The 111588-nt window shown below is 69.0% G+C and carries 104 protein-coding genes, 1 tRNA gene and 12 pseudogenes (2 of these 117 only partly in view); 52 read left to right on the top strand and 65 right to left on the bottom strand.

From position 1 onward, the window contains the following. The 3 genes in view from ACODNG_RS01150 to ACODNG_RS01140 are tightly spaced (at most 30 nt apart) and all read left to right on the top strand, a layout consistent with a single transcriptional unit that may run on beyond the window. Positions 1-81 carry the 3' end of a heavy-metal-associated domain-containing protein gene (locus tag ACODNG_RS01150; RefSeq protein ID WP_434522087.1) on the top strand. 132 nt of this gene lie to the left of the window's left edge, so 81 of the gene's 213 nt are visible here — the last part of the coding sequence; its start codon lies off the left edge, out of view; it ends in the stop codon at positions 79-81. A 13-nt stretch (positions 82-94) separates the two neighbouring features. Beyond that, complete coding sequence (locus ACODNG_RS01145; RefSeq protein WP_434522086.1) at positions 95-2020, top strand: heavy metal translocating P-type ATPase; 1926 nt, start codon at positions 95-97, stop codon at positions 2018-2020. A 30-nt stretch (positions 2021-2050) separates the two neighbouring features. Next, entirely contained in the window at positions 2051-2710 is a 660-nt protein-coding gene (locus ACODNG_RS01140; protein ID WP_434522085.1) for a hypothetical protein, read from the top strand. Positions 2711-3071: 361 nt separating this feature from the next. On the opposite strand, the gene ACODNG_RS01135 is transcribed toward ACODNG_RS01140, so the two are convergent. From ACODNG_RS01135 to ACODNG_RS01115, 5 genes are all read right to left on the bottom strand, one after another. Further along, a complete protein-coding gene (locus ACODNG_RS01135; protein WP_434522084.1) occupies positions 3072-3737 on the bottom strand; it encodes a translation initiation factor IF-6 in 666 nt (221 codons plus the stop codon). A 1-nt stretch (position 3738) separates the two neighbouring features. After that, positions 3739-4017: a 50S ribosomal protein L31e gene (locus tag ACODNG_RS01130; protein WP_006629921.1), complete on the bottom strand. Its 279-nt coding sequence runs from the start codon at positions 4015-4017 to the stop codon at positions 3739-3741. Further along, positions 4018-4170, bottom strand: coding sequence for a 50S ribosomal protein L39e (locus tag ACODNG_RS01125; protein ID WP_004050128.1), 153 nt, complete (start codon positions 4168-4170; stop codon positions 4018-4020). A gap of 90 nt (positions 4171-4260) precedes the next feature. Beyond that, entirely contained in the window at positions 4261-5379 is a 1119-nt protein-coding gene (locus ACODNG_RS01120; protein WP_434522083.1) for a M20 family metallopeptidase, read from the bottom strand. Positions 5380-5448: 69 nt separating this feature from the next. Further along, entirely contained in the window at positions 5449-5733 is a 285-nt protein-coding gene (locus ACODNG_RS01115) for a DUF357 domain-containing protein (protein ID WP_434522082.1), read from the bottom strand. Between the two features lie 131 nt (positions 5734-5864). On the opposite strand from ACODNG_RS01115, the gene ACODNG_RS01110 reads away from it, so the two are divergent. The 7 genes and pseudogenes from ACODNG_RS01110 to ACODNG_RS01080 all read left to right on the top strand — a co-directional run bounded on the left by ACODNG_RS01110 (position 5865) and on the right by ACODNG_RS01080 (position 10884). After that, positions 5865-6701 carry a DUF6498-containing protein gene (locus ACODNG_RS01110; RefSeq protein WP_434522081.1) on the top strand — a complete coding sequence of 279 codons (837 nt, stop codon included), beginning with the start codon at positions 5865-5867 and terminating at the stop codon, positions 6699-6701. A 63-nt stretch (positions 6702-6764) separates the two neighbouring features. Further along, the gene (locus ACODNG_RS01105; protein WP_434522080.1) at positions 6765-7547 is read left to right on the top strand and encodes an RNase P subunit p30 family protein; all 783 of its coding nucleotides are present in this window, start codon (positions 6765-6767) and stop codon (positions 7545-7547) included. Next, complete coding sequence (locus tag ACODNG_RS01100; protein ID WP_434522079.1) at positions 7531-8154, top strand: class I SAM-dependent methyltransferase; 624 nt, start codon at positions 7531-7533, stop codon at positions 8152-8154. Before ACODNG_RS01105 ends, ACODNG_RS01100 begins: the two co-directional genes overlap by 17 nt. A 7-nt stretch (positions 8155-8161) precedes the next feature. After that, positions 8162-8641 (top strand): Rpp14/Pop5 family protein, encoded by a 480-nt coding sequence (locus tag ACODNG_RS01095; protein ID WP_434522078.1) that lies wholly within the window; start codon positions 8162-8164, stop codon positions 8639-8641. A gap of 4 nt (positions 8642-8645) precedes the next feature. After that, positions 8646-9414: pseudogene (gene psmA / locus ACODNG_RS01090) on the top strand (archaeal proteasome endopeptidase complex subunit alpha). A gap of 53 nt (positions 9415-9467) precedes the next feature. Next, entirely contained in the window at positions 9468-9944 is a 477-nt protein-coding gene (locus ACODNG_RS01085; protein ID WP_434522077.1) for a GNAT family N-acetyltransferase, read from the top strand. Positions 9945-10017: 73 nt separating this feature from the next. Further along, positions 10018-10884, top strand: coding sequence for an SDR family oxidoreductase (locus tag ACODNG_RS01080; RefSeq protein ID WP_434522076.1), 867 nt, complete (start codon positions 10018-10020; stop codon positions 10882-10884). Between the two features lie 18 nt (positions 10885-10902). Here ACODNG_RS01080 and ACODNG_RS01075 read toward each other — a convergent pair whose 3' ends face one another. After that, positions 10903-11418, bottom strand: a complete 516-nt coding sequence (locus ACODNG_RS01075) for a hypothetical protein (protein ID WP_434522075.1) — start codon at positions 11416-11418, stop codon at positions 10903-10905. Between the two features lie 225 nt (positions 11419-11643). Here ACODNG_RS01075 and ACODNG_RS01070 point away from each other — a divergent pair, with 225 nt between their 5' ends. Further along, positions 11644-13569, top strand: a complete 1926-nt coding sequence (locus ACODNG_RS01070; protein WP_434522074.1) for a beta-CASP ribonuclease aCPSF1 — start codon at positions 11644-11646, stop codon at positions 13567-13569. 81 nt (positions 13570-13650) lie between these two features. On the opposite strand, the pseudogene ACODNG_RS01065 reads toward ACODNG_RS01070, so the two are convergent. The 5 genes and pseudogenes from ACODNG_RS01065 to ACODNG_RS01045 form a co-directional block, all read right to left on the bottom strand. Then, a pseudogene (locus ACODNG_RS01065) lies at positions 13651-15259 on the bottom strand (hydantoinase B/oxoprolinase family protein). Continuing rightward, positions 15256-17286: a hydantoinase/oxoprolinase family protein gene (locus ACODNG_RS01060; protein WP_434522073.1), complete on the bottom strand. Its 2031-nt coding sequence runs from the start codon at positions 17284-17286 to the stop codon at positions 15256-15258. The pseudogene ACODNG_RS01065 and the gene ACODNG_RS01060 overlap by 4 nt, the downstream one beginning before the upstream one ends. A gap of 213 nt (positions 17287-17499) precedes the next feature. Next, entirely contained in the window at positions 17500-17679 is a 180-nt protein-coding gene (locus ACODNG_RS01055) for a hypothetical protein (RefSeq protein WP_434522072.1), read from the bottom strand. A gap of 52 nt (positions 17680-17731) precedes the next feature. Further along, positions 17732-17980, bottom strand: a complete 249-nt coding sequence (locus ACODNG_RS01050; RefSeq protein WP_434522071.1) for a metal-dependent transcriptional regulator — start codon at positions 17978-17980, stop codon at positions 17732-17734. Between the two features lie 100 nt (positions 17981-18080). Further along, entirely contained in the window at positions 18081-18455 is a 375-nt protein-coding gene (locus ACODNG_RS01045; RefSeq protein ID WP_434522070.1) for a cupin domain-containing protein, read from the bottom strand. A gap of 219 nt (positions 18456-18674) precedes the next feature. On the opposite strand from ACODNG_RS01045, the pseudogene ACODNG_RS01040 reads away from it, so the two are divergent. From ACODNG_RS01040 to ACODNG_RS01025, 4 genes and pseudogenes are all read left to right on the top strand, one after another. Beyond that, positions 18675-20064, top strand: a pseudogene (locus ACODNG_RS01040) (hypothetical protein). Positions 20065-20119: 55 nt separating this feature from the next. Next, a complete protein-coding gene (locus tag ACODNG_RS01035; protein WP_434522069.1) occupies positions 20120-20554 on the top strand; it encodes an SRPBCC family protein in 435 nt (144 codons plus the stop codon). 58 nt (positions 20555-20612) lie between these two features. Next, positions 20613-20993, top strand: coding sequence for a methylglyoxal synthase (locus ACODNG_RS01030; RefSeq protein ID WP_434522068.1), 381 nt, complete (start codon positions 20613-20615; stop codon positions 20991-20993). A 47-nt stretch (positions 20994-21040) separates the two neighbouring features. Continuing rightward, positions 21041-21622, top strand: a complete 582-nt coding sequence (locus tag ACODNG_RS01025) for a DUF7332 family protein (RefSeq protein ID WP_434522067.1) — start codon at positions 21041-21043, stop codon at positions 21620-21622. A gap of 4 nt (positions 21623-21626) precedes the next feature. On the opposite strand, the gene ACODNG_RS01020 is transcribed toward ACODNG_RS01025, so the two are convergent. The 3 genes and pseudogenes from ACODNG_RS01020 to ACODNG_RS01010 all read right to left on the bottom strand — a co-directional run bounded on the left by ACODNG_RS01020 (position 21627) and on the right by ACODNG_RS01010 (position 23449). After that, positions 21627-22175 carry a hypothetical protein gene (locus tag ACODNG_RS01020; protein ID WP_434522066.1) on the bottom strand — a complete coding sequence of 183 codons (549 nt, stop codon included), beginning with the start codon at positions 22173-22175 and terminating at the stop codon, positions 21627-21629. A 75-nt stretch (positions 22176-22250) separates the two neighbouring features. Further along, positions 22251-22572 (bottom strand): annotated as a pseudogene (locus tag ACODNG_RS01015) (transcription factor S). An 82-nt stretch (positions 22573-22654) separates the two neighbouring features. Next, positions 22655-23449: an alanyl-tRNA editing protein gene (locus ACODNG_RS01010; RefSeq protein ID WP_434522065.1), complete on the bottom strand. Its 795-nt coding sequence runs from the start codon at positions 23447-23449 to the stop codon at positions 22655-22657. A gap of 152 nt (positions 23450-23601) precedes the next feature. Between ACODNG_RS01010 and ACODNG_RS01005 the strand changes: the two genes are divergently transcribed. Next, entirely contained in the window at positions 23602-25497 is a 1896-nt protein-coding gene (locus tag ACODNG_RS01005) for a DUF7289 family protein (RefSeq protein ID WP_434522064.1), read from the top strand. A gap of 109 nt (positions 25498-25606) precedes the next feature. On the opposite strand, the gene ACODNG_RS01000 is transcribed toward ACODNG_RS01005, so the two are convergent. From ACODNG_RS01000 to ACODNG_RS00970, 7 genes and pseudogenes are all read right to left on the bottom strand, one after another. Continuing rightward, positions 25607-26314, bottom strand: coding sequence for a DUF7289 family protein (locus ACODNG_RS01000; RefSeq protein WP_434522063.1), 708 nt, complete (start codon positions 26312-26314; stop codon positions 25607-25609). Then, positions 26311-26805 (bottom strand): DUF7266 family protein, encoded by a 495-nt coding sequence (locus ACODNG_RS00995; RefSeq protein ID WP_434522062.1) that lies wholly within the window; start codon positions 26803-26805, stop codon positions 26311-26313. The genes ACODNG_RS01000 and ACODNG_RS00995 overlap by 4 nt, the downstream gene beginning before the upstream one ends. Then, complete coding sequence (locus ACODNG_RS00990; RefSeq protein ID WP_434522061.1) at positions 26798-27841, bottom strand: DUF7261 family protein; 1044 nt, start codon at positions 27839-27841, stop codon at positions 26798-26800. Before ACODNG_RS00990 ends, ACODNG_RS00995 begins: the two co-directional genes overlap by 8 nt. Next, positions 27829-28443 carry a DUF7288 family protein gene (locus ACODNG_RS00985; protein ID WP_434522060.1) on the bottom strand — a complete coding sequence of 205 codons (615 nt, stop codon included), beginning with the start codon at positions 28441-28443 and terminating at the stop codon, positions 27829-27831. Before ACODNG_RS00985 ends, ACODNG_RS00990 begins: the two co-directional genes overlap by 13 nt. A gap of 1 nt (position 28444) precedes the next feature. Then, positions 28445-28969 carry a DUF7287 family protein gene (locus tag ACODNG_RS00980; RefSeq protein WP_434522059.1) on the bottom strand — a complete coding sequence of 175 codons (525 nt, stop codon included), beginning with the start codon at positions 28967-28969 and terminating at the stop codon, positions 28445-28447. Continuing rightward, positions 28959-30994: pseudogene (locus ACODNG_RS00975) on the bottom strand (type II secretion system F family protein). Before ACODNG_RS00975 ends, ACODNG_RS00980 begins: the two are co-directional and overlap by 11 nt. A 27-nt stretch (positions 30995-31021) precedes the next feature. Continuing rightward, positions 31022-34969 carry a type II/IV secretion system ATPase subunit gene (locus tag ACODNG_RS00970; protein ID WP_434522058.1) on the bottom strand — a complete coding sequence of 1316 codons (3948 nt, stop codon included), beginning with the start codon at positions 34967-34969 and terminating at the stop codon, positions 31022-31024. Between the two features lie 108 nt (positions 34970-35077). On the opposite strand from ACODNG_RS00970, the gene ACODNG_RS00965 reads away from it, so the two are divergent. Both ACODNG_RS00965 and ACODNG_RS00960 read left to right on the top strand, forming a co-directional pair. Then, positions 35078-35785, top strand: coding sequence for a DUF1405 domain-containing protein (locus tag ACODNG_RS00965; RefSeq protein WP_434522057.1), 708 nt, complete (start codon positions 35078-35080; stop codon positions 35783-35785). Positions 35786-35944: 159 nt separating this feature from the next. Beyond that, positions 35945-36136, top strand: coding sequence for a hypothetical protein (locus tag ACODNG_RS00960; RefSeq protein ID WP_434522056.1), 192 nt, complete (start codon positions 35945-35947; stop codon positions 36134-36136). Positions 36137-36383: 247 nt separating this feature from the next. On the opposite strand, the gene ACODNG_RS00955 is transcribed toward ACODNG_RS00960, so the two are convergent. Together ACODNG_RS00955 and ACODNG_RS00950 are read right to left on the bottom strand one after the other, a co-directional pair. Further along, a tRNA-Arg gene (locus ACODNG_RS00955) sits at positions 36384-36456 on the bottom strand. 54 nt (positions 36457-36510) lie between these two features. Then, positions 36511-36783: a Sec-independent protein translocase subunit TatA/TatB gene (locus ACODNG_RS00950; RefSeq protein WP_434522055.1), complete on the bottom strand. Its 273-nt coding sequence runs from the start codon at positions 36781-36783 to the stop codon at positions 36511-36513. Between the two features lie 102 nt (positions 36784-36885). On the opposite strand from ACODNG_RS00950, the gene ACODNG_RS00945 reads away from it, so the two are divergent. Continuing rightward, positions 36886-37356: a redoxin domain-containing protein gene (locus tag ACODNG_RS00945; RefSeq protein WP_434522054.1), complete on the top strand. Its 471-nt coding sequence runs from the start codon at positions 36886-36888 to the stop codon at positions 37354-37356. Between the two features lie 33 nt (positions 37357-37389). On the opposite strand, the gene ACODNG_RS00940 is transcribed toward ACODNG_RS00945, so the two are convergent. The 4 genes from ACODNG_RS00940 to gyrB form a co-directional block, all read right to left on the bottom strand. Next, on the bottom strand, positions 37390-39468 hold the full coding sequence (locus ACODNG_RS00940) for an AMP-binding protein (protein WP_434522053.1): 2079 nt from the start codon (positions 39466-39468) through the stop codon (positions 37390-37392). A gap of 48 nt (positions 39469-39516) precedes the next feature. Further along, positions 39517-39900, bottom strand: a complete 384-nt coding sequence (locus ACODNG_RS00935) for a hypothetical protein (RefSeq protein ID WP_434522052.1) — start codon at positions 39898-39900, stop codon at positions 39517-39519. 86 nt (positions 39901-39986) lie between these two features. Next, positions 39987-42488 (bottom strand): DNA gyrase subunit A, encoded by a 2502-nt coding sequence (gyrA, locus tag ACODNG_RS00930; protein WP_434522051.1) that lies wholly within the window; start codon positions 42486-42488, stop codon positions 39987-39989. Next, positions 42485-44401 (bottom strand): DNA topoisomerase (ATP-hydrolyzing) subunit B, encoded by a 1917-nt coding sequence (gene gyrB, locus ACODNG_RS00925; protein WP_434522050.1) that lies wholly within the window; start codon positions 44399-44401, stop codon positions 42485-42487. The genes gyrA and gyrB overlap by 4 nt, the downstream gene beginning before the upstream one ends. 208 nt (positions 44402-44609) lie before the next feature. On the opposite strand from gyrB, the gene ACODNG_RS00920 reads away from it, so the two are divergent. After that, a complete protein-coding gene (locus ACODNG_RS00920) occupies positions 44610-45821 on the top strand; it encodes an iron-containing alcohol dehydrogenase family protein (protein WP_434522049.1) in 1212 nt (403 codons plus the stop codon). Positions 45822-45846: 25 nt separating this feature from the next. Here ACODNG_RS00920 and ACODNG_RS00915 read toward each other — a convergent pair whose 3' ends face one another. The 5 genes from ACODNG_RS00915 to ACODNG_RS00895 form a co-directional block, all read right to left on the bottom strand. Further along, entirely contained in the window at positions 45847-46221 is a 375-nt protein-coding gene (locus tag ACODNG_RS00915) for a nuclear transport factor 2 family protein (protein ID WP_434522048.1), read from the bottom strand. Continuing rightward, positions 46205-47398, bottom strand: coding sequence for a potassium channel family protein (locus tag ACODNG_RS00910; RefSeq protein ID WP_434522047.1), 1194 nt, complete (start codon positions 47396-47398; stop codon positions 46205-46207). Before ACODNG_RS00910 ends, ACODNG_RS00915 begins: the two co-directional genes overlap by 17 nt. 134 nt (positions 47399-47532) lie before the next feature. Next, positions 47533-48060, bottom strand: coding sequence for a hypothetical protein (locus tag ACODNG_RS00905; RefSeq protein WP_434522046.1), 528 nt, complete (start codon positions 48058-48060; stop codon positions 47533-47535). A 19-nt stretch (positions 48061-48079) separates the two neighbouring features. After that, complete coding sequence (mch, locus tag ACODNG_RS00900; protein ID WP_434522045.1) at positions 48080-49018, bottom strand: methenyltetrahydromethanopterin cyclohydrolase; 939 nt, start codon at positions 49016-49018, stop codon at positions 48080-48082. 464 nt (positions 49019-49482) lie between these two features. Beyond that, entirely contained in the window at positions 49483-49965 is a 483-nt protein-coding gene (locus ACODNG_RS00895) for a hypothetical protein (RefSeq protein WP_434522044.1), read from the bottom strand. 261 nt (positions 49966-50226) lie between these two features. Between ACODNG_RS00895 and ACODNG_RS00890 the strand changes: the two genes are divergently transcribed. The 5 genes and pseudogenes from ACODNG_RS00890 to ACODNG_RS00870 all read left to right on the top strand — a co-directional run bounded on the left by ACODNG_RS00890 (position 50227) and on the right by ACODNG_RS00870 (position 56028). Continuing rightward, positions 50227-50982 carry a DUF726 domain-containing protein gene (locus ACODNG_RS00890; protein WP_434522043.1) on the top strand — a complete coding sequence of 252 codons (756 nt, stop codon included), beginning with the start codon at positions 50227-50229 and terminating at the stop codon, positions 50980-50982. 113 nt (positions 50983-51095) lie between these two features. Continuing rightward, positions 51096-51938, top strand: coding sequence for a translation initiation factor eIF-2B (locus ACODNG_RS00885; RefSeq protein ID WP_209543200.1), 843 nt, complete (start codon positions 51096-51098; stop codon positions 51936-51938). A gap of 120 nt (positions 51939-52058) precedes the next feature. Then, a complete protein-coding gene (locus ACODNG_RS00880; protein WP_434522042.1) occupies positions 52059-52553 on the top strand; it encodes a hypothetical protein in 495 nt (164 codons plus the stop codon). Positions 52554-52724: 171 nt separating this feature from the next. Next, complete coding sequence (locus tag ACODNG_RS00875; protein WP_434522041.1) at positions 52725-53708, top strand: DUF7260 family protein; 984 nt, start codon at positions 52725-52727, stop codon at positions 53706-53708. A gap of 182 nt (positions 53709-53890) precedes the next feature. Next, positions 53891-56028: pseudogene (locus tag ACODNG_RS00870) on the top strand (AMP-dependent synthetase/ligase). Here the strand turns inward: ACODNG_RS00870 and ACODNG_RS00865 are convergent. Next, positions 56016-56570 (bottom strand): hypothetical protein, encoded by a 555-nt coding sequence (locus tag ACODNG_RS00865; RefSeq protein ID WP_434522040.1) that lies wholly within the window; start codon positions 56568-56570, stop codon positions 56016-56018. The pseudogene ACODNG_RS00870 and the gene ACODNG_RS00865 sit on opposite strands and share 13 nt — an antisense overlap. A gap of 175 nt (positions 56571-56745) precedes the next feature. On the opposite strand from ACODNG_RS00865, the gene ACODNG_RS00860 reads away from it, so the two are divergent. Continuing rightward, positions 56746-57045 carry an ATP-binding protein gene (locus ACODNG_RS00860; protein WP_434522039.1) on the top strand — a complete coding sequence of 100 codons (300 nt, stop codon included), beginning with the start codon at positions 56746-56748 and terminating at the stop codon, positions 57043-57045. Positions 57046-57336: 291 nt separating this feature from the next. On the opposite strand, the gene ACODNG_RS00855 is transcribed toward ACODNG_RS00860, so the two are convergent. The 7 genes and pseudogenes from ACODNG_RS00855 to ACODNG_RS00825 all read right to left on the bottom strand — a co-directional run bounded on the left by ACODNG_RS00855 (position 57337) and on the right by ACODNG_RS00825 (position 66089). Next, complete coding sequence (locus tag ACODNG_RS00855) at positions 57337-58683, bottom strand: tRNA (N(6)-L-threonylcarbamoyladenosine(37)-C(2))-methylthiotransferase (protein WP_434522038.1); 1347 nt, start codon at positions 58681-58683, stop codon at positions 57337-57339. Between the two features lie 88 nt (positions 58684-58771). Further along, entirely contained in the window at positions 58772-59092 is a 321-nt protein-coding gene (locus tag ACODNG_RS00850; protein ID WP_209543188.1) for an ArsR family transcriptional regulator, read from the bottom strand. 80 nt (positions 59093-59172) lie between these two features. Beyond that, a complete protein-coding gene (locus ACODNG_RS00845; protein ID WP_434522037.1) occupies positions 59173-61791 on the bottom strand; it encodes a GAF domain-containing protein in 2619 nt (872 codons plus the stop codon). 131 nt (positions 61792-61922) lie between these two features. Beyond that, positions 61923-62793, bottom strand: a pseudogene (gene sucD / locus ACODNG_RS00840) (succinate--CoA ligase subunit alpha). Continuing rightward, complete coding sequence (gene sucC, locus ACODNG_RS00835; protein WP_434522036.1) at positions 62790-63935, bottom strand: ADP-forming succinate--CoA ligase subunit beta; 1146 nt, start codon at positions 63933-63935, stop codon at positions 62790-62792. Before sucC ends, sucD begins: the two are co-directional and overlap by 4 nt. A gap of 128 nt (positions 63936-64063) precedes the next feature. Next, positions 64064-64570, bottom strand: a pseudogene (locus tag ACODNG_RS00830) (OsmC family protein). A 108-nt stretch (positions 64571-64678) separates the two neighbouring features. Further along, positions 64679-66089 (bottom strand): annotated as a pseudogene (locus tag ACODNG_RS00825) (class II fumarate hydratase). A 193-nt stretch (positions 66090-66282) separates the two neighbouring features. On the opposite strand from ACODNG_RS00825, the gene ACODNG_RS00820 reads away from it, so the two are divergent. Next, positions 66283-66870, top strand: coding sequence for a hypothetical protein (locus ACODNG_RS00820; protein ID WP_434522035.1), 588 nt, complete (start codon positions 66283-66285; stop codon positions 66868-66870). A 13-nt stretch (positions 66871-66883) separates the two neighbouring features. Here ACODNG_RS00820 and ACODNG_RS00815 read toward each other — a convergent pair whose 3' ends face one another. The 4 genes from ACODNG_RS00815 to ACODNG_RS00800 form a co-directional block, all read right to left on the bottom strand. Then, positions 66884-67411, bottom strand: a complete 528-nt coding sequence (locus ACODNG_RS00815) for a hypothetical protein (protein WP_434522034.1) — start codon at positions 67409-67411, stop codon at positions 66884-66886. A 41-nt stretch (positions 67412-67452) separates the two neighbouring features. Continuing rightward, positions 67453-67776, bottom strand: a complete 324-nt coding sequence (locus ACODNG_RS00810) for a BolA family protein (protein WP_434522033.1) — start codon at positions 67774-67776, stop codon at positions 67453-67455. A 199-nt stretch (positions 67777-67975) separates the two neighbouring features. Then, a complete protein-coding gene (locus ACODNG_RS00805; RefSeq protein ID WP_434522032.1) occupies positions 67976-69073 on the bottom strand; it encodes a TrmB family transcriptional regulator in 1098 nt (365 codons plus the stop codon). Positions 69074-69126: 53 nt separating this feature from the next. Next, on the bottom strand, positions 69127-70482 hold the full coding sequence (locus ACODNG_RS00800) for a sulfatase family protein (protein ID WP_434522031.1): 1356 nt from the start codon (positions 70480-70482) through the stop codon (positions 69127-69129). Between the two features lie 195 nt (positions 70483-70677). Between ACODNG_RS00800 and ACODNG_RS00795 the strand changes: the two genes are divergently transcribed. The 3 genes and pseudogenes from ACODNG_RS00795 to ACODNG_RS00785 all read left to right on the top strand — a co-directional run bounded on the left by ACODNG_RS00795 (position 70678) and on the right by ACODNG_RS00785 (position 72627). Further along, the gene (locus ACODNG_RS00795; protein ID WP_434523039.1) at positions 70678-71919 is read left to right on the top strand and encodes an ABC transporter substrate-binding protein; all 1242 of its coding nucleotides are present in this window, start codon (positions 70678-70680) and stop codon (positions 71917-71919) included. 2 nt (positions 71920-71921) lie between these two features. Then, positions 71922-72227 carry a hypothetical protein gene (locus tag ACODNG_RS00790; protein ID WP_434522030.1) on the top strand — a complete coding sequence of 102 codons (306 nt, stop codon included), beginning with the start codon at positions 71922-71924 and terminating at the stop codon, positions 72225-72227. Positions 72228-72308: 81 nt separating this feature from the next. Next, positions 72309-72627 (top strand): annotated as a pseudogene (locus tag ACODNG_RS00785) (RPA12/RPB9/RPC11 RNA polymerase family protein). A 90-nt stretch (positions 72628-72717) separates the two neighbouring features. On the opposite strand, the gene ACODNG_RS00780 reads toward ACODNG_RS00785, so the two are convergent. Genes ACODNG_RS00780 through ACODNG_RS00770 form a run of 3 tightly spaced genes read right to left on the bottom strand, consistent with a single transcriptional unit; the run spans position 72718 to position 75705 of the window. Further along, positions 72718-73707 carry a carbohydrate ABC transporter permease gene (locus tag ACODNG_RS00780; RefSeq protein WP_434522029.1) on the bottom strand — a complete coding sequence of 330 codons (990 nt, stop codon included), beginning with the start codon at positions 73705-73707 and terminating at the stop codon, positions 72718-72720. A gap of 6 nt (positions 73708-73713) precedes the next feature. Then, positions 73714-74652: a carbohydrate ABC transporter permease gene (locus tag ACODNG_RS00775; RefSeq protein WP_434522028.1), complete on the bottom strand. Its 939-nt coding sequence runs from the start codon at positions 74650-74652 to the stop codon at positions 73714-73716. A gap of 3 nt (positions 74653-74655) precedes the next feature. Next, the gene (locus ACODNG_RS00770) at positions 74656-75705 is read right to left on the bottom strand and encodes an ABC transporter ATP-binding protein (protein ID WP_434523038.1); all 1050 of its coding nucleotides are present in this window, start codon (positions 75703-75705) and stop codon (positions 74656-74658) included. Between the two features lie 156 nt (positions 75706-75861). Here ACODNG_RS00770 and ACODNG_RS00765 point away from each other — a divergent pair, with 156 nt between their 5' ends. After that, complete coding sequence (locus ACODNG_RS00765) at positions 75862-77394, top strand: trehalase family glycosidase (RefSeq protein WP_434522027.1); 1533 nt, start codon at positions 75862-75864, stop codon at positions 77392-77394. Positions 77395-77471: 77 nt separating this feature from the next. Beyond that, positions 77472-78170 carry a nucleotide exchange factor GrpE gene (gene grpE / locus ACODNG_RS00760; protein ID WP_434522026.1) on the top strand — a complete coding sequence of 233 codons (699 nt, stop codon included), beginning with the start codon at positions 77472-77474 and terminating at the stop codon, positions 78168-78170. A gap of 52 nt (positions 78171-78222) precedes the next feature. Here grpE and surE read toward each other — a convergent pair whose 3' ends face one another. Further along, on the bottom strand, positions 78223-79017 hold the full coding sequence (surE, locus tag ACODNG_RS00755; RefSeq protein ID WP_434522025.1) for a 5'/3'-nucleotidase SurE: 795 nt from the start codon (positions 79015-79017) through the stop codon (positions 78223-78225). A gap of 126 nt (positions 79018-79143) precedes the next feature. On the opposite strand from surE, the gene ACODNG_RS00750 reads away from it, so the two are divergent. Beyond that, the gene (locus ACODNG_RS00750; protein WP_434522024.1) at positions 79144-79488 is read left to right on the top strand and encodes a DUF5798 family protein; all 345 of its coding nucleotides are present in this window, start codon (positions 79144-79146) and stop codon (positions 79486-79488) included. Here ACODNG_RS00750 and ACODNG_RS00745 read toward each other — a convergent pair. Together ACODNG_RS00745 and purD are read right to left on the bottom strand one after the other, a co-directional pair. Next, entirely contained in the window at positions 79485-80054 is a 570-nt protein-coding gene (locus ACODNG_RS00745) for an acyltransferase (RefSeq protein ID WP_434522023.1), read from the bottom strand. The genes ACODNG_RS00750 and ACODNG_RS00745 overlap by 4 nt on opposite strands. 94 nt (positions 80055-80148) lie before the next feature. Continuing rightward, positions 80149-81432 (bottom strand): phosphoribosylamine--glycine ligase, encoded by a 1284-nt coding sequence (purD, locus tag ACODNG_RS00740; protein WP_434522022.1) that lies wholly within the window; start codon positions 81430-81432, stop codon positions 80149-80151. 153 nt (positions 81433-81585) lie between these two features. Here purD and ACODNG_RS00735 point away from each other — a divergent pair, with 153 nt between their 5' ends. The 4 genes from ACODNG_RS00735 (at position 81586) to ACODNG_RS00720 (ending at position 84985) form a co-directional block, all read left to right on the top strand. Continuing rightward, the gene (locus tag ACODNG_RS00735) at positions 81586-82017 is read left to right on the top strand and encodes a DUF255 domain-containing protein (protein WP_434522021.1); all 432 of its coding nucleotides are present in this window, start codon (positions 81586-81588) and stop codon (positions 82015-82017) included. Between the two features lie 43 nt (positions 82018-82060). After that, complete coding sequence (locus tag ACODNG_RS00730; RefSeq protein ID WP_434522020.1) at positions 82061-82798, top strand: hypothetical protein; 738 nt, start codon at positions 82061-82063, stop codon at positions 82796-82798. A gap of 131 nt (positions 82799-82929) precedes the next feature. Beyond that, positions 82930-83826, top strand: a complete 897-nt coding sequence (locus ACODNG_RS00725) for a hypothetical protein (protein ID WP_434522019.1) — start codon at positions 82930-82932, stop codon at positions 83824-83826. A 58-nt stretch (positions 83827-83884) separates the two neighbouring features. Next, positions 83885-84985 (top strand): geranylgeranyl reductase family protein, encoded by a 1101-nt coding sequence (locus ACODNG_RS00720; protein WP_434522018.1) that lies wholly within the window; start codon positions 83885-83887, stop codon positions 84983-84985. A gap of 63 nt (positions 84986-85048) precedes the next feature. Here the strand turns inward: ACODNG_RS00720 and ACODNG_RS00715 are convergent, their stop codons facing one another. After that, entirely contained in the window at positions 85049-85531 is a 483-nt protein-coding gene (locus tag ACODNG_RS00715; protein WP_434522017.1) for a TRAM domain-containing protein, read from the bottom strand. Positions 85532-85629: 98 nt separating this feature from the next. Here ACODNG_RS00715 and ACODNG_RS00710 point away from each other — a divergent pair. Beyond that, positions 85630-86864, top strand: a pseudogene (locus ACODNG_RS00710) (mandelate racemase/muconate lactonizing enzyme family protein). 336 nt (positions 86865-87200) lie between these two features. Further along, positions 87201-88010, top strand: a complete 810-nt coding sequence (locus ACODNG_RS00705; RefSeq protein ID WP_434523037.1) for a DUF502 domain-containing protein — start codon at positions 87201-87203, stop codon at positions 88008-88010. Positions 88011-88139: 129 nt separating this feature from the next. Here ACODNG_RS00705 and ACODNG_RS00700 read toward each other — a convergent pair whose 3' ends face one another. The 3 genes from ACODNG_RS00700 to ACODNG_RS00690 form a co-directional block, all read right to left on the bottom strand. Beyond that, positions 88140-88925, bottom strand: coding sequence for a PHP domain-containing protein (locus ACODNG_RS00700; protein ID WP_434522016.1), 786 nt, complete (start codon positions 88923-88925; stop codon positions 88140-88142). 96 nt (positions 88926-89021) lie between these two features. After that, on the bottom strand, positions 89022-90239 hold the full coding sequence (locus tag ACODNG_RS00695; protein ID WP_434522015.1) for an MFS transporter: 1218 nt from the start codon (positions 90237-90239) through the stop codon (positions 89022-89024). 233 nt (positions 90240-90472) lie between these two features. Continuing rightward, on the bottom strand, positions 90473-91390 hold the full coding sequence (locus ACODNG_RS00690; protein ID WP_434522014.1) for a PLP-dependent cysteine synthase family protein: 918 nt from the start codon (positions 91388-91390) through the stop codon (positions 90473-90475). Between the two features lie 380 nt (positions 91391-91770). On the opposite strand from ACODNG_RS00690, the gene ACODNG_RS00685 reads away from it, so the two are divergent. Both ACODNG_RS00685 and ACODNG_RS00680 read left to right on the top strand, forming a co-directional pair. Further along, positions 91771-91905, top strand: coding sequence for a hypothetical protein (locus tag ACODNG_RS00685; protein WP_434522013.1), 135 nt, complete (start codon positions 91771-91773; stop codon positions 91903-91905). Between the two features lie 582 nt (positions 91906-92487). Beyond that, positions 92488-92874 carry a TlpA family protein disulfide reductase gene (locus ACODNG_RS00680; protein WP_434522012.1) on the top strand — a complete coding sequence of 129 codons (387 nt, stop codon included), beginning with the start codon at positions 92488-92490 and terminating at the stop codon, positions 92872-92874. 51 nt (positions 92875-92925) lie between these two features. Here the strand turns inward: ACODNG_RS00680 and ACODNG_RS00675 are convergent, their stop codons facing one another. Further along, on the bottom strand, positions 92926-93141 hold the full coding sequence (locus ACODNG_RS00675) for a hypothetical protein (protein WP_434522011.1): 216 nt from the start codon (positions 93139-93141) through the stop codon (positions 92926-92928). A 93-nt stretch (positions 93142-93234) separates the two neighbouring features. Between ACODNG_RS00675 and ACODNG_RS00670 the strand changes: the two genes are divergently transcribed. Beyond that, entirely contained in the window at positions 93235-93978 is a 744-nt protein-coding gene (locus tag ACODNG_RS00670; protein WP_434522010.1) for a ThuA domain-containing protein, read from the top strand. Between the two features lie 615 nt (positions 93979-94593). On the opposite strand, the gene ACODNG_RS00665 is transcribed toward ACODNG_RS00670, so the two are convergent. The 3 genes from ACODNG_RS00665 to pyrB form a co-directional block, all read right to left on the bottom strand. Further along, positions 94594-95454 (bottom strand): hypothetical protein, encoded by an 861-nt coding sequence (locus ACODNG_RS00665; protein ID WP_434522009.1) that lies wholly within the window; start codon positions 95452-95454, stop codon positions 94594-94596. A 327-nt stretch (positions 95455-95781) separates the two neighbouring features. After that, positions 95782-96240: an aspartate carbamoyltransferase regulatory subunit gene (pyrI, locus tag ACODNG_RS00660; RefSeq protein ID WP_434522008.1), complete on the bottom strand. Its 459-nt coding sequence runs from the start codon at positions 96238-96240 to the stop codon at positions 95782-95784. Then, complete coding sequence (gene pyrB, locus ACODNG_RS00655; protein WP_434523036.1) at positions 96237-97184, bottom strand: aspartate carbamoyltransferase; 948 nt, start codon at positions 97182-97184, stop codon at positions 96237-96239. Before pyrB ends, pyrI begins: the two co-directional genes overlap by 4 nt. 56 nt (positions 97185-97240) lie before the next feature. Between pyrB and ACODNG_RS00650 the strand changes: the two genes are divergently transcribed. The 5 genes from ACODNG_RS00650 to ACODNG_RS00630 all read left to right on the top strand — a co-directional run bounded on the left by ACODNG_RS00650 (position 97241) and on the right by ACODNG_RS00630 (position 100514). Further along, on the top strand, positions 97241-97381 hold the full coding sequence (locus tag ACODNG_RS00650) for a hypothetical protein (RefSeq protein ID WP_434522007.1): 141 nt from the start codon (positions 97241-97243) through the stop codon (positions 97379-97381). Then, on the top strand, positions 97378-97695 hold the full coding sequence (locus ACODNG_RS00645) for an ASCH domain-containing protein (protein WP_434522006.1): 318 nt from the start codon (positions 97378-97380) through the stop codon (positions 97693-97695). Before ACODNG_RS00650 ends, ACODNG_RS00645 begins: the two co-directional genes overlap by 4 nt. A gap of 156 nt (positions 97696-97851) precedes the next feature. Then, the gene (locus ACODNG_RS00640) at positions 97852-99288 is read left to right on the top strand and encodes a short-chain fatty acid transporter (RefSeq protein ID WP_434522005.1); all 1437 of its coding nucleotides are present in this window, start codon (positions 97852-97854) and stop codon (positions 99286-99288) included. An 89-nt stretch (positions 99289-99377) separates the two neighbouring features. Then, entirely contained in the window at positions 99378-99863 is a 486-nt protein-coding gene (locus ACODNG_RS00635) for a hypothetical protein (protein WP_434522004.1), read from the top strand. A 135-nt stretch (positions 99864-99998) separates the two neighbouring features. Continuing rightward, entirely contained in the window at positions 99999-100514 is a 516-nt protein-coding gene (locus tag ACODNG_RS00630) for a hypothetical protein (RefSeq protein ID WP_434522003.1), read from the top strand. A gap of 72 nt (positions 100515-100586) precedes the next feature. Here the strand turns inward: ACODNG_RS00630 and ACODNG_RS00625 are convergent, their stop codons facing one another. Continuing rightward, on the bottom strand, positions 100587-100928 hold the full coding sequence (locus ACODNG_RS00625; protein ID WP_434522002.1) for a 2Fe-2S iron-sulfur cluster-binding protein: 342 nt from the start codon (positions 100926-100928) through the stop codon (positions 100587-100589). A 157-nt stretch (positions 100929-101085) separates the two neighbouring features. On the opposite strand from ACODNG_RS00625, the gene ACODNG_RS00620 reads away from it, so the two are divergent. From ACODNG_RS00620 to mvaD, 3 genes are all read left to right on the top strand, one after another. Continuing rightward, complete coding sequence (locus ACODNG_RS00620; RefSeq protein WP_434522001.1) at positions 101086-101346, top strand: hypothetical protein; 261 nt, start codon at positions 101086-101088, stop codon at positions 101344-101346. 76 nt (positions 101347-101422) lie between these two features. After that, entirely contained in the window at positions 101423-101635 is a 213-nt protein-coding gene (locus ACODNG_RS00615; RefSeq protein ID WP_434523035.1) for an antitoxin VapB family protein, read from the top strand. A 65-nt stretch (positions 101636-101700) separates the two neighbouring features. Then, positions 101701-102699, top strand: a complete 999-nt coding sequence (gene mvaD, locus ACODNG_RS00610) for a phosphomevalonate decarboxylase MvaD (RefSeq protein WP_434522000.1) — start codon at positions 101701-101703, stop codon at positions 102697-102699. 392 nt (positions 102700-103091) lie between these two features. On the opposite strand, the gene ACODNG_RS00605 is transcribed toward mvaD, so the two are convergent. The 6 genes and pseudogenes from ACODNG_RS00605 to dacZ form a co-directional block, all read right to left on the bottom strand. Next, positions 103092-104636 (bottom strand): cryptochrome/photolyase family protein, encoded by a 1545-nt coding sequence (locus ACODNG_RS00605; RefSeq protein ID WP_434521999.1) that lies wholly within the window; start codon positions 104634-104636, stop codon positions 103092-103094. Positions 104637-104729: 93 nt separating this feature from the next. After that, on the bottom strand, positions 104730-105176 hold the full coding sequence (locus ACODNG_RS00600) for a phosphate-starvation-inducible PsiE family protein (protein ID WP_209543110.1): 447 nt from the start codon (positions 105174-105176) through the stop codon (positions 104730-104732). A 57-nt stretch (positions 105177-105233) separates the two neighbouring features. Continuing rightward, positions 105234-107684 (bottom strand): DEAD/DEAH box helicase, encoded by a 2451-nt coding sequence (locus tag ACODNG_RS00595; protein WP_434521998.1) that lies wholly within the window; start codon positions 107682-107684, stop codon positions 105234-105236. A 126-nt stretch (positions 107685-107810) separates the two neighbouring features. Then, a pseudogene (locus ACODNG_RS00590) lies at positions 107811-108475 on the bottom strand (GNAT family N-acetyltransferase). Positions 108476-108581: 106 nt separating this feature from the next. Further along, positions 108582-109370, bottom strand: coding sequence for a mechanosensitive ion channel family protein (locus ACODNG_RS00585; protein ID WP_434521997.1), 789 nt, complete (start codon positions 109368-109370; stop codon positions 108582-108584). Between the two features lie 3 nt (positions 109371-109373). Next, a complete protein-coding gene (gene dacZ / locus ACODNG_RS00580; protein WP_434521996.1) occupies positions 109374-110183 on the bottom strand; it encodes a diadenylate cyclase DacZ in 810 nt (269 codons plus the stop codon). A 213-nt stretch (positions 110184-110396) separates the two neighbouring features. Between dacZ and ACODNG_RS00575 the strand changes: the two genes are divergently transcribed. Together ACODNG_RS00575 and ACODNG_RS00570 are read left to right on the top strand one after the other, a co-directional pair. Beyond that, positions 110397-111509: an aldo/keto reductase gene (locus ACODNG_RS00575; RefSeq protein WP_434521995.1), complete on the top strand. Its 1113-nt coding sequence runs from the start codon at positions 110397-110399 to the stop codon at positions 111507-111509. Between the two features lie 54 nt (positions 111510-111563). Further along, positions 111564-111588: the 5' portion of a hypothetical protein gene (locus ACODNG_RS00570; RefSeq protein ID WP_434521994.1), read on the top strand. It continues 638 nt past the right edge of the window; the window shows 25 of its 663 coding nt (coding positions 1-25); the start codon lies at positions 111564-111566; the stop codon falls past the right edge of the window.

The raw sequence follows: 111588 nt of genomic DNA, 5'->3' as shown, positions 1-111588 counted from the left end.
CACTACGACGCCACCGTCACCGACCCGGACGCGTTCGAACAGATCATCGAAAACCAGGGATACACGCCCCAGCCCGCCTAACGAGGTGTCCGGTATGGATTCCCGATCAGTCAAACGGTACTACCGCAAACACCGGAAGGCCGTCATCGTCGCGGTGAGCGGCCTCCTCTACGCCGGCGGCTGGAGCCTCGGCTACGTCCCCGCCCTCGACACCGTGAGCACCGCGACCCTGATTCTCGCGGCGATCGTCGGCGGTTACGACATCGCCAAGGCCGCTTACCACGAGGTGAAGAGCCGAACGCTCGGCGTCAAGACGCTCGTGACGCTCGCGGCGATCGGTGCCATCGCCATCGGCTCCTACTGGGAGGCCGCCGCGGTGGTCTTCCTGTTCGCGCTGGGGTCGTACCTCGAAGGACGGACGATGCGGAAGACGCGCAACGCGCTCGAAGAACTCCTCGAGATGACGCCTGACACGGCCACCGTGCGCCGTGACGGCGAGCAGAGGGAGGTGCCCGCCCGCGAGGTCGAAGCAGGCGAGGTCGTCATCGTCAAACCCGGCGAGAAGATCCCCGTGGACGGCGACGTGATCGACGGGGAGACCGCCGTCAATCAGGCGCCGGTCACCGGCGAGAGCGCGCCCGTTCACAAGGCCGACGGCGACGAGGTGTACGCCGGCACGATCAATCAGGAAGGGGCGCTGGAAGTCAGGACCACCGGTGCCGGCACGGACACGACGCTCCAACGGATCATTCGACGCGTCGAGGAGGCTCAGGAGGCACAGTCGCCCACCGAGAGCCTTATCGACCGGTTCGCGCGGTACTACACGCCGGCCATCATCGTGCTCGCCGTCGGAGCGTACGCGGTCACACAGAACGCGATCCTGGCTCTGACGCTGTTGGTCATCGGGTGTCCGGGCGCGCTGGTCATCGGTCCCCCGGTCAGCATCGTCTCGGCCGTCGGCAACGCCGCCCGGTCGGGCGTTCTCATGAAGGGCGGTGAGCACCTCGAACGGGCCGGCCAGATCGACTTGGTCGCCTTCGACAAGACCGGGACGCTCACGAAAGGCGAGACGGCAGTCGCTGCCGTCGAGGGGTTCGACACCGACCCCGAGGAGGTGCTGGAGCTCGCGGCCATCGCCGAGAAGCGGAGCGAGCACCACCTGGGCGACGCCATCCGTAGCGCGGCCCGGGACCGCCTGACGCCCGCGACCGATGGCGGAACGACGGTTTCCCGGACTGACGCCGAATCGGCGGTCCCGGACGCGCGCTCGCTCCCCGAGCCGGACGAGTTCGACGTGGTCGCCGGGAAGGGCGTCGTCGCCGGCCACGACGGCCGCGACATCGTCGTCGGGAACCGCGCGTTGCTCGACGAGCGCGGGATCGACGTTTCCGATGAAATCGCCGAGTACGTCCGCGAGCGCGAGGAGAGCGGAGAGACCGTCGTCCACGTCGTTCGAGACGGCGTCGTCGTCGGCGCGATCGCCCTGCGGGACGGACTGCGGGAGGCCGCGCCCGGCGTCGTCCGAGAGCTTCAGGAGGCGGGCATCGAGACGGTGATGCTCACCGGCGACAACGAGGGGACGGCCAGGGCGATCGCCGAGGAAGTCGGCATCGACGACTACCGCGCGGCGCTCCTGCCCGAGGACAAACAGGACATCATCACGGAGTACCGCGAGGCGGACCACGTCGTGGCGATGGTCGGGGACGGCATCAACGACGCGCCGGCGCTGGCGACCGCCGACGTCGGTATCGCGATGGGCGCGGCCGGGACGGACACGGCCATCGAGACCGCCGACGTCGCGCTGATGGCCGACGACCTCGATCGGATCCCCTACGCGGTGAAACTGAGCAAGGCCGCGCGGCGGAACATCTACGAGAACGTCGGGCTGGCCCTCGTTGTGGTAACGCTGCTGCTGGCCGGCGTGTTGACGAGCTACGTCACCCTCGCGCTCGGGATGCTCGTCCACGAGGCCAGCGTCCTCGCCGTGATCGGTAACGGCATGCGCCTACTGCGGTACTGAGCAGACCGAATACAAACGGACGGACTCACGATGTCAAGAAACACTAATCCGACCGATACGAACCGAACCGAGGAGAGCTGGGCCGTCGAATACGACGTGGAACCGATCCGCGTCCGCGACCCCGTCGCAGAAACGCTCGCCGTCCTCGACCCCGGTGACCCCTTCGTCGTCACCTACGAGGACGTGGTGAAGGCGGCGGGTCACTCGTGTCCGACCGCCTCGGGCGCCTACCGCGTCGCCCAGTTGGGTCTCGCCGCGCTGTATCCCGACGAACTCCCTATCCGCAGCGAGATCGAAGTACTCGCTGGCGGACCGCGAGACGACGCCGCCTACGGGGTGATGGGGCGTCTCATCTCGTTCGTGACCGGCGCCGCACAGGAAGACGGCTTTCGTGGGCTCGCCGGGGGCTACGGTGATCGCCGGAACACGCTGACGTTCGACGCGTTCGACCCCGATAGTGCCGACCCCACGTTCAGGTTCCGCCGGAGTGACACCGGCGACGCCGTCGAGGTGACCTACCACGTCGGCGACGTTCCGGACGGCGGGCCAGCAGTCAACAACCTCCGACGGATCGTCGAAGGGACGGCGAGCGAGGCAGACCGAGAACTGTTCGCAGAAGTCTGGCACGGCCGCGTCCAGGCCGTCCTGTCCGATGACTCCCTCTTCGAGGTGAAGGCCGTCAAACGGTAGATTCGGAGCGCCGCATCTCGGAGGACGGAGCTGATGCGTGCCTTCCGTTCGGCAGTATCAGTTCTGTACCGATGCCGCTCAGGCTCTTGTCCGGGTCGGTCTTCGCAGAGACGCTTGTGAGGTTACACTCGTGGGCGTTCGACCGCTTCACGGAAGCTGCTCGTAGGTTTGAAGTCATTCGATATCGGGTGGCTGTCTGAGCCACGCTGGCCCGCTGTCGCACGGAGTGCGACGCTTGGGGCGGTCAGCCTCACCGACATCGTTGCGGTTTCTCCGAGGCACGACTGTTACGGCTGCCGCTCGCCACTGGGAGGTAAGCTGTGTCGGCACCGGATGTATTGCTCCGAGAGAGGTCGGAAGCTCAGTCGATGAAGCCGAGCGTCTCCTCGATCCGGCCCAGCTCGGGACCGGTCGTGTCCTCGCCGACGACGTACCCCTCGTCGGTGGCGACGAGACCGGAGCCGACGAGCGGCGCACCGTAGTTGACGGTGCCGAGGTCGGCGCGGACATCGAGCGCCTCCTCGACGGCCTGAAGCTCCGACTCGGTCGATTGGGGGTGACAGAGCACGCCCGTGTTGTTGGCGACCGCCGCGGTGCCGACGGTCCGAACGCCGCCGAGGTCGCCGCGAGTCACGGGGACGTCGAGGGCGTCTTTGATCGTCTGGACCGCCTCGCGCGAGAGGTCCGGATGGACGTACGCGCCGTAGTCGTTCGCGAGGACGACGTTGCCGGCGGCGTTGATCTCGCCCGGGAGTTCGCGCACCGGGACGCCGGCGACGTCCGCGATCCGCTCTTTCTCGCGTTCGCTCGCGCGCGCAGAGACGAGGACGCCGCTCTCGTTGCCCGTCGCGAGGGCCCCGACCGTGTTGGACCGCCCGACGGTCGTGGGCAGCGGCTCGGTGCCGAGTTCCGCGCCGAGGTCCTCGGCGAGCGCCTCGTCGACGTCCGGCCGGATCAGGAGGATATCGTCGACGGCGCGGGCGAACACGCCCACGTACGACGAGCCGGTGAAGGTCGCCCGTAACACGTTACTCGGCGTGCTCGGCCTCGACGACCGGCTCGCCGTCCTCGACGAACCGAGCCGCGCGGACCCGCACCGTGCTGGGCGGGTTCTGCCGCCCGTTCGTCCAGACGGCCTCGTTGACGGAGCCGTCGATGATCACGTCGTCCTCGTCGACGGAGAAGTGCTTGGCGAGGTGCTGGCGCGTGATCTTCATGGCGTAGTCGGCGCGCTGCTGGACGGGCTTGTCTTTGGCGTCGCGGAGCGGGACGGTGACGACGCGCTCCTCGAAGTCGTTCGTCGACATTTACTCGTCCAGGTCGTTCCGGCGCCAGTTGCGCCGCTTGGGGTTTCGCGTCACGTTCATGTCCGTCTTCATCATGACCCACGCGGGGACGCGGGTGTTCTGGCGCTCCGCCTTCGCCAGACGCTTCTTTTGAGCCTTCGACTTGTCTCCCATAGTGGCGCACACTTTCCGCGGGGCGCATAAAACCCCTTCCATACGGGGTCGCTCCCGAACCGAGAACGAGCCGGTTTGAGCGCCGCCGCCCTACAGTTCCCGCTCGGCGACCCCGGCGTAGATCCGATAGCAGCGGTCGAGGACGTCCAGGCTCGCGCTCTCGGTGTCGGTGTGCGCCTCCCCCGGCTCGGAGGCGCCACAGACCAGACACTCCGTGCCGGCCCCCGACAGCCACCCCGCGTCGGTCGCGTGCGGCTTGGTGACGTGTTCGGGCGCGTCGAGGCCGCGCTCGTCGTGGACCGTGCGGGCGACGTCGAGCGCGGCGTCGGCGAACGCGGCGTCGCCGCAGGCCATCGGCGGGAGGTCCTGATCGACGACGAGCTCGACGCCCGGCACCGCGTCGGCGACGCCCTCCAAGTCGGCGTAGCCGCCCGGGACCGTCCGCTCGTCGACCGTCGCCTCGCAGCGCTCCGGGATCACGTTCCACGTGTCGCCGCCGTCGACGATCGTGACCGCGAGCGACCCAGACACGTCGTTGCCGAGGACCGTCGCCCGCGGTGTGTCGAGGTCGCGGACCCCGTCGATAGCGTCGCAGGCGCGGTAGATCGCGTTCTCGCCCGCCTCCGGCTCCGAGGCGTGGGCGGCCTCGCCGCGCGCAACGAGCCGCGATCCGCGGCGCCCGCGGTGCGCGACGACCACGTCCGTGACGCCCGACTTCGAGTAGTTCGTCGACCCCTCGGCGACGACCGCCCGGTCCGGCGCGAACCCGGCGTCGATCGCGTGGCGCGCCCCTTCGCCGCCCACCTCCTCGCCGACGAACGAGGCGAAGATCAGTTCTCGGTCCGGCGGCGGCGCCGCGTCCCGAAACGCGAGCATCGCGGCCGCGACCGACCCCTTCATGTCGGCGGTGCCGCGGCCGTAGATCCGGCCGTCGCGGCGCTCCACGACGTACTCGCCGTCGAGTCCCTCGCCCGCCGTCTGTTGCGGTGCGGGCGGGACCACGTCGTGGTGGCCGATCAGGGCGAGCGACTCGGCGTCCGGGTCGTCGGTCGCGCCCGCGAACGCGAACACGTTGCCGGCGTCGTCGCGCTCGACGGTCGCGTCCGTCTCCGCGCGCAGCCACTCCTCTATCGCGTCGCCGGCGGCCGTCTCGTCCTCGTGGGAGGGGATCGAGACGAGCCGCTCGGTCAGCTCCGCGAGTTCGTCCATGCCTCCCGTGGCGGCCGTCGTCGCATAAGCGCATCCCTCGCCGCGAAGCGGACGGGCCGCAGTCCCGTCTCAGGTCGTGAACAGCTCGGTGTCGTCGGGCACCGCGAACAGCCCGAGCCTGACCCCGGCGTCGAGCCAGCCGTAGCCGTACGAGTAGGCGGCGAGCGCGTTCACGGGGTCGCCGTCGGCGCGGAAGTGCCGCCCGTCGTCGAGGTACGACTCGGCCATCTCGGTCACGTCGGCGGCCGCCTCGCCGAGCGGCGTGTCGGCCGGCGGTCGCGGCTCCGCGGCCGCCAGCGCGTCCGCGAGCATCCGCTCGTACCGGTCCGTCTTCTCCTCCAGATCGGCGGGCATACGCGAGTGTTCCGGCGGGCGGACAAAAGCGGTCGGGTCGGACGAGATGTCGCGTACAGGGCGGGGCGGCTCCGTGTCGCCCCCGACGGAATCGGGAACTTTTATTCTCGCCGACATCTGGAATCCGGTGGATGATGCCCCGCGCTCGCCCTCCCGCCGGGAGTCGGTCGGCCCTCGCGCTCGTGGCCGCGACCAACCTCCTCCCGCTCGTCGGCGTCGTCGCGTTCGGCTGGCGCGTCGGCGAACTGCTCGCGGTGTACTGGATCGAGGTCGTCGTGCTGGTCCTCGCGCACAGCGTCGCCGCCCTGTTCGCGGAGCGGCCGATCGACCTGGAGGACCGCTCGTTCTACATCGTCGGCTACTCCGAGAACACCGAACTCGACGAGGAGCGGTGGGGGACGGAGCCGGATCCGATTCATCTCGTCTCGTGGCTCCCGCCGATCTACCGCCGGAACGTCGGGGTCGTCGTCCGTTCGCTCGGCATTTTTCTCTTCCTCGCGTTCCCGCTCGCGTGGGTCGGCGGCGATGTCCTCTCGTACGCCACCCCGACCGTCGGACTCGCGGCCGTCGGGGTCTGCTTCGCGCAGGTCGCGGAGGTGCGCCGGGAGTTCTTCGCGGAGCGGGCCTACGAGAATCAGTCGCCGTACATGGTCGTCGAGGCGGCCCAGCGCGTCGTCTCCTTCTACCTCACTATCGGGATGCTGGCCGTCCCCGCGGTCGCGGTGGCGCTGATCTCGGTCGAAGCTGTCTTCGGATCCGGGACGCTCGACGCGGTCGCGGGGGCGCTCGGGCCGGGAGCGGTCCTCCTCCCGTTTCTCATACCCGTCACGCTCGCGAAGACGGTCGTCGAGTGGAGCCGACGGCGGGCCTTCCGCGAGGACGACCCGGAGGGGATCGCGACGTGGTTCACCGGCGAGGATCCGCGCCGAGAGTGGAAGAAGGACGAGGAGTCCTCCGGGGACGGGTAACGCCGAGGAACGAGCGGCCCGGAAAGCGCAACGCCGATACGCCCGGCCGCGAAACGACGGGCCATGTACGAGGCCGTTCACGCCCACCCCGACGGGGAGGCGACCGTCGCGCGCCACGCCGCCACCGCGGCTCGCCACGGTTACGACGGGATCGTCGTGCGAACGCGCGACGCGCTGGAGCCGACCGGCGGGGACCTATCGGTCGGAGCGGACGGTGACGGCGGAGCGGGATCGGTCGCGGCGGGTGGCGAGGAGAGCCCCGTGCGCGATCCAGACGCCCTCCGCGAGGAGTTCGGGATCGACGCCGTCGACGCCGTCGAGATAGACGCCGACGACCCCACGAGCGCCTCCGGCGCGGTCGGGAACTACCGCTCAGACCGGACCGTGGTCTGCGTCGTCGGCGGGGACGACGCGCTGAACCGGTTCGCGGTCGAGCAGTCCCGCGTCGACGTGCTGGTCCGCCCGATGGTGGACGGCGGCGACTTCAACCACGTCCTCGCGAAGGCGGCGCGCGACAACGGCGTCCGCGTCGAGTTCGACTTCGGCCCGGCGCTGCGCGCGACCGGCGGGAAACGCGTCCGAGCGCTCTCGGACCTCCGGAAGCTCCGCGAGATAGTCGACCACTACGACGCGCCGTACGTCGTGAGCGCGAACGCCCGCTCGCACCTCCAGCTGCGCGCGCCCCGCGAGCTGGTCGCGGTGGGCGAGGCGATCGGGTTCGACGCCGAGGCCGTCCGCGAGGGGCTTCGGGCGTGGGGCGACCTCGTCGAGCGGAACCGGGAGCGTCGCTCCGAGGGCTTCATAGAGCCGGGGGTCCGACGTGGCAGGTATGAAGAAGACGGTTGAGGAACACGCCGAGCGGTTCTCCGAGAAGGCGACCGAGTACGACGACTCGAAGAGCGACGAGTACCACGCCTGCGCGGGCCTCGTGATCGACCACGCGGCGCCGGAAGCGGACGATATCGTCCTCGATCTGGGGGCCGGGACCGGCGCCATCGCGCTCGCGGTCGCCGAGGACGCCGAGCGCGTGCTCGCTCGCGATATCAGCGAGGGGATGATGGAGGAGGGCCGCCGGAAGGCCGCCGACCGTGGCCTCGACAACGTCGAGTTCGCATACGGGGAGTTCCGCGACCCCGGATTAGAGCCGGACCAGCGGGTCGACGTCGTCACCTCGAACTTCGCGCTCCACCACCTCGCGGACGACGAGAAGCGCGAGGCGATCCGCGACATGTCCGAGACGGGCGCGCGGCGGGTCGTCCTCGGCGACGTGGCCTTCTTCGAGGAGCCGGACCCCGACGCGCCGTTCTACAGCCCCGAGGTCGACGACCCCGCGACGGTCGGCACGCTCGTCGAGGCGTTCACCGAGGAGGGGTTCGCGGTGACCGCCGTCGAGCGCGTCCACGACCAGGTGGCGGTGATCGTCGCGGAGCGGGTCCGCGAGCTGCCGGCGTGATCTCCCCGTGAAACACCTCCCGAAACACCTCCGGCCGCGGTGGCGGTACATCGCGGTCGGGGTCGAGTCGTGGTCGGACGCCGAGGTCGGGCGGCGGGCGTTCCAGCGCGCGCTGTGGTACAGCGCCGGCAACCTCCTCGGCGACGCCGGCAGCGCCGACGCCGACCTCACGCTGCTGTCGTTCTCGCACGCGGACGGGACCGGCGAGGCCGTCGTCCGCGTCAGACACGGCCACGTCGACGACGCGCGCGCCGCGATTGCCTGCGTGAGCGAGGTCGACGGCGAGCCGGTCGGAATCCTCGTCAGGGGGATTTCGGGGACGGTGCGTGCCTGTGAGGAAAGGTATATGGGTCGCGCGACCCCCAGTTCGACACAGCGAGACGTCGCGTTCGAGGGCGCCGAGCGGCCCGCGGTCGTGCGCGGAGACGCGTGCGACGTGCGGGCCGAGTCGGGTCGCGTCGGCGCGACGACGTTCGACACCGAGTGATATCATGCAGGGCCAATCCCAACAACAGGCGTACGACCGCGGCATCACAATCTTCTCTCCGGACGGCCGACTCTACCAGGTCGAGTACGCCCGGGAGGCGGTGAAACGAGGGACGGCGAGTGTCGGGATCCGCGCCGAGGACGGGGTCGTCCTCGCGGCCGACAAGCGCGCCCGATCCCCCTCATGGAGCCGGAGAGCATCGAGAAGCTCCACAAGGCCGACGACCACGTCGGCGTCGCGAGCGCGGGCCACGTCGCCGACGCGCGTCAGCTCATCGACTTCGCGCGCCGACAGGCGCAGGTGAACCAGCTCCGCTACGGCGAGCCGGTCGGCATCGAGACGCTGACGAAGAACATCACCGACCACATCCAGCAGTACACGCAGGTCGGCGGCGCGCGCCCGTTCGGCGTCGCGCTGATCGTCGGCGGTATCGAGAACGGCGAGCCGCGCCTGTTCGAGACGGACCCCTCCGGCACGCCCTACGAGTGGCAGGCGCTCTCTATCGGCTCGGACCGCAGCGACCTCCGCGACTACCTCGAAGCGGAGTACGAGGAAGGTATTTCGACGGACGAGGCGGTCGGGCTGGCGCTCGACACCCTCGCGCAGTCGAACGACGGCGAGCTGTCCCCGACGGCGTCGGCGTCGCGACGATCACCGTCGACGACCCCGAGTACGTCGAGCGCCCGACCGACGAGATCGAGGAGATCCTCGACGAGCGCGACCTGCTCGCCACCGACGAGGACGAGACCGACGGCGATAGCGACGAGGAGTAAGTCGACTCGCCCGCGATCGAAGCGACTACTTTTGCGGCCGCGAACGACCGCGCATGAGCGACGACGCGGCCGAGTCCGACGCCCCCGAGCGGCGACTCGGCGAGACCGCGCTCCCGGCGGGCTACGAGCTCCGAGAGACGACGCCGTCCGTCGCGGCGTTCCGCCGGCTCCGGCGGGACGCCGGCATGACCGATCGGTCGCGGGAGGCCGTCGAGCGCGGGCTACCGAACACGACGTACGGCGTTCACGTCGTCGAGACGGAGACCGGGCCGGCGGTCGGGATGGCGCGGATCGTCGGCGACGGCGGCTCCATCTTCCACCTCTCGGACACGGCCGTCGCGCCGCCACATCAGGGTCGGGGGATCGGGACGGCGATGGTGGACGCGCTCGTCGCGTGGCTGCGCGAGAACGCGCCCGAGGGCGCGTACGTGGACCTCCTCGCCGATGTCGACGGCTTCTACGAGCGGTGGGGGTTCGAGCGGACCGCGCCCGCGTCGAAGGCGTTGGGGATCCGGACTGAGGAGCTGTAGGGGTGGTCCGTACCGCGGAGCCGCAGCCTCGGCCGGGACGCAGCGGGTCGGGCGCGACCGGGTCGGGAGAGTTATGCCGTCGGAGACTGACCGGAAACGCGTCGACAAGACGGCACTCATCACCGGCTGTTCCTCGGGCATCGGCCGCGCCGCGGCGCACGCCTTCCTCGACGAGGGATGGACCGTGTACGCCACCGCGCGGAACCCCGCGGACGTCGAAACGCTCGGCGAGACGGGCTGTGAGCTCGCCACGCTCGACGTCACCGACCAGGACGACGTCGACCGCGTCGTCGACCGAATCCTCGACGAGGAGGGCGCGATCGACACGCTGATCGACAACGCCGGCTACGGCCAGTTCGGCCCGGTCGAGGACGTCACGACGGACCGCGTCCACGACCAGTTCGACGTGAACGTGTACGGCCCGCACCGGCTGATCCGGGCGGTCCTCCCAGCGATGCGCCGCGAGCGCGACGGGACCATCGTCAACGTCTCGTCGGTCGCGGGGCGCGTGTCGATGCCCGGCGGCGGCGTGTACAGCGGTTCGAAGTTCGCCCTGGAGGCGATGTCGGACGCGCTCCGGAACGAGGTCGCGGACCTCGGGATCGACATCGTCGTCGTCGAACCCGGTCCCGTGAAGACGAACTTCTCGAAGCGCGCGGAAGCGGAGGCCGACCCCGAGGAGCGCGAGGGGATCGAGCGGACCGAGGCGTACGAGGAGTTCTACGCGATGTTCGAGGACGCGCAGCTGATCGGCGGCGACGGTCCCGGCGCGGTCGAGCCGGAACTGGTCGCGAACGCGATCTACGACGCCGCGAGCGCGACCCAGCCCCCCGCGCGGGTCCAGCCCGGCACGGTCGCCCGCGTCGGCGTCCTCGCGCGGTTCCTCCCCGACGCGCTGCTCGACAAGGCGTACGGGCTCGTCAAGAATTTCACGTCGTAGGGCGGCGCGGACGACCGATCACGCGTCGGGGTCGACCGCGAACGGACTCTCTCCCTCTCGCCAGTCCCATCCGGGCAGCCGCGTCTGGAACCCCGCTGCGAGCGCGGCGTCGAGGTCGTCCGCGCCGGCGGTGCCGGCGCCGCGTTCGTCCGCCTCGGCCGCGGCGTCCCGGTCGACGTAGAGGTCGGCGACGTGGAATGTCGCCTGCGCGAGCAGCGAGAGGGGCCGACCACCGGCGATCGTCGCCGCCAGCTCGCGGCCGAGGGCCTCGTCGACGACGAACCCGGGGTAGTCGCCCGCCACGTCGAGGTCGCGCAGGAGCGCGACGCAGGCAGCGACGTTGACGGCGACCTCGCCGTCGGCGAAGACGGCGTCGACCTCGCGGCGGTACGCGTCGGGCGCGACCGCGTCCACCTCCGTCTCGAAGATCCGGCCGAGTCGGTCGCGGGTGTCGTTGAGTATCGGGACTACCACGTCGGCGCGGTCGCGGACCCAGTCGCGTTCGTCGCGGACCGTCTGCGGCGTGACGCGCATGGGCGGAGTTCGGCCGCCTGCGGCTTGCCATTTGCGAAGGCTTTTATAACGGCGGGGCAGTAGCGTGAACCAAGCGGGTTTTCGCTGGCTGTTCCCGCGTACGGAACCACTACGGACAGTACTTCCACTATGCCTACCCCGTCACGGTCGACCGATCGGCGGCGAGTCGCCGCGCGACGCGCGCCGCGATTCGACGACGGCGGCCTCGACGACCCGCAGTGAGATATGAGTCAAGTCGATAAGCAACTCGATACGTTGAAATCAGAGATCGAGCAGGAAATACCGAACGACATCACGGTCACCGATGTCAAATACGAGGGACCGGAGCTGGTCGTGTACACGCGCGACCCGAAGGAGTTCGCCGGCGACGGCGACCTGATCCGACGGCTCGCCTCGAAGCTCCGCAAGCGGATCACGGTCCGACCGGATCCGAGCGCCCTCTCGCCGCCGGCGCGGGCCGAGGACGAGGTCCGCGACGTGATCCCGGAGGAGGCCGGCGTGACCGACCTCGACTTCCACGAGGACACCGGCGAGGTCGTCATCGAGGCCGAAAAGCCCGGGATGGTGATCGGCCGCCGCGGCTCGACGCTCCGCGAGATCACTCAGGAGGTCGGCTGGACCCCGGAGGTCGTCAGGACGCCGCCGATCGAGTCCTCGACCGTCTCGAACGTCCGGGGCTTCCTGAAAAACGAGCGCGAGGAGCGGCGCGACATCCTCGAACGCGTCGGCCGCCAAATCCACCGCGAGGAGATGTCCGACGACGAGTGGGTCCGGATCACGACGCTCGGCTGCTGCCGCGAGGTCGGCCGCGCGGCGTTCATCCTCTCGACGCCCGAGACCCGGATCCTCATCGACTGCGGCGACAAGCCCGGCGCGGAGGGCGAGGTGCCGTACCTCCAGGTGCCCGAGGCGCTCGGCGCGGGCGCGGCGACCCTCGACGCGGTCGTGTTGACCCACGCCCACCTCGACCACTCGGCGCTGGTCCCGCTCCTCTACAAGTACGGCTACGACGGTCCCATCTACACGACGGAGCCGACCCGCGACCTGATGGGACTCCTCACGCTCGACTACCTCGACGTCGCGGCGAAGGACGGGCGGACGCCGCCGTACGAGTCCGCGCAGGTCCGCGACGCGATCAAACACACCATCCCGTTGGAGTACGGCGACGTGACCGACGTGGCCCCGGACGTGAAGCTCACGTTCCACAACGCGGGCCACATCCTCGGCAGCGCGGTCACCCACTTCCACATCGGCGACGGTCTCTACAACGTCGCGTTCTCGGGCGACATCCACTACGAGGACACCCGCCTGTTCAACGGCGCGGTCAACGACTTCCCGCGCGTCGAGACGCTCGTGCTGGAGTCCACCTACGGCGGCCGCAACGACTACCAGACCGACCAAGAGGACTCCGAGGAGGCGCTCAAAGAGGTCATCAACGAGACGTACGAGCAGGGCGGGAAGGTCGTCATCCCCGCGTTCGCCGTGGGGCGCTCCCAGGAGATCATGCTCGTCTTAGAGGAGGCGATGCGCGAGGGAGAGATCCCGGAGATGCCCGTCCACCTCGACGGGATGATCTGGGAGGCGACCGCGATCCACACCACCTACCCCGAGTACCTCCGCGACGACCTCCGCGACCGCATCTTCCACGAGGACGAGAACCCGTTCCTCGCCGACCAGTTCAACCACATCGACGGCGGCGAGGAGGAGCGACAGGACGTGGCCGACGGCGACGAGTGTATCATCGTCTCCACCTCGGGGATGATCGAGGGCAGCCCGATCATGTCGTGGCTCCGCCACATCGGTCCCGAGCCGGACTCGAACCTCGTGTTCGTTGGCTACCAGGCGCAGGGAACCCTCGGCCGCCGGATCCAGAACGGCTGGGACGAGATCCCGGTCGACGGCTGGGGCGGCGGGAGCCGCGGCGACACGCTCACCCTCCAGATGGGGACGGAAGTCGTCGACGGCTTCTCCGGCCACGCCGACCGACAGGGGCTGGAGAACTTCGTGAAGACGATGAACCCGCGCCCGGAGAAGGTGCTCTGCGTCCACGGCGACGAGAGCTCGGTTCAGGACCTCTCCTCGGCGCTGTACCACGACTACGACATGCGGACGTTCGCGCCGAAGAACCTGGAGACGTTCCGGTTCAAGTGAGCGGGCCGGTGACGCGACCGGGCCCTCCGTCCCGTTGATCGCTGACTCCTCTTCTCGGCCGGTCGTCGTCCCCTCGTCCCGTCAGTCCTCTACCTTCCCGTCTCGCCGGTCCCGCTCCCGCGCGTCCGGGTCGCGCTCAGCGGGGTCGCCGTGCCCGCCGCCGCCCGGCGTGCGGATCGAGACCGTCGTCCCGGCCGCGACGTCGACGGAGGTCTTGGCCGGGACCGCCTCGCCGTCGATCAGGTTCTCACCGAGCGCGCCGTCCTCGCCGCCGTCGAGGCCGCGCGGCGCGGTTCTCCGGCGCTCGGTCAGCAGCGAGACAGTCGCGGCGGTCTCGACGGTGACGGTCCGTTCGAGACCGAGACCGCCGCGGTGGCGGCCGTCGCCGCCGCTTCCGGGGCGCAGCGCGTAGCGGTCGACGCGGAGCGGGTACGCCGTTTCCAGCGCCTCGACCGGGGTGTTGAGCGTGTTCGTCATTCCGACCTGTACGCCGTCCATCCCGTCTTTGCTCGGGCGGCCGCCGAACCCGCCGGCGATCGTCTCGTAGTAGGTGAACTCGCCCGCGCGGTCGCCGACGATCAAGTTGTTCATCGTCCCCTGGCCGCCGGCGGGGATCGCGTCGGGGACCGCCTCGGCGAGCGCCTCCAGCGTCACGTCCGTGACGCGCTGGCTCGTCTCGACGTTCCCACCGACGACCGCGGCCGGCGGGCGCGGGTCGAGCAGCGACCCCTCGGGCGCGGAGATAGACACCGGCTCGTAACAGCCGTGGTTCGGCGGGATCTCCGGGTCCGTGACCGCGCGGACGACGAAGTAGACCGCGCTCTTCGCCACCGAGAACGGGGCGTTCAGGTTGCCGTCCACTTGGTCGGCGGTGCCGGCGAAGTCGACATCGATCGCCGCGCCGTCGACGGTGACCGTCACCGCGACCGGGATGTCCGCGTCCGTTACGCCGTCGCCTTCGAGGGCGTCGGCCGCGCGGTAGGTGCCGTCGGGGAGCTCCCGGATTTCGCTTTCGACGCGCTCGCGGGAGTAGTCGACGACGGCGTCGAACGCGTCGAGGAGCGTGTCGCCGTGTTCGTCGAGCAGTTCGCCGACGCGCTCCTCGGCGCGCGCGTTCGCGGCGCGCTGTGCCCGGAGGTCCGCCTCGCGCTCGTCCGGCGTCCGGACGTTGGCGAGGATGAGGTCGCGGACCGCCTCGTTCGGCTCGCCGCCGTCGACGAGCCGGACCGCCGGGAGCCGGAGTCCCTCCTCGTATATCTCCCGGGCGCCCGGCGGCATGCTCCCCGGCGCGCTGCCGCCCACGTCGGCGTGGTGCGCGCGCGACACCGCGAAGCCGACGATCTCGTCGTCGGGCGCGATCGGCGAGACCAGCGTCACGTCGGGGAGGTGCGTCCCCGGCGAACGGGTCGTTGACGACGAACACGTCGCCCGGCTTCGGGTCTTCGTCGAGAACGACCGCGACCGCGTCGGGCATCGCGCCGAGGTGGACCGGGATGTGTTCGGCCTGCGCGACCATCCGACCGTCCGCGTCGAAGATCGCCGTCGAGCAGTCCTGCCGCTCCTTGATGTTCGGCGAGTATGCGCCGCGGATCAGCACGTGACCCATCTCGCTCGCGACGCTCTCGAGCTGGTTGCGGAGTATCTCCAGCGAGACGGGATCGATGTCCGGGTCGGTCTCCGCGTCGCTCACGCGTCGCTCACCTCCGCGATCAGCGCGCCGTCGTCGCGGAGCCGGACGCGCCACGCCGGCGGGACGACAACCGTGCTCTCCGCGCCCTCGACCACGACGGGACCCTCGACAGCCTCGTCAGCTGGGAACCGCTCCCGGTCGTAGACGGGGGTCTCGTGAGTTCCGTCGGGGAACACCGCCTCGCGGGTCGCCCGGGGGTCGGCGTCGCTCCCGCCGACGGATTCGATCGCCGGCGCGCTGCGTGGGACGGTCGCCGTCGCGCGACAGTTCACCAGTTCGACCGGCTCGTCCGCCCGGTAGCCGTACGCCGACTCGTGGGCTGCCGCGAACCGCTCGCCGGCCGCAGCGGGGTCGAACGGGCGCTCGACGTCGACGGCGAGTTCGAAGCTCTGTCCGGCGTACCGCAGGTCCGCGGCGTACTCCACCCGCGCCGCGTCCGGGTCGCTGACCTCGCCCAGCAGGTCGTCGGCCAACTCCTCGTAGAGCGCGTCGACCGCGTCGGCGTCGACCTCGGCGAGTGGACCCTGACGCGTCCGCACCGCGTCCCGGGTCTCGTCGGCCGCGAGCAGCCCGTACGCCGACAGGACGCCCGACGCGTGCGGGACGACGACGCGCCCGATATCGAGTCCGTCAGCGATCTGGACCGCGTGCATCGGTCCCGCGCCGCCGAACGCGACGAGACCGAACTCGCGCGGGTCGTGGCCGCGCTCGACGGTGACGGAGCGGATCGCGCGGGTCATGTCGACGTTCGCGACGCGGTGGACGCCGAGCGCGGCCGCGACCGGACCGGCCATCCCGGCCTCGTCGGCGAGGTCCGCGAGCGCGTCGCGGGCCGCCGCGGCGTCGAGCGACAGGTCGCCGCCGAGGCTGGTGTCCGCCCCGACGTACCCCAACACGAGGTTCGCGTCCGTGACGGTCGGCTCCGTGCCGCCCTTCCCGTAACAGGCGGGACCCGGCTCGGCGCCGGCCGAGCGCGGCCCGATCCGGAGCGCGCCGCCGGCGTCGACCCACGCGATCGACCCGCCGCCGGCGCCCACGGTCTCGACGTCGACCATCGGCGTTCCGATCGGCCGGTCGGCGACGGCCGACTCCGTCGTTCGCGCGACCTCGCCGTCGCGGACGAGGCTCACGTCGCTGGAGGTGCCACCCATGTCGAAGGTGATCAGGCCGTCGCGGTCGGCGTCGGTCGCGTCGGTCGCCGCCGTCGCGCTCGCCCCTACGACCCCCGCCGCGGGTCCCGAGAGAACCGTCGTCACCGCGTTTCGCCTGACCGTGTCGGCGTCGGTGACGCCGCCGTTGGCCTGCATAATCTGTGGCTGCGGGAGACCCGAATCCCGCGCCCGCTCCGTGAGGCGACCGACGTAGCCGTCGATCGCCGGGCGCACGTACGCGTCGACGACCGTTGTCGAGGTGCGCTCGTACTCGCGGAACTCCGGGAGCACCTCGCCGGAGGCCGACACCGGAACGTCGAGGGCCTCTCGCAGCGCTTCGGCGACGTGCTGCTCGTTCTCGGGGTGCGCGTAGGCGTGGAGGAGACAGACCGCGACGGACTCGACGTCCGTGTCGCGGAGTTCCGCGACGAGCGAATCGATCTCCCCGTCGTCGACGGCGCGCTCGACTCCGTCGGGGGTCGCGCGCTCGGCCACCTCGAACCGACGGCGTCTGGGGACGAGCGGCGCCGGCTTCTCGGCGTCGAGGTCGTACAGCGACGGCCGGGTCTGTCGGCCGATCTCCAGTACGTCCCGGAACCCCTCGGTCGTCACGAGGGCGGTCCGCGCGCCGTCGCCCTCCAGCAGCGCGTTGACGGAGACGGTCATCGCGTGTGAGAACTCGGTCACGCTCTCGGGGTCGACACCGGCCGCCTCGCAGGCCTTCTCGATGCCGGCCGCGACGCCCTCGCTCTGGTCGTCGGTACTCGGCACCTTCGCGGTGACGAGGTCGCCGTCGAGCGAGAGCGCCACGTCGGTGAACGTCCCGCCCACGTCGACGCCAATCGCTCGCGCGTCCGGCGTTCGGTCCTCCGTCACTCGCTCGCCCGGCGTTCGGTCCTCCGGCGTCCCCCGCCCATCTACGACACCTCCGCGGCGTCGCGGGCGGTGCGGACGCCGAGGGACGCGGTGTCTCGGTCGCGTGGCATGGAGCGTTTTCGTCACCGGACGGACTTAAGGCCGTGCCGTCGGGGAGCGAGACGGTCGATTCCTCGTCGCGAGTGACTCCGGCGAGTACGAGCGGCTCCCCGATCAGTCTCCGCTCGCCCACGGACAGCCCGCCGCCGCGTCGCCGCTCGGCCGACAGGGGTCGCCCGGGGACGCGTCCGTGATCGCGGAGAGGCGTTCGACCCCCTCTCGGGGAAGCGCGAAGCCGATATTGAACCCGGTTCCCTCGGGGAGTCCGAAGTTGAGCTCCGCGCTGAAGAACATCCGAACGACGCAGCGCCGCCACGCCAGTTCCGCGGCGATCCGCTCGCCGCGCTCAGTCGAGCCGTGCTCCGGCCCGCTTCTCGTGATCGACGAGACCGGCGTTGTCGAGGCGCCCGAACATCTCGGTCACGCTGGCCGGGGTGACCCCGAGGCGGTCGCTGACGGCGCCCGTTCGAACCCGATCGTCGGGGGCGGCCGCGAGGCGGTCGATCGCGGCGAGGTATCTGGCGCGGTCGCGGTCGACGCGGGCGTGCGGACGGCGGCACCGGCAGCGCGGGGCCGGTGAGGTCGTTGCGGCCATTCGTGGGGGAAACGCGGGCGCCGACCAGGGTATCGGTGAGGGCGAACATCTTCGCCCGCACGGTCGCGCCGAATCTCCGTCGGCGAGGTCGTGCCGAATCTCACCCGTCGGGGTCGAACGTCCCCGTCTTCAGTCCCCGTCGGACCGGCTCGTGTTCCGCGTCGGTCGGGGGCGGCGCGGTGACGAGGACCGCCTCCAGCCGGGTCCCGTCGGCACGCACGCCCCGGTCTTGGCCCGCTGGGATCGTGACCACCGAGCCGGGCGAGACCGCGTGGTCCTCGTCGCCGTCGCGGACGACTCCCTCGCCGGACTGGACGACAATCGTCACGTCGCTGTCGGGCGCGTGGACGGGGATGAACTGGTCCGGTTCGAAGTAGCCGCAGACCGTCTTCGACCGGTCCGTGCGGGAGACCTCGCGGGCGGTGAAGCGCCCGTCGTCGTACTCGCGTTCGGCGTCGACGCTGGTTGCCGTCATGGCCGATGGTTCACGCCGCATCGACACGCCCGTTGTGCCGAACATCTTCCCGTCGGGAGGGGACGGACGGTGGGGACCGTGGGCGCGGGACCGCGACGGCGACTCCCGCGTGCCGACAATCCCGCGAACATCTTCGGGAACAGGCGGAGGGCGGGCGCGTTCCGTGTTCCGGACATGGGAGCAGTTCCGGGCGGTATCGACGCGTCGCGGGGACCGGCGATGACGGTCCCGCTTCGGCATTTCCTCGTCGGACTGACCCTCCTCGGCGCCGCCTTACTCGTCGGGATCGGGCTGGTCGTCGATGGAGTGCCGGGACTCGGCGGTCTCGTCCACGTCCACCTGTTCCTGGTCGGGTGGGTGTGCGTGACGATCATGGGCGCGATGACGCAGTTCGTCCCGGTGTGGTCGGGGACGACGCTTCACTCCCGGCGGCTCGCGAGCGTCCAGCTCGCGCTGGTCGGCGGCGGGCTGGCCGGGTTCGCGGCCGCGCTCGCGCTGGGCCGGCTCTCGTGGCTGGCGGGGTTCGGCGCCCTGATGCTCGCCGGCTTCTGGACGTTCGTCTACAACGTCGGGCGAACGCTCGCGACGGGCGAGGAGTTCGACGTGACCGAGCGGCACTTCGCCGTCGCGCTCGCCTTCTTCGTCGTCTTGACCGGACTCGGCGTCCTGCTCGCCGCGGACCTCGGCTCCGGGTTCCTCGCGGGTCTCGGTGTCTCGCACACGGGCGTTCGCGGCGCCCACGTCACCCTCGCCGTCTTCGGCGCGGTGCTGACCACCGTCTACGGCGCGCTGTACCAGCTCGGAACGATGTTCACGCAGACGGAGCTTCGCGGGGTCGACCACCGCCTCCGCGCGGTCGAGGAGGTCGGCCACCCCGTCGGCGTGGTCGCGCTCGCGGCGGGGAGGCTGGTCGAGTCCGCGGCGCTCGCGCGCGGCGGTGCGGCGCTGGTCCTGCTCGCCGCGCTGGCGTTCGCGGCGGTTCTCGCCCGCCGGCTCTCCGAGATGCGCGTCGAGCGCACGCCGATCCGACACGCGGTACGCGGTCGTCGCGCTCGCGCTCCCGGCGTGGGTCGCGACCGCCGTGCCCGCGTGGCTCCGGTCGCCGACTGCCCCCGACCACGTCCTCGGCGGCCCCGGCAGCGCACCGCTGCTGCTCCTCGGCGTGATCGGGTTCGTCATCCTCGGAACGCTGTACCACATCGTTCCCTTCATCGTCTGGGTCCACCGGTACAGCGACCGGGTCGGCTTCGAGGCGGTCCCGATGGTCGACGACCTCTACGACGACCGGCTCGCGGCCGCCGACGGGGCGCTCCTGTTCCTCGGAACGGCGCTGCTCGTCGGCGCCGACCTCGCCGCCGGTGCGTCGGGAGCGACGCTCGCGGGCGGAGCGCCCGAGACGGCGCTCGCCGGGGCCTCGCTGGTGACGCTCGGCGTCGCCGTCTTCGCGGCGAACGCGCTCCTGGTGCTCCGCCGGCACGCCCCGGGGTCGCTGGCGTGCGTCGCCCTCGGGCGGTTCGCCCCGGGCGCGGCGCTCGGCGGCTCGGACGCGGGCGACACGGGCGACGCGAGCAGCGACGGCGCGAGCGACGAGCCCGCACCGACCGAGTGAACGACGGAACGACTTCAAACCGGAAACGAAGACAATCGACACGAGACACACCGCCATGAACGAAGTCACCCTCTCACGACGGATCGACGCGCCACCGGAGACCGTCCGCGACGCGATGGACGACCTCGAAGCGTTCGTCCGGTCGGCCGGATTCGACGAGGTGGCGGTCGACGGCGAGACGGTGCGCGTGGCGAACGACGTGGGTCTCGCCTCAATCGAACTGACGCTGGAGATCGTCGACGACCCCGACGCCGACCTCGGGTACGAGCAGCGCGAGGGAATCTTCGAGGCGATGCGGACGGAGTACGTCGTGACGCCGACCGCGGAGGGGAGCGAGGTGACCGCGACGACGGAGTTCGCGCTCGACGTGGCGCTCGTCGGCGACCTCCTCGACGCCACCGTCATCGAGCGACAGCGCCGGACGGAGCTGTCCGCGCAGTTCGACTGGCTCGAAGACCGATGTGCGGGACCGTCGACCGACGACGGGTGATCGGGGCGAGGACCGCGGCGAGGGCAGTACTTAAGCGACGCCGCGGCGACTGCCACGTATGCGCATCGCGCTCATCGCACACGACGAGCTGAAAGACGAGATGGTCGCGTTCGTCGAGACGCACGCAGCCGTCCTCGACGACTGCGAACTGGTGACAACCGGAACGACGGGAAAACGCATCACGGAGGAGACGGGGCTGGCGGTGGACCGACAGTCGTCCGGGCCGCTCGGCGGCGACCTCCAGATCGGCGCGATGATCGCGAGCGACCGGATCGACGGGGTCGTCTTCCTCCGGGACCCGCTGACGGCGCAGGCGCACGAGCCGGACATCTCGGCGCTGTTGCGCGTCTGCGACGTGAAGGACGTCCCGCTGGCGACGAACGTCGCGTCCGCGGAGCTGCTCGTCGAGGGACTCCTCGGCGGCGATTCTCTCGACTGATACCGCCGACCGCGGTGATTTAAGCGAGCCGCTCGAAGGGACGGCCGATGACCCGTCCGCAACGGACTCGCGTCGGCGTCCTCGCGCTCGTGCTGTTGCTCGTCGCCGCGAGCGTCGGCGCCGGAGCGGTCGCGGGACAGGCTGCGGCGTCGGGAGCCCCTTCCCACGCGTCGGCCGTCGATCCCGGAGACGGTCCCGCGGCCGTCGATCTCCCAGCCGTCGGTGCCGCGACGACCGGACCGGGCGTCGGCGCGAACGGGAGCCGAGTCGCGCCCATCACGAAGTGTTTCACCGGCGAGGGGTACCCAATCTCGATCGGCGACGGCGGAAGCGGCGCGGCAATGGAGACGGTGGTCCACCTCTCCGTGTTGACCGACCCCGGCGCGGGCAACGAGTTCGGTCTCGAAACCGCCGGGCGGCTCGACGGCGAGCCGATCGTCACGCTCGCGGCGGGCGTCAGGCTGACCGCCCGGGAGGCACTCGCGGACGGCGTCGACCCGTTCGCGGCCTTCGACGTGTTGTACACCTACGAGCTACGGCTCCCGATGTTCGACGGTGCGGTCGGGGACGCCGACTACGAGGACGACGGGTCGCCGATCGACTCGACCGCCGGCGCGGTCGCCTGCTGACCGGTTATCCCGGACGCCCGGAGCCGACGGCGTCGGCGGCCGCGTCGGGCGGACGGACCCCGCGGACCAGCGCCAACATCCCTCGTCTGGTCGCCTCGAACCCCTCCGCGGTCGGGTAGGCGCCGCCCGCGAGCAGGTACTCGCCGGACTCCCACACCGCGAGCAGCGCCTCTACCGGGACGCGCTCGCCCTCGACGGTACAGCGTCCGTGAAACACCGACAGCGTCGCGCGCGACGCGCCGGGGTCGTCGACGTCGAGGGACCGGTCGTCGCGGCGTTCGAGACCACCGATGTCCCGGTCGGCGAGCCGGTCGCGGAACCCCTCTCGGGCCCGCGACTCGACGAGTCGAGTCAGGGCGGGGTTCGGTCCGGCGTCCGGCGAGATGCGGAGCCGGCTCGCGAAGAAGAACGGCCGCGGCGGCGGGGTCTCCCGCTCGTAGCGCGTCGTTCCCGCCGTGACCGAGACCGGTCCCGCGGCGAAGGGTTGCTCCGTCGTCTCCGCGACGAGCGTCCAGCCGTCGAGGCGGTCGCGGGGGACGACGGGCGGCTCCATGGACCCGCGTCTCACCGAACGGAAATAAAACGGGCGGGCGCCGGGAGAATCGTGTGCGGACGGGAGACGAACCGGTCAGTGGTCGTCTTCGCGCCACTTGTGTTCGCACTCGGTACAGACGAAGAATCGGGTCTCGGACTCGTCGGCCGCGCCGGATCTGTTCCATGTACCAGTACGCCTTGTCGTTGTCGCACTCGGGACACTGCGCGGTCGTCGTCGGAAGCCCCTTGTCCTCGGCGTCGCTCACGTCGACGATTTCGGACTCGACCTGCGACTGGGTCGTCCACTCGTCGTCGCCGTCGTCACGGCCGATCTCGTAGCCGCAGGAGTCGCACACCCAGTGGTCTTCCCCCTCGCCGGATTTCATCATGGATCCGCACTCGTCGCAGAACTTCATGCCCGAACCTACCGCGGATCGTATATAAGCGGCGGGATCGCGGGCGAGAGACGGGGGCGCTCTCGGGGCGCTGACGCCCCCGTCAGTCCGCGTCGACGTGCTCGACGAGCGCGAACCGGACGCGCTCCTCGTCGGGACCCTTCGTCTCCCGGCCCGTGACGACGACCTCGCCGATGTCCGCGGTGTTCGCGACGTGGGTCCCGGCGCAGGCGGTGCGATCGTACGGCTCGTCGCCCTCGGCCGCGCCCGCGATCTCGACGATCCGGAGCTCCTCGATCGAGTCGGGGAGCAGGTCGATCCGCGTCCGGTCGGTGTCGAGCGTCGCCTCCGCGGTCTCGCGGTCCATCGTGTAGCTCGACACCGGCCGCGCGTCGGCGACCAGCTCATTGAGCCGCGCCTCGATCCGGTCGAGGTCGTCGTCCGTGAACCGGTCGTAGGCGGCGTCGAGGCGCGCGCGGTCGCGGTACAGCTGGTTACCGGTCGTCCGTGCGTCGTACTCCGCGAGCAGCAGCGCCGACAGCAGGTGCTGTGCGGTGTGGTACCGCGAGTGCGCCGCGCGCCGGTCGGCGTCGACCTCGCAGACCACGTCGGTTCCCGGCTCCGGGAGCGCGGATTCGCCGTCCGAGCCGCCGGTCGCGTCGATCCGTTCGACCTCGTGGTGAACCGTGTCCGCCATCTCGACGTCGACGACGCGCCACTGCGCGTCGCCGTCCCCGTCGGCCGGGCGGATCGTTCCGGTGTCGTGCGGCTGGCCGCCTCCGGTCGGGTAGAAGTGGGTCCGGTCGAGGACGAGCCGGTCCGGGTCCGAGAGGACGCGCTCGACGGTCGCCTCGAACGTCGTCACCGCGTCGTCAGCGAGGTAGAGTCGCTCGGTCACGGGTGCCGGAAGGGGCGCCGCCGAGATATATCCCCTGTTCTCCGGCGCCTCGTCGAACCGAGCCGTCGGAGGGAGTTCGTCCCCGCACCACGGCTATCGCGACTGATAGGCGGGTGTCCACGTTTATCAGCGGCCGGAGCGTTCGACCGGGCATGAGCGGGAGAGACCGCGGAGCCGCGGCCGAGCGCGCGCAGAGCGAGGTGCTCGGTACCGTGCTGCTGTTGGGGCTGACGGTCGCGGTCGTCGGCACCACGGTCGCGCTCGGCGGCGCCGCGCTCGACGACTCTCAGCGGACCGCGGACCTCCAGCGCGCCGAGGGGGCGATGACGCAGATGGACTCCAAGGCGAGCCTCGTCGCGCACGGGGGGTCGCCGTCGCAGCGCGTCTCGTTCGGCAGCGGCGGTGGCGACCTCTCCGTCGATCACGACGCGGGACGGATGGTGATCGCCGAGAACGAGACGGGCGACGAGATCGTCAACGCGAGCCTCGGCGCGCTGGTGTACGAGCGAGACGGAACGCGCATCGCCTACCAAGGCGGGGGGGTGTGGCGAAGCGACGGGAACAGGAGTCGAATGGTCTCCGCGCCGGAGTTCCACTACCGCGGCGAGACGCTCACCGTACCGCTGGTGACGATCGCCGAGAACGCGACGGCCGACGGCGGCGACGTGACTCTCACGAGCGAGGGGTCACCGGTGGGACACGTCGCCGGGAACCCGGTCGTCGACGACATCCGGGTGACGGTGACCGGCGACTACCACGAGGGGTGGGCGTCGTTCTTCGAGACTCGGACGGACACCCAGATCGTCGACCGTAACAACGGCTCAGTGACCGTCCTATTGCGGAGCGACCTCGTGGGAACCGGGGTCTCGTACTCGATGGGAACGCTCGGCAGTAGCACGTTCGACCTGCGGTCGATCGGGTCGCTGACGGCCGACAGCTACGACTCAGCCAACGAGACGGATCCGCTCAAGAGCCGCGACAACGCGGTGATCGCCGCGGGCGGCGAGATCGACTCCCCGCGAGGGGGAAAATCCGAGTACGTGACGATCCGGGGCGACCTCCTGGCGCGATACGACATCCAGCCGAACCCCAACGGGATCCAGAACGGGGACCACCCGATCAACGTCACGGGTAACGTGACACAGCGGGCGACGATCGACGATCCGGAGCCGGTCGACGGATACCTCGTGAGCGCGTTTGACAAGTACGACGCCCGCTACGGCAACGTCACGGCGACGACCTACGAATCCTGGAGTGAACTCGGTGACGACGCGCCGATCACGGATCGCTCGGCCGTGGAAGACGGACTCGACGTCTCCGGCGGCAGCGAGACGTACCGCGTCGAAGACGCCGAGGTCACCACCTCGGGCGACGGCGGACTCTCCGTCGACGGCGGGACCGTCACCCTCGAGGCGGGCGGCGACCACGCCGGGTTCCGGTTCGACGACATCGACCTATCCGGCGGCGAACTTGTGCTCGATGTCACGGAGGGAGACTTGGACCTCCGCGTCGACGACGACTTCGCGATGAGCGGGAGCGGCTCCAACCCCGCAAAGCTCACCGTCGTCGGCGACGGGAACGTCCGGATATACGCGAGCGACGACCTCTCGATCGAAGACCACTCGGAGGTGAGCGTCTCCGAGGGCGCGGAGCTTCGACTGTTTCACGACGACCCGGACGGAGACATCCAGATCGGCGGCGAAGACGGCGGCGAGGGCGTGACCGTCTCCACCGGTCCGAACGAGCCCGCAAGCTCGTTCTGGCTGTTCTCGAACGCTGACGACTTGGAGTTCGACGGCGAGGACGCGCCGGTCGACATCACCGGCGTGGTGTACGCCCCGAACGCGAACGTGGACGACGCCGAGGGTGATATCACGATCCGCGGGGCGCTCACCGTCGACGGGTTCGACGACATCGACGACGCTCGGTTCACGATGCGGTACGACGAGGCGCTCGAAACCGCCGAGGTGTTCGGCGAAGTCGAGGACGTTCCGACGATCAACTACCTCCACGTCTCCACCCAGGAGATCCGAATCGAAGACGACTGACCCGGCGCCCTCCGCTCGCCGGCACGGAGCCGGCCCGCTCAGTCGGTGAATCGGACGTCGACCAGCGTCCGGTGGACCACGAGCCGGTCGTCACCGTCGACGCTCAGGTTCACCCTCGTCTCGTCGTCGGCCGGGGTGTGGGTGACGTCGGTGATCGTCCCGTCGCCGGCGCCGTCTCTCTCGTCGTCGAAGTACCGGTACCAAGCGTCGGCGGTCGGGCCTCGATCCGGATCGTGACGTTTTCGCTCACCTCCGTCACGGTGCCGTCGTCGGGGTGGGCGCCCCGAACGAGCACCGTCCGGTCGCCGCCGACGCTCTCGGTCCCCCTCGGACCGAGGGCGACGAGTCCGATCAGCGTCGTCTCGCCGAACAGGACGTCCGGCTCCTGAAGCATGACGCTGCCTCCTCCGTCGCTCCGGATCACCGCACCGTGTTCGTAGCGGATCTCCGTCTCGCCCGCGCCGCGGTACACGATCGCCGTCGTCGAGCCTTCGACCGAATCGTTGGACTCGTTGTATATCCTGTAGGTCGAGTCGTCCGCGAACGCCAGCTCGCCCCCGCCGAGCCGGAGCTCGGTGGCCCGGCTCGGCGCGCCGTCCCGGCTGAGGTCGTTGAAGTTGTCGTGGAGGACGTCGAACGCTCGCTCGACGTTGTTGTCGCGCTCCGCGAGCTGGGCGTCCTCCAACCCACCAAGTCCGACGGTGAACGTGACTGCGATCGTCGTCGCGATCAGCGCGAACACCAACACGAACCCGACGGTCTCGCTGACGCCGCGGTCGGCGCTCCGGAAGCCGGCGCCGCGGTCGGCGCCCCTCATCGCTCGCTCACCACCACGGTGCCGTTCGTTCCGGCACCTTCGTCAGGGGATTCCCACCGGATCCGAAGATCGCCGCCGTCGACGGTCGCATTCTCGATCGCGACGTTCTCGCTCGTGCGGAACGGCACCTCGACGGTCACGTCGGTCCGATCGCTTTCGAGCGCGATCGTCCCCCGAGTGTCGTCCGCGGTCACGCGTACCCGATACCCAGTCCCGGACACCCTGTCGGGGAGGGTCACCGGTCGGTCGACCGTGAGGTCCTCCCGCGACGCCGCGTTCGCCGCGAGCCTGTCGACGGTTCCGATGTCCGCCGCGATCCGCTCGCCGACGACGGTGAGTTCCCCCTGCGCCGCGCGCTCGCGCTGCGTCTCGACGAACGAGCCGCCGGCGACGAACAGCCCCGACAGCAGCAGCGTCGAGATCGCGAGCGTCATGACGTAACCGACGGTGACCGACACGGCGCGGTCCGTCCCCCCGGGCGTCTCACGCATCGCGCTCACCCGGTGCGATCCGTACCACGTCGCCGTAGGTCAGCTCCGGCGTCCTGTGGCTGAGCTCGACATCGACGCTGTAGATCCCCTCGACGACGTAGGGGTGCGAGGAGTCGTCGATGGGGGACGTTTCGTCGCGCTCGTCGACAACGAAGCTGTACGTTCCGGTCGCGTTGTCGCCGTTCTCGTAGCTGATGTTGTACGCGTCGTACGGTTCGTTTTCGCTCTGGACGCCCCCGGCCCAGACGAGCTTGGGGAACCGCTGGCCGGCGACCGTACCGGCGGTCAGGTCGATAGTGACGTTCTCGTCTGGCCTGTGGGTGAAGGTCTTCGAATCGTCGATCGTCGCGTTTCTCACCCGCACGGTGATCGCGTCGGTCGAGTTGTTCGACAGCGTCACCGACCAGTCCTCGTCCGCGCCGTCGGCCACGACCGCGAACGCTCCGCCCTCGTCGTTCGAGAGGGACGTCGAGTTCACGGTCAACCGGTAGTTCCGGGCGCGGGAGACGTTGTTCACCAGGGTCCAGTTCGCGGTCGAGTCGTCAGGGGCCGTCATGTTCCGGAATCCGGTGTCGGTCTCGTTTTGCGCGACGAAGTGGCCCGGCTCCGTGTCCGTGACGCGCACGTCGGCGATCACCCCGTCCCGCGCGCGGAGATCGGCGACCGTCCGGGCGTACGTCCGCGCGCTCTCGTTGAAGTCGCTCTCCACCCCGGCGGCGCTGCTCCGGTTCCGGTGTTCGCGGTGGAGGATCCCGGCGAGGTCCTCGACGGCGCCGTCGCGGAACTCGATCGCCTCCGCGCCGCCCGCGTCGGCGCCCCGGGTCGCGAGGTTCTCGGTGTAGATGACGGTGTTCAACAGGAGGACGACCGCGACGAAGAGGACAGCGAGCGTCAGTCCGGTGATAAGGATGATCTGCGCCCGGTCCTCGTCGCGATCGTCGTCGCCGCGGCTGCGCTCACCGCTACGACGGCCGTGACCGTCGTCGGTACCGTCGCTCTCTCGGTCGCGGAAGTAAGGCAGGCTCACATCTGCCATGCGGTGATTCGCACCTCCACGACCGTGTACAGAACCTCCGGCCGGTCTCCGTCGACCGGGGGCGCGAAGTACGACTCCGTGCCGTTCTCCGCGAGGGAGTCCCTGTCACCGTCCGCCCCGAACCGGTCGTCGCCGTACAGCGCGACGCGGACGCTCGCCGTCGCCGCGTTGTCGCTCGGCGTCCCCATGTCGACCATCGTGGTGTCCCCCGTCCGATTACCGCCGTCCTCGGGGTAAGACACCTCGATGTCGAACGCGATCTGGCGGTCGCCGAACGCCTCCGCCAGCGGGTCGTGAAGCGGGTGCTGCTCCGGGGGAACGCCGACGTAGGAGCCGTCTTCGCTCGCGTTGACGAACCCCTCTCCGTCGTAGTACAGCAGCGCTGCGGTCAGATTTCCGCTTTCGCCCGCCGTCGTCAACACGTCCTGTGCGGCGATTGCCGCCTGGTTCTCGACGTGTTGGTTCGACGTGCTGGCGGAAAGCGGCGTCACGGCGGTCGCCTGCGTCGCGAAGATGAGACCGGCGACCAGAAGCAGCGCTGCCGTGAACGCCTCGAGGGTGTGCGCCTGTCCCCGGTCGTCGGGGAGGTGTTCGACGAACATCTCACCACACCAGCAGCGTGAGCCGGTAGGTCTCGGGCCCCCGCCGGTCCTCGGGGTCGTCGATGGTGACGATACGACTCGCGGCCGAGACGCTCTCCGTCCGCGGCGGCGCGGGACCGGCGCGCATCGCGACGGTCTCCCCGTCGGAATCGAGCGTGCCGACACTCCCGTGCTGCGTCACGGTGAGGTTGAGTCCCCGGAAGTCGTCGATGCCGAGTTCCGCGTGGAGGTCGTCGGCACTCTCCGTCCACGCGCAGTCCGACTCGGTCGCCGCGCCCGGGGCCGTCTCGTCGAAGAACGCGAGCGTACAGGCGTGCGACAGCGTCGCGGTCGAACCGGCTCCCGCGAGCGACGACTCCGCGAGCCGCGCGGCGCCGCGCTCGGCGACGATGACGGTCGCCCCCTCGCCGACGGCGTACGGCTCCAGTAGCGACGGGACGAACGCGAACGTGAACCCGACCGCGACGAGGAACACCGACATCCCGACGACGAAGTCGAGGACGGTCTGCGCGCGGTCATCCGACATAGATCCACACCCCCAGCGCCAGAGTCATCAGGATCACGGCGAACTTGACGCCCGAGGTGAGCTCCGCGTCGCGGATGTAGCCGCTGATGAACCCCGAGAGGATCGCCTGGATCGTCACCGCGTGGAAGAACAGCATCGAGAGCACGTCGGGGTCGATGCCGCCGCCCCCGCCGAATCCCGCCCCGCCGGCGCTGCCGCCGCCGTCGCTCTGGGAGACCAGATCGCCCATCACGGCGATGAACTGCGTCTGGAGGATGGCCATCACCCCGAGCAGCGTGATGTACGTCATCACGATGATCGCCACCTGATCCGGGTCCGGGACTTACGCTCGCGCTCGATGTCGTCCTGGTTCTCCGAGGCCTGCGCGGCCGTCGTCAACACGTCCGTGATCTGTGAGGAGGCCTCCTGCGCCTCCGTAATGAGCTTCACCGTCCGCGCAAGCCGGGGCACCGCGTAGGCGTTGTTGAACTCCACGAGGGCGTCGCGCAGGCTCATCCCGTAGTTCACCTTCGCGTGAACCACCTCGAACTCCTCCGCGAGCTTCCCGGTCGACGTGTCCGAGACCGTGCGCACGGACTCGAGCAGCGTCTGCCCGGTGTCGTTCGCGGAGGAGAGCTTCCGGAGCGTCTCGGAGAGCTTCCCCGTCACCGCCCGCCGCGAGCGCTGGTGCCACTCGTAGAAGACCCCGAGCGGGAGCAACACGACGTAGAGGGGGACGTACACCCACACGAACGCCGACCAGACCGGCCGGTCGATCCACCCGTCGAGCGTCGTCGGCGCCGAGCCGGCCGCGGCCGCGACGGCGACGAGCGCGAGCGCCGAGGGAACGGTCAGCGCGAGGGTGTACAGCGGGTTCTCGCGCAAGAAGAGGTGCGGTGCGGAGAGGATCTCCATCGTCTTGTGGGTCCCCTCGCGGTCGCGGATGCGGTCGAAGACGCGGAAGTTGCCGACGAACGCCTCCACCAGCCCGAAGTGGAACAGTCCCTCCTGGCTCGTCTGTCGGAGCCGTTCGCTGCCGCCGTCCGGCTGGAGGAAGCCGTCGCCCGGGTCGTCCTGTTTCACCGTCGAGACGAGCACGAGGAAGCCGACGCCGACCAGCGGAATGAGCAGGTACACCGTGACGTACAGCAGGCGGTCGTCGGCCTCGCCCATCATCCCCATGATGACGAGAATGATGATGAGAAGCAGCGGGAACAGGGAGAGCGTCATGTACATCTCGCCGAACAGCTCCAGGGTCTCCAACGTCATCTCGCGCTCCTGTTTCGACGTGCGGAGGTGTTTCTCCTTTTTGTCCTTCAGGAAGCTCTCCATGTCGCCCCCGGAGTTGACGATAGAGAGCATGTCGGCGAGGAACTGCGAGAGCTCGTCGGAGGGCGTCTCCATCGACTGCTGGCGGATCGCGTTGCGGTAGTCGGTGCCGAAGTACTCCGTCTCGTTGACGATGCTCTGGAACTCGCGGGACACCTCGCCGTACGTGTCTTCCGCGGTCGCCATCGCGCGGAGGATCTCAAGCTGGTTGAGTCCGCCGACGGAGAGGGCGTACATGAACGAGACGGAGTCGGCGAGCAGGAGGTTGATCTCGCGTTTCCGCGAGGAGGCCCGCGAGTACGGGACCGCGATGAGACCGCCGAACCCGATCGCGAACCCGAGCGAGCCAAAGACGAGACCGCTGACGAGTACCGCAGTCGGGACGACGAGCGAGCGAAGCACCGCCTGAACGCCGGGCGTCGGCGCGGGGATCCCGAGCGAGAGCGCCTCGGGGTCGATCAGTCCGAGCGAGAACACGCCGTAGCCGACGAGCGTCCCGAGCGCCCAGAGCGCCCCGCCGACCAGCAGCCCGACGGCGAGCGCCAGCGAGACGTACATCTCGACCTGATCGGGCATCCGCGCCTCGACGAGCTTGCGCTCGACGTCGCCCACGAAATCGCCGTCGGAGTCGAACAGCAGCTCGAACACCGGGTAGCACAGCTCCGCGAGGACGTTCGCGTCGAGACCCCCGTCGCCCGCGTCCACGTCGATGCTCACGGCTCGGCCCTCACGACGGACATCGTGTCACCCGTCCTCCGCGGACTCGACGGCGTCGAACCCCCAGTCGTCGATGTCGTCGTCGGGGGCGACGTCGTCGGATTCAGCGGCGACGTCGGAGTCGGCGTCGTCGGAGTCGTCGCTCTCGGCCGCTTTCACGCCGTCGGTCTCCGCGTCGTCGCCGGCCGCCGTCCCCTCCTCGTCGGTCTCGCCTGACTCCCCGTCAGCGGTTCCGTCAGGACCGTCGCCCGCGACGGGGTCGGTGGCGCTGAACCCCTCGCTCACGTCCGGTGCGGCGTCCGCCTCGGGCGCCGCGTCCGTCTCGGGTACCGCGCCCCGCTCGGACGGCTCCGCGGACGACGAGAGTACGTCGACTCCCCCGTCGAACGGCTCTTCGAAGTCTATCTCTCCGGAATCGTCGGAGCCGTCGCCGGCCGCGGTCGCGTCCTCCTCTGAAACCCCCTCGAAGTCGCCGTGAGCGGGGTCGAGAGACGGGGCGCCCGAGGGGTCGGCGTCGATCGGATCCGTAGTCGTCGCGTCCGTGGTCGTCGCGTCCGCGTCGGTCGCGTTCGCCGCCGTATCCGGATCTGTCGCGGTCGCGTCCGCCTCCCGAGCCGTCTCGGCGAGGGCCTCTCGGTCGTCTGTTGGTCGGGCTTCGACGTCGCGGGCGTGGTCCATCTCCAGGAGGGCGTCCGCGACCGAGTCGGGCACCTCGCCGCGGTACGTCTCGAACAAGTCCTCGGCCGAGTCGAGGATCTCTGCGACCGCCGCCTCGGCCTCGGCGTCCGGGTCGGGCCGCGGAACCAGCTCCTCCTTGTCGCGGTCGACGTTGATCAGCACTGACTCCATCTCGCGGAGGTCCTCCAGCGAGCGCTCCAGCTCGTCGTTCGCCATCAGCGCCAGCACCGTCTCCGGGTCGTTGATGAACGCCTGGAACGTCGCCGCCACCTGCGCGTAGCTGTTGAGTCCGCGGTCGATGAGGTACGCCAACACGACCCGACGCTTGCGGAGCTCCTCGTCGAGGGTCGCCCGGCTCCAGCCGCGGTCGAACATGATGTCTTCGAGGGTGTTCGAGTCGCCCATCTGGAGGAACTCGTCCGTCTCCGCCTGCCATTGGAACACGTCCTGGACGTTGATCTCGTCGTTCTCGGCGTCGTAGTGGTTGATCTCGGTGATCGACTTGTTCCGGCGCACCTTCTTGCCCTGAACGCGGGTGGAGGTCTGGATGGAGACCAGGTCGAGGGCCGTGAACATCGTCTTCGAGACGTTGATCGGGTCGGTGGTGAACCGCTTGAGCACCTCGCCGACGGAGTCGGCGTGGAACGTGGTGTAGGTGGTGTGACCCGTGGACATCACTTGGAAGGCGGTCCGGCCCTCCTCGCCGCGGATCTCGCCCATCACGATGTAGTCGGGGCGCTGGCGGAGTGCGGCCTCCAGCAGGTCGAACTCGTCGATGTCGCCCTTGTCGTCGTCGGAGAAGGAGGGGCGCGTGACGGAGGCGATCCAGTTGCGCTGGGGAAGCTCCACCTCGCGGGTGTCCTCGATGGAGACGATCTTCGCGTTCGAGGGGATGAAGAGGGAGACCGCGTTCAGGCTCGTCGTCTTCCCGGACGCGGTCCCGCCGGCGAAGATCAGGCTCTTGTGGTTCTCGATGGAGAGCCAGAGGAACGCCATCTCGTCGAGCGAGAACGTCTTCCAGTTGATCAGGTCGATCGGCGTGAACGGCACGTCGTTGAACTGCCGGATCGTGTAGTTGGTCCCGTGGTCGGACACCTCGCGACCGAGGGTGAGCTGGGCACGCGACCCGTCCGGGAGGGTGGCGTCGACCTGCGGCCTGCGCTTCGAGATCCCCTTCCCGGAGCGCTGCGCGAGCTTCACGACGAAGTCGTCCAGCTCGTCGGTGCCGTGGTGGATGTTCGTGATGATCTGCTCGTACTCCGAGTGGTAGACGAAGACGGGCGAGTTGTACCCATCACAGGAGATGTCCTCGACGTTGATGTCGTACTTGATCGGATCGATCCGCTCGTAGCCGATGAAGTCCCGTTTGAGGTAGTACAGCAGCTTCTCGACCTGATGTTCGGAGAGCGTCTCGGCGTCCTCCGCGAGGACGGCCGGCTCCGGGCGAGCGCTAATCGACGGCGGGTCCGACGGCGACTCCACGGGCGGCTCGTACCCCAGCGACTCCGCGATCCGCCCGGCGATCCCGTCCGTCGGGTCGACGCCGAACCGGTCGACCAGCGTGTCCGCGATCCCGCGCTCGTCGCCGTCGTCCTCGTAGAGGTCGAACCGATCGAGCAGCGAGCGCGTCTCCTCGACGATCACCTCCTCGCGGAACGCCTCGTCACCGCCCGCGATCGACTCGTCGGCGTACTTGATCGACGTCCGGAGCTTCCCGGTGAGGAACTCGGTGAGGTCCGCTTCGATCTCCGTCCGGTACGGCTGGACCGCGTAGTACTTCACCTCGTTCTCCTTCGTCGACCGGAAGACGATGACGAACGCGTACGGCTTGTTCACCCAGTAACGCTCCTCCTCGCGGAAGTGCGTCTTCTTCGGCATCGGCACCGCCTTCTCCAAGTCGTACCGGTTCGTCAGGGTGGTGCGGCCCGACGCGGTCGAGAAGAACGCGTCCTCGTCGATCTCCGGGTTGACGTCGACGGTCCGCTCGTCGACGAGGTCCGCGAGTTCGGCGGCGGCGCTTTCGCCCGCGCCGAGCAGCTCCTCGGTGCGGTCCGGGTCGAAGCCGAGCGCCTCCGTCTTGTCCTCGTGGGTGAACGAGAGCGGCACTTCCTCTCCCGCCTCGTTCTCCTCGGTCGGCGGGTTCCCCTCCTCGTCGAGGAAGAACTCCTCGCGGTAGTCGTCCCACGTGTAGTAGCCCTTCAACACCGGGACCGAGTAGGGGTCGTACCGGGCCGCGCACATGTCCCAGAGGACATCGCCGACCGCGGCGGCCGCGCGGAACCGGTACTCCGACTCGCTCGGATCGAACCCGAGGAGGTCCGCCGGATCGAACTCGACGCGGTCCCACTCCTCCGGGGTCGGCGCGCGTGCCGGGACCGACTCGACGCCGTCTCCGGGCGCGACGACGATTCCGGGGACGCCGCCCCGACCGACCGGACCGGCGAAGACGGTGTCTGAGCCGTCGGCGTCCGGGCCGGCGTCGAGGTCCAGGCCGGCGTCGGGGTCCGGGACGGCGTCAACGTCCGCCGCGTCAGTGGTCTCCGCCGGCTTCGGCTCCGCCACCTCGCCCGGGTCCGTCTCGGGATCGGCGTCCGCGCTCCCCTCGGCGTCGTCCGCGGTTTCGCCCCCGTTCTCGTCGGTCTCAGCGGTCAGGGAGGTCGGGGGAGTCGCGCGTCGCTCGCCCGTCGGTACGACCGCCGAACCGCTGAGGAGGACGGCGTCCGGACCGATCACGAGCGTGCCTCGCTCGGGGGTGTCGTGGCCGGTAACGGTGGTCTCGCCGTCGGTCTCGAAGGGTTCGTCGACGCCGGCGGCCCGGATCACCTCGTCGACGCCGTCCGGGAGGTGGAGCGCGACCGCGTCGGCCGGGACCGCGGGCGCGTCCGGCACGTCGCCGTACACGCGCTTCGCGGCGCTCTCGTGTCCCCGCTCCGCGAGCAGCGACCGCCAGGAGTACCGGCCGGTGACGACCGGAGGTCCGTCGTTCGATCCCGTCCCCTCGTCTGATTCGGGTGATTCGGACGCTCCGTCATCCGGGCTGTCGTCGTCTGAGCTGTCGTCGTCCGGGCTGTCGTCGTCCGTGTGATCCGGCGATTTCGGGGCCGAATCCGTCGCGCTCGGTGTGTCTTCGTCCGGCGCATCCGCCGCTATCGCGGCCGCCTCTGCCGCGTCCGCTTCCGTTGCGTCCGCCTCCGTTTCGTCCGCCGCCCCCCCGCCGGATTCGGACGCGTCGGACGCCGAGCTATCGCCCGCCGGATCGGATCGCGGGGCGGAGCGCTCGGCATCCTCGTTGCTCATAGCGTAGGGAACGCTTTATCCGTTGAAAAAGGTGTCTCGCAAAACACCGCGATTGATAATCGACAGCGGACGGGCGGGTTTTAGTCCCACGCGAACCGATCGTCGGGTGTGACACGCTCCGAGTGGTTCCGGCGACTTCGGCGGCTCAAGCGCCTTCGGCGGCCCGCGGTCAGGCGGCGGGTCCGGGCGGCGATCGCGGAGGAACTGCTCGGGACGCCGCGGAGCCTCGCCGTCGTCTGCGCGTTCACCGCGTTCATGCTCGCGGTGGGAGTCGGGTACTACGCGCCGACGGCAGGCGGGGTACCGGTCCCCCTCTGGCCGCTGTACGCGGACTCCGCGGCCGCGGTCGCGCTCGGCGGCGCCGTCCTCGTCGCGATTGCCCCCACCGTCCGACGCGGCGGCGACGTCACCGCGGACGCCCCGAACTCGCGCGGGCTGGCGTACCTCCAGACACTCGCGTTCGTCTGGCTGGTCCAGTTCGGCGTCTGGCCGCTGGTCTCGCTCAACCTCGCGTTCGGACAGTACGTCGCCGCCCCCGACGCCTGGCTCTACTACTGGGGCGTGATCGGGACGCACCTGCTGTTCGTCGGACTCGCGCTCCTGTTTCCCGCCTTCGGACGCACGACGCCGGGCGCGCTCGCGGCGGCGCTGGCGCTCGGCGTCGCGAACGTCGTCGTCGACTACTGGGTCGGCTACCACCCGCCGCTTTTGTACGAACCCGGAACCGGACTGGCGGCCGCGACGCTCGCTATCGCGGTCGGATCGGTCGCGCTCGCGTCGCACTCGTTCCCGCGGCTGGGCGAGGGATCGGACTGAGGGACGCCCCCGAGACGTCGAGGACGGTGACGGGAATTTAAAATGATCTGCGGGTTCTGTTGAAACCCTCAGTAAATGACATATTTTGATCCGGTTGTGGTCAGTACAGGGAATCATCTATCGTAGGATTTACCTAAAACAAGCGCTGCTCTCGGGTGAATGTCCCTCCAAAAAGCAGTCCTCATCGAGTTGTTTGCGGTACTCCTGACCGTACACAGAGGTATTGCGATGCTTTCCCCTGATATGTATGCCTCTCCGGGTTCACTTCATTTCGGACTCCTCATCGGTCTTCTCGGCCTCATATACGGTTTTGCTGGAGAGGCAATCGGGAATACACCCCAAAGCGAGTAATTCGCAGCTCTCATCGACCGGCTGTTTCAGTCGATGATATATCTGAATGATGGGATTTCAACAGAGCCGATCTGCGAGGGTGCGGTGGGATCTACGCGAGCAGAGTGAGGCAGGGGTCGTTCCCTGCTTCAAATCCCGCTTGCGCCGCTACTGCTCACTTCGTTCGCAGGTAGCGGGCGCGGCGGGATCCACGCGAGCGAAGCGAGCGGGGAGCCAGTCGCGCCCGTGACTGAGCGAAGCGAAGGAACGGGCGCGACGGGATTCGAACCCGCGATCGAGAGGTTAGGAACCTCTCGCCCTGTCCGCTAGGCCACGCGCCCAAAACGAGGGAGGAGAAAATACGACGGCGGCTGTCCGTCGGCGTCGGGACCGGGTTACGCGCTCGTTTCCTTTTCGGTCTCGGTTTCGAGGTCGTCGAACTCGTCGTCCTCGTCGTCGAGCGTCGACCCCTCCTCGCCGTCTTCCATTTCTTTCAGCTCCTCTTCGATCTCTTCGCGGCCCTTCTTGAACTCACCCATCGCCTGCCCCGTCGACCGGGCAAGCTTCGGAATCTTGTTCGCCCCGAACAGCAGGACCAACACGAGCAGGATTATGAGGAGCTCCGGCCCCACCGGAAGGCCGCCGAACAGTGGAATCGCACTTGTCATCTCTATCTCGCTGTAGCCCTGTGGCGACTATAGTCTTTTTGCCTCGCTCGATCGGAGCGCCGCCGCCGAAACGGTGATACGGCCGGCCGACGAGAAACGGATATGCCAGCTGTCGGCGACGACGCCCCCAACTTCACCGGATCGCTCGTAGACGGCGACATCGAACCGTTCGAACTCGCCGACCACCTCGGCGACGAGCCGGTCGTGCTCGCCTTCTTCCCCGCCGCCTTCTCGAACACCTGTACCGACGAGATGGAGGCGCTGCGCGACGGGTTCGACCGCGACGACTGTACCCTGTTCGGCGTGAGCACCGACCTCCCGCACGCGCTGGCCGCGTACCGCGCCCAGTACGACCTGCCGTTCGCGCTCGTCGGCGACCCCGACCACCGCGCGATCGAGGCGTACGACGTGATCGAGGACTTCGAGCACTACGGGGTCGAGACGGTCGCGCAGCGCGCCGTCTTCGTGATCGATGCGGAGGGGACCGTGACGTACCGCTGGCTCGCGGACGACGCCGGGCAGGAGCCGGACTACGACGCGCTCGACGAGGCGGTGGCGGACGCGAGCGACTGACTGAGGACCGATTCGGTCGGACAGCGATCGCCCTCAGGACGGGTCGCGGAGCGCGTCGAGCGCCTCCGGGTTCTCCATCGACGAGAGGTCGCCGGGATCCTCGTCGTTGTACACCGACTCGATCGCGCGGCGGATGATCTTCCCCGACTGCGTCTTCGGGAAGGCGTCGACGAACAGCAGCTCTCGCGGCCGGAACGGCTTGCCGTGTTCGTCGCCGACCAGCGCCCGGAGCTCCTCGCGGAGGTCGTCACTCGGGTCGACGCCTGGTTCGAGGACGACGTACGCGACGACCGCGGTGCCGGTGGTGTCGTCGGGAACGCCGACCGCGGCCGCCTGATTGACGGCGTCGTGGTCGATGAGGACGCCCTCGATCTCGGCCGGGCCGACCTTCCGGCCGGCGACGTTGAGCGCGTCGTCGGCGCGGCCGTGGAGGAACCAGAAGCCGTCTTCGTCCTTCTGCGCGAAGTCGCCGTGGTCCCACAGGTCGGGCCACGTCGACCAGTACTCCTCGAGGTAGCGCTCGTCGCCCGACCACAGCGACTTCGTCATCGAGGGACAGGAGTCGCGCGCGACGAGGTAGCCGCGCCGCCCCGACTCTCTCACCGACTCGCCCGTCTCGTCGACGATGTCGATGTCCATGCCGAGTCCCGGGCCGCCGAGCGTACAGGGCTTCAGCGGCTGGTTCGGCATCGGCATCAGGAAGCAGCCGCAGATCTCCGTGCCGCCGGAGATGTTGATTATCGGGCAGTCGCCGCCGCCGACCGCGTCGTAGAACCAGCGCCACGACTCGGGGTCCCACGGCTCGCCGGTAGAGCCGAGGATGCGGAGCGAGGAGAGGTCGTGACCCTCGACCCATTCATCTCCGTGCTTGCGGAGCGCGCGGATCGCGGTCGGCGAGATGCCGAACTGCGTGATTCCGTGTCGGTCGATCATCTCCCAGAAGCGGTCCGGCTCCGGGTGGTCCGGGGCGCCCTCGTACATCACCACCGTCCCGCCGAAGGCGTGGTTGCCGATCAGCGTCCACGGACCCATCATCCAGCCGATGTCGGAAACCCAGAAGAAGCGGTCCGCGGGTTTCTGGTCGAAGCCGAAGTGGATCTCCTTCGCGCACTGCGTGAGGACGCCGGCGTGGGTGTGAACGATCCCCTTCGGCTCGCCGGTGGTCCCCGAGGAGTACAACAGCAATGACTCCTGGTCGCTGGGGAGGTGCTTCGTCTCGTACCTCGCGGGTTGGGAGCCGACCGCCTCGTCCCACGTCTTGTCGCGCGCGTCGTTCCACGGGACGGGATCGCTCGCGTCCCCGGCGTCCTTCCCTCCGTCCGCCGCGGGCGTCGCGCCCAGCCGGTCGAACACGACGACCTCCTCGACGTGGCCGGCGTCGTCGATGGCGTCGTCTGCGGTCCCCTTCAGACGGACTTCGTCGCCGCGGCGGTAGAACCCGTCGCCGGTGAAAAGCACCGACGGCTCCCCGTCGTCGATCCGCGTCGCGGTCGCCTCGCGGCCGAACCCGGAGAATATTGGCACCGCGATCGCGCCGACCTTCAGGCAGCCGTAGAGGATCGCGACGACCTCGGGCACCATCGGCATGTACAGCCCGACGGTGTCGCCGGTCTCGATCCCCGCCTCGGTCAGGTAGTTGGCGACGCGGTCGCTCTGCCGGCGGAGCTCGTGAAAGGTGATCTCGCGAACGTCGCCCGGCTCCCCCTCCCAGATCAGCGCGACGCGGTTGCGGTTCGGCGAGTCGACCGCGGCGTGGCGGTCGACGACGTTGTGGGCGACGTTCACCTCGCCGCCGGGGTACCAGTCGGAGAACTGCGGTCCCTCCGTATCGTCACCGGACTGCGTCCGGTTGCCCGCGGAGCGTCGCTCCGCGCTGTCGCGGACCGCGTCGTAGTCGGTATAGAAGTCGATATCGAGGTAGTCGACGATCTCGTCCCAGAACCAGTCGACGCCGGAGTCGGGCTCACCCGCGACTTCCGAGGTGGTCCGCTCGATGAGCGCCTCGTAGTCGTCGATCCCGTACTCGCGCATGAACGCGGCGACGTTCGTCGACTCGGCGAACGCCTCGCTCGGTTCGTGTACGACCTCGTCTATCCCCTCGTACTCGTCCATCTCGTCCGGGTGTTTTCGCGGAGACAGTAAGTAACTTTCCTGAGAGACCTACCGCGAATCGGCGCACTCGCCCGCGACCGCGACCTGCTCGCCGTCGACCGTGATCTGCCCGTCGTACAGGCGACAGGTACCCGCGTCCCACGCCAGCCGGCCCTCCCAGTCGGCGCCGGTCACCGCGAGTTCGTGACGCCCGGTATCGCCGACGGTCACCTCGAACGCCCGCGCGACGCCGGCGTCGACGCGGTCGGACTCCTCCGCGTACGTCGTTCCGTCGTCTCCCTCGACGACCACGTCCACGTCGACCGGGTCGTCGCCGTCGTTGCGGACGGTCAGGTCGAGTTGACTCGGGTCCGGGTCCCCCGAACCGAGACAACCCGCGGCCGCTCCGGCGAGCGCACCGGCGCTCGCGGCGAGGAGTCGACGTCGTTCCATGGCAGTCGCTCGTCGCGGTGGGACTTCAAGCCCACACACGCGGCCTCGGTCACCGATGACACCGGAAAAGAAACAGCCGGAGACGGCTACTCGGCGTCTTCCGTCTCGGTGTCCTCTTCCTCGCCCTCGTCGACGGCGTGGACCGACTCGGGGACGATGTCGACGGAGGCGACCTCGTCGTCGGGTTCGAGGTTCATCACGATGACGCCCTTCGTGTTGCGGCTCACCGTCGAAATCTCCTCGACGCGGGTCCGCATGATCTGGCCGGCCGCGCTCATCGCGACGAGGTGGTCGCCGTGGGTGACCGCCTCGATGGCGACCGCCTCGCCGTTTCTGTCGCCGGTCTTGATGTCGATCAGTCCCTTCCCGTTGCGGGACTGCTGGCGGTACTCGTCGAGGTCCGAGCGCTTCCCGTACCCGTTCTCGGTGACGGTGAGCACCCAGTTGTGGTACTCGTCGTCGATGGCGGCGACGCCCGCGACGGCGTCGTCCTCGCGGAGGTCGATACCGATCACGCCGCGGGCCGTCCGGCCCATCGCCCGGGCCTCCGACTCCGCGAACCGGATCGCCATCCCGTGGCGGCTGCCGATGACGATGTCGCGGTCGCCGTCGGTCACCTCCACGTCGACGAGCTCGTCGCCGTCCTCCAGCCGGATCGCACGGATCCCGGTCGACCGGATATTGCCGAACTCGTCGACGGCGGTCCGCTTGATGTACCCGTCGCGGGTGACCATCGTGAGGAACTCGTCGTCGTCGAGGTCCTCGGTGTTGACGACCGACTCGATCTCTTCGCCGTCGCCGAGGTCGAGGAGGTTGACCGCGGACTTCCCGCGGGCGGTGCGGGACATCTCCGGGATCTCGTAGGTCTTCAGCTCGTAGATCTGTCCGTGGTTGGTGAAAGCGAGGAGGTAGTCGTGGGAGTTGGCCGCGAACACGGAGGAGACGCGGTCGCCCTCCTTGAGTCCGGTGCCGATGATCCCCTTCCCGCCGCGGTTCTGCGCGCGGAACGTGTCCAGCGACATCCGCTTGATGTAGTCGTCCTCGGTCATCACGACGACGCACTCCTCCTCGGGGATGAGGTCCTCGTGGGTCACGTCGCCCGCGTCCTCGATGAAGCTCGTGCGTCGCTCGTCGTCGTACTCGTCTTTAATGTCCCGCAGCTCGTCGACGATCACCTGATCGAGCTCGTCGGGGTCCGAGAGGATCGTCTCCAGCCGCTCGATCCGGGCTTTCACCTCCTCGTACTCGTCTTCGATCTCGGCCGTCTCCATCGACGTGAGCGAACCGAGCTGCATCCGAACGATATGCGCCGCCTGCGCCTCGGTGAAGTCGAACGCGGACTCCAGCGCTGCCTTCGCGGCGTCGCGGTCGTCGGAGTCCTGGATCGTCTCGACGACGCTGTCGACGTTGTCGAGCGCCTTCAGCCGCCCTTCGAGGATGTGCGCGCGGTCCTCGCGCTCTTCGAGCTCGTGTTCGGAGCGCCGGCGGACCACGTCGCGCCGGTGGTCGACGTAGTGTTCGAGCGTCTGCTTGAGGTCCAGCACCTGCGGCGAGCCGTCGACCAGGGCGAGGTTGATGACGCCGAACGTGCGTTCGAGGTGGCTCTCCAATAGCTGGTTCTTGACGACCTCGGCCATCGCGTCGCGCTTGAGGTCGACGACGATCCGGATCCCGTCGCGGTCGGACTCGTCGCGGAGGTCGCGGATCCCCTCGATGGCGCCCTCGTTGACGTCCTCGGCGATCCGCTCGACGAGCCGCGACTTGTTCTGCTGGAAGGGGAGCTCGGAGATGACGATCCGACCCTCCTCCTCAAGGACCTCGAACTCCGCGCGGACGCGGATCCGTCCACGCCCCGTCTTGTACGCCTTGTGGACCGCGTTCCGCCCGACGATGTTCGCGCCGGTCGGGAAGTCCGGTCCCTTGACGTGTTCCATCAGGTCCTCGACGGTCGCCTCGGGCGTCTCGATCAGCTCGACGGTCGCGTCGATCACCTCGCCGAGGTTGTGCGGCGGGATGTTCGTCGACATCCCGACGGCGATGCCCGAGGAGCCGTTGACGAGCAGGTTCGGGAACGCCGCCGGCAGGACCTCCGGCTCCTCGAGGCGGTCGTCGTAGTTGGCGGAGAAGTCGACCGTGTCGCGCTCGATGTCCGCCATGAGCTCCTCGGCGATGGGGGACATCCGGGCCTCCGTGTACCGCATCGCGGCCGGCGGGTCGCCGTCGACGGAGCCGAAGTTCCCCTGCCCGTCGACGAGCGGGTAGCGCATCGAGAAGTCCTGAGCCATCCGCGCGAGCGTGTCGTAGATGGCGCTGTCGCCGTGCGGGTGGTAGTCACCCATCGTCTCGCCGACGACGGAGGAGGACTTGCGGTGCGCGGAGTTGCTCGTCACGCCCGCCTCGTTCATCGCGAAGAGGATGCGGCGGTGAACGGGCTTGAGTCCGTCGCGCACGTCGGGGAGCGCGCGACCCGCGATGACGGACATCGCGTAGTCGATGTACGACTGCTCCATCTCGTCTTCGATGCGCGCGTTCGTCACCTGCGCGGCGGGAACGTCGCCGGGATCGGCGTCGGGGGCGTCCGAGCTCATATGTCCACCCACTCCGCCTCGGTCGCGTGCTCCTTGATGAACTGCTTGCGCGGCTCGACCGCGTCACCCATCAGCACGTTGAACATGCGGTCCGCCGCGGCCGCGTCGTCGATGGTGATCCGCTTGAGCCGGCGGTTCTCCGGGTCCATCGTGGTGTCCCACAGCTGGTCCGGGTTCATCTCCCCGAGTCCCTTGAACCGCTGGACCTGCGTGGGGTTGCCGTCGCACTCCTCCTCGACGATGCGGTCGCGCTCCGCCTCGGTCATCGCGTCGTACGTCTCGCCGCGGTAGCGGACGCGGTACAGCGGCGGCTGGGCCGCGTACACGTAGCCGGCCTCCAAGAGGGGTTTCATGTGGCGGTACAGCAGGGTGAGAAGCAGCGTCCGGATGTGGGCGCCGTCGACGTCGGCGTCCGTCATGAGGATGATCTTGTTGTACCGGACATCGTCGATGTCAAACTCCTCGCCGATGCCGGCGCCGATCGCCGTGATCAGCGCGCGGATCTCGTCGTTCTCGAGGATGCGGTCGAGCCGGTGTTTCTCGACGTTGAGGATCTTCCCCTTGAGCGGGAGGATCGCCTGGTTCTCGCGGTTGCGGCCCTGCTTGGCCGAGCCGCCGGCGGAGTCGCCCTCGACGACGAACAGCTCCGCCTCGGTCGGGTCCCGGGTCTGACAGTCCGCCAGCTTGCCGGGTAGCGCGGTCGACTCCAGCGCGGACTTCCGGCGGGTCAGCTCCTCGGCCTTCTTCGCCGCCTTGCGCGCTCGGGCGGCCTCCGCGGCCTTGTGGACGACCTTTTCGGCGGTGTCCGGGTTCTCCTCGAAGAAGGTGCCGAGCTTCTCGTGGGTCGCGGACTCGACGACGCCGCGGACCTCGCTGTTACCGAGCTTCGTCTTCGTCTGCCCCTCGAACTGCGGGTCGGGGTGTTTGATCGAGATGACCGCCGTCAGCCCCTCCCGGACGTCTTCGCCCTTGAGGTTGGCGTCGAGGTCGTTGACCAGCCCGTGTTCGTTGGCGTAGTCGTTGACCGTCCGCGTCAGGGCGGTCTTGAAGCCGGTGAGGTGGGTGCCGCCCTCGCGGGTGTTGATGTTGTTCGCGAACGCGTGGACGGACCCCTGAAGCTCCTCGGTCGCCTGCATCGCGACCTCGACGTGGACGCCGTCGGTCTCGTCCTCGAAGTAGATGACCTCCTCGTGGATCGGCGAGCGGGTCTCGTTGAGGTACGCGACGAACTCGCGGATCCCGCCGTCGTAGCGGAACGTCTCCGCGGTGTCGTCGCGGTCGTCGAGGAGGCGGATCTCGACGCCGGAGTTGAGGAACGCCAGCTCGCGGAGCCGGTTGGCGAGCGTCGACGTCTGGAACTCGGTCGTCTCGAATATCTCCTCGTCGGGCCAAAAGCGGATCTGGGTCCCGGTCGACTCGTCGGCGTCCATGTCGCGGACGCGCTCGAAGCCGTCTTCGGCGGGTTCTCCCGCCGCGAACTCGTGGCGGAAGACGCCGCCGTCGCGTTTGACCTCGACCTCCAGCCGCTGGGAGAGCGCGTTGACGACGCTGACGCCCACGCCGTGAAGCCCGCCAGACACCTGATACGACTTCGAGTCGAACTTCCCGCCGGCGTGGAGGACCGTCAGGATGACCTCCAGGGCGGGGCGGTCGTACTCCTCGTGGGTGTCGACCGGAATGCCGCGTCCGTCGTCGGTGACGGAGACGGAGCCGTCGTCGTGGATCCGAACCTCGATCTCCTCGCAGTGGCCCGCGAGGGCCTCGTCGATGGAGTTGTCGACGACCTCGTAGACGAGATGGTGGAGCCCCCGACCGTCCGTGGACCCGATGTACATCGCCGGTCGCTTACGGACGGCCTGTAGGCCCTCGAGGACCTGAATTTGGCCGGCTCCGTATTCGCTCTGCTCTGACATAGGAACTTACCATCGCTAATCGCCGTCGGGTTATAAACCCGGCGCACGCCCGCGCGCGTGAGCGCTACACCGTCGATGTCCCGTCCGGTTCGAGCCGACGCGCTCGGCCAGTCAGAACCGACGCACAGCCCGGTCCGAAGCCGAGATTTAACGCAGTATGGCGACCCTTCCCACAGCTACAAACCGGCGCCCCGCGTACCGCTCGCCGATGCTACCGATCGCGGACTCCTTCGAACACGTTCACCGCGGCTGCGAGATCCAATACGGACGAGGGCGGATTGCCGGTCTCGGCGACTGGCTCGACGACCGCGACCTCGGGGACGCGCTCGTCGTCTGCGGGTCGAACACGGGCGCGAACGACGCCCTGATGGGTCCGGTCCGGGAGGGCCTCGGCGACCGGCTCGCCGGCGTCTTCGACGGGACCGCTCCCGACAAGCGCGTCGAGACGGCGTACGACCTGCTCGACGCGCAAGCGGAGGTGGGTGCGGACGTCCTCGTCGCGGTCGGCGGCGGCGCCAGCCTCGATATCGCCAGACAGGCGACGCTGCTCGCGGCCGACGGACGGGACCTCGGCGAACTACGCACTGACGCGGAGACCGGGCCGGACGCCCTCGGAGACCTCGCAGCCGGGACGGATCCCGACCTCTCGGTCGTCGCCGTCCCGACGACGTTCGCGGGCGCGGACGTCTCGGCCGGCGGGTCGCTGGAGGTCTTTTCGGCCGCCGAGTCGCCGACCGGCCAGCCGGTGACCGTCAGCGGGAGCGGCGCGTGGCCGATCGCGGACGTCGCCGACCCGGCGCTGTTCGAGACGACGCCGACCTCGGTGCTGGCCGGATCGGCGATGAACGGCTTCGACAAGGGGATCGAGACGCCGTACGCCCGCGACGCCTCTCCCGTGAGCGACGCGGCCGCGGTCCACGGGCTTCGCCTCCTGTCGGACGCGCTCCCCCGCGTGGCCGGCGACCGGCCGGGCGGCGAGGCGGCGACCGACCGCGCGGTCGTGGGGGCGCTGCTCGTCCAGCTCGACCGCAAGATATCGGTGATCCACGCGTTCGGGCACGGGTTCGCCCGCCGCTACGACGTTCAACAGGGCGCGATCCACGCGGTCGTCGCGCCCCACGCGCTGGCGTCCCTCTTCGATCAGGTCGACGCGAGCCGCCGGGCGCTTGCCACCGGACTGGGAGTTCCGACCGAGGGCCGCGACGACGGTGCGATCGCCGAAGACGTCGTCGCGGCGGTCGCCGAGGTCCGCGACGCGCTCGACGTTCCGAGCCGGCTCCGAGACCTGCCCGAGACCGACGAGGCGGACCTGCCGGAAATCGCCGAGTTCGTCGCCGCTGACCCGCCGATGGAGCGCGCGCCGAGCGGCTTCGACGCGACCCCGGAGGGGATCCTCGGCGTGTTGCGCGCGGCCTGGTAGAGAGGGGTCCAGCCGCCGCGGCCGCCTACTCGGCCGCGTACGTCTCCAGCGCGGTCAGCCGCCCCGCGTCGACCGAGAAGACGTCGACGAACGCGAACAGCTCCTCGCCGTCGGCGTCGAGCAGTCGCCCCCGAACCGCCACGCCGGGACCGGCCGGATAGACGCGCTCGACGACGTGTGTGGTGTCGGTGTTCGGCCGCTCGTCGCGCATGAACGCGACGAAGCGGTCGCGCCCCTCGAACGTTCGGTCGGGGCGTCGCTGGACGAACTCGGGGTGGAGCAGCGCCGCGAGCCGGTCGTACTCGCCGGCGTCGAGCGCGTCGTAGTACGAGCGGGCGAGCGCGGCCGGGTCCGAGTCCCCGCTCTGCTCTTCTCCGTCCGCCTCACGCCGCGAGGGCATCGAACTCCTCCGCCGAGGACCGGGTCCCCTTCGCGATGATCACGTCGCCGCCCCGCAGCGTGGTGTCGATGTCCGGACCGACCAGCCACCCGTCGTCCGGTCGGCGGATCGCGAGCACGCTGGTGGAGATGTCGGTCGCGGGCACGCCGTCGGCGACCGCGGTCCCGTCGAGGTCGCTCCCCTCGCCGACGATGGTGCGAGTGATTATCTCGTCGGACTCCTGGACCGCCATCTCCACGACCGGGTGGACGTCGAGGTCGCGGCGGACGCCCTCGGTGATCGCCAGCGCGGCGTCGGATATCTCCTCGGTCGCGACGCCGAGGTGGATGAGTCCGCGCAGCGACACCGGGTCGTCGGCCTCGGCCGCAGCCCGGAGCGTCCACGCCTCGAACCGCGACTGGAGCGCGTCCACCTCGATTTCGAGGTTGCTCACCTCCTCCGCCAGCTCCTCGTTGTCGAAGAGGACGGAGCCGTACGCCAGATCGACGGCGAGCTCCGAGAGGTTCTTCATCAACACGATCGAGTCGACGGCGCGTTCGAGGTCGTCGATCGCCGGCTCCGGCTCTGGCTCCGGCTCGAACGGCTCGCCGCTGAGTTCGGGGTACACGTCGGCGACGCCCGCCTCGGGGCCGCGCAGGAGCGTCACGTCGCCCGCCTTCAGCCGGGTGGTTGGCCCGGGGTTGAGGATCCAGTCCTCGTCGCGGCGGACCGCGATGACGCGGACGCCCGTCTCCGATTCGAGGTCGATGTCGTCGAGCGTCCGCCCGGCGTACGCGGAGTCAGAGGTCACGGTCCCGCGGATCAGCGTCTCGACGCCCGCGGAGAGCGCGCCGCGCATCGCGTCGGGGAGACCGATCTCCTCGGTGACGATCTTGGCGATGTCGCCCGCGGCGTCCGCGACCTTGTCGGCGGCGGCGATGACGCCGAGGACGGGCGCGAGCGTCTCCGCCTCGTTGGGGTTCCGCGCCGCGAGCATCAGGCTCATCCGGGCGCGCATCTGGAGCACGTCCATTCGATGTTCCAGCTCGACGACCTCGTGGGCGACCGTCGGACTCCCGTGGAGCACCGCCGAGTACGAGAGGTCGATCAGTAGCTCCGCGGTGTCTTTCATCTCGACGAGCAGGTCCTTGACGCTCGTCGGCTCGTAGCGGACCGTGCGCTCGTCGAAGCGTCCCATGCGACTCCCTCTCCGGCGGCGAGTAAAAGGCTTGTTGCGGGGTGGCGGTCGGGGTGGAGGGCGGACCGCGACCGCCGAGCCGTCGGGCGGACAACGAGTGTCGCGCCGTCGGGCGGACAACGAGTGTCGCGCCGTCAGGGGGCGTCGCCGGCGACGTAGCCGGCGCCTTCCGCAGCTCCGTCCGGGTCGGCGTCCACGCGAACCGCGAGGTCGACGAGCGCGAGCCACGCCAGCAGCCGCCGCGCGCGGTCGCGCCACGCGGCCTCCCAGTCGGGGTCGCGGGCGCGGTCGTGGCGCGGGACCGCGTCGCGGGTGGCCGCGAAGAGGTCGTCCGGGGTCAGGGGGTCGTCGGGCGAGGCCTCGTCGAGCGCGGCGAGCGCCTCGGGAACGAACAGGATCCCGGTCCGAAGCCCCTCGCGGACGCGCTCCGGGGTCGGTTCGGCGTCGGCGCGGACGAACCCCCGCGAGGTCTCCTCGGCGAGGCCGAGCGCGCGGAGGAACGCGAGCCAGTCGTTGGCCGTCTGTCGGTCGGGGAGGTCGCAGCGCCGCCGGAGGCGGGCGCAGCAGTCGTCGGTGTCGCCGGGGACGAGCGGGACCGCGCGCTGGTACTCACGGAGGCGATCGAGGTCGGCCGGGGGTTCGGGAACGGGTTTGAGTCGCACGCGTCGAGTCCGACGGAGATCAGCGGTAGCCGAACGACTCCGCGAGCAGTTCCTCGTCGGTCTCGCCCACGGTGTAGACGGGACCGTCGACGACGTCGACCGTGACCTGCGCCGGGGCGAACACGCTCTCCGGCACCTCGTAGAAGTCCCAGTCGGCGTCCTCGAACACCTCAACGAAGGGGGTGCCGTACTCCTCGCTGGCGGTCGAGACGATCTCGTCGAAGCGGTCGTCGTCGCGCGCGACCTGGAGGTGGACCTCGCCGCCGTACGCCAAGGCGTCGTTGGTCCGGCCCATCGCCTCGGTCTCGTCGCGGGTCGGGGGCGCGATCGGCGCCGAACCGGAGGCGTGGAGCACGTCCGTCGGCTCGTAGCCGACCTCCAGCAGACGGAAGACGGCGAGCTCGGCGGCGCGGGCCGCGGTGGTGACGGAGCCGGCGGTCGAGCCGGTGGCGAACGTCGGGAGGAACACGCCCTCGGCGTCGACCTCGGCCATCTCGGCGACCTGCTCCGCGACCTCCTCGTCGGGCAGCGTCGTCGACTCTATCGCGAGCGTGGCGAACTCCGAGGAGTCGTAGTAGCCGACGCGCTCGAACTCCGCCTCGCGGCCGACGAGCGCGCGGGCCGGCCCGGAGCCGAGCCCCTCGAAGCCGCCCTCGGTCGTGACCTCCCAGCCGGCCTTCTGCGAGCAGAGCAGCGCGACAGCGGGGTGGTCCGTCGACAGCTCGACGTACTGGCGCGGCGCGCCCGCGAGCGTTCCCATTCGGGTCTGCAGGTTCGCCAGCCCGGCAGTCTGGATCTCAGCGAGCAGCAGTCCCGCCTCGACCCCGCCGGCCGCGTCGACCCCGAAGTCGACGACGGTGGCGCCGTTGTCCAGCTCGTAGCCGACGACGTCCAGTTCGCCGGCGAAATCGAGCGCCTCGTCGACCAGCTCGATCGCGGTCCGATTGATGCTTTCCATGGACGGAGGTACTCGCTCCCCGTTTAAGGGGTTTGGCTGTTCGGCTCGCGAAGTCTCGGGAGTCCACGGAGACGACACTTATAAATGAACGATACGGTGGCGCGCGCCTCCGAGTGGCCGCCGAAGGCGGCCGCGAGGAGCACGCGCGAGGGAGTCGGCGGTCCGGAGCGAAGCGGAGGACCGCCGACGAGGCTGGGGAGGCGTGAGGTGCTGTGCGGGGCGGGACTCAAAGGGGCAGCCGCGAGGGCGGCGCAGGCGACGCAAGCACCGCAACGAGGGAGCGAGCGGAGTGAGCGACCGAGTGAGGAGCGCAGCGAGCGTGCGCCGCCCTCACGGCTGGGGCTTTGGCGGTGTTCGCCGTCGATCTGTTATCGACTATTTATAAGCGAGCGGCTGGGGCTTTTGAGACACTCTCTGCGCTGGCAACCATTTATAAGCAGTTGGCCGCAGCTTTCACCGAGTAGTCACCAGAAGCCGCCGTCGTAGTCGCCCGGGCCGCCGGCCTCGCCGGGACCGCCCGGCCCGCGGGGACCGCTCGGCCGCGGGTCGGGATTGATCTCGACCGGCTCCGACTCCGATTCCGGGTCGATCTCCCGGCCCTCCTCGTAGCGGACGAAAGACAAATAAAACGCCTCGCCGCAGCCGACCCCCTCGCCGACAGGCTCCCGATACGGCTCGTCGCCACCCACGTCGGTCCCCCGCACGCCGTCGTGCGGGTCCCAGTCGACCCCGTCGCTCTCGCCGCAGACGAACCGGACGCCATCCGCCTCAACGGTATTGTCATCGCTCTCACCGTCTTCATCCGCGTCGAACGGCTCCGTCGGCGCGACGTACGTCCACCCCTCCAGCGGGTACGGCGTCACCGACTTGTCCGCGAGGTACCCCTCGCGTTCGAGCGCGACGAGCGTCCCGCAGTGGGGACAGTAGTACGTGACCGGGTAGCTCATACCCGACGTAGGAGATCCGTTTATAAACAGCCGTCGCCGCCGCGTCAGATATTTGATCGTTCGGGCCGACGATTCAATATCTCATCCGATACCCCTGCCGACGATTCGGACGCATCGGACGACCCCTCCGGACTCGTCACGCGACGGCGACTCCTGTACGGCGCTGCGGGCGGTCTCGGTCTCCTCGGCGGCGGCGGTCTCTACGTCGCGAACGCGCTCGACGGCGACTCCGGCGGGTACGAGGCGCCCGAGACGCAGCCGATGGTGTCGACGCGCGGGCGCCTCGACGAGGCGGACCCGACGGAGCGGTCGGGTTCGTGGGAGTTCGGCGGGACCGACTCCGTGGTCCTGTACGTTCACGGTCTCGGCGCGGACGCCGAGTCCGCCCGCAACCAAGCGTACACCGCTCGGCTGGGGCTGGAGGCGGCGACGGGCGGGGCGGGCGACAGCGGCGGCGCTGGCGGCGGCAACGCAGCGGCCGAGAGCGCACGCCCCGTGATCGGCTACTCGTGGGCGTCGAACGTCGACTGGGGACCCGCGAAGGAGACCGCCGAGGCGAACGCCGCACCCCTCGCCGATTGGCTGACGGCGTGGGCAGACGAGGACGGACGGCCGGTCCACCTGTTCGCCCACTCGCTCGGCGCCCGGGTGACGGGCGAGACGCTCCGCGCGCTCGCGGACCGCGGGCGGACGGACGTGCTCGCGTCGGCGTCACTGTTCGGCGGAGCGATCCCGAACGAGAGCGCCGGGACCGACGGGCGATACGGCTCCGCGATCGCCGCGCTCGACGCCCCCCTCTACAACTTCCACAGCCGCAACGACCGCGTCCTCGGCTGGGTGTACCGCGCCTCCGACCGGACCCGCGCGGTCGGGCACGGCGGACTCCCGGACGCCGCGACCGCGCCGGACGGGTACGCCGACGTCGACGTCACCGACCTCGTCGCGGACCACTACTCGTACGTCGAGCCGGACGAAGGGTGTCTGTCGCGCGCGGTCGACCAACTCGGGTTCGAGTAGGCCGCCGGCGCGGCGAGTCGCCTCGGGGGCGTGTCGCCGCCGGCGCGGTCAGAACCCCTCGCCGCCGGCCTGCCCCCGGAACCCCTTTTACCGGTCCGGCCGACCCTTCGGGCATGATCGACGAGACCGTCGCCGAGATCCGGGCGATGCGGACCCACAGCACGTCGGCGGTGGCCGTGAAGGCGACGCGGTCGCTCGCGGACCTGCTCGACCGCGAGTACGTGACCGTCGACGAGTTCGAGCGCGACCTCGAACACAACGCGGGGGTGTTGCGCCGGTCGAACCCCTCCCACGCCGCGCTCCACAACGCGATGCGCGACGTGGAGCGCTCCATCGTCGGCGAGGCGACGAGCGTCGAGGGCGCGAAGCAGCTGCTCGAAGACGTGATCGCTCGGGTCGTCGACGACATCGAGACGGCGAAGGGCGAGGCGGCCGCCAACGCGGCCGAACACATCGAGGACGGCGACACGCTGCTCGTCCACGACTACTCGACGACGGTGCTGGAGGCCATCGAGAACGCCGCCCGCGACGGGGCGCACCTCACCGTCTACGTCACCGAGGCACGCCCGCGGACCCTCGGTCGCAAGACCGCGCGCGTCCTCGCCGGGATGTCCCGCGTCGAGACGCGGATGGTCGTCGACAGCGCGATGGGGTACGCGCTCCGCGACTGCGACCGCGTCCTCCTCGGGATCACCTGCATCACCGGCGGCACCTACTACAACCGCATCGGCACCTTCCCCCTCGTCGTCACCGCCCGCGAACTCGGCGTCCCCGTCACGGCGGTCGGCTCAGGCGCGAAGACCATCGAGGAGTTCCGATTCGAAAACGAGTTCCGCGACGCCGTCGAGGTGATGCGCGAGCCGGTCGAGGACGTCGAGATCGAGAATCCAAGCTACGACGCCACGCCGATCGGCATGATCGACACCGTGATCACCGACGACGGCGTCCGGAACTGAGTCCATATCGGGTCGCAGACGGACGAATTCGAGCGGACGCCCGCGCACCACCCTATGCGATTTGTACTGCTGAATAACTATAACTAAATACAATATTTAGGTCCAGAATGACAATACAAAATGGGCAAAGATAACGAGAACAGTCCCGAAAATTCGAGGCAGCAGGTGGTTGGGCAGAAACGCGATACGCTCTTGGAGCGCGTCTCCGATACCACAAAGTTCGCAGATCTCGACGAAAGGATACGCGAACGAGGATACGAAGAGACGGAATCCGTCGTTCAGCGCGGCGTACGTCCGGAAGACCCGTTCGACTTCTATCAAGTCATACGCCGCTATACGAACGAGGACGACCGAGCGATAGCCACCTGGATCGGCCTCGACCCGGAAAAAGTCGACAGCGGTGAGGTCTCGTATGAGATGGTAGCGGAACTGGATGAGATACAGGACCTAGAAAGAGACACACAGGAACTGTACCCAGTCATTGTTGCTTTTCTGAATGACGAGGGAATCGGGTTTCGAGCGACCGATACCGGTATTGAAGAAAACGAGTTAGATAAGAGTATTCTTCGAAACGCGTTCAGAGAGTCGTTCCAGACGTCTAGAACGGAAGAATAGCACCTGACCGGACGGTAGACGGGAGGCAAAGCTGGTCGATACGCATCGTTCACTAACGTGTCCGCATCGATCTGATCTCCGTCGGCGATCACCCAATATCCGTGTTGAGTGGTAACGCGGCACTTCGTACGGCCCAAAACGCTTTGTGCGTGTACCGTGTTAACAGACACAATGAGCGTACAGACTGGGTCGACGGCGGTCTTCCAGATCCCCGATCAGGGGGTGACAGCGGCGGGGTGTTCGAGCGTCTGGTGCGAACTGGGCGCGATTGCGACCGAGCCGGGAGTGGTCACGGCGGTCGCGCTCGCCGGGATCCTCGCGCTGCTCGCGTTCGCGTACGTCCGCGACGCCGAGGCGGCCTGCCGCGGCGAGCGACGCCGCGTCCTCGACGAGCGAGACGCGTTCGAGGCGTTCGCCGACCGGGTGGCCGAGATGGACACCGTTCCGGTCGCGACGGACTCGAACCCGTCCGGCGTGCCCGCCGGTGCGCTCGGTAGTATCGGTTCGGCCGGGAACGGGATCCCGCCCGACGGCGGGCCGTCCGGCGGCGACGTGACGCTCCGGCGGGTGCTGGCCGCGTACGACGACACCGTGCTGTCGCTGCCGCATTACCGGGCCGAGTACGACGAGACGGCGGCGGAGAGCCTGGCGGCCGAACTCGGCCCGGACACGGCGACCGCGCTGGCGTCGGACGGCGGGCTGTCGAGCGGCGCCAAGTCGGCGCTCGTCGACCGGAGTCAGCGCGCCGCTGACGCGCGCGACCGGCTGGCGGGCGCGATCGACGAGGAGATCGACGAGCTGGCCGACCGGAAGACGACGCTCACGGAGATCGACCGCCGCCGACAGCGACTGCTCGCTCACCTGGAGGGCGTCCGATCCGGGCGCGAGACCGACGCGGCGATCGACATCTGGAACCGACTGGCGGAGCTGGAACGAGAGTGCGACGAGCTTGCCGCCGACCGACAGTCCTCGCTCGACGACCCGCCGTTGACCCCCAACCTCGACGCCGACAGCCACGAGCGGACGTTCTACGGCTACCTCTACGGAACCACCGACGGGCCGCGCTATCCGGTGTTGGCGCAGGTGGCGGAGCTCGCAGACCGGATCCGCACGGACAGAGACGGCGTCGGGACGCGGATCGCCGCCGACCGCTGACCTCCGGGAGCGCTCTCGAAAAATCCCGCCGTCGGGAACGACTATCGGAAGGTTCGCCACCGCGCTCGACGACCGGTGAGAAGGGCTCGGAGACGCGGGCGGTCGTCCAGACCGGAGAGACCCACAGGGAGAAACTCCAAACTACCGGATTGTTTATGAGGGTAGGGCGGGACTGAGTTCGTATGAGTTGGCAGGAGGCGGAACGAGCGTTCACGGACCCCGCGATCGCCCGAGAGACGCTCCCGCGGATGTTCGAGGGGGCCGCGGAGCGGCACGCGGACCGGCTCGCACAGCGGTACAAGGGGGGATCCACGACCGGTCCCTCGTCGCCGAGGACGTCGTCCCGTCGGCGCCCGCGGGGGAGTACGCCGACCTGACGTACGGTGAGATGCGCGGGATCGTCCGGAACCTCGCGTCGGGGCTCCGCGAGCTGGGCGTCGACGGCGACACGCGGCTGGCGATGTACTCCAAGACTCGGATGGAGTGGGCGCAGACGGACTTCGCGGCGCTGGCCGCGGGAGCCGTGGTGACGACGGTGTACGCCTCCTCGTCGCCGAACCAGCTCCGGTACCTGCTGGAGGACCCGGAGGCGACCGTCGTCGTCGCCGAGAACCGCGAGATGCTCGGTGACGTGCTCCGGGTTCGGGGCGACCTCGAACACGAACTCGACGCGATCGTGACGATCGACGATGTCGACGCCGAGGCGGTCGCTGCCGAGATAGGGGGTGAAGAATCGACGGCCGACGGCGAGGCGTCGGTCGGCGACGCGGAATCGGTCGGCGACGCGGGATCGGTCGACGACGTGTACACGCTCGGCGAGGTCCACGAGCTCGGCGACGCGGCGTTCGACGAGGCGACCTACGAGGAGTGGCTCGACGCGGTCGACACCGGCGACCTCGCCAGCCTGATCTACACCTCCGGGACGACCGGGAAGCCGAAGGGCGTCCGGCTGACGCACGCGAACTTCCGCGACAACGTCTCGCAGTGTTACCGGCGGTTCGCGGACCGGCCCGACCGCGACCCCGAGGTGCCCGGAATCTCGGCGGAGTCGACGACGCTCTCGTTCCTCCCGCTCGCGCACGTCTTCGAGCGGATGGCCGGCCACTACATGATGTTCGCCGCGGGCGCGACCGTCGCGTACGCGGAGAGCCCCGACACCCTCCGCGAGGACTTCGGACTGGTGCGTCCGACGACGACGACGAGCGTCCCGCGCGTCTACGAGAAGCTGTACGACGCGATCCGCGAGCAGGCGAGCGAGTCGCCGGTCAAGGAGCGCATCTTCGAGTGGGCGGTCGAGGTCGGCCGCACCCACCACGAGACCGACGACCCGGGCGTCCTGCTCGACGCCAAGCGCGCGGTCGCCGACCGCCTCGTCTTCTCGTCGGTCCGGGAGGCGATCGGCGGCAACGTCGACTTTTTCATCTCCGGCGGCGGGTCGCTGTCGGCCGAGCTCTGCGCGCTGTACCACGCGATGGACCTGCCCATTCTGGAGGGGTACGGCCTGACGGAGACGTCGCCCGTCATCAGCGTCAACCCGCCGGAGCGGCCGCAGGTCGGCACCATCGGCCCGCCGGTCGTCGACACGGAGATCGCGATCGACGGCGGGGTCGTCGGCGAGGAGGTCGCGGACCTGGCCGGCGACGTGGGCGAACTGCTCGTCCGCGGCCCGCAGGTGACCGACGGCTACTGGAACCGGCCGGACGCGACCGCGGAGGCGTTCATCGACGCCGGAGAGCTCCCCGAGAGCGTCGTCACCGCCGGGACGCCCCCCGACGAGCGCGTCGGCGTCGGCGGGGACGGAGCCGACGACGAGGGGTCGACCGCGGCCGCGGAGCCGTGGTTCCGCACCGGTGACATCGTCCAGCTCCGCCCGGACGGGTACGTCGCCTTCCGCGAGCGCGCCAAGCAGCTGCTCGTGCTCTCGACCGGGAAGAACGTCGCGCCCGGCCCGATCGAGGACCGGTTCGCAGCCAACGAGTTCGTCGAGCAGTGCGTCGTCCTCGGCGACGGACGGAAGTTCGTCTCCGCGCTCATCGTCCCGAACTTCGAGAAGGTCGCGGCCTGGGCAGACGACAGCGGGATCGACCTCCCCGACGACCCCGCGGCGATCTGCCGCGACGACCGCGTCCGCGAGCGAATCCAAGCGGAGGTCGACCGCGTGAACGAGGAGTTTGAGTCGTACGAGCAGATCAAGCGGTTCCGGCTGGTCAAGGAGGAGTTCACCGAGGCGAACGACCTACTCACGCCGACGATGAAGAAGAAGCGGCGGAACATCCTCGACCGGTTCGCCGACGAGGTCGAGCTGATCTACGACGAGTAGCCCCGCCGAGACGCTCCGACTCCCCGGGAAACCCATAAACGTCGCGGGGGAGTACGACTCTCGATGGCCTCCCTCGTCTCCCCCGAACGGGGTTCGTCGCGCTCGGCGGGATCTGCGCCGGTCTCGGCGCGCGGCACCTGGCGTTCAACGGCGGGGGCGTGGGCGTGCTGCTCGAGTTCGGGCTGATCGTCGGACTCTCTGGTGTGGCCTTCTACACCGCGTACGACCTCCCGCGGTGGGAGGTCTCGCCGTCCGGACGGCGGCGGGCGGTGCGGATCGGCGTCGGGACCGCCGCTACGTTCGCGGCGCTCGCCGTCGTCGTCTGGCTCATTTGGCTGCTCGAACAGCAGCCGTTCAAGCTCTCGTTCCTGCTTTCGTTTGCGGCCAGCCTCGGAGCGGCGGTCGGATCGCGGGCGGGGCTGTACGCGGTGAAGGCCGACGAACAGCTCATCGAGGCTCAGGAGCTGGCGACCCTGCTTTCGATCAACGACCGCGTGCTCCGCCACAACATCCGCAACGAGCTCTCGGTCGCGCTCGGCCACCTCGACGGGATCGAGGACGCGGCCGACAGATCGGAGATTGCGGACCGAGCGCAAATCGCTCGAAGCCACCTGGAGGAGCTGGTCGAGACGAGCGAGCGAACGCGCCGCATCGCGTCGATCTCGGCGGACCGAGACGCTCCAGTCGTTCGATCTCGTCACCGTCGTCGAGGCGCGAGTGGGTCAGTTGACCGCGAAGGCGCCCGGAGTGACGGTTCGAACGGAGCTTCCGGACAGCTGTATCGTTCGGACGCATCCGTCGCTCCCGCTCGCGTTCGAGGAAGCGCTTCGGAACGCGATCGAACACAACGACGACGACGTGACGATCACAGTGCGCGTGCGACGAGACGAGGACGCGACGACGCTCGTCATCGAAGACACCGGACGAGGAATCCCACAGATCGAACGGCGGACGCTTCAGAACGCCGAAGAAACGGCTCTCGAACACACCGAGGGACTCGGGCTGTGGCTGATCTGACTGGACCGTGACGCGGGCCGGCGGAACGGTCGAGTTCGCCGAAAACGACCCGCAGGGGACCGTCGTCCGGATCCGGCTCCCCCACCAACCCGGATCGCCCCGTTCGGTCGGCGGGGAACCGAGCGGTCCTGAGCCGGAGCAGTGGCAGTCGGACGCTCCGAGGTCGGGGCGCTCGAAACCGAACGATCCGAAGTCGGGGAGCTCGAAATCGGACGAGTCGAACTCAAGCGAAACCGAATGAGTCGGACCGCTGGCTCCTCGCGGGGACGGGGCGATTCGGTTCCCGAACCGCTACGCCGAGGAGGCCGTCGACTCCGGGCGGTCGTCGCGCTCGACGGAGTCGTCGACGCGGTCGCGCTCGGTTGAGTCGCCCTCGGTCGCCGCCGCCGTGACCGGTTCACCGAACGCGTACACCGTGTTGTGGCCGGTCACCTCGACGGTGAGGAAGTCACCGACCTCGACCCCGCGGTCGGCCGCGCCCTGAACGATGATCTGGCGGTAGGCGCCGTCGCGGCACTTCACGGAGTCGCCGGTCCCCTCCTCGACGACGAGCACCTCGAACGTCTCGCCGACCATCGACTCGTACGCCTCGCCGACGACCTCCATCTTCAGCTCGGACATCGCCTTCGAGCGCTCCTTCTTGACGGTCCCGCCGAGTCCCTTCATCTCGGCGGCGTCCGTGCCGGGGCGCTTCGAGAAGCGGGTGACGTTGATCTTCTCCGGCCGGACCTCGGCGAGGAGGTCCATCGACAGCTCGTGGTCGGCCTCGCTCTCCGTGGGGAAGCCGACGATGAAGTCGGTCGAGAGCGTCCAGTGGTCGAGCCGGTCGTCGAAGGTCGCGACGACCTCGCGAAACTTCTCGACGCGGTGTTGCCGGCGCATGTCTTCGAGCACCTCGTCGGAGCCGGACTGAACGGGCGCGTGGATGAAGTCGTACAGCTCCTCGTTTGCCGCGAACACGTCGGCCAGCTCCTCGTGGATCCCGTGGATCCCGCCGGGGTTCGCCATCCCCAGCCGGACCCGGAACTCGCCGTCGATGTCGCAGATCCGGTCGAGCAGCTCGGCCAGCTTCCGGTCCCCGTTGTCCCAGCCGTAGACGCCGGTGTCCTGGCCGGTGACGCGGATCTCCTTCGCGCCCGCGTGGACCAGCGCGCGGGCCTTCTCGACGTTCTCCTCGATCGGCGGGGAGTCAACCCGGCCGGTGGCGAACTTGGTGATACAGTACGAGCAGTTGCTCATACAGCCGCGCGCGATGGGGAGGATGCCGACGACGCCGTCCAAGACCGGCTCGGCGTCGGGGGTGACCGTCGGGCACTCGCCGTTGAGCACGTAGGAGGGGACCTCGTCCCAGTGGAGGATCTCGGCGTCGACGTCCGCCTCCGCGAACATCTCGCCCTGCGCGAGCGCCATACAGCCGGTGACGACGAGTTCGGCGGTCGTCTCCGACAGCTCCTCGGCGCGGCGGAGCATGTTCTGTTCAGTTTTCTCGACGACAGTACAGGTGTTGAGGATGGCGACATCCGCGTCTTCCGGGCCGTCGGCCGGGCGGTGCCCTCCGTTGCGGAGGGTGCGCTCGATCTCCCGGCTCTCGCCCCGGTTCGAGCTACAGCCGTACGTTTCGATGTGGTACGTCGCCATCTGAGTGCGCTCACTACCGGTCCCGGGGGCAAAAGCGCGACGGATCGGGGCGTCCGGACCGCGGCGCGACAGGTCCGAACCGCGGGATTCAGTCCTCGGCGACCGCGGCGGTCGGCGCGTCGGTCTCGGAGACCGACTCCGCGGGGGCGTCAGGCTCGCCGACGGCGTCGCGTTCCGCGGGCGGAACGGCTTGGTAGACCGACCGGCGGGCGTCTCGGGGACACAGCCCCTCCTCGACGAGTCCGACCTCGGTGAGTTTCTCGACCGCGAATCGGACGGTGCGAGTGGAGAGACGAGTCTCCTCGGCGAGGCCGGTCTGGTCGAACCGGCCCTCCGCGTCGAGCACGTAGTAGACCAGCTTGGCGCTCGGCGGAAGCGGTTCGAGCAGCTCGCGAGTTCCTTCGTCCATACTCGATTTATAGGGGCGAATCGCGCATAACCGTGGCCCGCCTGTGCGCCCACCACGCACGTCAACCCCGTTTTTATATATCAGTTGTCGATTCGGAACTCGAAGCGGGCGCCGTCGCCGCCGTCGATCGACATCTCCCAGCCGTGTGCGGCCGCTATCTCGCGCACGATCGCGAGACCGAACCCCGTCCCGTCCGGCGTGCTCGATCGCCCGTAGGTCGCCGCCTCGTCTGGGTCGATGTCGAAGCCGGACCCGTCGTCCGCGACGTAGAACCCGTCCGGGAGCAAGCCGACGGAGACGGTGAGTCCGCCGTTCGTCGAGCCGTGTTCCACGCTGTCGCCGGACTCCGTCCGGCTGCCCGTCGAGCCGTGCTCGACGCTGTCGTCGGGTTCCACCCGACTGCTCGTGGAACCGTGTTCCACGCTGTTCGCAAACAGATTCTCGAAGAGCGTCCGGAGCCGCTCCGGGTCGGCGTCGACCGCGGACGTCGCCTCCGACACGTCGAGCGTCGCTCCCTCGGTGTCGACGGTACCCCACGCGCGCTCGGCCGCCGCGTCGAGAGGAACGGACTCGATCTCGTCGACCGTTCGACCCTGCCGCGCCAGCGCGAGGAGGTCTTCTATCAGCTGTGTCATCCGGTGGTGTGCGTCCTCGACCCGGTCGAGCTCGGCGAGGACGGCCGCGTCGTCGGTCAACGACCGAGCCATATCGGTCCGGCCGGCGGCGACGTTGAGCGGGCTCCGCAGGTCGTGAGAGACCAGCCCGGCGAACTTCTCCAACCGGTCTATCTCCCGCTGGAGCGCGGCGTCGCGGTCGCGCAGCTGCTCGGTCCGCTCCGCGTGATCGAGCGCAACCGTGACGTTCGCGGCGAGGACGCGGGCCAGTTGGAGGTCCGTCTCGTCGAAAAAGTCCGGCTCGCGCGAGCCGAGCGGCATGACGCCGTGGTCGCCGAGCGGCACGGCGAGAAGGCTCCGGAGCTCGCCGTATCCGACCGCGGTGTCGACCGCGTCGAGGTCGTCGACGACGACCGGCTCACCGGTGTCGAACGCCTCCCAAACGCGACCGTCCCCCGGACCGAACGCCGGTCGGTCGCCGAACGCCTCGGTCGCCTCCTCGCTTATCGCCGTCGGGCAGAGGACGTTCGCGTCGGGGTCGTACAGCCGAACGCCGCTGCTCGGGAACTCGAGGATGTCGATCGCCGCGCGGGCGGCCAGTCCGGCGATCTCCGCTCTGTCCTCGCCGTCGAACATTCCCCGAGTCGTCGCATGGAGCTTCCTGAGAGTTCGCTCGACCCGCTTCTGCTCGTCGATGTCGGCGTAAATGGAGTAGACGACCGACTCCTCGGGCTGGACGACGGGGATCGCGTGGAGGATGAAGTCGCGTAACCCGTCGGTCGTCCGCCGCTGGATGTCGAGTCTGGTGGGTTCGTCGTCGGCGATCAGGCGCTCGTGGTTGAATCCCTTCGATTCGGACGGGACGACCTCCTCGACCACCGTCTCGTAGGTAGACTCCGCGGCGTCGTAGCCGAACGTGTCCACGAACGCCTCGTTCGTCTCCGCGAGGGTTCGATCACCGTTCTCGGCGACAACAGTCCGCGCCATCGGAAGCGGGAGGTTCGCAAAGAGAGCTGCGAGGCGATCGCGCTCGGTCCGGAGCGCGGTCTCCGTCTCGATCCGTTCGATCGCGTTCGCGGCGTGGGAGGCGATCAGCTCCGCGAACTCCACGTCGCGGTCGTCGAAGGCGGCGTAGCCGTCCGAGACGGCCTGAAAAACCGCGTACTCGCCGATCGGAACGCTGATCGCTGACCGAACGTCGTCGGAGACCGGATCCGCCACCGCGGTCGTGTCGAGGGAGTCCCGGCTGCCGACCCGGTCGTGGTCCGGGCCGCCGGAGGTCGAGGGGCCGGAACCGGTCGGGTCCTCCAAGTCGTCCGGGTCGGCCGGGTCGACGCTGAGGTTGTCCACCACGACGGTCCGCTGCTCCCGGGCCGTGTAGCCGACGACCCCCTCGCCGACGTCGAACGCGCGGATCTCGTCGGGAGAGACGCTCTCGGACCGGGCAGTGGGAACGAGCCGGTCCCCGCGGCGGCGGGTGGCGACGCACCGGTCGAACTCCAGAATCTCTTCGGCCGCGACGATGACGCGGTCGAACACCGTGGACACGTCCTCGACCTCCGCGAGGTCGGTCGCGAACCGGTGGATCGCGGTGATCTGGTCGTTCACCGCGCGGAGGTCGCGCTCGGCCCGGCGGCGTCCGAGCGCGTTCGCGACGCTGTTCGCGAGCATCTCGTAGCGGTCCCGGCCGGTCCCCTTCTGGAGGTAGTCGGTGACGCCGGCCGAGATGGCGTCGCTCGCTATCTCCTCGCTTCCCTTCCCGGTGAACAGCACGAACGGGACACCAGGGTCGATCGAACGGACCCCCTCGAGAAACTCGAGTCCGTCGCGGCCCGGCATGTCGAAGTCGCTGACGACGCAGTCGACACGCCCGTCTCGGACCACGTCGAGCGCCTCGTCCGGCGATGTCCGGGTGATCGTCTCGATGTCCTCGACGAGCCGTTCGACGTGGGTCGCGGCGAGGTCGGCCGCTCCCGGCTCGTCGTCGACGAACAGGACGCATCGAGACGGGTCAGCGCTCGATCCCGGCGCGCCGGACGCGGCTGAGCCGTCCCCCGTCGAGGAGTCACCGGGATCCGAATTCATGTGCGTGTGTTCCCCTACCGGTAGTTTTAGCTTTCGCTCCGGCTACCGGAACTGAAAAACGGGAGCCGAGGCCGGCGAGGGATCTCGGTCGGGGCACGCCGGGCGAACGACGACGCCGACCGCGGGGGCGCCTAGAGGAAGTCCTCGACGTGGTCGGCGACCTCCTCGGGGGTGTCGCCGACGGGGACGCCCGCGTCGTTGAGCGCGTCGATCTTCGACTGCGCCGTGCCCGTGCCGGAGCCGGAGACGATGGCGCCCGCGTGGCCCATGCGCTTGCCCGGCGGTGCCGTGCGCCCGGCGATGAAGCCGGCGACCGGCGTGTCCATGTGCTCGCCGATGAACGTCGCTGCCTGCTCCTCGTCTTCCCCGCCGATCTCGCCGCACATCACGACCGCGTCGGTGTCGGGGTCGGCCTCGAACGCCTCGAGGGCGTCGACGAAGGAGGTACCGATGATCGGGTCGCCGCCGATTCCGATGGCGGTCGACTGGCCCAGCCCGCGCTCGGTGAGATTGTCGACAACCTGGTACGTCAGGGTACCCGAGCGGGAGACCAGCCCGACGTTTCCGTCGGAGAAGATGTTACCCGGCAGGATGCCGAGCTTCGCCTCGCCGGGCGTGATGATGCCCGGACAGTTCGGGCCGATGAGGCGGGTATCCGTCTCGCTCAGGCGCTTGTTCACCTTCGCCATGTCCTGGGTCGGAATCCCCTCGGTGATCGCGACGGCGAGGTCGAGGTCCGTGTCGAGCGACTCGAACACCGCGTCGGCGGCGAACGCCGGCGGCACGAAGATGACGGAGGCGTCCGCGTTCTCCGCCTCGACGGCCTCGTCGACGGTGTCGTAGACGGGGACGCCGTCGACCTCCTGCCCGCCCTTGCCGGGCACCGCGCCGGCGACGACGTTGGTGCCGTACTCGATCATCTGGCCGGCGTGGAACTTGCCTTCCCCGCCGGTGATACCCTCGCACAACCACTCTGGTGTCGTCGTCGACGAAAATGCTCATTGGGTCACCTCCTCGGCGTTCTTCACCGCGCGCTGGACCGCGTCCTCCAGCGTCTTCTCGACCTCGACGAGATCGGTGTTCAAGATCTCCATCCCCTCCTCGGCGTTCGTGCCGGCGAGCCGGACGACCACCTTCTTGGGGATCTCGTCGAACTGCTCTAAGGCCTCGTTGATCCCCTTGGCGACCTCGTCGCCGCGGGTGATCCCGCCGAAGATGTTGAAGACGACCGCGTCGACGTTGTCGTCGGAGAACACCATGTCGAGCGCGTTCGCGACGCGCTCGGCCTTCGCTCCGCCGCCGATGTCGAGGAAGTTGGCGGGCGCGCCGCCGTAGTAGTCGACCAAGTCGAGCGTCGTCATCACGAGACCGGCGCCGTTGCCGATGATGCCGACGTTCCCCGACAGGCGGACGTAGTCGAAGCCGTACTCGCCGGCCTTGCGTTCGAGGTCGTCCTCGTAGGACTCCTCGGCCATCTCGGCGAGGTCGGGCTGGCGGAACAGCGCGTCCTCGTCGATGTTCATCACGGCGTCGGCGGCGACCACGTCGCGGTCCTCCGTGATCATGACGGGGTTGACCTCGATCTCGGAGGCGTCGTTCTCCTCGTAGAGTTCGTACAGCGTCGAGAGGATCGACGCCACGTCGAGCGCCACGTCGGCGTCGACGCCGGCCTCGTAGACGACCTTCCGGGCCTGATACGGGTGGAGGCCGAACGCGGGGTCGACGTGCTCGCGCGCGATTGCGTCGGGGTTCTCCTCGGCGACCTCCTCGATGTTCACGCCGCCCTCGGTCGACACCATCAGGACCGGCTTCCCCTCGCCGCGGTCCATCGTGACGCCGACGTACAGCTCGTCGACGAAGTCGACGCCGGCCTCGACGAGGACCCGGTCGACGGTGTACCCCTTGAGGTCCATCCCGAGGATCTCCTCGGCGTACTGCTCGGCCTCCTCTCGGTCGGTCGCGATCTTGATCCCGCCGGCCTTGCCGCGGCCGCCCACGTGGACCTGCGCCTTGATCGCGGCCGGGTAGCCGATCTCGTCGACGGCGTCGAGCGCCTCGTCGACGCTCGTCGCGAGCCGGGAGTCCGGAACCGGGATCCCGGCGTCCGCGAAGAGAGACTTCGCTTGATATTCGTGAAGTTTCATCCGTGTGGGATCGGTACCGACATCGGCTTAAATGGTTCCGATTCGGCGCGAACGAGTCACCCGCGTGGTCGCCGGGACGCCGAGCGCGACGGGGCCTCTATCCAACGCCAAGCGAGGCGGCGCGTCGGTCACTCGAACGTCCAGCTCGTCTCGACGTCCGGCGGGTCCACCAGCGTCTGGTAGACGACGCAGTACTTCTCGGTGTATTTCCGGAGTGCCGCGCGGGTGTCCTCGTCGACGTCGCCGTCGACGGTGACGTCGAGGCGGAGGTCCTCGAACCCGACCGGCGCCTCGTCGTCGACGCCCATCGTCCCGCGGAGGTCCAGGTCACCGCTGGCCTCGACGCTGACCTCGGCGTCGACGCCGAAGCTCTCGGCGACTGCCTGCGCGGTCAGCTGGGAACAGGCGGCCAGCGCGCCCAGCAGGAGGTCGCCGGAGCAGGCGCCCCCGCCGGGACCGCCGGCCCCCTCGTGTAGCTCCGCCTCGTAGATGGCCCGGCCGATGTCGACGCTACACGACCGGGCGTCGTCCTACTCCTCCCCGGTCGCGGACAGCGTGATTTGGGCGGCCTCAGGGTTCTTCTCGTACTCCTTCTTCAGCGGCTCCTGCTCGGATTGTAAGTCACTCTCAGCCATGTCTGGCGCTCACACGCGCCCGCAAAAAGCGTTCTGCCGACCGCGGTCGCCGGTCCCGAGGGTGTCGGTCCCGAAGTCGTCGGTCTCGAGCGTCGCTCCCCGGCGACCTCAGTCGTCGTCGCCGAGGATCACGCGGTGGGTCATCGACTCGGGGTCGAGCACCTCGTCGGCCTCCGCCTCGGTGAGGTAGCCGGCGTCGACGGCGGCCTCGCGAACGCTTTTCCCCTCTTTGAGCGCGGTCTTCGCGACCTTGCTCGCCTTGTCGTAGCCGATGGCGGGGTTCAAGGCGGTCGCCAGCGCCATCGACTGTTCGACGCGCGTCTCGCAGTGCTCCTCGTTGGCCTCCAGCTTCGCCACGAAGCGCTCGCCGAACGTCGCCGCGACGTTCGAGAGCAGCTCCGCCGATTCGAGGAAGTTGTGCGCGATGACGGGCTTATAGAGGTTCAGGTCGATCTCCCCGCGCGCGGCGCCCGCCGAGACGGCGGCGTCGTTGCCCACCACCTGCTTGTGGACCTGGTTGACGGACTCCGCGACGACCGGGTTGATCTTTCCGGGCATGATCGAGGAGCCGGGCTGGTTCTCCGGCTGTTCGACCTCGCCGAGACCGTTTCGGGGACCAGAGGCGAGCAGCCGCAGGTCGTTGGCGATCTTGTTGAGGCTGCCCGCGATCGTGCGGAGCGCGCCGTGGGCCTCCGCCATCGCGTCGTGGGCCGCCTGCGCCTCGAAGTGGTTGTCGGCCTCGCGGAAGGTCGTGTTCGTCTCGTCGGAGATGTACTCCGCGGCGAGTTCGGGGAACTCGGGGTGGGTGTTGAGTCCGGTCCCGACCGCGGTGCCGCCCAGCGCGAGTTCGCGAAGGTTCGACTGAACGGTCTCGGCGCGCTCGATACCCTTCGCGACCTGCGTCCGGTAGCCGCTGAACTCCTGGCCGAGTCGAATCGGAGTGGCGTCCTGGAGGTGCGTCCGGCCCGTCTTGACGACGCCGTCGAACTCGGTCTCCTTGGCTTCGAGTTCGGCGTGAAGGGTCTCGAGGGCGGGCACGAGGTCCTTCTCGACGGCTTCGAGCGCGGCGACGTGCGATCGCGGTGGGGATCACGTCGTTGCTCGACTGGCCGTAGTTGACGTGGTCGTTGGGGTGGACGACCCGGTCGCCGATCTCCGCGCCCGCGATCTCGGCGGCGCGGTTCGCGATCACCTCGTTGGCGTTCATGTTCGAGGAGGTGCCGGAGCCGGTCTGGAACACATCGACGGGGAACTGGTCGTCGTGCTCGCCGGCAATGACCTCGTCGGCGGCGGCGACGATCGCCTCCGCGGTGTCGTCCTCGATGAGGTCCAGGTCGCGGTTCGCCTGCGCCGCCGCCTTCTTGACGACGCCGAGCGCCCGGATGAACCGTCGGCTCATGCCGATCCCCGAGACGGGGAAGTTCTCGACGGCGCGCTGGGTCTGTGCGCCCCAGTAAGCGTCCGCCGGCACCTGCATCTCGCCGAGGCTGTCCTCCTCCGTGCGGTAGTCGTCACCCATGCGCTGACCTTCCCGCGAGACGCTGTAAAAGCTATTGGAAGCCGCCAGAGCACGGGAACGCGCGTCCGAGTAACGAGGTGATTGGTAGCACACAACAGAGACAGGACGGCGGGTAAAATCGAGCGAAACGGCCGAAAATCGGGGCAAACGCTTGGCCCTTATATAGGGATCCGTCGCCAACGGCCGGGCGCACATGAGCTCGAACGACTCAGCGATCGGAAGCGCGCTCGACCGCGACACGGTTCAGTCCGCGAGCAAACTCCTGATCGGCGCGATGGCGATCGTCGGCGTCCTCGCGGTGGTCACGCTGCTGCCGGGTGTCGACCGTCTCGTCCCGTTCGCGCCCGTGACGTTCGCCGCGGTCGCGACGGCCGTGGTCGCCCTCGCGGTGGCGGGTATCCTCCTGTACGCCGCGCCCAAGTTCGCGCTGCTGACGCGGCTGGCGCTCGGCGGGCGGGGAGTCGACGCGGAGACTGACGCGCCGCCGAGCCGGATCGCCGAGAACGCCGGCGGAATGGCCTACTGGCTCGTGGTCTTCGGGGCCGTCCTCGTCGCGTACCGCGGACTCGCCGGCGCCGCGGTCCCCCTGTTGAACGACGCCGCGTGGGCGTACGACGCCGTCTTCCTGTTCGTCGCGCTCGTCCCCGTGGTGTTCCTCGTCGCCCGCCTGACAGTCACCGTCGACCCGGTGGCCGAGGCGGTCGCCGACCGCGTCGCGGGCGACGAACCCGACGGCAAATCCGGTGAGGTGGCCGCGACAGACGACCGAGACGACGGCTGACCGGAGGCACCCGTCAGTCACTTTTAAAGAGAAACGGGAGCGTCACGAGCGCCCCGTTGAGTCCGAACGCGACCAGCAACAGCAGCCCGAGCGGGGGGTCCCCGCCCGAGTAGGTAGCGATCAGGACGAGCGAGCCGACCCCCAGCGCCGCCAACCCGACCGTCAGCGCGGCGTCCGACCACCGGTTCCACGCGTCGTCGAGCGCGGGTTCGAGCCGCGCGAGCCACCAGTCGGTCTCGGCGCCGGCGCGGTCCGCCCGGTCGGTCCACGGCGTGTCGCCGGCCGACTCGTCGAGCCACGCGTCGTCCTCGGCGGCCGTCTCTCCGTGACTGTCAGGGTCCGAGTTGGCTCTCCCGAGCAACCGCTGAATCCCGGAGCGACCGGTGGTCGCGAGGAGCGAAACCACGCCGACCGCCGCGAGTCCGAGGAGGACGGTCGGGGAGGTGACGCGCGCTTCGAGGGCGAAAAAGAGCCCGACGAACGCCAACAGCGAGACCGCGGCGAGGGTCCCGCGGAGGGCGCGAGCGATGGCGGAGCGCATCGTGTGGAGGGGAATTGCGTGACAGGTCCGTGTCGTCGGCGTCAGGCCTCGTCGACCGGGAGCAGCCCCGCGTCGCGGAGGTCGTCGTCGAGGGCGCCGTCCCCGTGTTCCGCGTACGCCTCGGGGGTGTACGTCTTGATCTCCAGGGCGTGGACGGACCGGGTCATGTGGTCGCCGACCGCGTCGTACACGCGCTGGTGCTGGTCGACGAGCGACTCGCCCTCGAAGGCGGGCGAGACGACGACCGCCGCGAAGTGGGCGTCCTCGTCCTCGTCGTCGTGGATCCGTGGCGCGGTCACGTCGGCGACCGCGTCGGGGAGGTGCTCCTCGATGAGGTCCGCGACCGCGTCGGGTTCGATGGTCATGGTCCCGCTCGGTCGCGGACGGGCAAAAGTCGACCGGCCCGGTGCGGCGAGGTCACCGGTCGACCTGGCTCGATCCGGACGCGGTCGCTACACCCGGTCGACCCGGGAGCGTTCGCCCCGGAACGCCTCCAGCGCGTCGCGGGCGTAGTCGATGAGACGACGGCACCGACGTCACGACACCGGAGTCACTCCGCGGACGTCACTCCGCCGGCTCGGCCTCGGTCGCGGTCGGCGCGTCCGTCACGCGGATCCGGTTCGCCTCCACGTCCTCGTAGGTCGCCCCCCAGCCGCCGACGGTCCACCGCTTCTCGCCGTCGTCGACGACCATGGAGGCGGTGCCCGTCAACGCCATCACGCTCGGGGCGCGGTCGGCGGCGCCGTCGCTCTCCGAGACGTGTTCGGCGTCGACGACCTCGCCGGAAAGGGTCACGGACCGGTCGCTGTCGGTCTCGCGGCCCTCGATCTCGACCCGGAGCGGCTCGTCTCGGTGGATCCGATCGCGGTTCTCCAGCAGGAACTGTCGGATGTCGGCGTACCGCTTCGGACCCGCCGCGTCGGTCTCGTACGCGACGGTCGAGGGGAGCCACATGAAAAGCAGGAAGTGCCAGAAGAAGACGTACGTGAACGACCGGTTGCGGAGGATGAGACCGTAGTCCTCAACGGCGGCTGGGTTCGGCGCGAACGCCGTGCGCCGGAGGTCGGAGGTGAGCACGAATGGGGCGGGTCGAGAGAGGCGGTGCGCGACGCTCACGGCTCCCTCGTAGTCGGCGTCCGTGAGCGGTTCGTCGCCGTCGCGGGCGAGGAGCGTGACGTTGACCGTCACGCCGCGGTCGCGGGCGTCGGCCAGGTCGTCTCGCAGCGCGTCGAACTGGTCGCGGGTGAGCGTCGCGTGGACCTGGGTGTCCGCGTCGCGGACGAACGTCCGGGCCGCCTCGAGCACGGTGTCGAACCGCTTGACGATGCTGACCGTCTGGGTGTCCAGCGTCGGTCGCTCGTAGCGCTCCTCGATCTCCGCCGCGGCCGATTCGAGCGCGGTCGCGCGGTCGGTGAGTCCGGAGACGATCGTCTCCGGGTCGGTCGCGCGCGCCTGAAACGTCTCCTGTTCGTACAGCTCCACGTAGCCGAAGTCGTCGAGGTCGCGGAGCACGTCGTAGATCCGCGCGTCGGGCACGTCGCTGGCCTGCGCGACTTCGGTCGCGGACGCGGTCCCCAGTTCGAGCAGCGTGACGTACGCGTTCGCCTGATAGTAAGAGAGATCCGCCGCCTGGAGCGTCTCCAGGAGTTCCTCGGTGTCCATGACGATCGATTAACTACTTCGGTGCTTAAAAATCACCGAGTCCGGTCGACGCCTCACTCCACATCCGGGTACGGGACCGGACCGTCGAGGAGCGGGTCGTCGGTCGACGCCATCCACGCCTCCAGTTCGTCGCGGAGCCGGTCGAGCGCGTCGACGTGGGCGGGGTCGGGGTCGCTCGCCTCCGCCGCCGTCTCGAACGGCTTCCTGTCCGAGGCGAGGTTCTCCGTCTCGTTCGGATCGGCTTCGAGGTCGTACAGCTCCTCGGTCGGGCGCTGCGGGACGTGGAACTCCTCGTGGACCTCGCGGCCTGAGGCGGTGGGCGCGACGTCCATCGGGACGAACACCCTCGGGAGCACCGAGAAGTTGCGGACGTACTTGTACCGCTCCGTCCGGACCGTGCGGATCGGGTTGTACCGGTCGTGCCACGTCATCTCGGCGAAGATCCGGTCTCGTTCGTCGTGCGGTTCCCCCCGGAGCAGCGGCGCGAACGACTCGCCCGACGTGTCCGTCGGCGGGTCGACGCCGAGCAGGTCGAGCATCGTCGGCGTGAAGTCGACGTTGGTGACGAGCGCGTCGTGGACCTCGCCGCCCTCGACGACGCCGGGGTGGTGGACCAGGAGCGCGGTCTCGATTCCCGGGTCGTAGCAGGTGCCCTTCGCGCGCGGGATGGCCAGCCCGTGGTCGGTCGTGAAGACGAAGACCGTCTCCTCGGCCAGCCCGGCGTCTGCGAGCGACTCGCGGTACCGCCCGATCGCCGGGTCGAGCACCTCCTCGATCAGCGCGCCGAGATCGGCGGCGTCCTCGCGGACCCCCGGCTCGTCGGGGAGGTACGGGAAGTCGTCGAGGTCGACCGCGTCGGGGTCGGCGGAGTCGTACGTCCCCTCGGGGAGGTACTCCCGGTGGAACGGCCGGTGCGGCTCCTCGATGCCGATCGAGACGAAGAAGGGGTCGTCGGCGTCGGCGCGCTCTGCGAGGAAGTCCTCGACGACGTCGACGAGTTCGAGCGCGCGCTTCGTCCCGCTGTCGACGTAGTCGTATCCCAGACGTTCCGGCTCGTCCGGAACCTCGTGTTGGAAGCCGAGCAGGGCGGTGTCGTACCCCGCCGCTCGGAGGCGTTTCGGGAGAGTCTCCCAGTCGTCGCCGAGCGCCCAACCCATGTGCGCGAGTCCCATGACGCCGTTCTCGTGGGGGTAGTAGCCGGTCATCATGCTGGAGCGGCTCGGCGAACACTGCGGGGCCGAACAGAAGCTGTTCGCCATCCGCGCGCCGTCGCCCGCGATCCGGTCGATGTTCGGTGTGTCGACGTCGGCCCCGTAACAGCCGAGGTGCTGTCCGAGGTCGTGACAGTGAACAAGTACGAGGTTCGGGCGGTTCGACGAGTCTGGAGAGGCGTGGCCTCCGTTGGTCATATCCACCACTAACCCCCGATACTCCCATAAATAACGGTGATCGCGTTTCGCGTCGGCTCAGTTGTGATTAGTAACTATAGCGGTAATTAATAAGCAAATTTGAAGTAAGTGGGCCGACTGGGTTGGGACGACATGTCCAATGATCGATCCTGTACTACGCGACGGAGCGTACTGAAGACGACCGGGACCGCGTCGGTGCTGGGCAGCGTCGCGCTCGCCGGTTGTTCCGGAAACGGCGGCGACGGAGGAGACGGCTCCGACGGTAGCGACGGCGGTGATGGCGGGAGCGGCGGCAACAACCTCGAGATAACGGGCGTCTGGTCCGGCGGCGAGCAGGAGTCGTTCAGCAAGGTGATGGACTTCGTGGAGGAGTCGACGGGCATGAGCCTGGAGTACTTCCCGCGCGACACCGACAGCCTGCTCACCGGGACGCTGATGGACTACGAGTCCGGCGTCGCCTCCGCGGACATCGTCGTGATGCCCTCGCCAGCGCGGATCATCTCGGACGCCGAGAACGGCCACCTCGCGCCGGTCGGCGACGCGTGGGACGCCGACAACTTCGCGGTCGACCCGTCGCGGGTGACCGTCGACGGCGAGGTGTACGCCGCGCCGTTCAAGATGGACCTCAAGCCCGGCTTCTGGTACCGCAAGTCGTTCTTCGACGAGCACGACCTCTCCGAGCCGGAGAGCTGGGACGAGTTCATGACCCTGCTCGACGACATCTCGGGGATCGACGGCGTCGACGCGCCCATCGCCTCCGGGAACGGCACCGGCTGGCCGCTCAGCGACCTCACCGAGGGCTTCTTCATGCGGCAGGAGGACGGCGCGTCGCTCCAGCAGGGGCTCATCGACGGCGACGCCTCCATGACCGACGACCGGGTCGCGACGGCGTTCGACGAGATCAAAACCCTCCACGACGAGGGGTACTTCAGCCAGACGCGCGACTTCGGCGTCCAGTACGAGTACTTCTGGGACAACAGCCTCCCGCTGTACTTCATGGGCTCGTTCACGCCGGCGCAGGACGCGGTCCAGGACCCGTCGGATCTCGGCGTCTTCCGGCTGCCCGGCGTCGACGGCATCTCCTCGTCGGTCAACTGGTTCACCGTGCCGACGTACTCGGACAACGTCGACGCCGCCCGCGACGCCCTGAGCTCGTTCGTCTCCGCCGAGGGCCAGCAGGTGTGGGTCGAGGACGGCGGATTCATCGCCTCCAACACCGCGGTGCCCGACGACGCCTACGAAATCGAGGTCATGGCGAACCTGCCCGACCTCGCCGCCGAGGTGACGGTCGTTCCGGACCTCGACGACGCGCTCGGCAACCCGTTCCAGGCGGAGTTCTGGTCGCAGCTCAAGGGGCTGTGGGCCTCGCCGGACACGCCGACCGAGGACATCGTCGGCGCGCTCGACGACGCCCACCAGGAGACGATTAACGACTGACGATGGAGTCGACGTCGACCGCGGACGACCGAAGCGACCGGCGCGGGTCGCTGGCGCGGATGTTCGACCCCGAGGAGCTTCGCCGACGCAACCTCGTCTCGCTCGGGATGGACGTGCTCATCCTCGCGACGACCGGTCTCCTCGCGATCCTGTTCACGATGGGGTTCTGGCCGGCGGCCATCGGCGCGGTCCCGATGGCCGCGCTGCTGTACTTCGGCTGGGCCTCCTCGAAGGCGTTCTTCGTCGCGCAGGCGCTCGCCATCGGCGTCGCGCTGCTCGGCACCGTGACGGGCGTGCTGCCGTACTGAGACGGAGCGGGTCCCCTTTTTGAACCCGCTACGGATCGGAAGTTAACACATATATCCGACAGCCGAGTGTTCCCACCGAATATGAAGTTCTGTGAGGAGTGTGGCTCGATGATCGGACACGGAGGGCGACGCGTGGGTGTGTCGCTCCTGTGAGAACGAGGAGTCGCGGGACTCGGAAGCGGAGGCGGCAATGGCGACCCGGGACGGACAGCGGGACGACGGGACACCCGCCGTGGCCGACGCGACTCAGGGCTCCACCGAGACGATGGAGGTTCCCTGCCCGGCGGACGACTGCGATGGCGACCGGGCCAACTACGAGATGATACCGAAGCCCGGCGGCTCCTACGAGGTTCGGCTGTTCACCTGCGTCGAGTGCGGCCACAAGTGGCGCGAGTCCTGACAGATGGCCCGAACCCTGACGGATGGCCCGAACCCTGACGGCAGAAAAAACGGCCGGCGTCCCGACGGAATACGGACCGACGACGCCGACTCAGTCCGCGACCGCGGCCACCATCCCCTGCTTGTAGTACCGCTGGAGCGTGACGAACAGGACGATGGGGACGATCATAGTCAGCACCGAGCCGGCGGCGACGAGGCCCCAGTCGATCTGGAGCCGCCCCTTCATCAGCGGGAGCACCTGTGGCGCGAGCTGGTTCTCGCGTGACCGCATGAACACGAGGGGGAAGAAGAAGGAGTTCCACACCCACGTGAACTGGATGACGGCCACGGAGACGAGCGCCGGGGCGGAGTACGGCAACACGATCGACTTGAAGATCTGGTACCGGGACGCGCCGTCGATCCGGGCGGCCTCCTCCAGCTCCTCGGGGAGTCCGAGCAGGAAGTTCCGGAGGAACATGACGACCCACCCCATCCCCCAGCCGATGTGGACCAGGATGAGTCCCATGTACGTGTCGAACAGGCCAGTTTGCCGTAGCGTGTTGTAGTTACCCATCGCCACCAGCTCCGGCGGCGCGGCCATGACCACGATGAGCAGGAAGAACAACCCGGTCTTCAGCGGGAAGTCGAAGCGGGCGAACGGGTACGCGACCATCGTCCCGAGCAGCGTCACGGCGAGGACGGACGGGATCGTGACGATCGCCGTGTTGTACATCGCCTGCCGCATCGGCCCGGACTGGAACGTCCACGCGCGGGCGTAGTTCTCGAAGGTGACGGTGAGCGTCTCGAAGTTCCACCAGCCCTGGATGATCTGGTCGAGCGGGCGAACGGAGGCCATGAACAGCCCCACGAGCGGGACGAGCCACAGGAGCGCGACCCCGATCGCGATCGCGTACCGCAGCGCGCGCGGACCGCTCGGGACCGCCGCGCGGGCGCGTTCGAGGGGCGGTCGGTCCGAGGTGGGTGCGGTCTCCGGCGGCTCGTGGTACACGCGCCCGCCGTCGGTCTTCGGCTCGCTTTCGGCGTCGGACCGCGGGTCGTTGCCGCCGTCGGTCGGGTCGTCCGGGTTGTGTGTGTCAGTCATTGTAGGTTAGTCCATCGACGCGATGTACCACGCCATCGGGAGCGCGATCACCAGTTCGATCAGCGCGACGACCATCGCCTTGCTGTACTCGATCGGCGTCGAGAACGCGGCCTGATACACCTCGAGGCCGAGCACCGAGAACACCCCGCCCGGACCCCCGGACGGACCCCCGGCCGCGTAGACGATGGCGAAGATCCGGATCACCCAGATCATGCTCATGATCACCACGACCGCCGTCACGGGCTTGACGAGCGGCCAGATGATGTCCTTGAACCGCCGGAACCGCCCCGCGCCGTCGACGCGGGCGGACTCCAGCAGCGCGGGGTCGATCCCTGCGAGCGCGGAGCTGTACAACAGCATGCTGAACCCGGTCTGCACCCAGACGCCGCCGGCGATGAGCGCGTAAATTGCGATCTGCGGCTCCTGAACCCAGTTCCGGACCAGTCCCTCCAGCCCGATCGACCGGAGCAGCCCGTTGAAGATCCCGGCCTGCGGGTCGTAGACGAACAGCAGCACCAGCCCGATCACGACGGTCGGCGTCGTGAACGCCAAGAACACCATCGAACGGAGGATGCTCCGGCCGCGCAGGTCGGCGAAGAGCAGCGCGAGTCCAAGTCCGAGCAGCGTGCTCAGCGGGACGTGGACCACCATCCAGATGATGTTCTGCGGGAGCGCCCCCATCGGGTACTCGAACGCGAGGAGGTTGTCCCAGTTGATGATCGCGTCGTCCTGGAACGTCGCGATCCACGTCTCGAACCCGGCGAACTGCCCGATAGTGAACCCGTCCCAGGTGAAGAAGCTCCCGACCGCCGAGTACAGCATCGGGCCGACGGAGAAGATGGCGAACAGCGTGAGACCGGGGAGCATGAACACGAGGATCGCCGTGAGCTTCTCCCGGTTCACGTCGCGGTCGAGCCGGTCCTCGAGGTACGATGCGACTGACATGTATCAGGCCACCAGTTCCCCGTTCTCGTCGTAGAGGTACGCGTCGGTCGGGTCGAACGTGAGGTGGACGCGGTCCCCCGCCGCCGCGTCCGTCTTCGGGACCTTCACGTTCACCACGGAGCCGCCCACCTCGACGTTGACCAGCACGTACTCCCCGAGCGGCTCGACCGTCTTCACCGTGCCCGGCACGGTCCAGTCCGTGTCGGGAGCGTTGGTCGACACGTCGATGTCCTCGGGTCGGACGCCGACCGACACGGTCTGCGACGACGTCTCCGCCGGCATCGGGAGGGTGTTGTCCTCGGCGAGCTGAACGGTGCCGTCGCGGTTCTCGCCCTCGAAGAGGTTCATCGGCGGCGACCCGATGAACTTCGCGACCCAGGTGGTCCGCGGTCGCTCGTACAGCTCCTCAGGGTCGGCGACCTGTCGGATCGTGCCGTCGTTCAAGACGACGATCTTGTCCCCCATGCTCATCGCCTCCTCCTGGTTGTGCGTGACGTACACCGTCGTGATCCCCAGCTCGTTCTGGATCCGCTTCAGCTCGGAGCGCATCTCCAGGCGGAGCTTCGCGTCGAGGTTACTGAGCGGCTCGTCGAGGAGGAACACGGACGGTTCTCGGACGATCGCCCGCGCGAGCGAGGTCCGCTGGCGTTGGCCGCCGGATATCTCGCCCGGGTCGCTGTCCATCTGGTCTTCGATGTGTAACAGCTCGGCGACCTGCGCGACGCGCTCGTCGCGCTCCTCCGGCGGTACGCCCCTGACCTTCAGCGGGTACTCGATGTTCTCCCGAACGGTCATGTGGGGGTACAGCGCGTAGTTCTGGAACACCATCGCGACGTTGCGGTCGGCGGGCGGGGTCCCGTCGACGCGGTCGTCGTCGAAGTAGATCTCGCCCTCCGAGGGGTCTTCCAGCCCCGCAATCATCCGGAGCGCGGTCGTCTTTCCGCAGCCGGACGGGCCGAGAAACACCACGAACTCCCCGTCGTCCACCTCCATGTCCAGCTTGTAGTTGGCGACCGTGTCACCCCCGTCGAAGTACTTGCTCACCGATCGCATGCTAATACGGGTCATCGACTATCCGCCGATATTCATTTATTACACTTATAATTAATCATGGACCATGGATAAGAGGACGGCCGCCGGTGCGCGATATTCGTTCTCTTCCCGGCTATTTCAGTAATTACTTAGCAATCCTTTCACTACGTGTTGGAGATGAGTTCCGGTCTCTTCGACTACAGTCATTTTCCCCAGATCTCCGGCGAACTCTTTCGCACCGTCCAGCGGCGGGACCTCTTCGACGACGACAAGCGGTTCGTCGACGCCGAGCCGCGCGTCCCTCCGGATCTGTTGTTTGAACGGTATCTGACGAGACGGGACCGAACCGACTTCGACCTGGAGTCGTTCGTCGAAGACCAGTTCAGGCTGCCGGAGCCGGTCTCCGCCGCGCCGGACCTCGCCCCGTCGCGGTCGATGGAGGACCACGTGTCGTCGCTGTGGGGGACGTTGACCCGGACGTTCGAGGACGCCGATTCGGCGGGGTCGACGATCATCGCCGTCCCGAACCCGCACGTCGTCCCCGGCGGCCGCTTCCGCGAGATGTACTACTGGGACAGCTACTTCACCGCGGAGGGGCTGGCGGCGGCCGGCCGAACCGACCTGATCAGGGGAATGGTCGGGAACATCGCGTCGCTCCTGGACCGCTTCGAGTTCGTCCCGCTCGGGAACCGAGCCTACTACGACAGCCGGTCGCAGGTCCCGCTGTTCTACCGCATGCTCCGCGTGTTGGAGCGCGAGGAGGGGTTCGACGCCGTCGCCCCCCACGTGGAGGCGCTCCGGACGGAACACGAGTTCTGGATGGACGGGTCCGACCGCGTTGTCGGCGACCGCGACACCGACGGAGCCGCGGCGTACCGCCGAGTCGTCGGGGTCGCGGACGACACGGTCCTCAACCGGTACTGGGACGACCGCGCTCGCCCGCGACCCGAGTCCTATCACGAGGACCGTCGCCTCGCCGACCGGGTCCCTGTCGACGAACGGCCCGACCTGTTCCGGGACGTCCGCGCCGCCTGCGAGTCCGGGTGGGATTTCAGCTCCCGGTGGCTGGCGGGCGACGACCTCACCACGATCCGGACGACCGATCTGGTGCCGGTCGATCTCAACGCCGTCCTCTTCGGCGTGGAGACCGCCCTCGCGGAGTGGCTCCCGCGCGTCGGGCAGCCGGACGCCGGCGAGCGGTACGCCGACCTGGCCGCGGACCGCCGCGAGGCGATCAACCGGTACTTTTGGGACCCGGACGCCGGCTTCTACGTCGACTACTCGTGGGTCGACGAGCGCCGGAGCGACCGGCTCACCCTCGCCGCCGTCGCGCCGCTGTTCACCGGGGCCGCGACCGAGGACCGGGCGGCGGCGGTCGCCGACCGGCTCCGACGGGACTTCCTCCGGCCCGGCGGACTGGTGACGACGCTCGAAGACACCGGCGAGCAGTGGGACGCACCGAGCGGCTGGGCGCCCCTCCACTGGATGGCCGTCACCGGGCTGCGCCGGTACGGCCACGACGCCCTGGCCGACGAGATCGCGAACCGCTGGGTCGACCTCGCGCGGAGCTCCTTCGAGGAGACCGGCCGCATGGCGGAGAAGTACGACGTTCGCTCGGCCGGCGAGACGGCCGATCTGGGAGAGTACGACCCGCAGTACGGGTTCGGCTGGACGAACGGCGTCGTCACGGCGCTGTCGGCCGAGCGGTAGCGGTCGGCCGGGGCGCCGCCGGACTCGCCGCGTCGCGCTTCTGAACGCTTATCCCCGACGACCGACTTCGATCGGGTATGAGTGACGACGATGCCGTCGATGTCGAGTCCCCCGACGCCGAGGGCGACGCGGCGAGAGCGAACGGCACGGCGGAGGCGACCGCCGAGGAACGGAGCGACGGCTCGGCTGACGGCGAGTCGGCGGACGGCGAGCCGACCGACCCCGACGCCCGCCGGGACGAGGAGGCGCTCGCCGCGGCCGTCGCCGAGCACGACGAGGCGCTCGCGCGGGAGGTCGCGGCGCTGGAGTCGGACCTCGCCGAGACCCGGGAGGCGCTCCGCGAGCGCGACGAGGAGGTCGAGGAGCTGACGAGCAAGCTCGCCCGCGTGAAGGCGGACTTCAGCAACTACAAAGAGCGCGCGAAGCGGAAGCAAGAGGAGATCCGCGAGCGCGCCTCAGAGGGGCTCGTCGAGCGGCTCGCGCCCGTCAGGAACGACCTCCTGCGCGCGCTCGACCAGGACGAAGGGAGTGAACTCCGTCCGGGCGTCGAGTCGACGCTGGAGAAGTTCGACGAGGTGCTCGCCGACGAGGGCGTCAAGTCGATAGAGCCGGAGCCGGGCGAGGAAGTCGACCCCGCGCGCCATCAGGTGATGGTCCGCGTCGACAGCGACCGTCCGGAGGGGACGATCCACGAGGTGTACGAGCCGGGCTACGAGATGGGCGACCGCGTGCTGAGCGAGGCAAAGGTGACCGTGAGCGACGGCGACGGCGAGTAGGGCGACGGCGAGCAGTGCGAATCGTTTCTCACGAGCGATCCGTCGGTCCGGGTCAGGACCGAACCGTCGTCTCGTAGGCGTCGACGAGTTCGTCGAGTCCCGCGTTCGGCTCGGCCGCGTGCGGGACCGACAGCGGCGACACCGAGACCTCGCCGTCGACGACGGCCCGTCGGTCGGTCCCGACGGGGTCCGGCACGTCGCCGTCGTTCATCCGGTCCCAGATCGGGTCGGAGAAGCCGACGCGGCCGTCCCCGTTCCGCTCCGCGCGCATCCCGTACCACGTCGAGGGCGTCGTGACGCGGAGCGGCGCGCGGTCCGCGTCCGCGATGGGGGCGTTGACGTTGAGGTAGTCCGCGCGCTCGAACACCCCGGCGCCGAGCGCCTCGTCGACGAGGAACCGCGTCGCGCGGACCGCGTGCGCGAAGTCGTCGGTCTCGAACTCGCGTTTCCACCAGTCGTCGCCGCCGGGCACGTACATCGAGGTCGCGACCCCGGGAACCCCGAAGAACGCCGCCTCGACCGCCGCCGAGACCGTCCCTGACCGGCCGAGCGTGTACGCCCCGAGGTTCGCGCCCTCGTTACAGCCGGCGACGACCAGGTCCGCGTCGGGGACGAGCTCGTCGAGTCCCGCGACGACGCAGTCCACGGGAGTCCCGTCGACTGCGTACCCCAACTCGTGGTCGTCGACGGCGACGTCGGCCGAGAGGCGGCGACCGACCGAGGACTGGTCGTCGGCCGGCGCGACGACGGTCACCGCGTACTCGGCCGCGAGCGCGTCGTAGAGGGCTCGCAGCCCCGCGGCGTCGACGCCGTCGTCGTTGGTCAACAGGATCCGGTCGACGCTCATACCCGTTCCACGGACGAGCCGGGCAAAAGTCCACCGTCGGTGGAGGGGGAGCGCGACGCGACCGGAGCAGCCGGAGACTCCGAGCCGAACGGAAAAGCACACGTATCGCCGGGGCGACCGTCCGGTATGGGATTCGGGGACACCGCCAAGAAGATCCAGACGCTCGCCGACCGTGCGGAGCGAACCTACAAGAAGATCAACGAGCTCCGAGAGGAGGTCGAGGAGACGCAGACGACCGTGATCGACACCTCGGAGCGCGTCAAGGGGCTCGAAAACGAGATGGCCGAACAGCGGGCCGTCCTCGACGCCGTCGCCGAAGAGGTCGGCGTCGACTTGGAGCGCGTGAGCACCGAGGCGCACATCACGGACGCGGAAGCGACGGCCGCCGCCGCGAGCGATAACGCCGACGAAACGGACTCTGACTCCGAATCGACCGACGACGAAGTGACCGGCGACGAAGACGCCGCTTAATCGTCGCTGGCAGCCGCGTCCGCCCGCGAGACCACGTCCGCGGGAACGCCGGCGACGGTCGCGCCCGGGGGTACGTCCTCCGCGACGAGCGAGTTCGCGGCGACGCGCGCCCCCTCGCCGACCGTGACGCCGGGGAGCACGACCGCGCCAGCGCCGATCATCGCCTCGTCCTCGACGACCACGTCGCCGAGCCGGTACTCCTCGTGGAGAAACTCGTGGCACAGCAGCGTGGCGTCGTACCCGATTATCGCGTCGTCGCCGACGCGGATCCGCTCGGGCCAGAACACGTCCGGCGTCGACTCCAACCCCCACGCGACGCCCGTCCCGACCGTGACGCCAATCTGCCGCAGCAGCCAGTTCTTCAGCCGGAGGCTCGGACAGATCCGCGCGAGGACGATCACCACGTAGTTGCGCACGACTGCGAGCGGCGACTTCGCGTCCGGCCACGACCACAGGGAGTTGCGCGCTCCCGGCGTCGGGAACCGTTCGAGGCGGTCGCTCCGGGCCGGATCGGCGCGCGTCGCGTCCGAATCGTCGCGCGTCGCGGCCGCGTCGTCGTCTGTCACGTCACGCCGTTCGGACGGCGAGAATAAAAGGGTCGCTCCCGGTCTCCGGTCTCGACGGTTCGGAGGGCGACCGCGGCCCGGCGGACCTGCGCTCTCAGCTTCGCAGCTCGTCCATGTGCTCGATCCGGCGCTCCACGAGGGCCGCCGTGCCGATGTCGTGGCGGATCCGGACGCGGTCGCCCGCGGCCGCCAGCGCGTCTTCCGCCTGCGTTTCGGCGGCCGCGATGGAGTCGCCGCGGCCGACGACCGCGAACGCCCGCGAGGTGGTGGTGTACAGTCGGCCGTCGCGCTCGTCGACGCTCGCGTAGTAGAGGAGCGCGTCGCCCGCGCTCTCCTCGTCGACCGCGATCTCGGCGCCCGCGTCGGGGTCGGTCGGGTAGCCGTCGGGCACCGCGTACTTACAGACGGTCGCCTCGCCAGAGAAGGAGAGTTCGGGAAGCGACTCGCCGTCGCGCGCGGCGGCGAGTACGTCGACGAACGGCGTGTCGAGGACGGGCAGCGTGTTCATCGCCTCCGGGTCGCCGAAGCGCGCGTTGAACTCGACGACCTTCGGTCCCTCGTCGGTGAGCATGAACTGCCCGTAGAGCACGCCCTTGTAGTCGGGGAGCGCGTCGACGACCGCGTCCAGTACGTCGACAGCGGCGTCGTAGTCGCCCTCGGCCATGAACGGCAGTGAGAAGCCGGTGTCCGTGTACGAACCCATCCCGCCGGTGTTCGGTCCCTCGTCGCCCTCGTAGGCGCGCTTGTGGTCCTGGACCGCGGGCGTCGTCCGGACGTCGCCGTTCGCGACGAACGCCTGAATCGTGAACTCCTCGCCGACGAGCCGCTCTTCGAGGACGACGCGGTCGTAGTCGGAGTCGCGGAGGTACGCCTTCGCCTCCTCGGCGGTCACCTGATCGCCGATCACCTTCACGCCCTTGCCGCCGGTGAGTCCGGCGGGCTTCACCGCGAGGTCGCCGTCGTAGCCGTCGATGTACTCGCAGGCGGCCTCGATGTCGTCGAACACCGCGTAGTCGGGGCAGCCGGGGATCGCGTTCTCCTCCATGAACTCCCGCTGGTACGCCTTGTCGGTCTCCAAGCGCGCTTCCTCCGCCCGCGGGCCGAACGCGTAGACGCCGGCGTCGTCGAGCGCGTCCGCGACTCCGGCCTCCAGCGCCGATTCGGGGCCGATGACCGCCAGGTTCGCGCCGACGGCGGTCGCGTAGTCGGCGACCGCCTCGGCATCCGTCTCCTCTATCGCCTCGAACCCGTCCGCGAGCCGTCGGATCCCCGGGTTCCGGACGCTCGCGCAGGCGTACAGCGCGCAGTCGTCCGCCACCGCGCGGGCGATCGCGTGTTCGCGGCCGCCGCCCCCCACCAGGAGTACGGTCTCCGTCATGCCCGACGGGTGTCCGCACGGTAGTGTAAACCTTACTCTCTGTTCGGACTGATGTATGCTTATTCGTGGATACCCATCGGGGTCGCGGCGGCGATAGCGGCGGCGTCCGTCCCGGTGCGGACGCCTTTTGCCCCGCCGGGCCGAACCGGGCGTATGTCACAGCCGACCGAGCGGAACCGCCTCGACGGGGAGGCGAGTCCCTATCTCCAACAGCACGCCGACAACCCCGTCAACTGGCAGCCGTGGGGCGACGAGGCGTTCGAGCGCGCCCGCGAACACGACGTGCCCGTGTTCGTCTCCATCGGCTACTCCTCGTGTCACTGGTGTCACGTCATGGCCGAGGAGAGCTTCGAGGACGAGGCGGTCGCGGAGGTGGTGAACGAGTCGTTCGTCCCGGTCAAGGTCGACCGCGAGGAGCGCCCCGACGTCGACAGCACGTTCATGACCGTCTGCCAGCTCGTCACCGGCGGCGGCGGGTGGCCGCTCTCGGCGTGGTGCGACGCCCGAGGGCAAGCCGTTCTACGTCGGGACCTACTTCCCGCCCGAGCCGCGCCGGAACCAGCCCGGCTTCCGCGACCTCTGTGAACGCATCGCCGACTCCTGGAGCGACCCGGAGCAGCGCGAGGAGATGAAGCGGCGCGCCGACCAGTGGACCGAGAGCGCGCGCGACGAACTGGAGTCGGTGCCGACGCCGGACGCGACGGACCCGGACGGGGAGGGCGCCGCCTCGCCGCCGGGCGACGACCTGCTCGACACGGCCGCCGCGGCGGCCCTGCGCGGCTACGACGAGGAACACGGCGGCTTCGGGAGCGGCGGCGCGAAGTTCCCGATGCCCGGCCGGATCGACCTCCTCATGCGAGCGTACGCGCGGAGCGGCCGCGACGCGCTTCTGTCGGCCGCGACGGGGACCCTCGACGGGATGGCCAACGGCGGGATGTACGACCAGATCGGCGGGGGGTTCCACCGCTACGCGGTCGACCGCGAGTGGACGGTCCCCCACTTCGAGAAGATGCTGTACGACAACGCCGAACTGCCGATGGCCTACCTCGACGGCTACCGGCTCTCGGGCGATCCCGCGTACGCCCGGGTCGCGAGCGAGTCGCTCGCGTTCCTCGACCGCGAGTTGCGCCACGAGGACGGCGGCTTCTTCAGCACCCTCGACGCGCGGAGCCGACCGCCCGCGAGCCGCCGGGGCGAAGACGAGAGTGAATCCGCCGAGGACGAGGACGTCGAGGGCGCCTTCTACGTCTGGACCCCCGAGGAGGTCGACGCCGTCCTCGACGAGCCGGCGGCGTCGCTGGCGAAGGACCGGTACGGGATCCGGCCCGGGGCAACTTCGAGCGCGGCACGACCGTTCCGACGATAGCCGCGTCGGTCGAGGAACTGGCCGCGGACCGCGACCTCTCGCCCGAGGAGATTCGGGAGACGCTGACCGAGGCGCGTACGGCGCTGTTCGACGCCCGGGAGTCGCGGCCGCGACCCGCCCGCGACGAGAAAGTGCTGGCCTCGTGGAACGGGCGGGCCGTCTCCGCGTCCGCGAGGGCCGGGGGGACCCTCGGCGAGCCGTACGCCGAAATCGCGCGGGAGGCGCTCGACTTCTGTCGCGACCGCCTCTACGACGCCGACGCGGAGACCGGCGCGCTCGCGCGTCGCTGGCTCGGCGGCGACGTGCGCGGGCCGGGGTACCTCGACGACTACGCGTTCCTCGCGCGCGGCGCGCTCGACGTCTACACCGCGACCGGCGACCCGGAGCCGCTCGGGTTCGCGCTGGAGCTGGCCGACGACCTCGTCGACGAGTTCTACGACGCCGACGACGGGACGATCTACTTCACGCGAGATCTGGACGACGAGGGGGGCGCGGAGGGCGGCGAGGGCGCCGAGACCACGGATGCCGGCCCCCTCATCGCGCGACCGCAGGAGTTCACCGACCGCTCGACGCCGTCGAGCCTCGGCGTCGCGGCCGAGACGCTCGCGCTCCTCGACGGGTTCCGAACCGACGGGGAGTTCCGGGAGATCGCGGAGCGAGTCGTGACGACCCACGCCGATCGGATCCGCGGGGGGCCGCTGGAACACGCCTCGCTCGTCCGGGCGGCCGACCTGGTCGAGACCGGCGGTATCGAGGTGACGATCGCCGCCGACGAGGTGCCCGGCGAGTGGCGCGAGACGCTCGGCGAACGGTACCTCCCGGGTGCCCTCGTCGCGCCGCGTCCGGCCACGGCGGCGGGACTCGACGAGTGGCTCGACCGACTCGGGATGGCAGAGGCCCCGCCGATCTGGGCGGACCGGGACGCGACCGACGGCGAACCGACCGCCTACGTCTGTCAGGGGTTCACCTGCTCGCCGCCGCGGACCGACCTCGACGCCGCGCTCGGCTGGCTCGGCGGCGACGAGTGACCGCGGCGCCGACCGAGAGCCGGAACCGTTTAGCCGCCTCGGGGCGGTGATTCCAGGCGTGTACGACTTCGTCGTCGTCGGAGCCGGGCCGGCCGGGTCGCGGTTCGCGCGCCGGGCCGCCGAGGCGGGTCGCGAGGTCCTCCTCTTGGAGTCGGGGACCGTCGGGAAGCCGCTGGCCTGCTCCGGGCACGTCTCGACGGATATCTGGGAGTACGTCGACGGCGACGCACCGGACCGGCTCCGACAGAACCGAGTCTTCGGCGCGCGGTTCCACGTCGGCGGGCCGGACTCCGCCGCCTACCCGTTCTACAAGCGGGAGCCGGTGTCGAACGTGATCGACCGCGTCGGACTCGACCGGACGCTGGCGGACCTCGCCGAAGCGGCGGGCGCGGACCTCCGCGAGGGCCACACCGTCGTCTCGGTCGACGAGCGCGACGACCGGGTCGCGGTCGAGGCCAGCCTCGCGGACGGCGACACAGAGCGGTTCGAGGCCCGGATGGTCGCCGGCTGCGACGGTCCCACGTCGCGCGTCCGGCGGTCGCTCGATCTCCCCGAGCCGGGCGAACTGCTTCACGGCGTCCTCGCGTTCGACGAGGAGTCGGACGCGGGCGACTACGTCGACGTCCACCTCACCGCGCCGACGTTCTTCGCGTGGCGGATCCCGCGCGGCGACGCGGGCGTCGAGTACGGGCTGGCGGCCCCGCCGAGCGAGGATGTCTCCGCCGGGTTCGACCGGCTCACCGACGCGTACGGCGCGACTACGGACCACCGCTGCTCGGGCGCTATCCCGGTGGGACCGCCGGCGTCGACGACGAGCGACCGCGGCTTCCTGATAGGCGACGCCGCCGCGCAGACGAAGCCGTTCACCGGCGGCGGCATCCTCTACGGGATGCGCGCGGCCGACGTCGCCGCGGCCGCCATCGACCCGCGCGACCCGGCGACGCTCGCCGACTACGAGTCCGGATGGCGCGAGGAGCTGGCCACGGAGATCCGTCTCGGAAAGGCGATCCGACGGTGTTACTCGCTGCCGGAACCGGTCCAACGAGTCGGGCTGCGGGCGCTGTCCGGCGAGATCGGCGTCCACATGGACGAGCCGTCCTCGTTCTTCTCGCCATCGAACCTCCGAGCGCTGTTCTCGCGGGGCGACCCGCCCGAGTGAGAAGGGACGCGTGACGACGGGCGGGTCGCGGCCGCGGAAACGGAATCCGTCCGGTGCGCGCCGCTACTCTTCGACGACGTTCGCGAACGAGACGTTCTCGCGGACGCTCGTGATCTCGACGGTCGGCTCCTCGCCGGGTTCGGCGTCGGGGACGATGACGACGTAGCCGCGTTCGATCTTCGCGATCCCGTCGCCTTTGTCGCCGAGCGTCTCGATCGTCACGTCGCGGACCTCTCCCTCAGAGACGGGCGGATCGGGCTGGACGGCGCCGGCGGCACCGCGAGAGGTGGGGCGTTTCCCGTCCTCGGACGGGGTTCCGGTCGAGGCGCCGTCGCCGTCGGAAACAGACGCGCCGCCGTCTGCGTTAGACGCCGACTCCCCCTCCTCGGGTCCGGCGCGGTCCAGGACGGCGATTCGGTACGTCTCGCCGACGCTGACGCTACCGTGTTCGATCTCAGAGGCGGGAACGGTGACAACATACTCGTCGCCCCGAGACTCCACTCGGCCCGTGTACAGACACGCGAGAGAATCAGTGATTTCGACCATGGCCGCCCATTGCGCGTACGGGGATGAAAAGCCACCTGTTCGGGGCGTGCTGCGTGCGAAGGTAAACGTTTACCCTGTTCCGAATGAACCGGGGTCGTATGAGCCGAAACTACGAGTCGCTCCACGACCCGAACGCGGAGTACACGATGCGAGAGCTCTCCGCCGAGACGATGGGGACCACCGGGACGCGCGGCGGCGGCCGCGACGTCGAGATCACGGACGTTCAGACGACGATGGTCGACGGGAACTTCCCGTGGACGCTCGTCCGCGTCTACACCGACGCCGGCGTCGTCGGCACCGGCGAGGCGTACTGGGGCGCCGGCGTGCCCGAACTCGTCGAGCGCATGAAGCCGTTCGTCGTCGGCGAGAACCCGCTCGACATCGACCGCCTCTACGAGCACCTGATCCAGAAGATGTCCGGCGAAGGCTCCGTCGAGGGCGTCACCGTCACGGCCATCTCCGGTATCGAGGTCGCGCTCCACGACCTCGCCGGCAAGATCCTCGACGTGCCCGCCTACCAGCTGCTCGGCGGGAAGTACCGCGACAAGATGCGCGTCTACTGCGACTGCCACACCGAGGAGGAGGCGGACCCCGAGGCCTGCGCGGACGAGGCCGAGCGCGTCGTCGACGAGCTGGGCTACGACGCCCTGAAGTTCGACCTCGACGTCCCCTCGGGCTTCGAGAAGGACCGCGCGAACCGCCACCTCCGGCCCGGCGAGATCCGCCACAAGGCGGAGATCGTCGAGAAGGTCACCGAGCGCGTGAAGGACAAGGCCGACGTCTCCTTCGACTGCCACTGGACGTTCTCGGGCGGCTCCGCGAAGCGTCTCGCGGACGCCATCGAGGAGTACGACGTGTGGTGGCTCGAAGACCCAGTCCCGCCGGAGAACCTCGAAGTACAGGAGGAGGTCACGAAGAACACGACTACGCCGATCACGGTCGGCGAGAACCGCTACCGCGTCACCGAACTGCGTCGCCTCATTGAGAACCAGGCGGTCGACATCGTCGCGCCGGACCTGCCGAAGGTCGGCGGCATGCGCGAGACCCGCAAGATCGCGGACGTGGCGAACCAGTACTACGTCCCCGTCGCGATCGGCACAACGTCGCCTCACCGGTCGCGACGATGGCGGCGGCCCACGTCGGCACCTCCATCCCGAACTCGCTCGCGATCGAGTACCATTCCTACGAGCTCGGCTGGTGGGAGGACCTCGTCGAGGAGGACGTCATCGAGGACGGATACATCGAGGTGCCGGAGAAGCCCGGTCTCGGCGTCACGCTCGACATGGACACCGTCGAGGAGCACATGGTCGAGGGCGAGACGTTGTTCGACTGAGCGAAGCGAAGTCGAATTCGATAGGCGAGCAAAGCGAGCCTATCGGTGTTTGACGAGGCGTAAGCCGAAGTCAAGCGCGAAATTCTTTGATTTTCGCAGTTCGATCTGGCTTACGCCGGATCGAGCAGGTGAGTCGCAGCGCGAACGGAGTGAGCGATCGTCTCACCGTGTTCGACGAAGCGTAGCTTCGTCGGGCAAGCGAATCTCTGATTCGCGCTGTTCGACTGAGCGGGGCGCCTCCATCGCCGATTACGTGAATGAGCATTTATTTTACCAGTCCCCACAGAAGAACGTATCATGTCGTCCCCTGACGATAGCGAGCCCTCCCAAGTAGCGATCCGGGCAAAACAGACCGGGCAATCCCTGTACTCGCGCGTATACAATTCGCTGATCACGGGCGTCGCGATCATGATTCCCGTCGTCGTGACGCTGTACATCGTCAGTATCGCGATCGGGTTCGTTCGGAACGCACTGGACCCGCTCATTCAGGTTCTGCGGTGGGCCGGTCTCATCCAACGCATCGAGTCGGGCGGATTCGTCCAGCTGCTCATCGAGATCGGGATCTACGCCGACGTCGTGGCGTTCGTCTCCGAGCTCATCGCGATCGCGGTCCTCGTGCTCGTCATCGCCGTCGTCGGGGTTGTGGGACGCAATCGCTACGGGCAGCGGGTCGTGGACGTCTTCGATCTGATGGTGTCTTCGATCCCGGGCGTCGGAACGGTGTACAAGAGCTTCCGGCGGATGGGGGACGTGGTTCTCGACGAACAGGACGACAAGTTTCAGGAGGTGAAGCTCGTCCAGTGTTTCGACGAGGACGTCTACGTGCTCGGGTTCAAGACCGGCGAGGCGCCGGTGACGATCGAAGAGTCAACCGGTCACGAGGAGATGGTCTCGATGTTCCTGCCGTTGGCGCCGAACCCGGTGACCGGTGGGCTGTTGACGTACATTCCTCAGTCGGACGTGTATGAGATAGACATGACCATCGAGGAGGGAATTCAGAGCGTCCTCACGAGCGGTGTCGCGACCGACCAAGGAGCCTCGGGGACCCTCAACATCAGCCTCGAAGAGCTACAGAACTCACAGCGGTACCAGAACATTCGCAACGCGGTGGGTACGACCGACTACGACACTGACGACACGGAGTGACGTCTTGCGGGCGCTGGACCACGCGGGTCGCCAGTACTCGGCGACCAGCGCCCATCCGTTTCTGCGGATTTCGACGGGACCGCGTCGTCCGACGAAGCCGCGCTTCGTCGAACTCGATAGCCGACCGCGTCAGGCGTTCTTCGCCACTCGGTCGATCCGGATCGGTTCCAACCCGCGGCGGTCGAGTTCAGCCTCGATCTCCCGCATCCGGGGTTCAATCGCGTCCGGCTCGTGGCTGTCGGTCCCGACGGTCACGCCGACGTCGGCGTCGGCGAGGCGGTCGAGGAACGCGGGCGCCGGGTGGAACTCCCCGTAGTCGCCGAGCAGTCGTCCGGCGTTGATCTCCGGCACGGTCCGCGAGTCTCGAAACGCCTCGGCGACCGCCGCGTAGTGGTCCTCGGTCGCGAACCCGCGGAGGTGGGGGTTCCGCTCGATCAGGTCCGGGTGCGCGGCGATCGCGAACAGCTCCGACTCGATCAAGGCGACCAGCGTCTCGAAGTACCGGTCGACCAGCTCTCGCCGCTCGGACTCCGGCTTGTCAGCGAAGTGCGAGCGCGTGTGGACGTTCGCCCCGTCGAGCTCGTGGACGCTGCCGACGGCGTAGTCGAAGCCCGCGTCGTCGAGGAACGCCGCGATCGCGTCCTCGTGAACGGGGTCGTAGTCCATCTCGACGGCGTCGAACACGTCGACGTCGGCGTCCTCGCGGACCGCCTCGATCGCCTCGCGGCGCCGCTCGTAGGTCAGGTCCAAGTTGAACCCGAACGCGCGCTTGTGACGGCGCGCGTTCGACTCCGGCGAGACGTTACAGTGGTCGGCGAAGCCGATCCCGTCGAGTCCGGCGTCGGCCGCCGCGTCGACCATCCAGCGCAGGAACGCCCCGTCCGAGTAGTTTGTGTGGGCGTGGTAGTCGTACACAGTCCGGCTTCGGGCCGGGTCGACTCGAAGGTTCGGGTCGGGCGGGAGGGGTTGACACGCCGCGTCCCACTCCCGTCGGCAGCGGAGTCGGTCGCCTCACCGCCCCTCGCCGACGAGCGCGTTCACCGAGATGACGAGGAACGCGACCCCCGCCATCCCGGCGATGACGAGGAACGACGCCCCCCAGCCGAACAGGTCCGCGACGAGTCCGACGCCGACGGACCCGGCCGAACCGATCACGGTGTAGACGGTCCGGATCAGGCCGAAGCCGGCCCCCCGCTCCGAGTCGCCGAGGGCGTCCATGAACCGCGGGTCGATCGCCGAGAAGAAACTCGACCCGAGTCCGGCGAGGAACACGACGACCCCGAGCGCGACGACCTCGGGAAGCGCCGGCAGCCCGACCGCGACCGGAAGTCGGACGAGGTCGGGGAGCGCGACCAGCCCGGCGAGACCGAGCGCCCCGCCGAGGAGGGAGGCGGCGATGCTCGCGTCGCGACCGACGCGATCCGAGAGCCGACCGAGTCCGACCTGCGCCCCGGCGCGGACGACGAAGAACGCGGAGAAGACCCCGCCGGCGAACGCGGGCGTGTACTCCCGCAACTCGACGAGGAACGTCGGGAGAAAGGAGATGACGCCCTGCGCGACGTACGTGCCGAGCGTCGCGACCGCGAGCGGGACGAGGATCTCGCGGCGGCCGACCAGTTCGAGCAGCGGCCCGATCCGGAGCCGCTCCGACATCGGCTGGTCCGGGCGCCGCGGCTCGGTGGGCCGGACGCGCCGCGCGAACAGAACGAAGATCGGAACGCCGACGACCGCGGCCAGCGCGACGCCGGGGCGCCACCCGTAGCGGAACCCGACCCAGGTCGCGGCGACCGGCGCGACCAGCCCCGCCAGCGGGCCGCCCAGCGAGTGAAGCCCGACCGCGGTGCCGAGGTCGTCGAACGTCCGCGAGAGCAGCGTGGTCGCCACCGCGTAGTGAAGTCCCGCCGCGAGTCCGAGGAGGACCGCCGCCAGCACGAACGCGGGAAAGACCGGAACGACGGCGAGCAGGAGGCTCATCGCGGTCGTTCCCCCGACCGCGACGAGGATGACCCGGCGCTCGCCGTACCGGTCCGCGAAGATTCCGCTCGGGAACTGCGAGAGCCCGTAGGCGAACCACATGCCGGAGAGCGCGACCCCGACCGCGGTGTTCGAGACCCCGAAGTCGTCGATGATAAGGGGAACGACCGGGCTGATCGCCAGCCGAGCGAAGTACGTCACGAAGAAGGCGAGCATACACAGCGTCAACACCGTATGGCGGTAGCGCCAGTTCACGCCGACCGCCCCCTCCGCGCCGTCGGAATCGACCGGGTCGTCGTCGCGGACGCTCGCGACACCGTGGCGTCGAGCGCGCGGTTCACGTCTCGTCTCCGCCGTCGCGCGCGGCCCGTATAAACCGTCGTCTCCCGGAGAGCGGTCGGGGGTTCACTCCCGGTCCGCGGCGCACTCTTGGTCCGCGGCGCACTCCCGGTCCGCGACGGCCGCGCCGGTCCGAATCAACGCCGAGGTCATCCGTCGAAGGTCCCCGCCGTCAGGTAGCGCTCGCCGCTGTCCCAGAAGACGGTGACGACGAGGGGTTTCTCGCCCGCGAACGCGCCGCTCTCGCGCAGCTCGGCCGCGACGTCCTTCGCGGCGAGGTTCGAGGCGCCCGACGACTGCCCGACCAGGATCCCCTCCTCGCGAGCGAGGCGGCGGCACTCGGTCTCGGCGTCAGCGAGTTCGACGGTATGGACCTCGTCTATCAGATCCACGTCGAGGTTCGGCGCGACGAACCCCGGTCCCATCCCCTGAAAGCCGTCGTTTCCCGCGGGACCGCCGGAGAGGACGGCGTTGTCCGCCGGCTCGACCGCGTCGATCCGGACGTCCGGGAACGCCTCGCGCAGTCGGCGGCCGATGCCGGAGAGCGTGCCACCGGTGCCGACGCCGGCAACGAACGCGTCGACGGTCCGGTCGCCGACCTGATCGACTATTTCCGGGCCGGTCGTCTCGTAGTGCGCGCGGGGGTTCGCGGGGTTCTCGAACTGTCGGAGCTGGACGGTGTCCGGGTCTGCTTCGAGTTCGTCGGCGCGCTCCTTCGCGTCCGAGATGTCGCCGTCGACGAGCTCGACGGTCGCGCCGTACGCCTTGATCAGCCGGCGGCGCTCGATCGACTTCCCCTCGGGGATGACGAGGGTCACGTCGTAGCCGCGCGCCGCGCCGACCATCGCGAGGCCGATGCCGGTGTTGCCCGAGGTGGGTTCGACGATGCGGTCGCCCGGCTCGATCTCGCCCGCCTCCTCGGCCGCTTCGACCATGTACAGCGCGGGGCGGTCCTTGGCCGAGCCGCCCGGGTTGCGGGACTCGACTTTCGCCGCCACCGTGGTTCCCGCGGGCGCGTCGACCCGCACCAGCGGCGAGCCGAGCGTCGACAGGATGTCGTCGTCCATTAGCCGACACGAGGCGGCCGCGACCCAAAGGCCCCGTGGACTCCGGCAATCGATGTCGGCCGCGAGGGGTGAATCCGTTTATAATGGCCCTGTTGAAATCCTCTTCTTTAGATATATTCACGCCTGAAACAGCCGGTCGGTGAGAACTGCGTAGTTAGCGTACATTCTAAACCAATAAACAAATTTAACAGCTGTTACAATGTTCGTTTATGAGTCTACTTAATCGACGACCGTTGGGGGTTGTGATTATTGCAGTCTGGACTGGATTACTTGGGCTCGCAAGTCTTGTACTGTCAATTCCGGGATCACTAACGCATCTCCCTGTCGGGCTCCTCTACTTAGCTGGTTCCTATGGGATGTGGCAACAGACTAAGCGAGGTGTGAGTATCCTCATCGTAGCATGGGTCGTAGGAGCAGTTCAATCCACGATTGTCCGGGGGAACCCGCTTGTATTTGTAGGAGTTATACTCGTCTCCGGATACCTGTACTACCGGAGAGAAGAGTTCCAAGCCTGAAGAGCGTCGTGAACTCTCCCCATCCATCGAGATATTAGTATCCTGTACTGACCACATCAAATCAGAATATATCGCTTTCTGAGGATTTCAACAGAGCCTTTATAAACAAACGGGCGAACGCCGAGGCAGACGCGGTGGCGCGCGCCTCCGAGTGGCCGCCCTTGGCGGCCACGAGGAGCGCGTGCGAGGGAGTCGGCCGACCGGAGCGAAGCGACGGGAGGCCGACGAGGCTGGGGAGGCGTGAGGTGCCGTGCGGTCGCGGTCGGGCGGGACTCGAAGGGGCGGGCGCGAGGCGGGCGCAGGCGAAGGTAGGACCGCAGCGAGTGAGCGGAGCGAACGAGCGAGGACCGCCCCGAGCGTGCGCCCGCCTCGCGCCCGGGGCTTCGGGATGGTTGGCGACAGCGGTGTCGATCGCGTATCGCCGAGCGCCCGGGGCTTCGACGGTGTTCGTGACAAGTTATGAGTTAAGAACAGTCGGACCGACGCAATTCCGGACTACGGGAACAGTTCCGTCGTAGACGACCCGAACTTCGTATTGCCACCGACGCGCCGTTTACGTGCCTCCGTGACCTACGACTCCCTATGACGCTCGAAACGCTCGCGCCCGCCGACGACCTCGGCGCGGACGCGTTCGACGATTCCGTGATAGAAGCGCTCGCGGCCGATGACTACGTTTTCAAAGTGTGGGGCGGCGACTGGTGCGGCGACTGCCAGCGACAGCTCCCCGAGTTCGGCGCCGCGCTCGCGGCCGCCGGCGTCCCCGACGACCGGATCGAGGCGTTCCCGGTGACGAAGGGACCGACCGGCAAGGAGGGCGAGCTGGTCGAGGAGTACGACATCGAACTGATCCCGACGGTCGTCGTCGAGTCGCCCGACGGCGAGGAGCTCGCGCGGTTCGTCGAGGAGGAGGACGTCTCCATCGCAGAGTACCTCGCGGACCGGCTCGCGGACGTCGAAGCGACGGCCTGAGTCGGGTTCCGACGGTCAGTCAGCTTCTGACGGCCAGTCAGCTTCTGACGGTCAACCGTCTTCCGCGTTCACGTCGCCGGCGTAGTAGAGGCCGGCCAGTATGACGCCCATCGTGACCGCGAACGCCGTCGTCGACGTGTCGAGGAGGACGCCGACCGCGAGTACCGATACCGTCACCACCACGCCGGCGAGGAGGGCGTAGCGCAGCCGGGAGAGGCCGCGCGCCCAGTCGTCGGCCCGGCGGTACAACTGTCGGGGACCGTCCATACCTCCTCCTGTCGGACGCGAAGCAAGTACCTTCGGGTGAGTGCGGGACTGTTCAGGGCGAGCGCTCAAGTCGGTTCGGCGCCGATTCGGCGTATGGCACGCGTCACGGTCTGGAACGAGCACCGACACGAGCGCGAGAGCGACATCGTCGCCGAGGTGTACCCCGACGGGATCCACGCCGTCGTCGCGGACGCCCTCCGCGAGGGCGGCCACGAGGTCCGCACCGCCACGCTCGACGAGGGTCCGGAACACGGGCTGACCGAGGCGGTCTTAGACGACACGGACGTGCTCGTCTGGTGGGGCCACGCCGCCCACGACGAGGTGCGCGACGCGGTCGTCGACCGCGTCCACGAGCGCGTCCTCGACGGGACGGGCCTGATCGTCCTCCACTCCGCGCACTACTCGAAGATATTCAAGCGGCTGATGGGGACCAGCTGCTCGCTGAAGTGGCGCGAGGCCGCCGAGCGCGAGCGGCTGTGGACGGTCGAGCCGAGCCACCCGATCGCCGACGGGATCGGGGAGTCGATCGAACTCGACGAGGCCGAGATGTACGGCGAGCGCTTCGATATTCCCGCGCCCGACACGCTCGTGTTCACCTCCTGGTTCGAGGGCGGCGAGACGTTCCGCTCCGGGTGCTGTTACCGCCGCGGGAGCGGGAAGGTGTTCTACTTCCGCCCGGGCCACGAGACGTACCCGATCTACTACGACGAGGACGTTCGGCAGGTCCTCCGGAACGCGGTCGACTGGGCGGAACCGGGTGACGGACCGACGCCCGAGTTCGGCAACGCCGACCCGATCGAAGACATCGACACGAGCGACAATCGGACGGTTCACTAATCGGAGGTGACGGTTTAGGGGGTAGTTGGCGTCGGATCGACCGCGAACACTTCCAAAGCCCCAGTCACTCGTTTATAAATAGTCGACTGCGGAACGACGGCGAGCACCTCCAAAGCCCCAGCCGGGAGGCGGGCGCACGCTCGTTGCGCTCCTCGCTCGTTCGCTCCGCTCACTCGTTGCGGTGCTTTCGTCGCCTGCGCCCGCCTCCCGGCTGCCCCTTTGAGTCCCGCCCCGCACAACAACCGCACCTCACGCCTCCCCAGCCTCGTCGGCCTCCCTACGGTCGGCCGACTCCCTCGCGCGTGCGACTCACGCCCTTCGGGCGTTCGCCGGCACGCGCCACCGCCGAGATTTATAAGCAATTGCCTCCGTCACTCGCTCCGTTTAAATGTCGTATCGCGGTCTACTTGCTGACTCCAACAAAATCGGAGAAATCGACGAGCCGACGGCTCAACGGTGTAGAGTGACCGCCGCTACGGCGCGGACGTTGGAAGGCGACCGCCTCGCGCGAACGCGAGACGACCGGATGTGTCGCACGCCGGCGGCCGGTCACGTGGGTCTCGGCCGCGGCCACTGATAAACCCTCGTTCACGTCGCCGCGCGGGATTGACCCCGTCAGTCCGGCCGGTGGACCTCGCCGTCGCGCGAGTCGGCGTCTTTCCGGCGGACCGCGGCGGCCGCGTTGTTCGCGTCGTAGCCGAAGAACACGTCCTTCGCGTACGTCTCCGCGACCTCGGTCGCGTGGATCAGGTCGTCGACGTCGACGTCGACCGCGTACAGCTCCAGCGAGAACGGCGTCTCCGGCGGCGCGCCGTGAAGGTCGTAGTCGCCGCCGAGCCGCGAGCGGAACCCCCGAGCGATCGTCTCCAGCCAGTAGGTCGTCGCGTACTCCGTGTCGTACAGCGGGACGACGAACTCGTCGACGTGGTCGGCCAGTCGGTCGAGGTCGAGACCGGCGCGCTCGTAGAGGTGGTCGGGATAGGGGTCGGGATACAAGGTTAGCAGGAGGCGGCCGGGAATCAGGTCGGCGGCTTCGGCGACGAACTCAGTGATCACGTCGGCGCGCCAGTCGGCGAAGTCGTCGCGGTCGCTCTCGGCGAAGAGGCGTTCACAGCGGTCGCAGTGACAGAACCCCTCGCGGGGGAACCCCACGTCGTCGAGGCGGACGGCCTCGTTCTCAGCGGCGCAGTCCGCGATGATCTCGAACAGTCCCTCGCGGTACTCCGGGTGCGTCGGGCAGATGTACGCCCAGTCGAAGTACTCGCGGTCGCGGGTCGCCGGCTCGCCGCGCTCGTCGACCGGGACGAGGTCGTCGTTCTCGCTCGCGGCCGCGTTGTCGCCGAAACACGACACCATGTTCACGGCGTTCGGCAGCGGCTCGGCCGCCCGGCCCGTGACGTCTTTCACCTCGTAGAAGCCGAGGTCGAACGGCTCCATCTCGACCTCGTCGGCGTTGCGCGTGACGACCCCGTACATGGAGCCGGCTACGTGGCTGGTCGGTAAAAACGGACGGTATCGCGGCGGTCGGCGCGGGGAACGAGCCGACGCGCGACGCGAGTCGGAGAGCAGTGCGGTTCGGCGGTCGATGCGGCTCGGAGGGAGCGCGAGCGCGGCGTCGCGCGCTTACTCGACTTCGACCGGCTCCTTGTCGCCGGCGAACAGGAAGTACGCGAGCGCGACGAGCGACAGCACGAGGACGAGCTTGGCTTTCTTGCTCATAGATCCTGAGTTCGGACGGCGGGCGCTAAAACTTACCGGAGGGAGACTCGTGAGGGAATCCCACACCGAACGCCAGTCGACGTTTCAAACGTCGATGTGGTCGGCGATGTCCGCGCGGAGGATCGTCGCGCAGTAGTCGCAGCGCACGCCGTCGGCGACGACGTCGAACCGCGTCTCGATCGGTTCGTCGGCGTTCGTGATACAGTTGCGGTTCGGACAGGAGAGCACGCCCGTCACGCTGTCGGGGCGGGTGACGCGGTTCTTCTCGACGACCTCGAAGTCGCGGACGATGTTGATCGTCGCCTCGGGCGCGATGAGCGAGAGCACGTCGACCTCCGACTGGGACAGCTCCCGGTCCTCGACCTTCACGATGTCCTTGCGGCCGAGTCGGTCGGAGGGGACGTTCATCCCGACCGAGACGCCGAACCCCTCGGAGCCGTTGATACCGAGGATCGCGAGAACGTTCAACGCCTGCCCGCCCTCGACGTGGTCGATGACGGTGCCGTCGCGGATCTTCGAGACGCGGAGCTCGTGTTCGCTCATCGGTCCACCTCCATCCCCTCGTCGCCGTCAAGGTTCGCGTTCTCTACGAGCGTGTCGAGCAGCGCCATCCGCACCGGAATTCCGTTGTGCGCCTGTTCGAAGTAGCGCGCGTGGTCGGTCTCGTCGACGTCGGGCGCAATCTCGTCGACGCGCGGGAGCGGGTGGATCACGGTGAGGTCGTCCGCGGCGGCGTCGAGCGTGTCGGCGTCGATCCGATACTCGCCCGCGACGCGGTGGTACTCGTTCTCGTCCGGGAATCGCTCCTTCTGGATCCGGGTGACGTACAGCACGTCCAGCTCGTCGAGGACCGGTTCCAGCTCCTCGTGTTCGCGGATCTGCGCGCCCGTCTCGTGGAGGTCGAACCGAACCGACCGCGGGAGCCGCAGCGACTCGGGGCTGATGAAGTGCTGGTTGGCGTCGAACTCCGTGAGCGCGGCCGCCAGCGAGTGGACCGTCCGCCCGTACTTCAGGTCGCCCATGATCCCGATCGTGAGGTCGTCGAGGCCGTGGTCCTCGCGGATCGTGTGGAGGTCGAGGAGGGTCTGCGAGGGGTGTTGGCCCGCGCCGTCGCCCGCGTTGACCACCGGGACGTCGACACGCTCGGCCGCGAGCGTCGCGGCACCCTCGCTGGGGTGCCGGAGGACGAGCGCGTCGGCGTACCCCTCGATAACGCGGACGGTGTCCGACAGCGACTCCCCCTTCGACACCGACGAGGAGTCGACATCGCCCATGCCGATGGTGTCCATGCCGAGGCGCTTGGCCGCGCTGTCGAAGCTCATCCGGGTGCGCGTGCTCGGCTCGAAAAAGCAGAGCGCGAGCACGCGGCCGGCGTGCCGGTCCGCGTAGGCGGCGGGGTCGTCGGCGACCGCTCGGGCCCGGTCGAGTACGGTCTCGATGTCATCCCGCGAGAGCTGCGTCGCGGTGATGAGGTGGTCCTGACGCATCATCGGAGAAGGGTGTCGGCAGTATCTTGAATCCCTCGGCTCGGAACGCGAAACCGATGTTCACGGACGTGAACAACCGACGAGGCGGCAGTTTCGAGATCCGTAACGCGGCGCGGTTCGGCGAGAACCGCGGCGGCGGCACCGACTTCCTCCCGCCGCCGCGCATAAGCCGTCGCGGTCCGAGCGGGATCGCATGACCGACACCGACCCGAGCGATTTGCTCCCGAACGACCGCGTGAAGCAGGCTGCCCTCGACGGCGAGGTGACCCAGCTCCACCGCGGAAATCGATACGGCGACGAGGGCGACACCTTCGAGGTCGACGGCGTCGCCTTCGAACTGACCGAGGTGACGGAACGGACGCTCGGGGAGATGACCGACGAGGACGCGAAACGCGAGGGGTCGCCGTCGCTTTCGGCGTACAAAGAGCGCATGGTCCGCGCGCACGGCGGGAGCTTCGAGTGGGACGACGACGCCGACGTGGTACGACACCGCTTCGAGCGAGCGGAGTAGCGACGGCCGCCGTGCGGACGACGCAGCGGCGGAGTGCGCGTCGTCGAGGGGTTGTCGAGGAGTCGTCGAAGAGTCGTCGATCCCCGGACGGCGAACGTGTCACCCGTCGCGATCGTACCCCATTATTTATAATGTAGGATGCTGGATACGGCGGGTATGGCAACGAGCGACGGGGCGGGAGTCATCGAACGCATCGGATTCCGAATGTCGGAGGTGGTCGAACGGTGGATGCCGAGTCCGTTCGTCTTCGCCATCCTGTTGACGTATATCGTCTACGTGGCCGGGCTGGTAGCCACCGATTCCGGCCCGGTAGAGCTGTTGGAGTTCTGGTACGGCGGCTTCTGGGCGTTCCTCGGCTTCTCGATGCAGATGGTGCTCATCCTGATGACGGGGTTCGTCATCGCGTACCACCCGCGGGTCAACGCAATCTTACAGCGGCTCGCCGAGATACCGAACACCGGCGCGCAGGCCGCCGCGTTCGTCGGCTTCATCTCGATGTCGCTGGCGTGGGTCCACTGGGGGTTCAGCCTCATCATGGGCGCCATCTTCGCTCGTGAGATGGGGAAGGTCGCCCACCGGAAGGACATCAATATTCACTACCCGCTGCTCGCGGTCGCGGGCTACATGGGACTCGGCCTGACGTGGCACTGGGGGATCTCCGGGTCGGCACCGCTCCAGTTGACCGACGCGAACAACATCGGCGAGGGGACCGGGTTCGAGTTCCTGACGTCGACGGTGCCGGCCGCCGAGACCATCTTCCACCCGTACGCGCTCACGCTCACCGCGCTCTCCATCGTCTTCGCGAGCGCCGTGCTGTACGTCCTCGCGCCCTCGGGCAGCCGCGCGAAGGGGATCACGGAGTACGTCGACGAGGCGGAGCTGTTCGATTCGGTGAGTGATGGCGGCACCGACGCCGCCGACGCCGCGGACCCGGTCGACGAGCCGCCGGCCGAGGTCGACGACGTTCCCGCAGAGCGGATGAACAACAGCCGGATCATTGGCGGGCTGGTCGCGCTGTCGGGGGTCGCTATCCTCGCGCTCCAGTTCGCCGGCCAGGGGCTGGGCGCGTTCACCCTGAACGCCGTCAACTTCGGGTTCCTCTTCGCCGGCCTGCTCATCTACCAGCGCCCGGCGTACTACCGCGACCGGTTCAACGAGGCCGCGGGCGCGGCGGCCGGAATCGTCCTGCTGTTCCCCTTCTTCGCAGGGATTCAGGGGATCATGGCCGACTCCGGACTGGCGCTGTTACTCGCCGAGGGGTTACTCGACGTGTCGACGGCGGCGACGTATCCCGTGATCGCGTGGATCGTCGGCTCCGTCGCGAACCTGTTCGTCCCCTCGGGCGGCGGCGAGTGGCTCGTCGTCGGCCCGTCGGTGCTTCAGGCCGCCGAGGGACTCGGCGTCCCCTACGGGCAGGCCACCATCGCGTACGCGGTCGGCGACGCACACACGAACCTGCTGAACCCGTTCTGGGCGCTGCCGCTGCTCGCGATCACGAACGTCAAGGCGCGCGAGATGTTCGGCTACGCGATCGCGATGCTGATCGCGTTGATCCCGTTCCTCGCGGTCGCGCTGTACGCGGTGCCGTACTGATATCGGACGGCCTGCGGCACCACGCCCTATTCGACCTCTCTTTGTTCATTGGAAGAAAGTATTTACCGCGGCAGTGAGGACGCACGCACATGCCTCCCTCCAGACAAGCGCCTGACACCCGAACGGTTTCGGGTCTCCTCTTGGGATTGGCCGCCCTCGGAATCGTCCTCCTCGTCGCGAACGTCCCCGGGTCTCCGCTCCGGAGCACGACCCTCCAGCTGTTCGCCGTTCTCGCGCTCCCGCTCGCGATCTCGCTGGTCGCGTACGTCCGATTCGCGAAGGCAGTCGTCTGGTGGGAAATCGCCCTCTTAGCCGCCTGGGGAGCGGTTAGTGTCGGTCTCGCAACCTTCGTCGGGTTTCTGGCGACGATGGGAACGCCCGGCGGCTATCCGGGTGCCGGAGTCGAGCTTCTCCGGAACATCGCGACGTTTCTCGCGGTGACGCTCGGTCTTGGCGTCCCCTACGGTCTCGCCGGGACGTTCCGTCGCGAACACCCCCGTCGAGCCGTCGCGAGCGCCCTGCTCGCTCTCGTTGGCGTGTTCGTTCTGTTCAACGCCGTCGCGGTCGCGATGTGACCGCATCCGAACGGCGGACGCCTCGACGAGTCGCTGCGAGGCGCTCGGCAGGTCCCGTTCCCGCAACCCCAGAACAAGTATCAAAGATTACATATCAGAGCGCGCGAAGGGGACACCACGGCACCCAACGCCCTCATGGATTTCAAAACGGAAGCACACGTCGACGAATACATCATCGACAGCGAGGACACGGCGATGTTCGCCGCGTCCGACGGGGAACTCACGTACACCCGACCGGAAGCGGACGCCGCGGTTTCGATTCCCGTCGGCGACGCGGTACACGTCGAGTTCGACCGGGACACCAGCCTTCATCGACACGTGTTCCTCGGGCTGTTCTTCCTCGTCCTCTCGCTCGTCCTCACGGTCGGAACGGCCGTTCTCGTCTACCAGGGGCAGGTCGAGACTCGGACCGAAATCGGGCTCGTCGCGTTCCTGTCGCTGTTCGCCGTCGGCGGGTGGAACACCACCTACGACTTCCTGTCGCACTCGAACCGCGACGTGATCGACGTGTACATCACCACCGAAGCGGAGACACACGTCCTCTGTGGCGAGATCGGAGACGCCGAGTTCGTCGACGCGTGCGAAGAACTCATCGAGTCTGACATTCCCACAAGAAATCGAAATCCGAAGCTCGAAGCCGAACTCGACTGACCCGTCCGCCGCGCCTCACACGGCGTTGACGGAGAGGGCGGTTCGAGCCGGTCGGTGCGAATAGCCGCGTTCTCAGTCGTCGTCCGCGGCCGCGCCGTCGCCATCCTCCGCAGAGACTGCGGCGTCATCCTCGATGCTCGGCGGGTACTTCCCGCGGTCCAGTTTCAGGTCGGACTGCGGGCGGGCCATACAGGTGAGCGCGTACTCCTCCGCCTCCTCGTCGGTGAGACCGCGGGCCGCGGGCTGGGTCACCTCGCCCTCGACTATCTCGGCGGAACAGGCGAGACACATCCCGACGCGGCAGGAGTACTCCTGGGCGATCCCCTCGTCGAAGCAGGCGCTGAGGATCGTCTCCGTGTCGGTCACCTCGATCGTCTCGTCGGTGCCGACGAACTCGACGGTGTACTCGGTCATGGCGCGGAGTACCCGCCGACCGGTCAAAAAGGGTTCCCCTCGATCGCGTCGCCGTCGCGGGGACGGAAGCGGATAGGAGAACCGGTGATTTATCCGAACAGAATTAATTTTCCGATACCAGTTTTTTTATAAACAGGACGAATATCCGAACGCATCGATGGTCCTCGCAACCTCCGTCGCGCAGCTACCGACGTATCGGATCTGGGGCGCCACCGTCGTCCGCGACGAACTGTTCCTGTTGGCGGCGCTGCTCGTCCTCTGGGGGACGCTCGGCAGGTGGATTTATAAAGACGCGAAGGCCCGGGACAACGACTGGGCGTGGCAGTGGGGGTTCGGCACCCCGCTAACGGTGATCGCGGGGTTGGACGTGATGCTGTTGGTTGTCGTGATTTATCTGTTAGTCCGTGAATCCGCGTAGCGTGAGCTACCGCCGGGCCTCAACTCCAATCCTGGCGCTGGCATTTATAAATATACACACGCGACTGTGTACCGTGATGTCGACGAAAACGATCTCGCTCGACGAGGAGGCCTACGAGCGGCTTAAATCCCACAAGCGGGAGGGAGAGTCGTTTTCCGACGTTATCAAACGGATTTTCGACGAAGGGTCGTGGACGGAAGTCGCGGGAATGCTCTCCGAAGAGGAGGCCGAAGAACTCGAATCGCTCGTTCGTGGGGGACGAAACCGGTCCTCCGAACGGCACAACTGACCGAGCGGTGAATCCGAGAAGCGACCATCGCAACGACTAATCCCCCGCCGGACGCTTCCCGAGGTATGACCGGCAAGGCCACCGCGCGAGCCCACCCGATCCAGGGGCTCGTCAAGTACCACGGGATGCGCGACGAGGAACTGCGGCTCCCGTACCACGACAGCATCAGCCTCTGTACCGCGCCGACCACGACGACGACGACCGTCGAGTGGCAGCCCGACGCGAGCGAGGACACCTACGTCATCGGCGACGAGGAAGTCGACGGGCGCGCCGCCGAGCGAATCGACATGGTCGTCGACCACGTCCGCGAGCTGGCCGGGGTGGACGCCGCGGTGCGGCTGGAAAGCGAGAACTCCTTCCCGTCGAACATCGGCTTCGGCTCCTCGTCGTCCGGGTTCGCGGCCGCCGCGCTCGCCTCTGTGGAGGCCGCCGGACTCGACATGTCGCTCCCCGAGGTCTCCACCGTCGCCCGCCGCGGCTCCTCCTCGGCGGCCCGCGCCGTCACGGGCGCGTACTCGCGGCTCGACGCCGGACTCAACGACGAGGACTGCCGCTCGTCCCGCCTTGACGTCGGCGTGAGTGAGGACGGGTTTGACCCCGAAGAGGACCTCCGGATCGTCGCCGCGCACGTTCCCGCGTACAAGGAGACCGAGGAGGCCCACCGCGAGGCCGCCGCGAGTCACATGATGCAGGCGCGGACCGCGCACGTCCAGGACCAACTGGTCGAGATGACCGACGCGCTCCGCGACGGCGACTTCGACCGGATCTTCGAGACGGCCGAGCACGACTCGCTCTCTCTCACCGCCACCACGATGACCGGGCCGTCGGGCTGGGTGTACTGGCAGCCCGAGACGATCGCGGTGTTCAACGCGGTTCGTGAACTCCGGGAGTCGGGCGTCCCCGTCTACTTCTCGACGGACACCGGCGCGTCAGTGTACGTGAACACGCTGGCCGACCACGTCGACGAGGTCGAGAGCCGGATCGCGGAGATCGGTATCGACACCGACGTCTGGGAGGTCGGCGGCCCGGCGCGCGTCCTCGACGAGAGCGAGGCGCTGTTTTAAATAGAAACCGCGGTGCGGTGGCGCGCGCCGGTGAGCGCTCGGAGAGCGCGAACCGCGCGTGCGAGGGACGCGGCGACCGAAGGGAGCCGCGAGGCTGGGGAGGTGTGGGGTGCGGTCGGGTGGGACTCAAAGGGGCAGCCGTGAGGGCGCAGTAGGCGATGTAAGCACCGCAGCGAGCGGAGCGAGCGAGGAGCGCAACGAGCGTACTGCGCCCTCACGGCTGGGGCTTTGGCGGTGTTCGCGATCGATCCGCCAGCAACGATTTAAAAGCGAGCGGCTGGGGCTTTGGAGATGGTCACAGTCGATCTGTTATCACTCATTCATAAGCGAGCGGCTGAGGATTTGGAGGTGTTCGTCGTCGCAGCGACGGCGTATCCCTCAACAGTTTCCACTTATTCGTCCGGGTCCTCGCCGCGCGCTCGCTTGTACATCGCTAACGATTCCTCCCGCCGCTCGGAGTGGTCGACGATCGGCGACGGATAATCAGGCGCCGCGTTCGCGCGCTGCGTGGACGACAGCTCGTGCCACTCGTGGATCAGGTCGGCGTCGACCCCCCGAAGCTCGGGGACGTACTCTGTGATATACTCCGCGTCCGGGTCGTAGCGCTCCCCTTGCGTCATCGGGTTGAAGATCCGGAAGTAGGGCTGCGCGTCGGTCCCGGTCGAGGCCGCCCACTGCCACCCGCCGTTGTCGTTGGCGGTGTCGTGGTCGGCGAGCTTCTCCCGGAAGTGGTCGTAGCCGTGCCGCCAGTCCGCAAGCAGGTCCTTCGTGAGGAACGACGCCACGATCATCCGAACCCGATTGTGCATGAACGCCTCCTCGCGGAGCTGGCGCATCCCGGCGTCGACGATGGGGTAGCCCGTCTCGCCGCGCTTCCACGCCGCGATCTCCTCGGGGTCGTCGCGCCACTCGATCGCCGCCTCGTACGCCTTGTAGTTCTCGGTGACCACCTCTGGGTTGTGGAAGAGCACCTGCGCGTAGAACTCCCGCCACGCCAGCTGCTGTTGAAACTCCTCGACCTGCTCCGGGGCGTCCTCGGGGCGCGCCTCGGACTCGGCCTCGGCCATCGCCTCCGCGGTCGCCGCGTACGCCTCTCGGACCCCAATCTCGCCGTACTTCAGAAAGGCCGAGAGCCGCGAGGTCGCCTCCCGGGCCGGGTAGTCGCGCTCGGCCTCGTAGGCGAACACCGCCTCGTCGAGGAACGCGTCGAGGCGCTCGCGGGCGGCCGCCGTCCCGGCCGGCCCGATCTCGGCGTCCGGCTCCGCGAAGCCGAGGTCGGCGGGCGTCGGAAGGGCGCCGACCGCGACGGAGTCCCGATCGCCGACCGCCTCACTTCCGCCGTCCGCGAGCGTTTCGTCGGTCTCTCCGCTCGCACCGAGGGCCTCTGTCGCGTCCGCCAACCGACCGCGGGCGACGAGTCCCTCACTCGTCGGCGCGGGCGCCGGGTCGTCCTTCGCGCGGTCGGTCCATTTCTTCCAGTAGTAGCTGTACACCGAGTAGGGGTCGCCCGCGTTCGTCCGGATCGCGTCGGGGTCGTGGAGGACCGCGTCGTGGTGGGCCTCGCGCTCGACGTCGACCGCGTCGAGCGCACGCCGCACGCCCGCGTCTCGCTCGCGAGCCAGCCCGGAGTAGTCGCGGTTCCAGACGGCGCGCTCGGCGTCGAGCGCCTCGGCCAGCCGCGGGAGGACCGTCTCCGGGTCGCCGCGGGCGACGAGGAGGTCGCTCCCGCGCTCGCGGTAGTCCTCGCGGAGCGCGGCCAGCCCGTCGAGCAGGCGGCGCACGCGAACGGCGCTCGCGTGGTCGAGGACGTCAGGATCGAAGACGAAGACGGGCGCGGCCGGTCCCCTGTCTGCGTCCTCGTCGCCGGTCCCCGTCGTGGCCGCGAGTCCGACGTTGTCGGCGACTCTGAGGTCCCGTCGGTGCCAGAACAGCTCCATGGGATCGCCACGGGCGCGTCCACCGTGAAACCACCGGGACCGGCGGCGGACGCCCCGCGGCGACGACCGGGGCAGGTCCGGTTCGCTCCGGGTTCAGAGTTCGAGTCGCCCCGGGACGCTCACGCGGTCGAGCAGGAAGTAGCCGACGGTGAGCGCGAGCACCAACACGGCGAGCGCGGCGGCCGCGAGCAGCGCCTCGTTGCCCCCGCCGTAGTCCTCCAGCCGGAAGCTGATCACCCGGCGGGAAACCGCGATGATCGCGGCGCTCACGACGATCCGGAGGACGGGCTGGCCGCGCGCGTACGCCACGAGCGTCCGGTGGACCTCGACGATGATCAAAAGGAGGAGGACGCTGTCGAGCAGTCCCACGACCTCGACGGGGTCGGTGAAGTCGCCCGCGGCGAGGAGGCGGTACAGGGAGACGAACAGGTCGAACACGCCGATGAGGAACAACAGGAGCAGGAAGTACGCCGCGCCGAGGACGAGCCACTCCATCGCTCGGGCCGCGGGATCGGCGGCGTCGTCGAGATCGATTCCCATCGACGGACCCGTCGGCGCCCGGCAGCAAGTGGTTTTGGGTAAGTGGCGGGGTCCGGCCTAGCGGTCCGCGTCGGCGCCTGTCAGCGATTCGAGCAGGCTGACCGCGGGCGCCTTCGCCAGCGGGTCGTTCCCGTTGCCGCAGTGCGGCGACTGGACGCAGGCGGGACAGCCGCCCTCGCAGTCGCAGGTGTCGATGAGCCGCGCCGTTCGGGTCATCAGCTCCTCGATACGACCGTGGCCGCGCCGCGTGAGTCCGACGCCCCCCGGATAGCCGTCGTAGACGAACACCGCCGGTCCCTCGGTGTGCGGGTGGTGGGGCGTGGAGATGCCGCCGACGTCGGCGCGGTCGCACAGCAGGTGGAACGGGAACAGCGAAATGATCCCGTGTTCGGCGGCGTGGATTCCGCCGTTGAACGCGTACTCGCCGCCCGGGATCGGTTCGCCGTCGCCTTCGCCGTCGGACTCCCCGTCAGGCACTTCGCCGCCGTCGGCGCTGACCTCGTCCTCCTCCGCGCCCTCGCCGCCGAGCGCGTCGCCGAGGCGCCGCATCTCGCGTTCGATATCTTCGGGCACGGGGAAGTACAGCGACTTCGTCCGCAGCGTCGTCTCCGGGAGGTCGAGCGTCGACTCGCCCAGCGACTCCCCGGTCGCGGCGTCCTTTCGCACGAACCCCGTGATCTGCTCCGTCACCGTGACGTCCGCGAACCGGACCGGAACGTCCTCGCGCGCGGAGAGCGCGCGCTCGTCGAGGTCCTCGTTCACGACGATGTCCTTGTCGGAGCGCACCTGTGTGTAGTAGTCCGCCCACGACTGCTGGAGCTCCGCGACGTCGCGGTCGAGGTCGAGTTCGACCACCTCGTAGGTGCGGCCCTGCTGGTGGTAGATGGCGCCGGGGTGGGCGTCCCGGAGCGCGTCCCCGAATCCCAGCGTCGCGACCGTCTCGCCGCTCGACCGCTCGATCAGCGATATCTCGCGCTCCTCGGCGGTGCGGAGGTTCACGGACTGCTGCGGGCTGGAGCCGCCGGCGTGGACCCAGCGCGTGCCGTCCGTGGCCTCGCGTCGGTTTAGGACGCCCTCGTCGGTCAGGTCCGCCACCACGCCCGGGAAGGAATCGCCGAAGAAGCGCGCGTCCTCGGGCGAGAGCCAGTTCTCGTCGGCCGCGCAGGCGACGTGACCGGGCATCAACTGGCCGTTCTCGGGGTCGCGAATCGCGTCCTCCGGCGGCGCGTCGAAGAAGTCGCTCGGGTTGCGCATCAGGTACTGGTCGAGCTGGTCCTCCCCGCCCACCATCACGACGAGTGCGGGGTCGTCGCCGCGACCCCCCCGGCCCGCACGCTGGTGGGCCGACATCCGCGTGCCGGGGTAGCCGTCGAGCACCACGGCGTCGAGCCCGCCCACGTCGACGCCGAGTTCGAGGGCGCTCGTCGACCAGACGCCCCGGAGGTCGCCGGCGTGGAGGTCCGCCTCGATCTCGCGGCGGCGGTCGTCGGTGAGCGCGGCTTGGTACGCGCCAACCTTCCCGGCGAGGTCGCGCTCGCCCCGCTCCCGGAGGTCGCTCGCGCTGTCGGTCGCGTACTGCTCCGCGGTCTGTCGCGCCCGCGTGAACGCCAGCGTCTGCTGGCCCGCGGTGACGAGGTCGACGAACAGCCGTTTGCTCTCCGTGTGGCTCGACTTCCGGCGGCCGCTGCCGCGCTCCTGCCAGTCGTCGTCGTACTCCGGCGGGTTCCACAACACCCAGTCGCGGGGACCGCGACCCGACGTGTCCTCGTCGACCAAGGCGATCCCGTCCGGGTCGCGGCCGGTGACGGTCGCGACGTGGTCAACGGGGTTGTTGATCGTCGCCGAACAGCAGACGAACTGCGGCGCGGAGCCGAACCGCTCGCAGGTCCGCGCGAGTCGGCGCAGCGTCAGCGCGACCTGCGACCCGAACACGCCGCGGTAGCTGTGGACCTCGTCGATCACGACGTACTCCAGCGAGGAGAAGAACCAGTCCCAGAGACGCCCCGCGTACGGCAACAGCGCGTAGTGGAGCATGTCCGGATTCGAGAGGAGGACGGTCGGGCGGCGGTCGCGTACGTCGCGCTTCTCCGAGCGCGAGAGCCGCCCGGTGTAGGAGTCGACTGAGACGCGGCTGCCGAAGCCGAGGTCGGTCGAGAGTTCCGACAGCGACTCCTCCTGGTCGGCGATCAGCGCGTTCTGCGGGCCGACGTACAGCGTTCGCCCGCCGTGATCCATCGCGGCCTCGAAGGCGGGGACGGTGTACGCGAGCGACTTCCCGCTGGCCGTCTCGGTCGCGAGGACGACGTCGTCGCCGTCCCGGACCGCATCGATCGCGTCGGCCTGGTGGCGGTAGAGCCGGTCGATCCCGCGCTCCGCGAGCGCGTCGGCGAGCCGCGGTTCGAGGTCGACGTCCGCGAACTCGGGCTCGCGCGCCGGGAGCCGCCGGTGGTCGGCGATCTGTCCCTCGTAGAACGGGCGGTTCCGCAGCCACTCGATGGCGTCGTCCACGGTTACGGTACCCTGGGGTCGGCGGGGCCTAACGGTTGCGGTGGCGACGAGACGAAAGGAAAGGGGAGCCGGTCAGTCGTCCGCCGGCGAACGTACCCCTCAGTCGTCCGCCGGCGAACGTACCCCTCAGTCGTCCGCCGGCGACGGCGCGGGGAGCGCGTCGACGGACGGGGCTTCGAGCAGCGATTCGGTCGGTCCCTCGCGGGCGAGCGGCGGCCAGCGGACCTCGGCCGCGACCGGGTCGTCGAGGTCGAGGCGCATCCGGAGGTCCCCGCGGCGCTCGACGACCTCGAACCCCACCGTTCGGTAGACGCTCCGCGCGGCGCGGTTACCGGTCTCGACGTGGAGTTCGATCCCCTCGCGGCCGGCGGCGGCGGCGTTGGCGATCACGTGCCGGCACAGCTCCGTCCCGACGCCGCGATCCTGCGCGTCGGGGTGGACGAAGACCGCGAGTTCAGGGACCGCGGCGTCGGTCGGCGTGTACATCGCGTGGCCGAAGAGCTCGCCGTCCCGCTCCGCGACGACGTTGTTCCCCTCGGTCAGCATCGACCGAATCCACTCGACGCACCGACTGCGGCTCACGGGCGGAGTCCCTGCGCGCGGTCGGCCCGGTCGAACCGCTCGTACATCTCCGCGAGGAACGGCTCGTCGGCGTCGGTCGCGGGCCGGACCGTCCAGCGCGCGCCCTCCTTGTCGACGAACCGCGGACAGCGCGGCGGGCAGTGCGGCGTCCCCTCGCACTCGCTACCGTCCCAGCCGTCGCAGGCGACGCTCGCGGTATCGGGGGTCATGTCTCGACGTTGTCGCCGCGTCGGGTTATAGGGTGACAACGACTTTCACGACGTGAGAAGAGGGGGCGGAAAAGCGTGATTGCCGCGTTCAGCCGGGACGGCGACGCTACTCTCGGATGAGGACGATTCCGTTCCGGAACACCGCGTGGTTCGGGACCACGTGTTCCTCGCCGTCCGTCTCGATGTGCGTGACGAACAGGTCGACCTCCTGGACGACGCCACGCTCGCCGGCGACCCGCACCTCGTCGCCGATACCGTACGGCTGCCGGAGGAGGAGGAAGACGCCGGCCGCGGCCGAGGCGACCAGGTCCTTCGTCGCGAGCGCGGCGAACAGCACGACTGCGAACGCGTACGCCGCGAGCAGCACGATGAGCGCGAGCGTCTGGACGCCGACCTGCCCGAGCGCGATGAGGACGGCGACGTACACCACGCTGTACTTCACGAGCGTCGGCAGCACGCCGAGTTCGGGGAGCTTGATCCCGCGGAGGCGCTCCGCGACGAGCAGCTCCGTCTTGTCGCCGACGACGACGCCGACGATGAGGACGATGGCGGCGACGAACAGCCGCGGGAGGAACGCGGCGACGCCCGACCAGAACTGTTCGAGGTAGTTCACGTCCGCGACAGTCAGGACGACGATGACGGTGACGGCGACGATGAAGTAGCTCGATAGCTGCGCCAAGATCCGGACCGTCGAGGTGTCGAACTCGCGGGCCGTCCGCTCGAAAGCCGTCCCCTCGATCACCTCGGGGACGCCGGCGCGGCGGAGCAGCCGGCGGTTGATCACGCCGACGAGGTACGCCAACACCAGCCCGACGACGAGGACGAAAAGCGCCAGCCAGAGCCGATCGGGGACGATGCGTACGAACTCGGAGAGGGCGGTCGGGACCGCTGACATCTGTCAGTACTCCTCCGGATCGATCTCCAAGACGAGCTCGCCGGCCTTGAACGCCCGGACGAGGCCGTCCGACTCGGAGAGCACGATGGAGGTCGAGTTGGTGTCGCGGGTGATCGCGGCGCCGGACATGTGGCGCGCGCCAAGCCCCTTCGGGATGTCGACCCCCTCGGCGGCGGGTTCGAGGTAGCGGTACGCCGAGACGATCTTCCCGGAGTCGGAGACGACGAACGCCCCGTCCAGCCGCGAGAACTCCTTTAACATCACGTTCACGATGGGGTCGCCGACGTGGACGTGGCTCTTCTCGAAGGGGTTGTACGACAGGGGCCGCGACTTGTTCATCACCTTCCCGGCGTCGCCGACGACGAACAGCGCACCCACCGGCTTCCCCTTCTGTCCCTTCTTGCCGAGCTCGATCGCGACCTCGAACACGTCGCGGATGACGCTCGGCTCCGCCCGGGAGTTGACGAACAGGTCGTAGATCCCGGTGTGGATCCCCTCGTCGACGGTGACGCGGATCACCGCGTCCGAGCCGCTGTCGAACACGGAGGCGACGCAGGCGACCTCGTCGCCCTCGTCGAGGAGGCCCTCGTCCATCGCGCCCTCGATGCCGAACCGGATCCGGTCTTTGACGTTGTCGAACGGGAGCGGGAGTTCGACGAACGTCTCGGCGTCGACGTCGTTGTCGGGCGCGACGACGACGACCTCGACCTCGTCGTCCGCGAACTGCTCGTAAAACGAACTCGTCGGCGAGAACAGCAGCGTGGCGTCCACGTCCGCGACGAGGTCCGCCAGGTGGTCGGTGAGCGAGGCCATTACCGGACCTGACAGCAGGAATCCGTATAGTCGTTGCGTCGTGCGAGCGTCTGACGCACGCGCGATCCGCCCGAACGCGTCGAGGGCGCCTCCGTCGCACGAACGCGTCGAGGGAGCCTCCGTCGCACGAACGCGTCGAGGGAGCCTCCGTCGCCGGGCGATCGGGCGGGACCGACGCGGGCGGTTTTTATTCCGGCCGCGCCGAGGGGGCGTATGGCGACTCGCGAGGCGCTCTGGGGGTACCGGAACCGGTTCGGCGACGCCTTCGGCCGGACGTACTTCCGGCGGTTCGGACCGGGCGTCGCCTCCAGCGTCGGGATCGGGACGTACCTCGGCGAGCCGACGCCCACGGTCGACGAGGCCTCCCGCGAGTCGATCGGACTGGCGCTCCGGTCGGGGGTGAACCACGTCGACACCGCCGCGAACTACCGCTGCGGCCGCGCCGAGCGCGTCGTCGGCGAGGCGCTCCGCGACGCGCCCGTCGACCGCGAATCCGTGGTCGTCGCGACGAAGGGGGGCTTCCTCCCGTTCGACGGCGAGCGACCGGCCGACCCGAGCGCGTACGTCCGCGAGCGCTTCGTCGAGTCTGGGATCGTCGAACCCGACGACCTCGCGAACGGCGCGCACGCGATGACGCCCGACTTCCTGGAGTGGTCGCTGGACCGCTCGCTCGACCGGCTCGGTCTCGACTCGGTCGACTGCTTCTACGTCCACAACCCGGAGACGCAGCTCGCCGTCCGCTCGCGGGAGGACGTGTACGACGCGCTCGAAGCCGCCTTCGAGACCGTAGAGCGTCGGCGCGCCGCGGGCGATATCGGCGCCTACGGCGTCGCGACGTGGGACGCGTTCCGCGTCCCCGAGGACGACGACCGATACCTCTCGCTCGCCGGAGTCCTCTCTCGGGCCGAGTCCGCCGGCGAGGCGGTCGGTCCCGACGACGACCACGGGTTCGAGGCGATCCAGCTCCCCTTCAACGTCGCGATGGCGGACGCGTTCACCCGCCGGAACCAGCCTGCGCCGCCCGGTTCGGACGCCGAGGGACCCGTTTCGACCCTCGAATTCGCCCACGAGGCCGGTCTCTCGGTGGTGACGAGCGCGAGCATCGGGCAGGGCGACTTGGCGGTCGAGGGCGCGATCCCCGCCGAGGTCGACGCGACGCTCGCGGGGGAGACCCCGGCCCAGCGCGCGCTCAACTTCGCGCGGAGCGCACCGGGCGTCACCGCGTCGCTGGTGGGGACGACCGACCCCGACCACGTCCGCGAGAACGTCGCGGCCGGCACGTTCGACCCGCTCGGCGCGTCCGCGTTCGACGCCGTCTTCGAGTGACCGCGGGAACCGGAGGCCACAAAGGGTTTGTCGGAACCGGTCCAATCCGGGCGCATGTCCCCCACGCGGCGATCCCTCC

Source organism: Halorubrum sp. AS12, assembly GCF_051122765.1.
In the GTDB taxonomy this organism is placed as follows: domain Archaea; phylum Halobacteriota; class Halobacteria; order Halobacteriales; family Haloferacaceae; genus Halorubrum; species Halorubrum trapanicum.
Note: the sequence above shows the minus strand (reverse complement) of the source record. Positions and strands in the feature narration are given on the sequence as shown.

Coding starts and splice junctions, on each gene's coding strand:
- ACODNG_RS00950 (WP_434522055.1), bottom strand. CDS start 36,783: ATGACAAGTGCGATTCCACTGTTCGGCGGCCTTCCGGTGGGGCCGGAG.
- ACODNG_RS00940 (WP_434522053.1), bottom strand. CDS start 39,468: ATGGACGAGTACGAGGGGATAGACGAGGTCGTACACGAACCGAGCGAG.
- ACODNG_RS00890 (WP_434522043.1), top strand. CDS start 50,227: ATGGTGTCGACGCGCGGGCGCCTCGACGAGGCGGACCCGACGGAGCGG.
- ACODNG_RS00880 (WP_434522042.1), top strand. CDS start 52,059: ATGGGCAAAGATAACGAGAACAGTCCCGAAAATTCGAGGCAGCAGGTG.
- ACODNG_RS00620 (WP_434522001.1), top strand. CDS start 101,086: ATGGTCCTCGCAACCTCCGTCGCGCAGCTACCGACGTATCGGATCTGG.
- ACODNG_RS00690 (WP_434522014.1), bottom strand. CDS start 91,390: ATGGACGACGACATCCTGTCGACGCTCGGCTCGCCGCTGGTGCGGGTC.
- ACODNG_RS00670 (WP_434522010.1), top strand. CDS start 93,235: ATGGCACGCGTCACGGTCTGGAACGAGCACCGACACGAGCGCGAGAGC.
- sucC (WP_434522036.1), bottom strand. CDS start 63,935: ATGAAACTTCACGAATATCAAGCGAAGTCTCTCTTCGCGGACGCCGGG.
- pyrB (WP_434523036.1), bottom strand. CDS start 97,184: ATGCGTCAGGACCACCTCATCACCGCGACGCAGCTCTCGCGGGATGAC.
- ACODNG_RS01025 (WP_434522067.1), top strand. CDS start 21,041: ATGACCCGTCCGCAACGGACTCGCGTCGGCGTCCTCGCGCTCGTGCTG.
- ACODNG_RS01115 (WP_434522082.1), bottom strand. CDS start 5,733: ATGCCCGCCGATCTGGAGGAGAAGACGGACCGGTACGAGCGGATGCTC.
- ACODNG_RS00920 (WP_434522049.1), top strand. CDS start 44,610: ATGCTACCGATCGCGGACTCCTTCGAACACGTTCACCGCGGCTGCGAG.
- ACODNG_RS00845 (WP_434522037.1), bottom strand. CDS start 61,791: ATGAATTCGGATCCCGGTGACTCCTCGACGGGGGACGGCTCAGCCGCG.
- ACODNG_RS00650 (WP_434522007.1), top strand. CDS start 97,241: ATGTTCACGGACGTGAACAACCGACGAGGCGGCAGTTTCGAGATCCGT.
- ACODNG_RS00885 (WP_209543200.1), top strand. CDS start 51,096: ATGATCGACGAGACCGTCGCCGAGATCCGGGCGATGCGGACCCACAGC.
- ACODNG_RS00630 (WP_434522003.1), top strand. CDS start 99,999: ATGGATTTCAAAACGGAAGCACACGTCGACGAATACATCATCGACAGC.
- ACODNG_RS00585 (WP_434521997.1), bottom strand. CDS start 109,370: ATGTCAGCGGTCCCGACCGCCCTCTCCGAGTTCGTACGCATCGTCCCC.
- ACODNG_RS00625 (WP_434522002.1), bottom strand. CDS start 100,928: ATGACCGAGTACACCGTCGAGTTCGTCGGCACCGACGAGACGATCGAG.
- ACODNG_RS01140 (WP_434522085.1), top strand. CDS start 2,051: ATGTCAAGAAACACTAATCCGACCGATACGAACCGAACCGAGGAGAGC.
- ACODNG_RS00775 (WP_434522028.1), bottom strand. CDS start 74,652: ATGTCAGTCGCATCGTACCTCGAGGACCGGCTCGACCGCGACGTGAAC.
- grpE (WP_434522026.1), top strand. CDS start 77,472: ATGAGTGACGACGATGCCGTCGATGTCGAGTCCCCCGACGCCGAGGGC.
- ACODNG_RS00615 (WP_434523035.1), top strand. CDS start 101,423: ATGTCGACGAAAACGATCTCGCTCGACGAGGAGGCCTACGAGCGGCTT.
- ACODNG_RS01125 (WP_004050128.1), bottom strand. CDS start 4,170: ATGGGAGACAAGTCGAAGGCTCAAAAGAAGCGTCTGGCGAAGGCGGAG.
- ACODNG_RS00600 (WP_209543110.1), bottom strand. CDS start 105,176: ATGGGAATCGATCTCGACGACGCCGCCGATCCCGCGGCCCGAGCGATG.
- ACODNG_RS00805 (WP_434522032.1), bottom strand. CDS start 69,073: ATGGACACCGAGGAACTCCTGGAGACGCTCCAGGCGGCGGATCTCTCT.
- ACODNG_RS01050 (WP_434522071.1), bottom strand. CDS start 17,980: ATGGCCGCAACGACCTCACCGGCCCCGCGCTGCCGGTGCCGCCGTCCG.
- ACODNG_RS00895 (WP_434522044.1), bottom strand. CDS start 49,965: ATGAGCTACCCGGTCACGTACTACTGTCCCCACTGCGGGACGCTCGTC.
- ACODNG_RS01085 (WP_434522077.1), top strand. CDS start 9,468: ATGAGCGACGACGCGGCCGAGTCCGACGCCCCCGAGCGGCGACTCGGC.
- ACODNG_RS01080 (WP_434522076.1), top strand. CDS start 10,018: ATGCCGTCGGAGACTGACCGGAAACGCGTCGACAAGACGGCACTCATC.
- ACODNG_RS00980 (WP_434522059.1), bottom strand. CDS start 28,969: ATGTCGGATGACCGCGCGCAGACCGTCCTCGACTTCGTCGTCGGGATG.
- ACODNG_RS00995 (WP_434522062.1), bottom strand. CDS start 26,805: ATGCGTGAGACGCCCGGGGGGACGGACCGCGCCGTGTCGGTCACCGTC.
- ACODNG_RS00735 (WP_434522021.1), top strand. CDS start 81,586: ATGTCACAGCCGACCGAGCGGAACCGCCTCGACGGGGAGGCGAGTCCC.
- ACODNG_RS00675 (WP_434522011.1), bottom strand. CDS start 93,141: ATGGACGGTCCCCGACAGTTGTACCGCCGGGCCGACGACTGGGCGCGC.
- ACODNG_RS00985 (WP_434522060.1), bottom strand. CDS start 28,443: ATGTTCGTCGAACACCTCCCCGACGACCGGGGACAGGCGCACACCCTC.
- ACODNG_RS00575 (WP_434521995.1), top strand. CDS start 110,397: ATGGCGACTCGCGAGGCGCTCTGGGGGTACCGGAACCGGTTCGGCGAC.
- ACODNG_RS00815 (WP_434522034.1), bottom strand. CDS start 67,411: ATGCGCTCCGCCATCGCTCGCGCCCTCCGCGGGACCCTCGCCGCGGTC.
- mch (WP_434522045.1), bottom strand. CDS start 49,018: ATGGAAAGCATCAATCGGACCGCGATCGAGCTGGTCGACGAGGCGCTC.
- mvaD (WP_434522000.1), top strand. CDS start 101,701: ATGACCGGCAAGGCCACCGCGCGAGCCCACCCGATCCAGGGGCTCGTC.
- ACODNG_RS01030 (WP_434522068.1), top strand. CDS start 20,613: ATGCGCATCGCGCTCATCGCACACGACGAGCTGAAAGACGAGATGGTC.
- ACODNG_RS00960 (WP_434522056.1), top strand. CDS start 35,945: ATGTCCCTCCAAAAAGCAGTCCTCATCGAGTTGTTTGCGGTACTCCTG.
- dacZ (WP_434521996.1), bottom strand. CDS start 110,183: ATGGCCTCGCTCACCGACCACCTGGCGGACCTCGTCGCGGACGTGGAC.
- ACODNG_RS00910 (WP_434522047.1), bottom strand. CDS start 47,398: ATGGGACGCTTCGACGAGCGCACGGTCCGCTACGAGCCGACGAGCGTC.
- ACODNG_RS00945 (WP_434522054.1), top strand. CDS start 36,886: ATGCCAGCTGTCGGCGACGACGCCCCCAACTTCACCGGATCGCTCGTA.
- ACODNG_RS00800 (WP_434522031.1), bottom strand. CDS start 70,482: ATGACCAACGGAGGCCACGCCTCTCCAGACTCGTCGAACCGCCCGAAC.
- ACODNG_RS00640 (WP_434522005.1), top strand. CDS start 97,852: ATGGCAACGAGCGACGGGGCGGGAGTCATCGAACGCATCGGATTCCGA.
- ACODNG_RS01130 (WP_006629921.1), bottom strand. CDS start 4,017: ATGTCGACGAACGACTTCGAGGAGCGCGTCGTCACCGTCCCGCTCCGC.
- ACODNG_RS00935 (WP_434522052.1), bottom strand. CDS start 39,900: ATGGAACGACGTCGACTCCTCGCCGCGAGCGCCGGTGCGCTCGCCGGA.
- ACODNG_RS00750 (WP_434522024.1), top strand. CDS start 79,144: ATGGGATTCGGGGACACCGCCAAGAAGATCCAGACGCTCGCCGACCGT.
- ACODNG_RS01110 (WP_434522081.1), top strand. CDS start 5,865: ATGATGCCCCGCGCTCGCCCTCCCGCCGGGAGTCGGTCGGCCCTCGCG.
- ACODNG_RS00855 (WP_434522038.1), bottom strand. CDS start 58,683: ATGGCGACGTACCACATCGAAACGTACGGCTGTAGCTCGAACCGGGGC.
- ACODNG_RS01105 (WP_434522080.1), top strand. CDS start 6,765: ATGTACGAGGCCGTTCACGCCCACCCCGACGGGGAGGCGACCGTCGCG.
- gyrB (WP_434522050.1), bottom strand. CDS start 44,401: ATGTCAGAGCAGAGCGAATACGGAGCCGGCCAAATTCAGGTCCTCGAG.
- ACODNG_RS00765 (WP_434522027.1), top strand. CDS start 75,862: ATGAGTTCCGGTCTCTTCGACTACAGTCATTTTCCCCAGATCTCCGGC.
- ACODNG_RS00730 (WP_434522020.1), top strand. CDS start 82,061: ATGAAGCGGCGCGCCGACCAGTGGACCGAGAGCGCGCGCGACGAACTG.
- ACODNG_RS00915 (WP_434522048.1), bottom strand. CDS start 46,221: ATGCCCTCGCGGCGTGAGGCGGACGGAGAAGAGCAGAGCGGGGACTCG.
- ACODNG_RS00680 (WP_434522012.1), top strand. CDS start 92,488: ATGACGCTCGAAACGCTCGCGCCCGCCGACGACCTCGGCGCGGACGCG.
- ACODNG_RS00770 (WP_434523038.1), bottom strand. CDS start 75,705: ATGCGATCGGTGAGCAAGTACTTCGACGGGGGTGACACGGTCGCCAAC.
- ACODNG_RS00990 (WP_434522061.1), bottom strand. CDS start 27,841: ATGGCAGATGTGAGCCTGCCTTACTTCCGCGACCGAGAGAGCGACGGT.
- ACODNG_RS00970 (WP_434522058.1), bottom strand. CDS start 34,969: ATGAGCAACGAGGATGCCGAGCGCTCCGCCCCGCGATCCGATCCGGCG.
- ACODNG_RS00780 (WP_434522029.1), bottom strand. CDS start 73,707: ATGACTGACACACACAACCCGGACGACCCGACCGACGGCGGCAACGAC.
- ACODNG_RS01045 (WP_434522070.1), bottom strand. CDS start 18,455: ATGACGGCAACCAGCGTCGACGCCGAACGCGAGTACGACGACGGGCGC.
- ACODNG_RS01000 (WP_434522063.1), bottom strand. CDS start 26,314: ATGAGGGGCGCCGACCGCGGCGCCGGCTTCCGGAGCGCCGACCGCGGC.
- ACODNG_RS01075 (WP_434522075.1), bottom strand. CDS start 11,418: ATGCGCGTCACGCCGCAGACGGTCCGCGACGAACGCGACTGGGTCCGC.
- ACODNG_RS01055 (WP_434522072.1), bottom strand. CDS start 17,679: ATGTTCTTCAGCGCGGAGCTCAACTTCGGACTCCCCGAGGGAACCGGG.
- pyrI (WP_434522008.1), bottom strand. CDS start 96,240: ATGAGCGAACACGAGCTCCGCGTCTCGAAGATCCGCGACGGCACCGTC.
- purD (WP_434522022.1), bottom strand. CDS start 81,432: ATGACGGAGACCGTACTCCTGGTGGGGGGCGGCGGCCGCGAACACGCG.
- ACODNG_RS00850 (WP_209543188.1), bottom strand. CDS start 59,092: ATGGACGAAGGAACTCGCGAGCTGCTCGAACCGCTTCCGCCGAGCGCC.
- gyrA (WP_434522051.1), bottom strand. CDS start 42,488: ATGAGCTCGGACGCCCCCGACGCCGATCCCGGCGACGTTCCCGCCGCG.
- ACODNG_RS01035 (WP_434522069.1), top strand. CDS start 20,120: ATGAACGAAGTCACCCTCTCACGACGGATCGACGCGCCACCGGAGACC.
- ACODNG_RS00665 (WP_434522009.1), bottom strand. CDS start 95,454: ATGTACGGGGTCGTCACGCGCAACGCCGACGAGGTCGAGATGGAGCCG.
- ACODNG_RS00820 (WP_434522035.1), top strand. CDS start 66,283: ATGAGCTCGAACGACTCAGCGATCGGAAGCGCGCTCGACCGCGACACG.
- ACODNG_RS00875 (WP_434522041.1), top strand. CDS start 52,725: ATGAGCGTACAGACTGGGTCGACGGCGGTCTTCCAGATCCCCGATCAG.
- ACODNG_RS01120 (WP_434522083.1), bottom strand. CDS start 5,379: ATGGACGAACTCGCGGAGCTGACCGAGCGGCTCGTCTCGATCCCCTCC.
- ACODNG_RS00635 (WP_434522004.1), top strand. CDS start 99,378: ATGCCTCCCTCCAGACAAGCGCCTGACACCCGAACGGTTTCGGGTCTC.
- ACODNG_RS01070 (WP_434522074.1), top strand. CDS start 11,644: ATGAGTCAAGTCGATAAGCAACTCGATACGTTGAAATCAGAGATCGAG.
- ACODNG_RS01020 (WP_434522066.1), bottom strand. CDS start 22,175: ATGGAGCCGCCCGTCGTCCCCCGCGACCGCCTCGACGGCTGGACGCTC.
- ACODNG_RS00645 (WP_434522006.1), top strand. CDS start 97,378: ATGACCGACACCGACCCGAGCGATTTGCTCCCGAACGACCGCGTGAAG.
- surE (WP_434522025.1), bottom strand. CDS start 79,017: ATGAGCGTCGACCGGATCCTGTTGACCAACGACGACGGCGTCGACGCC.
- ACODNG_RS01145 (WP_434522086.1), top strand. CDS start 95: ATGGATTCCCGATCAGTCAAACGGTACTACCGCAAACACCGGAAGGCC.
- ACODNG_RS00810 (WP_434522033.1), bottom strand. CDS start 67,776: ATGACCATCGAACCCGACGCGGTCGCGGACCTCATCGAGGAGCACCTC.
- ACODNG_RS00715 (WP_434522017.1), bottom strand. CDS start 85,531: ATGGTCGAAATCACTGATTCTCTCGCGTGTCTGTACACGGGCCGAGTG.
- ACODNG_RS00790 (WP_434522030.1), top strand. CDS start 71,922: ATGGAGTCGACGTCGACCGCGGACGACCGAAGCGACCGGCGCGGGTCG.
- ACODNG_RS00605 (WP_434521999.1), bottom strand. CDS start 104,636: ATGGAGCTGTTCTGGCACCGACGGGACCTCAGAGTCGCCGACAACGTC.
- ACODNG_RS01005 (WP_434522064.1), top strand. CDS start 23,602: ATGAGCGGGAGAGACCGCGGAGCCGCGGCCGAGCGCGCGCAGAGCGAG.
- ACODNG_RS01100 (WP_434522079.1), top strand. CDS start 7,531: ATGAAGAAGACGGTTGAGGAACACGCCGAGCGGTTCTCCGAGAAGGCG.